The sequence below is a fragment of the Microbulbifer sp. MI-G genome (assembly GCF_030440425.1).
GTDB lineage: Bacteria > Pseudomonadota > Gammaproteobacteria > Pseudomonadales > Cellvibrionaceae > Microbulbifer > Microbulbifer spongiae.
In genome coordinates, this window is the sequence record NZ_CP098023.1 from 1,583,807 (window position 1) to 1,699,149 (window position 115,343).

At 53.2% G+C, this 115,343-nt stretch carries 96 protein-coding genes, 1 tRNA gene, 3 pseudogenes and 1 other annotated feature (1 of these 101 cut by a window edge); of the genes and pseudogenes, 69 read left to right on the forward strand and 31 right to left on the reverse strand.

What is annotated here, in order from left to right:
• From M8T91_RS06805 to M8T91_RS06850, 10 genes are all read left to right on the forward strand, one after another.
• A protein-coding gene (locus M8T91_RS06805) for a hypothetical protein (protein ID WP_301418085.1) crosses the window boundary here: on the forward strand, positions 1–94 show its 3' end. It extends 254 nt beyond the left edge of the window; 94 of the gene's 348 nt are visible here — the last part of the coding sequence; the start codon falls outside the window, past its left edge; the stop codon is at positions 92–94.
• Between the two features lie 154 nt (positions 95–248).
• The gene (locus tag M8T91_RS06810; RefSeq protein ID WP_301418087.1) at positions 249–626 is read left to right on the forward strand and encodes a D-Ala-D-Ala carboxypeptidase family metallohydrolase; all 378 of its coding nucleotides are present in this window, start codon (positions 249–251) and stop codon (positions 624–626) included.
• Positions 627–736: 110 nt separating this feature from the next.
• Positions 737–1,090: a hypothetical protein gene (locus tag M8T91_RS06815; RefSeq protein ID WP_301418088.1), complete on the forward strand. Its 354-nt coding sequence runs from the start codon at positions 737–739 to the stop codon at positions 1,088–1,090.
• Between the two features lie 391 nt (positions 1,091–1,481).
• On the forward strand, positions 1,482–2,033 hold the full coding sequence (locus M8T91_RS06820) for a YcxB family protein (RefSeq protein ID WP_301418090.1): 552 nt from the start codon (positions 1,482–1,484) through the stop codon (positions 2,031–2,033).
• Positions 2,034–2,056: 23 nt separating this feature from the next.
• Positions 2,057–2,524 (forward strand): MotA/TolQ/ExbB proton channel family protein, encoded by a 468-nt coding sequence (locus tag M8T91_RS06825; RefSeq protein ID WP_301418092.1) that lies wholly within the window; start codon positions 2,057–2,059, stop codon positions 2,522–2,524.
• A 416-nt stretch (positions 2,525–2,940) separates the two neighbouring features.
• Positions 2,941–4,026: a hypothetical protein gene (locus M8T91_RS06830; protein WP_301418095.1), complete on the forward strand. Its 1,086-nt coding sequence runs from the start codon at positions 2,941–2,943 to the stop codon at positions 4,024–4,026.
• Between the two features lie 789 nt (positions 4,027–4,815).
• A complete protein-coding gene (locus M8T91_RS06835) occupies positions 4,816–5,202 on the forward strand; it encodes a hypothetical protein (protein ID WP_301418097.1) in 387 nt (128 codons plus the stop codon).
• Between the two features lie 286 nt (positions 5,203–5,488).
• On the forward strand, positions 5,489–5,827 hold the full coding sequence (locus M8T91_RS06840) for a hypothetical protein (RefSeq protein WP_301418099.1): 339 nt from the start codon (positions 5,489–5,491) through the stop codon (positions 5,825–5,827).
• A gap of 63 nt (positions 5,828–5,890) precedes the next feature.
• Positions 5,891–6,295: a hypothetical protein gene (locus M8T91_RS06845; protein WP_301418101.1), complete on the forward strand. Its 405-nt coding sequence runs from the start codon at positions 5,891–5,893 to the stop codon at positions 6,293–6,295.
• Between the two features lie 7 nt (positions 6,296–6,302).
• Positions 6,303–6,626 carry a hypothetical protein gene (locus M8T91_RS06850; protein ID WP_301418103.1) on the forward strand — a complete coding sequence of 108 codons (324 nt, stop codon included), beginning with the start codon at positions 6,303–6,305 and terminating at the stop codon, positions 6,624–6,626.
• A 168-nt stretch (positions 6,627–6,794) separates the two neighbouring features.
• Here the strand turns inward: M8T91_RS06850 and M8T91_RS06855 are convergent.
• Positions 6,795–7,569 (reverse strand): IS5 family transposase gene (locus M8T91_RS06855; protein WP_301416470.1). Its coding sequence is split into 2 segments (ribosomal slippage): positions 6,795–7,251 and positions 7,250–7,569, totalling 777 coding nucleotides; the frame shifts between segments, so codons are not numbered across the junction.
• A 408-nt stretch (positions 7,570–7,977) separates the two neighbouring features.
• On the opposite strand from M8T91_RS06855, the gene M8T91_RS06860 reads away from it, so the two are divergent.
• The gene (locus M8T91_RS06860; RefSeq protein ID WP_301418105.1) at positions 7,978–8,481 is read left to right on the forward strand and encodes a hypothetical protein; all 504 of its coding nucleotides are present in this window, start codon (positions 7,978–7,980) and stop codon (positions 8,479–8,481) included.
• A gap of 759 nt (positions 8,482–9,240) precedes the next feature.
• Complete coding sequence (locus tag M8T91_RS06865; protein WP_301418107.1) at positions 9,241–10,272, forward strand: DUF4238 domain-containing protein; 1,032 nt, start codon at positions 9,241–9,243, stop codon at positions 10,270–10,272.
• A 429-nt stretch (positions 10,273–10,701) separates the two neighbouring features.
• Here M8T91_RS06865 and M8T91_RS06870 read toward each other — a convergent pair.
• Positions 10,702–11,918 (reverse strand): IS3 family transposase gene (locus tag M8T91_RS06870; protein WP_301413860.1). Its coding sequence is split into 2 segments (ribosomal slippage): positions 10,702–11,630 and positions 11,630–11,918, totalling 1,218 coding nucleotides; the frame shifts between segments, so codons are not numbered across the junction.
• Positions 11,524–11,640, reverse strand: a sequence feature (AL1L pseudoknot). It overlaps the preceding gene by 117 nt.
• A 48-nt stretch (positions 11,919–11,966) precedes the next feature.
• Here M8T91_RS06870 and M8T91_RS06875 point away from each other — a divergent pair.
• From M8T91_RS06875 to M8T91_RS06890, 4 genes and pseudogenes are all read left to right on the forward strand, one after another.
• Positions 11,967–12,413: pseudogene (locus tag M8T91_RS06875) on the forward strand (IS3 family transposase); the annotation flags it as partial.
• Positions 12,414–13,187: 774 nt separating this feature from the next.
• Positions 13,188–14,810 (forward strand): annotated as a pseudogene (locus M8T91_RS06880) (DNA topoisomerase).
• Positions 14,804–15,394: a topoisomerase DNA-binding C4 zinc finger domain-containing protein gene (locus M8T91_RS06885; RefSeq protein ID WP_301419037.1), complete on the forward strand. Its 591-nt coding sequence runs from the start codon at positions 14,804–14,806 to the stop codon at positions 15,392–15,394. The pseudogene M8T91_RS06880 and the gene M8T91_RS06885 overlap by 7 nt, the downstream one beginning before the upstream one ends.
• A gap of 1,087 nt (positions 15,395–16,481) precedes the next feature.
• A complete protein-coding gene (locus tag M8T91_RS06890) occupies positions 16,482–16,937 on the forward strand; it encodes a phage late control D family tail protein (RefSeq protein ID WP_367317751.1) in 456 nt (151 codons plus the stop codon).
• A gap of 493 nt (positions 16,938–17,430) precedes the next feature.
• Here M8T91_RS06890 and M8T91_RS06895 read toward each other — a convergent pair whose 3' ends face one another.
• From M8T91_RS06895 to M8T91_RS06905, 3 genes are all read right to left on the reverse strand, one after another.
• Positions 17,431–18,711 (reverse strand): three-Cys-motif partner protein TcmP, encoded by a 1,281-nt coding sequence (locus tag M8T91_RS06895; RefSeq protein WP_301418109.1) that lies wholly within the window; start codon positions 18,709–18,711, stop codon positions 17,431–17,433.
• A 19-nt stretch (positions 18,712–18,730) separates the two neighbouring features.
• Complete coding sequence (locus M8T91_RS06900; RefSeq protein WP_301418111.1) at positions 18,731–19,513, reverse strand: DUF5131 family protein; 783 nt, start codon at positions 19,511–19,513, stop codon at positions 18,731–18,733.
• An 861-nt stretch (positions 19,514–20,374) separates the two neighbouring features.
• Positions 20,375–21,202: a DUF2306 domain-containing protein gene (locus M8T91_RS06905; RefSeq protein ID WP_301418113.1), complete on the reverse strand. Its 828-nt coding sequence runs from the start codon at positions 21,200–21,202 to the stop codon at positions 20,375–20,377.
• A gap of 243 nt (positions 21,203–21,445) precedes the next feature.
• Between M8T91_RS06905 and M8T91_RS06910 the strand changes: the two genes are divergently transcribed.
• From M8T91_RS06910 to M8T91_RS06920, 3 genes are read left to right on the forward strand one after another with little or no spacing between them, the layout of a single operon-like run.
• On the forward strand, positions 21,446–22,717 hold the full coding sequence (locus M8T91_RS06910; protein WP_301418115.1) for a sensor histidine kinase: 1,272 nt from the start codon (positions 21,446–21,448) through the stop codon (positions 22,715–22,717).
• Positions 22,717–23,391, forward strand: a complete 675-nt coding sequence (locus M8T91_RS06915; protein ID WP_301418117.1) for a response regulator — start codon at positions 22,717–22,719, stop codon at positions 23,389–23,391. Before M8T91_RS06910 ends, M8T91_RS06915 begins: the two co-directional genes overlap by 1 nt.
• Positions 23,378–23,860, forward strand: coding sequence for a hypothetical protein (locus tag M8T91_RS06920; RefSeq protein ID WP_301418119.1), 483 nt, complete (start codon positions 23,378–23,380; stop codon positions 23,858–23,860). The genes M8T91_RS06915 and M8T91_RS06920 overlap by 14 nt, the downstream gene beginning before the upstream one ends.
• A 3-nt stretch (positions 23,861–23,863) precedes the next feature.
• On the opposite strand, the pseudogene M8T91_RS06925 reads toward M8T91_RS06920, so the two are convergent.
• The 5 genes and pseudogenes from M8T91_RS06925 to M8T91_RS06945 form a co-directional block, all read right to left on the reverse strand.
• Positions 23,864–24,938: pseudogene (locus M8T91_RS06925) on the reverse strand (IS3 family transposase).
• A gap of 638 nt (positions 24,939–25,576) precedes the next feature.
• Entirely contained in the window at positions 25,577–26,050 is a 474-nt protein-coding gene (locus tag M8T91_RS06930) for a macro domain-containing protein (protein ID WP_301418121.1), read from the reverse strand.
• A complete protein-coding gene (locus M8T91_RS06935) occupies positions 26,050–26,328 on the reverse strand; it encodes a DUF6881 domain-containing protein (RefSeq protein WP_301418123.1) in 279 nt (92 codons plus the stop codon). The genes M8T91_RS06930 and M8T91_RS06935 overlap by 1 nt, the downstream gene beginning before the upstream one ends.
• 13 nt (positions 26,329–26,341) lie before the next feature.
• Positions 26,342–26,677 carry an HYD1 signature containing ADP-ribosyltransferase family protein gene (locus M8T91_RS06940; protein WP_301418125.1) on the reverse strand — a complete coding sequence of 112 codons (336 nt, stop codon included), beginning with the start codon at positions 26,675–26,677 and terminating at the stop codon, positions 26,342–26,344.
• Positions 26,678–26,983: 306 nt separating this feature from the next.
• Positions 26,984–27,060, reverse strand: a tRNA-Arg gene (locus tag M8T91_RS06945).
• Positions 27,061–27,541: 481 nt separating this feature from the next.
• Here M8T91_RS06945 and M8T91_RS06950 point away from each other — a divergent pair.
• On the forward strand, positions 27,542–28,522 hold the full coding sequence (locus M8T91_RS06950) for an NAD(P)H-quinone oxidoreductase (protein WP_367317752.1): 981 nt from the start codon (positions 27,542–27,544) through the stop codon (positions 28,520–28,522).
• Between the two features lie 329 nt (positions 28,523–28,851).
• Here the strand turns inward: M8T91_RS06950 and xseA are convergent, their stop codons facing one another.
• A complete protein-coding gene (gene xseA / locus M8T91_RS06955; RefSeq protein ID WP_301418127.1) occupies positions 28,852–30,204 on the reverse strand; it encodes an exodeoxyribonuclease VII large subunit in 1,353 nt (450 codons plus the stop codon).
• 173 nt (positions 30,205–30,377) lie between these two features.
• Here xseA and guaB point away from each other — a divergent pair, with 173 nt between their 5' ends.
• Together guaB and guaA are read left to right on the forward strand one after the other, a co-directional pair.
• Entirely contained in the window at positions 30,378–31,865 is a 1,488-nt protein-coding gene (gene guaB / locus M8T91_RS06960; RefSeq protein WP_301418129.1) for an IMP dehydrogenase, read from the forward strand.
• Between the two features lie 104 nt (positions 31,866–31,969).
• Complete coding sequence (gene guaA / locus M8T91_RS06965; protein WP_301418132.1) at positions 31,970–33,547, forward strand: glutamine-hydrolyzing GMP synthase; 1,578 nt, start codon at positions 31,970–31,972, stop codon at positions 33,545–33,547.
• A gap of 281 nt (positions 33,548–33,828) precedes the next feature.
• Here the strand turns inward: guaA and M8T91_RS06970 are convergent, their stop codons facing one another.
• Together M8T91_RS06970 and M8T91_RS06975 are read right to left on the reverse strand one after the other, a co-directional pair.
• Entirely contained in the window at positions 33,829–34,986 is a 1,158-nt protein-coding gene (locus M8T91_RS06970; protein ID WP_301418134.1) for an aromatic ring-hydroxylating oxygenase subunit alpha, read from the reverse strand.
• Complete coding sequence (locus M8T91_RS06975) at positions 34,983–35,573, reverse strand: TetR/AcrR family transcriptional regulator (RefSeq protein WP_301418136.1); 591 nt, start codon at positions 35,571–35,573, stop codon at positions 34,983–34,985. The genes M8T91_RS06970 and M8T91_RS06975 overlap by 4 nt, the downstream gene beginning before the upstream one ends.
• Positions 35,574–35,718: 145 nt before the next feature.
• On the opposite strand from M8T91_RS06975, the gene M8T91_RS06980 reads away from it, so the two are divergent.
• From M8T91_RS06980 to M8T91_RS06990, 3 genes are read left to right on the forward strand one after another with little or no spacing between them, the layout of a single operon-like run.
• Entirely contained in the window at positions 35,719–36,177 is a 459-nt protein-coding gene (locus M8T91_RS06980) for a DUF2141 domain-containing protein (protein WP_301418138.1), read from the forward strand.
• A gap of 39 nt (positions 36,178–36,216) precedes the next feature.
• On the forward strand, positions 36,217–37,143 hold the full coding sequence (locus M8T91_RS06985) for a sterol desaturase family protein (protein ID WP_301418139.1): 927 nt from the start codon (positions 36,217–36,219) through the stop codon (positions 37,141–37,143).
• On the forward strand, positions 37,140–37,319 hold the full coding sequence (locus tag M8T91_RS06990; protein ID WP_301418141.1) for a hypothetical protein: 180 nt from the start codon (positions 37,140–37,142) through the stop codon (positions 37,317–37,319). Before M8T91_RS06985 ends, M8T91_RS06990 begins: the two co-directional genes overlap by 4 nt.
• A gap of 439 nt (positions 37,320–37,758) precedes the next feature.
• Here the strand turns inward: M8T91_RS06990 and M8T91_RS06995 are convergent, their stop codons facing one another.
• On the reverse strand, positions 37,759–38,607 hold the full coding sequence (locus tag M8T91_RS06995) for an acyl-CoA thioesterase (RefSeq protein WP_301418143.1): 849 nt from the start codon (positions 38,605–38,607) through the stop codon (positions 37,759–37,761).
• 523 nt (positions 38,608–39,130) lie between these two features.
• On the opposite strand from M8T91_RS06995, the gene M8T91_RS07000 reads away from it, so the two are divergent.
• The 4 genes from M8T91_RS07000 to M8T91_RS07015 all read left to right on the forward strand — a co-directional run bounded on the left by M8T91_RS07000 (position 39,131) and on the right by M8T91_RS07015 (position 45,342).
• The gene (locus M8T91_RS07000) at positions 39,131–39,808 is read left to right on the forward strand and encodes a TetR/AcrR family transcriptional regulator (RefSeq protein WP_301418145.1); all 678 of its coding nucleotides are present in this window, start codon (positions 39,131–39,133) and stop codon (positions 39,806–39,808) included.
• A complete protein-coding gene (locus M8T91_RS07005; protein WP_301418147.1) occupies positions 39,801–40,364 on the forward strand; it encodes a DUF1285 domain-containing protein in 564 nt (187 codons plus the stop codon). The genes M8T91_RS07000 and M8T91_RS07005 overlap by 8 nt, the downstream gene beginning before the upstream one ends.
• 433 nt (positions 40,365–40,797) lie before the next feature.
• Positions 40,798–42,486, forward strand: a complete 1,689-nt coding sequence (locus M8T91_RS07010; RefSeq protein ID WP_301418149.1) for a beta-helix domain-containing protein — start codon at positions 40,798–40,800, stop codon at positions 42,484–42,486.
• A gap of 117 nt (positions 42,487–42,603) precedes the next feature.
• The gene (locus M8T91_RS07015) at positions 42,604–45,342 is read left to right on the forward strand and encodes a TonB-dependent receptor domain-containing protein (protein WP_301418151.1); all 2,739 of its coding nucleotides are present in this window, start codon (positions 42,604–42,606) and stop codon (positions 45,340–45,342) included.
• A gap of 233 nt (positions 45,343–45,575) precedes the next feature.
• Here M8T91_RS07015 and M8T91_RS07020 read toward each other — a convergent pair whose 3' ends face one another.
• The gene (locus tag M8T91_RS07020; RefSeq protein WP_301418154.1) at positions 45,576–47,213 is read right to left on the reverse strand and encodes an electron transfer flavoprotein-ubiquinone oxidoreductase; all 1,638 of its coding nucleotides are present in this window, start codon (positions 47,211–47,213) and stop codon (positions 45,576–45,578) included.
• Between the two features lie 344 nt (positions 47,214–47,557).
• Here M8T91_RS07020 and M8T91_RS07025 point away from each other — a divergent pair, with 344 nt between their 5' ends.
• The 17 genes from M8T91_RS07025 to M8T91_RS07105 all read left to right on the forward strand — a co-directional run bounded on the left by M8T91_RS07025 (position 47,558) and on the right by M8T91_RS07105 (position 64,511).
• Positions 47,558–48,307, forward strand: coding sequence for an electron transfer flavoprotein subunit beta/FixA family protein (locus M8T91_RS07025; RefSeq protein WP_301418155.1), 750 nt, complete (start codon positions 47,558–47,560; stop codon positions 48,305–48,307).
• The gene (locus M8T91_RS07030; protein ID WP_301418157.1) at positions 48,307–49,236 is read left to right on the forward strand and encodes an FAD-binding protein; all 930 of its coding nucleotides are present in this window, start codon (positions 48,307–48,309) and stop codon (positions 49,234–49,236) included. Before M8T91_RS07025 ends, M8T91_RS07030 begins: the two co-directional genes overlap by 1 nt.
• A gap of 212 nt (positions 49,237–49,448) precedes the next feature.
• Positions 49,449–50,138 (forward strand): type II secretion system protein N, encoded by a 690-nt coding sequence (locus M8T91_RS07035; protein ID WP_301418159.1) that lies wholly within the window; start codon positions 49,449–49,451, stop codon positions 50,136–50,138.
• Positions 50,139–50,192: 54 nt separating this feature from the next.
• Positions 50,193–52,202 carry a type II secretion system secretin GspD gene (gene gspD, locus M8T91_RS07040; protein ID WP_301418161.1) on the forward strand — a complete coding sequence of 670 codons (2,010 nt, stop codon included), beginning with the start codon at positions 50,193–50,195 and terminating at the stop codon, positions 52,200–52,202.
• A complete protein-coding gene (gene gspE / locus M8T91_RS07045; RefSeq protein ID WP_301418162.1) occupies positions 52,199–53,695 on the forward strand; it encodes a type II secretion system ATPase GspE in 1,497 nt (498 codons plus the stop codon). The genes gspD and gspE overlap by 4 nt, the downstream gene beginning before the upstream one ends.
• Positions 53,696–53,697: 2 nt before the next feature.
• Positions 53,698–54,915, forward strand: coding sequence for a type II secretion system inner membrane protein GspF (gene gspF, locus M8T91_RS07050; protein ID WP_301418164.1), 1,218 nt, complete (start codon positions 53,698–53,700; stop codon positions 54,913–54,915).
• 38 nt (positions 54,916–54,953) lie between these two features.
• Positions 54,954–55,382: a type II secretion system major pseudopilin GspG gene (gene gspG, locus M8T91_RS07055; protein WP_301418166.1), complete on the forward strand. Its 429-nt coding sequence runs from the start codon at positions 54,954–54,956 to the stop codon at positions 55,380–55,382.
• Between the two features lie 21 nt (positions 55,383–55,403).
• On the forward strand, positions 55,404–55,994 hold the full coding sequence (gene gspH, locus M8T91_RS07060; RefSeq protein ID WP_301418168.1) for a type II secretion system minor pseudopilin GspH: 591 nt from the start codon (positions 55,404–55,406) through the stop codon (positions 55,992–55,994).
• A complete protein-coding gene (gene gspI / locus M8T91_RS07065; protein WP_301418170.1) occupies positions 55,984–56,367 on the forward strand; it encodes a type II secretion system minor pseudopilin GspI in 384 nt (127 codons plus the stop codon). Before gspH ends, gspI begins: the two co-directional genes overlap by 11 nt.
• 5 nt (positions 56,368–56,372) lie before the next feature.
• Complete coding sequence (gene gspJ, locus M8T91_RS07070; protein ID WP_301418172.1) at positions 56,373–57,077, forward strand: type II secretion system minor pseudopilin GspJ; 705 nt, start codon at positions 56,373–56,375, stop codon at positions 57,075–57,077.
• Complete coding sequence (gene gspK / locus M8T91_RS07075; protein ID WP_301418175.1) at positions 57,046–58,107, forward strand: type II secretion system minor pseudopilin GspK; 1,062 nt, start codon at positions 57,046–57,048, stop codon at positions 58,105–58,107. The genes gspJ and gspK overlap by 32 nt, the downstream gene beginning before the upstream one ends.
• A gap of 26 nt (positions 58,108–58,133) precedes the next feature.
• Entirely contained in the window at positions 58,134–59,468 is a 1,335-nt protein-coding gene (gspL, locus tag M8T91_RS07080; protein WP_301418177.1) for a type II secretion system protein GspL, read from the forward strand.
• A gap of 86 nt (positions 59,469–59,554) precedes the next feature.
• Complete coding sequence (locus M8T91_RS07085) at positions 59,555–60,046, forward strand: type II secretion system protein M (protein ID WP_301418179.1); 492 nt, start codon at positions 59,555–59,557, stop codon at positions 60,044–60,046.
• A gap of 209 nt (positions 60,047–60,255) precedes the next feature.
• Complete coding sequence (locus tag M8T91_RS07090; protein WP_301418181.1) at positions 60,256–60,528, forward strand: acetyltransferase; 273 nt, start codon at positions 60,256–60,258, stop codon at positions 60,526–60,528.
• Between the two features lie 78 nt (positions 60,529–60,606).
• Positions 60,607–60,840, forward strand: a complete 234-nt coding sequence (locus tag M8T91_RS07095; RefSeq protein ID WP_371876997.1) for a DUF2788 domain-containing protein — start codon at positions 60,607–60,609, stop codon at positions 60,838–60,840.
• 46 nt (positions 60,841–60,886) lie between these two features.
• Positions 60,887–63,097 (forward strand): hybrid sensor histidine kinase/response regulator, encoded by a 2,211-nt coding sequence (locus tag M8T91_RS07100; RefSeq protein WP_301418183.1) that lies wholly within the window; start codon positions 60,887–60,889, stop codon positions 63,095–63,097.
• Positions 63,098–63,512: 415 nt separating this feature from the next.
• Positions 63,513–64,511 carry a hydrolase gene (locus M8T91_RS07105; RefSeq protein ID WP_301418185.1) on the forward strand — a complete coding sequence of 333 codons (999 nt, stop codon included), beginning with the start codon at positions 63,513–63,515 and terminating at the stop codon, positions 64,509–64,511.
• 110 nt (positions 64,512–64,621) lie between these two features.
• Here M8T91_RS07105 and M8T91_RS07110 read toward each other — a convergent pair whose 3' ends face one another.
• Positions 64,622–65,668 carry a methyltransferase domain-containing protein gene (locus M8T91_RS07110; protein ID WP_301418187.1) on the reverse strand — a complete coding sequence of 349 codons (1,047 nt, stop codon included), beginning with the start codon at positions 65,666–65,668 and terminating at the stop codon, positions 64,622–64,624.
• Between the two features lie 230 nt (positions 65,669–65,898).
• Here M8T91_RS07110 and M8T91_RS07115 point away from each other — a divergent pair, with 230 nt between their 5' ends.
• From M8T91_RS07115 to M8T91_RS07180, 14 genes are all read left to right on the forward strand, one after another.
• Complete coding sequence (locus M8T91_RS07115) at positions 65,899–66,519, forward strand: RNA polymerase factor sigma-70 (RefSeq protein WP_301418189.1); 621 nt, start codon at positions 65,899–65,901, stop codon at positions 66,517–66,519.
• 35 nt (positions 66,520–66,554) lie between these two features.
• Positions 66,555–66,719: an anti-sigma factor family protein gene (locus tag M8T91_RS07120; RefSeq protein WP_301418190.1), complete on the forward strand. Its 165-nt coding sequence runs from the start codon at positions 66,555–66,557 to the stop codon at positions 66,717–66,719.
• A 922-nt stretch (positions 66,720–67,641) separates the two neighbouring features.
• Entirely contained in the window at positions 67,642–68,973 is a 1,332-nt protein-coding gene (locus tag M8T91_RS07125; RefSeq protein WP_301418192.1) for a TolC family protein, read from the forward strand.
• Between the two features lie 14 nt (positions 68,974–68,987).
• On the forward strand, positions 68,988–69,974 hold the full coding sequence (locus M8T91_RS07130) for an efflux RND transporter periplasmic adaptor subunit (RefSeq protein WP_301418194.1): 987 nt from the start codon (positions 68,988–68,990) through the stop codon (positions 69,972–69,974).
• A gap of 13 nt (positions 69,975–69,987) precedes the next feature.
• Positions 69,988–73,137: an efflux RND transporter permease subunit gene (locus M8T91_RS07135; protein WP_301418196.1), complete on the forward strand. Its 3,150-nt coding sequence runs from the start codon at positions 69,988–69,990 to the stop codon at positions 73,135–73,137.
• A gap of 77 nt (positions 73,138–73,214) precedes the next feature.
• The gene (locus M8T91_RS07140) at positions 73,215–75,557 is read left to right on the forward strand and encodes a DNA translocase FtsK (protein WP_301418198.1); all 2,343 of its coding nucleotides are present in this window, start codon (positions 73,215–73,217) and stop codon (positions 75,555–75,557) included.
• Between the two features lie 94 nt (positions 75,558–75,651).
• Positions 75,652–76,263, forward strand: coding sequence for an outer membrane lipoprotein periplasmic chaperone LolA (gene lolA, locus M8T91_RS07145; RefSeq protein ID WP_301418201.1), 612 nt, complete (start codon positions 75,652–75,654; stop codon positions 76,261–76,263).
• Complete coding sequence (locus M8T91_RS07150) at positions 76,256–77,599, forward strand: replication-associated recombination protein A (protein WP_301418203.1); 1,344 nt, start codon at positions 76,256–76,258, stop codon at positions 77,597–77,599. The genes lolA and M8T91_RS07150 overlap by 8 nt, the downstream gene beginning before the upstream one ends.
• Positions 77,600–77,616: 17 nt before the next feature.
• On the forward strand, positions 77,617–77,991 hold the full coding sequence (gene crcB, locus M8T91_RS07155; RefSeq protein ID WP_301418204.1) for a fluoride efflux transporter CrcB: 375 nt from the start codon (positions 77,617–77,619) through the stop codon (positions 77,989–77,991).
• Between the two features lie 56 nt (positions 77,992–78,047).
• Positions 78,048–79,337, forward strand: a complete 1,290-nt coding sequence (gene serS / locus M8T91_RS07160; protein WP_301418206.1) for a serine--tRNA ligase — start codon at positions 78,048–78,050, stop codon at positions 79,335–79,337.
• Between the two features lie 94 nt (positions 79,338–79,431).
• Positions 79,432–80,850, forward strand: a complete 1,419-nt coding sequence (cysG, locus tag M8T91_RS07165; protein ID WP_301418208.1) for a siroheme synthase CysG — start codon at positions 79,432–79,434, stop codon at positions 80,848–80,850.
• Positions 80,851–81,868: 1,018 nt separating this feature from the next.
• A complete protein-coding gene (locus M8T91_RS07170) occupies positions 81,869–82,192 on the forward strand; it encodes a TfoX/Sxy family protein (protein WP_301418210.1) in 324 nt (107 codons plus the stop codon).
• Positions 82,193–82,400: 208 nt separating this feature from the next.
• The gene (locus tag M8T91_RS07175) at positions 82,401–83,285 is read left to right on the forward strand and encodes an aldo/keto reductase (protein WP_301418212.1); all 885 of its coding nucleotides are present in this window, start codon (positions 82,401–82,403) and stop codon (positions 83,283–83,285) included.
• 841 nt (positions 83,286–84,126) lie between these two features.
• Positions 84,127–85,503, forward strand: coding sequence for an SLC13 family permease (locus M8T91_RS07180; protein WP_301418214.1), 1,377 nt, complete (start codon positions 84,127–84,129; stop codon positions 85,501–85,503).
• Positions 85,504–85,828: 325 nt separating this feature from the next.
• On the opposite strand, the gene M8T91_RS07185 is transcribed toward M8T91_RS07180, so the two are convergent.
• Both M8T91_RS07185 and M8T91_RS07190 read right to left on the reverse strand, forming a co-directional pair.
• A complete protein-coding gene (locus M8T91_RS07185) occupies positions 85,829–86,707 on the reverse strand; it encodes a DUF417 family protein (RefSeq protein ID WP_301418216.1) in 879 nt (292 codons plus the stop codon).
• 336 nt (positions 86,708–87,043) lie between these two features.
• Entirely contained in the window at positions 87,044–87,526 is a 483-nt protein-coding gene (locus M8T91_RS07190; protein ID WP_301418217.1) for a hypothetical protein, read from the reverse strand.
• A 662-nt stretch (positions 87,527–88,188) separates the two neighbouring features.
• Between M8T91_RS07190 and M8T91_RS07195 the strand changes: the two genes are divergently transcribed.
• From M8T91_RS07195 to M8T91_RS07215, 5 genes are all read left to right on the forward strand, one after another.
• On the forward strand, positions 88,189–89,313 hold the full coding sequence (locus M8T91_RS07195; protein WP_301418219.1) for a M14 family metallopeptidase: 1,125 nt from the start codon (positions 88,189–88,191) through the stop codon (positions 89,311–89,313).
• Between the two features lie 122 nt (positions 89,314–89,435).
• Positions 89,436–91,208, forward strand: coding sequence for a M28 family metallopeptidase (locus tag M8T91_RS07200; protein ID WP_301418221.1), 1,773 nt, complete (start codon positions 89,436–89,438; stop codon positions 91,206–91,208).
• 400 nt (positions 91,209–91,608) lie between these two features.
• Positions 91,609–93,843: a TonB-dependent siderophore receptor gene (locus tag M8T91_RS07205; protein ID WP_301418223.1), complete on the forward strand. Its 2,235-nt coding sequence runs from the start codon at positions 91,609–91,611 to the stop codon at positions 93,841–93,843.
• Between the two features lie 261 nt (positions 93,844–94,104).
• On the forward strand, positions 94,105–94,677 hold the full coding sequence (locus M8T91_RS07210) for a hypothetical protein (protein WP_301418225.1): 573 nt from the start codon (positions 94,105–94,107) through the stop codon (positions 94,675–94,677).
• A gap of 40 nt (positions 94,678–94,717) precedes the next feature.
• On the forward strand, positions 94,718–96,226 hold the full coding sequence (locus M8T91_RS07215; RefSeq protein ID WP_301418227.1) for a PepSY-associated TM helix domain-containing protein: 1,509 nt from the start codon (positions 94,718–94,720) through the stop codon (positions 96,224–96,226).
• Positions 96,227–96,249: 23 nt separating this feature from the next.
• Here M8T91_RS07215 and M8T91_RS07220 read toward each other — a convergent pair whose 3' ends face one another.
• From M8T91_RS07220 to M8T91_RS07230, 3 genes are all read right to left on the reverse strand, one after another.
• The gene (locus M8T91_RS07220) at positions 96,250–96,708 is read right to left on the reverse strand and encodes a GNAT family N-acetyltransferase (protein WP_301418229.1); all 459 of its coding nucleotides are present in this window, start codon (positions 96,706–96,708) and stop codon (positions 96,250–96,252) included.
• Between the two features lie 236 nt (positions 96,709–96,944).
• Complete coding sequence (locus M8T91_RS07225; RefSeq protein ID WP_301418231.1) at positions 96,945–97,664, reverse strand: esterase/lipase family protein; 720 nt, start codon at positions 97,662–97,664, stop codon at positions 96,945–96,947.
• A gap of 99 nt (positions 97,665–97,763) precedes the next feature.
• Positions 97,764–98,300 carry a PH domain-containing protein gene (locus M8T91_RS07230; protein WP_301418233.1) on the reverse strand — a complete coding sequence of 179 codons (537 nt, stop codon included), beginning with the start codon at positions 98,298–98,300 and terminating at the stop codon, positions 97,764–97,766.
• Between the two features lie 113 nt (positions 98,301–98,413).
• Here M8T91_RS07230 and M8T91_RS07235 point away from each other — a divergent pair, with 113 nt between their 5' ends.
• Both M8T91_RS07235 and M8T91_RS07240 read left to right on the forward strand, forming a co-directional pair.
• Entirely contained in the window at positions 98,414–99,328 is a 915-nt protein-coding gene (locus M8T91_RS07235) for a patatin-like phospholipase family protein (protein WP_301418235.1), read from the forward strand.
• 99 nt (positions 99,329–99,427) lie between these two features.
• A complete protein-coding gene (locus M8T91_RS07240; RefSeq protein ID WP_301418237.1) occupies positions 99,428–99,967 on the forward strand; it encodes a GNAT family N-acetyltransferase in 540 nt (179 codons plus the stop codon).
• 151 nt (positions 99,968–100,118) lie between these two features.
• Here the strand turns inward: M8T91_RS07240 and M8T91_RS07245 are convergent, their stop codons facing one another.
• Positions 100,119–100,787 carry a DNA-3-methyladenine glycosylase I gene (locus M8T91_RS07245; RefSeq protein ID WP_301418239.1) on the reverse strand — a complete coding sequence of 223 codons (669 nt, stop codon included), beginning with the start codon at positions 100,785–100,787 and terminating at the stop codon, positions 100,119–100,121.
• Positions 100,788–101,058: 271 nt separating this feature from the next.
• On the opposite strand from M8T91_RS07245, the gene greB reads away from it, so the two are divergent.
• A complete protein-coding gene (greB, locus tag M8T91_RS07250; RefSeq protein ID WP_301418241.1) occupies positions 101,059–101,532 on the forward strand; it encodes a transcription elongation factor GreB in 474 nt (157 codons plus the stop codon).
• A 99-nt stretch (positions 101,533–101,631) separates the two neighbouring features.
• Here greB and M8T91_RS07255 read toward each other — a convergent pair whose 3' ends face one another.
• Positions 101,632–103,581 (reverse strand): S9 family peptidase, encoded by a 1,950-nt coding sequence (locus M8T91_RS07255; protein ID WP_301418243.1) that lies wholly within the window; start codon positions 103,579–103,581, stop codon positions 101,632–101,634.
• Positions 103,582–103,794: 213 nt separating this feature from the next.
• On the opposite strand from M8T91_RS07255, the gene M8T91_RS07260 reads away from it, so the two are divergent.
• Positions 103,795–104,649: a beta-keto acid cleavage family enzyme gene (locus tag M8T91_RS07260; RefSeq protein WP_301418245.1), complete on the forward strand. Its 855-nt coding sequence runs from the start codon at positions 103,795–103,797 to the stop codon at positions 104,647–104,649.
• Positions 104,650–104,810: 161 nt separating this feature from the next.
• Here M8T91_RS07260 and M8T91_RS07265 read toward each other — a convergent pair whose 3' ends face one another.
• From M8T91_RS07265 to map, 8 genes are all read right to left on the reverse strand, one after another.
• Positions 104,811–106,778 carry an alkyl/aryl-sulfatase gene (locus M8T91_RS07265; protein WP_301418247.1) on the reverse strand — a complete coding sequence of 656 codons (1,968 nt, stop codon included), beginning with the start codon at positions 106,776–106,778 and terminating at the stop codon, positions 104,811–104,813.
• Between the two features lie 384 nt (positions 106,779–107,162).
• On the reverse strand, positions 107,163–108,302 hold the full coding sequence (gene dapE / locus M8T91_RS07270; RefSeq protein WP_301418248.1) for a succinyl-diaminopimelate desuccinylase: 1,140 nt from the start codon (positions 108,300–108,302) through the stop codon (positions 107,163–107,165).
• A gap of 91 nt (positions 108,303–108,393) precedes the next feature.
• Positions 108,394–109,428 carry a 2,3,4,5-tetrahydropyridine-2,6-dicarboxylate N-succinyltransferase gene (dapD, locus tag M8T91_RS07275; RefSeq protein WP_301418251.1) on the reverse strand — a complete coding sequence of 345 codons (1,035 nt, stop codon included), beginning with the start codon at positions 109,426–109,428 and terminating at the stop codon, positions 108,394–108,396.
• 9 nt (positions 109,429–109,437) lie between these two features.
• Positions 109,438–109,797, reverse strand: a complete 360-nt coding sequence (locus M8T91_RS07280) for an ArsC family reductase (RefSeq protein WP_301418253.1) — start codon at positions 109,795–109,797, stop codon at positions 109,438–109,440.
• Positions 109,794–110,462, reverse strand: coding sequence for an endonuclease III (gene nth / locus M8T91_RS07285; RefSeq protein WP_301418255.1), 669 nt, complete (start codon positions 110,460–110,462; stop codon positions 109,794–109,796). Before nth ends, M8T91_RS07280 begins: the two co-directional genes overlap by 4 nt.
• Positions 110,463–110,517: 55 nt before the next feature.
• Positions 110,518–111,690: a succinyldiaminopimelate transaminase gene (gene dapC, locus M8T91_RS07290; protein ID WP_301418257.1), complete on the reverse strand. Its 1,173-nt coding sequence runs from the start codon at positions 111,688–111,690 to the stop codon at positions 110,518–110,520.
• Positions 111,691–111,713: 23 nt separating this feature from the next.
• Entirely contained in the window at positions 111,714–114,428 is a 2,715-nt protein-coding gene (locus M8T91_RS07295; RefSeq protein ID WP_301418259.1) for a [protein-PII] uridylyltransferase, read from the reverse strand.
• 99 nt (positions 114,429–114,527) lie between these two features.
• Complete coding sequence (gene map / locus M8T91_RS07300; RefSeq protein ID WP_301418261.1) at positions 114,528–115,298, reverse strand: type I methionyl aminopeptidase; 771 nt, start codon at positions 115,296–115,298, stop codon at positions 114,528–114,530.
• Between the last annotated feature and the right edge of the window lie 45 nt (positions 115,299–115,343).

A 115,343-nucleotide genomic window follows, 5' to 3' on the forward strand; every position in this document is an offset into this window, starting at 1 on the left:
TGGAAGGCAGATAAATCTCGTCGCTGGAGCTTGTGTAGACCTAGCTGGAAAAGGAACTACCTACCCTTCAGTGAATTCTGTCTATATGAAGTGAACATCGCAAGCAGAAGTTGAAGGGCTATGACGGTTAAATTTCTGTGTCAGTTAAATAGACTGATAAGCATATAGCAGGTTCTGAGTACGATACTTTACTAACTAAATCAATCCAAAGCCCGCCCAGTGCGGGCTTTTTCGTATCAGGCAATCCCATGTTCAATAACGACTACTTCACGAAAGCGGAGTTGTCCTGCCGTTGTTGCGGGAAACTCCACTTCTCGGATGACACGCTGCGTCGATTGATCAGAGTCAGGGAGCGCTTCAACAAGCCGATAGTGACCACCTCCGGTTACCGCTGCCCGGCCCACTGCGCCCGTATCGGCTCCACCATGACACACACTACCGGTCAGGCTGTGGATGTATCAGTTTCTGGTGGGCATGCCTATGAGCTGCTGGGGATCGCGCTGGAGGAAGGGTTCACTGGCATTGGCGTAAAGCAGAAGGGTGCCCACAAGGGCCGATTTCTGCACTTGGATGATCTCGGACCTGTACCGGGTGAGCGTACCCGGCCTACTGTCTGGAGTTATTGAGGGGGAGAGCGCATGAAGGGAGTGACGTAGAATTGATTCTGAGACCATAATCAGGATAATACTGGTCATGGCGATCAGTATATAAAGGTTAGTGCTATTTAGGTGTCGACTTGGAATATTTAATAACCGGGATCAGTTGCTTTCTCATTGCTTTCTTAACTACGTACTTATCCGATAAGTTTACAAAGAAAAAGTATCAAAATATTGAGAAGAGGATTTTCCGTGACCTCGGAGATAGAATAGAAATTACCACATCATTAGGTACTTGGCCGTTTGGTCCAAAGACTGTACAAGTGAAAAAAGATGGTGTCGAATTGATTCAGGAAGATGCTGTTATTAGCCTTTTTTTGAAAAACAAAGGCGTTATAGATTTGTTCTTTTATGGTGTTAACTCTAAAGAGATAGCCCAAGAGGCTGCCATAGTTTTTCCCGAGGCAGAGAAGGTGGAAATTCCCCGGCACTAGCAAGCAAGGCCAGGTAATATGTTCCGGGCCCTTGGCTCTCCGCGGGGGAGCCTACCTTGTACATCTTTTGCGCAGGTCGCTATGCTCCCAATTTCCGCACAAAGTAAGCCGCACCTGCTGCGGGCGTTAGTGCATCAAGCTAAGCTTGATGCTTCTTACGGGGTGAAAGTCCCTGTCGGGCAAGGTCTAACCAACTACCCAAACCGGCCACTGAGCCGGTTTTTTACTCTGAAAGGGGGCGTTCATATTTTGTACAATTGTGCCAGATCCATGTAACTAGCTGTTTTTAATGCGGGTTGTGGAGAGTTGTCGCAGAATTGATTTCGAGATAGTAATCAGGATAATAGTGGTCACGGTGATCAGTATTTAAATGTTACATTTCTAGGTGAGTATGGAAATTCAAATCACACTACAAAAAGAAGATTGGAAGCAATATCAAAGCTATATCGAGAAGGAGCTACCAAAGCATCTGAAAACATGGATGGATAGCCCTTGGATAAATATGCTTATCTGGATGGTTATTGCATTCGTATTTCTGTCAATCTTCAACCGGCATAGTACTTTTCATTGGTTCACAGCCATTTCTGTCAGCGTGTTTTTTATACTCATATCGGCCTTGTTTATCTTTAATATGTTTAAAATCAGAAGAGCATTCGAGCCGTCTGATCAAGGCACTTTCTGCGGAAGCCACAAATTTACATTTGATGACTCTGGAATCAATTCAGAAGGGAGGGGTTACAAGGGAACTCAATCTTGGGAAATTGTTAAGAAAATAGAGCGGGCGCAAGGAATGATCATGATCTATCTGGATACAGCCTATGCATATGTATTTCCAGAATCGAAGCTTGAAGATCCCGATGGTTTCTACAAATATATATCAGAGCGTTATTCAAATGTAACGAGTAAAGCAAGTGGGACGTCGCAAAGCGGCGCCCCTTCTTGAGGTATTAAGTGATAAGAGAAAAAATGAGTAATTTAAATTACAAATCTCCAAACTCCACCTTAATTGAGGTTAGTGTTCAGACTTCAGCTGTAGGAAAATGGTTGGCTTTAATTGGATCTATAACTCTTTTGTCTCTACCAATTGGAATTATCTCGACCATAATTTCAATGTATCAGCTTTTTCAGGAAATAACGGTACAGGGGGCGAGGAGTTCAGAGTTTATTGCAAACGGCATGTCTGAAGCCCTAATCCCAACAATATTGGGATTGATTTATTCTTTGCCTGGCGCAATTCTTTTGTGTGTATCCATTGTGTTTTTTAGGCATCGTCGGCCTTGGGTTTTTAGAGTCTCAATTGCGGCTTCTATCGTGGTATTTCTGTTATTCCCAATCGGAACAGTTGTTTCTTTAATAATCATTTTTATGTTAGTGAAGCACAAGCATAGTTTTTATGTGTGTGGCAATTGGGCACTTAACAAGCGCAAGCAATAAACTAGGGCCCCTTGCAGGATAGCGCTAGCCGCTTTTAGCCAACCACCCAAGCCGGCCACTGAGCCGGTTTTTTTACGCCTGGAGAAAGTGACTTGATGAGCGGACAGGAAGGGGGTGGGAGGGTGTACTACAAGTGCCAAGGCCCGAATTATAGAGCCATGGCTGACATCCAATGAAAGTTTCCCTAACTTATTGATTTAATTGTGGGTAAAATGTGTTAAGAGCGGGAGGTTGAACCAGGCGACTTGAGCCAATGACTCACTATCTTTGGTTACTATTTGAACGAAAATCTATAACCTACTGAAAATAAAGGCTTTTCTGCGGATCTTGAAAGCTCCATTCCAGAAATAGTGGCCAAATGGATAGTGAGCCACCGGCTCTTTAATAAACTGTTAGGATTGCAAGGAAGTCTGGTCATGCAAAATTTACCCTCACATCTCTTTAAGGAAATACAAGAAGCGATATGTAGACCTGAAGGCACAGTCACGTTTAACTATGAATCACCTGACCTGTTCGATAAAGATAAGCTGGGAGAGGTTATCCTTGAGATTCCTTCTGGTCAGCATCTTTTCCGACTGGAGCGTGATAACAGTTTGTGCGTTCACTTTTATCATTCGTCCCCTGGCACAGGAACGAGAGTTGCGACTGTAGATCTCAAGAACCTGCCACCAGCACCAGTCGTATTTTTGGCGTTCTCATGGACACCAAGTGAAACAAAACTGCATGTGAGGCCAAACACACCTGAGGCCGAACTCGTAAGTGCTACTGGGGTAGTCTCACAGAGGCAATTCTGTGTCGGCAAAGACGGGAGGGTTTATCAAATCGGAGATAATGGTTTAGACGTCATGGGCCTGAATTCCTATCAGGCCGGTGAACCTATCATATTACCAACAGGCAAAAAGGCATGGGAAGAGACCGTAAAAGCAATCGAAGTTCTCTCAAAAGGTGAGTCAAAAGAAAGTTACATTTTCGAGGTGGTAGTAACAAACCTGTCATTAGCGATACTGGTTACTGGATTTGAGACATACTCTAAAAAACGCTTCTTGGAGTTAGAACAGGAAGGTTTAACCCCTAATACAAATTCAGTCATAGACGCTTTTTACTCAAAAAAAGAACGAGAAATCGGTATCGGCACTGTACTTGAATCAGAGGCTGAAGATGCGGGCACTACGGTATTACAGCATGTGGTTTCAAAGGGGAAGATCAATTTCCAAAACTACAGTAGCTGTAAGCGTGCTTTTAAAAAAGCTTATGGAATTAAGTTCGGTAATTTAGGCCTTTCTAGCGACACACTAGAAAATCTGCAGTCATTTATTCGTTACCGACATAGAATAATACACGTATCTTCTCTTGACGGTACGCTCAATCTAGAAAATATTCCACCAGAAGAGCCTATATTCTCCAACAAGGAAACCGCAGAAAATGCAACAAATTGCTTTAGTGAATTTATTGAAGCATTGCACAAATCAACGTTGTCGCTCCGACCAGGAAATAAACCCTAACAAGTGCAGGCAGAGGGAACGCTTCGCTCGTTCCTCGCTATGCGTCCCCTGCTGCAAGCGTTAAGTGCCACTGAGATGAAACGAGAAAATTTGGGATACGAGGGTAGATCATGGATCATAGGATCATATCTTCTGGTTGTGTTCTTTCTGTTTCAATGGATGGTGATTTTTCTAACTGTCACGGTTCCTATCGGTAGCAGATCGGCGGACTACTGGCTTGTAGCGAATGAATATGGCCAAAGCTTATATGGTCAGTTCTTGCTCATATTTCTATTGGTAGGTGTGCTTGCTGTTATAGAGGTGTTACTTACGATAAAGGGGCACATAGAAAATCCACTGCCTAATCTTGTAATTGGATGTACAATAATTGTTTCAATTCTTGCAATTCTCTACGCTATGTTTTGCCAATGGGAGTTGTTTTTATTGGAGTGGGATCGGACTTAACAAATAAGGATAAGTTGCGCTTACCGTAACATATCTGGTTGTTGAACAAGCCCGGCCAGCTTTATTCATGTAAATAAATCGAAGGGGGAATGCGTTTCGGGGTATAAATCAGCTATCTTGCGATTGTTTTCTCTACCAGACACCCAACCACCCAAACCGGCCACTGAGCCGGTTTTTACTCTGAAGGGGGTGATCATATTTTGTACGATTGCACCTAATCCATGTAACTGCCTGTTTTAAATGCGGGCTGTGGAGAGTTGGCACAGAATTGATTCCTGGGCATTAATCAGGATAATAGTGGTTACGACGACCAGTGTGTAAATATTATATGTTTAGAGTTTAACAATGAAATATGTAATTACGCTAATTGCTAGTTTTCTAGTACCGAATATTGTTTGTGCCAATGCTTTTTATCATGGTCGATGGGAGGCAGAAAATGGGGACTCATGTTCTGATATTACTGGAAAAGTAATTTTGGCATACAATGAAAACAGAGAGTTCAGTTTTTCGATGTTCTGTAAAAATTCCGGAACCGAGAAGGAGTGCGAAAAAAGCGGAACTACTAAAGATATTCGTTTATCTATGGCATACGGAAAAACAGACGAATATGGTAAACTAAACGTAGAGAAATATGAAGGCTTTAAGCCTAGTGGTAATATAAATGGTGCTAAAGCATCTGGTTTATTTCAGTCTTCAACTGACTGTAAAGGAAGCTGGGAGGCTATTAATTGACTTAATCCTATAATCAGGTAAAAGCGGGTTTCTAGCCCGCCCTCCCCACCACTGTGCAACCACCCAAACCGGCCACTGAGCCGGGTTTTTACTTTGGAGGGGGTGATCGTATTTTATACGATTGCACCAAATTTATGTAACTAGCTGTTTTTAATGCGGATTGTGGAGAGTTGGCGCAGAATTGATTCCGGGGCAGTAATCAGGATAATAGCGGCTAACGGCTGGATCTTCCTTCGGTCGGCCCATTATTGAGATGTTATGTGATAGTCGACTAGAGAAGTACTTTATGGGAAATGAAATCGAGAATGGAGAAGCTATACGCTCTCTACTTTTAACAATAGCTCCGGATATGATCGCTGCATTAATCTTTATTGCAGGGCTATTTGTTATTTTTTGGGCATCTATTGATATTTATAAAGAAAAAGGGTTCTCTTGGCGGAAAGTCTTACCAATATGTCTCGCCGGAAGTATCGCAGTTGAGCTGAGTGTTGTAGCAGCTGAAATATATTTAGAGTGGGAAGTAGTAGTATACATTGAAGCTATTGGCACTATTGTATCGTCAAGCCTATTTTTTGTGGCTGCTTTAGCTTTCATGAGATTTGTAAACTATACAAAAAACACATGACAAGGTACTCAAGCGGAACGAAGTTCTGCGCACTTCGCCCTTCGCAAGGCGTTATATTTCACCATGAATAATGTACTGTATTTACTTCTTGCTCTATCTCCGTTGGCCGAAGCCTGTGAATTGACTAAGGAGTATCGTGAAGCGCGGGCCCAAGTAGTAAAGGATTCCCGCTATGCATTTGAGGCTTGTACTAGCTCGGTAGATGCTTATCACTACTGGCAAGAGGTAGCTCAATGTGAGAAAGAAGGCCGTGGTAAAAACATTGGTGGCGGGTGTCAGCATATTATTGCTAATCGTATTTCGCCAGTTGAGCGTAACTATGATCACTGCCAAGGCTACAAAGTTACCACCGAGGAGCTAAAAAAATACTTCGAGGAGTACGTGAAGTTCCACAATATAACAAGGTGTTCAACCACCGCTACGCCTTCGGCTCCGCAATTTTCCGCTGCTAAAGACGTTAAATGGTAAGAGTAAGATGGAAATCAATCATATATTCAGATTTGAAAAGCTAAGAGATGGAGGCTCTCTTATAGTATCTTTTCAATCTAAAGACTCGTGTGAGTATTGGGTGATGTTCCCCATCGCTAAATATGATGTAAAAGACCCGAAGTTTAAGGTCCCAGTTCTGGTCAATAGAGCAACTGGCATAGAAGTTAATCTTAGCCCAAGCGGAGCCATGCAATGGCTTAAAAAACTAAAACCATTTTTTGAGCAAAGATCGGAGTTGCCACATGTTTCAAAAGAACTAGAGTCAGAAATATTGAATAGAATGATAGTTCTATGTCAAGAAAACGTTTAACAAGTAAATGCAGCCGACGTCAAAACCGCTGCTTCGTCTTGGCTTTTCGGCCCCTGCTGGCGACGTTATATTTGGGAGGTTGCTAGATTGTCAGAAAGAACAAGAAATAAAGTTGCTACTTTCGGATTGATGGTGCTTTCATTGTGGTCATTTTCTCTTGTTCTGTTATTAGGGCCTGTTCACACTAATTAAAGTATCGACAATAAGCGCAAAGTGAATAAAAAACGTGAAAATAACATCCAGTTTGTCAAAACGAGAGAAAATTCTTCTGAAGCCCTTCAGGCGTCGAAACAGCCTCTCCACTTCATTTCGCTTTTTGTATGCCTCCACGTCGTATTTCCAGGTGCTCAATCGGTTTCTCTTCGGTGGCACGACAGGTTCCATGCCCAGATCGAATACCAACTGCCGGGTTTCATTACCCTCGTAGGCCTTGTCCATGATCACTTTGGCACCATCCCAACCGCAGTTCTCAAGGCTTTTCAGCAGCTTTCGGCCCTCCGGAGCGTCTCCAGCCTGTCCCGGTGACAGCGAAAATACTACGGCGCGGTTGTGGCCAGCTGCAACCATATGAATCTTGGTGGTCCATCCTGCTCGTGATTTGCCGATAGATTGAGGACCGTTTTTTTAACGCGCCAGTGCCGTCTGGATGAACTTTAACAGCTGTAGAATCAAGAGAGATATGATCGACCTGGATATTGATCACATTATTTTCCTGGAGGGCCAGAAAGACCCTACCCAGTACACCTTGCTTGGCCCAACGATTCGCCCGCATGTAGACGCTGTGCCAACGGCCGAATTTCTTGGGCAGACCTCGCCATTTGCAACCATGCTCGGCTATGTAAAGAATGGCGTTCAGCACTTGTAAGTTGGATATTTTCACGTTGCCGCGCTGGAGGGGCAGAAAATCTTCGATAATTTTGTATTGTTGTGTTGTAATTTCCATGAAGGGATTATACAGGATTTAGTGTGAACAGGCCCTAGCTTATTGTGTTTATGTAAGAGAATTTCATGGGGCTATTAGCTTGCATCGAGCAGCAAGTGTATTTCACTCAGTGTTTAGTGCTGGATTGTTTGTTTCGCTATTTACGTCTGTATTAAGTTTATCAGCGTTTTTTAGTGCACCGAAAAGGCAGGCTGCTTTGTTACTCTTATTGAGTACCTTGGTATTTGGTGTTGCCTTTATTTACGTTGTGCCCCTTGTAATTTCGTGATTTAAATAAAATCGAGTCAGGGGGTGTTTCTAGCCCAGCCTCGCCACACCACCGTGCAACGACCTAAACCGGCCACTAAGCCGGTTTTTTAATGCCTAGAGCCCAGGTTCCACAATCTAGAGCCACTGAGGGGAGAGCGCATGGAGGGGTTTAGAGTTCAGGCAGCAGATACCCAGGGAGACAAAGTGAACCTACAGCCCACTCGTATCCCGAAACTACTGAGGCTTGCCAAAGGCCGCGATTGCGTCCGCTGTGGTAATAACGAGGGCAGTACCGTAGCCGCCCACTATCAGGGCCAGCGCAGCCACAGCTACGGCAAAGGCAGGGGAATCAAGCCCCACGATGCCATGGCTGCACATCTTTGTTATCGCTGCCACGCTGAGGCGGATAGCAGTGGTCTGGGTAACTGTCCCGAGGCCCACAGCGCCCGCTTTCTGCTGCTGATCATCATTACTCAAATGAATTTGCTTATGGAGGGTCGCATCACCGCACGAGACTATGCCCAGGCCTTCCTGCTAAAGCTGTGCCGCAATACGGCGGAACTTATGGAGTGTGGAGAGCCTGAGCTTCACGACATCGCCTGCCGCCTGGCCGAGTGCTGGGACTCAGGTGAGATCGCTATCGCCTCCCGGGGGCCATGGTGAGCAGCTTTGTGGGGGTGGGCCCATGACCCTGTAAGATCAACGAACAAGGCAGTTACCGTGCCCGTCAGCGCAGGACACACCAATTTTATTAATTGAGCAAGGATTTTGTCATTTGACGAAAATGTCAGAATAGTTATAGTTGGCGGCTATGTAATCTTGGGTCAGTAATGCCGCTATTCGAAAGTAATAGATAAGCTCTAAGATAGCGATTCGGGAGATATTGACCATGGTGATCAGTATATAAATGTTAGGCTTCTTAAAAGGTCCTGTAATGTTTAGATATGTGTTGCTTACAATGATAATTTTTACATTAGTGGGCTGCGGCGGTGTTGAGTGCACGAAAGAATCTGAAAGAGTAGATGTTGCCAAAAAATTATCACATCAACAGCTCGAGTCTCTTTATACAGAAGCTGTCAAACTCATTTCTCAAGCTGGTATGCCCCTATTAACGGAAGGGAATATTCCAAAGGAGTTTGATCTAGTCAGCCCGAAGGCCGTTATGGTGAAATCGAAATCTGTTTGGCTGTATCTAGAGAGTTGCAGTTTTGACAATAAGGTAGTCGTCTTTATTACGCAAAAGAGTCCAAGCCAAGGTAATATTGTTCTCCGATGGGGGAGGCTCCTGAGTCAAGAACAATCGAGTTGTGGCGCAAAGCCTAACAAACTCCGGCACAAGCGCGCACTACGTGTGCTGGACTCGCAACAAGTTGCTCGTCTATACAGTGGGTGTTAGGCATCTCATAAATTAGCAATATAGTGATGAATAAAATTAAAGCGAATAATCACTATGTGCCACAGCTTTACCTGAAGCAATGGGTGGATAGTGAAAATAAAGTATGTATTTATAAAACTTTAGTTTCCCATGAAAATGAGAAAATATGGAGAAAGAAATCAATAGCTTCTATTGCTTATCAAAAACACTTATATACACAGTTAATTACAGGTTCTGAATCTGATGATCTTGAAAAGTGGCTCGATAAAAACTATGAATCCCCAGCTCAAGCACCCATATATAAAGCTGTCAATGATAAAAAGTTATCTAAGCATGATTGGTATGTGCTTGTTCGATTTTTAGCATGTCAAGATGTCAGAACACCAGCAAGATTATTAGAGCATCTTTCTCGGCAAAGTCACAAGCAGGAACAAATCTTGCAAGATATTCTTGAGCGAATAAAACATGACAGTGAAAATGATTTGTTGCTATATTCCGGTGCTGCAGAGGATTCATGCGAACTTGATAAATCATTCCCACTTAAAGTAAGAGTCGAAAGAAATCCAAATGATAGTGAAATGGATAGATTAAGAGTAGAAAGTTACATTGGACGGGCTACATGGATTCATTCATTAAAACATTTGTTGAAATATTCTGAAAAGGTCCTTCATCAGCACAAATGGTCAATTATTAAGCCTGCAAGAGGCTATTCTTGGCCTACAAGTGATAATCCTGTAATTAAACTGAACTATACAGATGAAAATAACTATGATTATGGTGGTGGCTGGGGAAGAGAGAGAGGTAATATCTTTTTTCCGCTAAGTCCACAACATGCAATGTTTGTTCAAATAGGTGATAAGCCTATTTTAAAAGGTACTAGATTAAGTGAGGCTTTAACAAAACAGGTTAAAAAATTTATAGTTGAACATGCACATAGATCCATATTTTCAAATAGTTATGATAAAGAGGTTATCAAGCTTCGCCCTAGAATAATTGATCCGAATGCCGTCAAAAATGAGGAAAAGCAGATTAAAGATTGGCATGAACAAAATAACAAATTCGAAAAAGAATTCTTTTAAGTAGAGTTGGTTGACTGATGTCTAAAAAATCCAGGGGTCTCACCTGCATCGTGTTCCCTGAATTTGGCGCTAGAAATCAAAGGAGATACGATGAGTGGAAAATAGACCTTCAAATTACAGAATCGATACCCGACCTCTAACTTGGGGTGCCCACTCAAAAAAATTGGACAGTCCAAGATATCCCTTATCATTATTTTCAATTGACACATTTTTGTACTTTTGCGTTTTAGGGATATAAATCAGCTACTTTGCGATTGTTGTCTCTGCCAGACATTCAATCATCCAAACTGGCTACTGAGCCGGTTTTTTTACGCCTGGAGAAAGCTACTTCCCTAGGTCTCACAATCTGGAGCTAATGATGCTTGGTGCAATTTCTGCGATCTCCGGTCTTGAATCACCCCGAGTTTGTCGGAGGCAATTTGATTTGAGTCATGCCGCTTGGGCAGACTCGGTTTGTTGATAATACAGGTTTTCGTATTCAGCTGGAGGCATATCGCCAATTGGCCCAAGAATACGGCGATGGTTAAACCAGTCGACCCAGGTCAAGGTTGCATGTTCAACCTCATCCAGCCCTTTCCAGGGACCTGCCCTGTGGATGACCTCCGCCTTGAATAAACCGTTGATGGTTTCTGCCAGTGCGTTGTCGTAGGAGTCGCCGACACTGCCGACTGACGCCTGAAAACCCGCCTCACTAAGCCGCTCGGTATATCGAATTGACAGGTACTGACTACCTCGATCACTGTGATGGGTAACGCCACGGGGCTTACCTCGCGCCCAGAGTGCCTGCTCCAGAGCATCAAGCACAATGTCGGTTTGAAGGCTCTTTAATACGCGCCAGCCAACAATGTGGCGGGAGAATACGTCGACAACGAATGCGACATAAACAAAACCAGACCAAGTTGCGACATAGGTTATGTCGGCCACCCAAAGCTGGTTGGGGCGCTCTGCCGTAAACTCGCGATTCACCAGATCCAGCGGCTTATCGACCAGCTCATCCGGGATAGTCGTAACGCAACGTTTGCCTCTTCGAACACCTTCCAATTGCAGTACCTTCATCAGCCGTTCAACTGTGCAGCGGGCGACCTTTACGTCTTCACGGTTAAGCTGCTTCCAGACCTTGCGTGCACCATAGACGCGGTGGTTTTCTTCGTAGATCCGCTGGATCTCAGGCTTCAGCTCATCGTCACGTTGAGCGCGCGCACAGCGTTGCTCTGGATTGGCCTGTAGATGCTTGCAGCGGTAAAAGGTCGACGGTGCAATCGGCAGAACCTCACAGATTGACTCGACACCGTGCGCCTCACGTTCCTGGTCAATGAATGCCACCATTACTTCGGTTTGCGGTCGAGCTCCGCCTGGGCGAAAAAAGCGGCAGCCTTGCGCAAGATCTCGTTAGCGCGCTTCAGCTCACGGACTTCGCGCTCCAGCTCTTTGAGGCGGGCTGCGTCGCTGCTGGTGGTGCCGGGTTTAGTACCATTGTCGACTTCCATCTTGTTGACCCATGATCGTAGGGTCTCGGGTGTGCAGCCGATCTTGGAAGCGATAGATGTGATCGCTGCCCAGCGTGATTGGTGCTCGTGCTCGCCGGTCAACACCATGCGAACTGCGCGTTCCCGTACTTCGGGGGAGTATCCAGGTCGTTTGCTCATTGGCTAATTCTCTCAAGAAAGTTAGCCTCCGAGAAACCCGGGGTGATTCACTACCTGGCTACGGTGATAGATCTGTACGCCCGCCGTACCGTCGGTTGGGCGATTTCAGAGCAGCCGGATGCGGCTCTCACGGTGAAAGCTCTGGAAATGGCCTGGGAGCAGCGAGGTAAGCCAAATGGTGTCATGTTCCACTCGGATCAAGGTAGCCAGTATGGGAGCCGTCTTTTCAGGCAGCGGCTATGGCGCTGCCGGATGAGACAGAGTATGAGTCGTCGTGGAAATTGCTGGGACAATGCTCCGATGGAAAGACTGTTCCGCAGCCTGAAAAGCGAATGGGTACCGTCTCTTGGCTACGCCTCCATCGCAGAGGCAAGCCGGGACATCAGTCACTATCTGATGACCTACTACAATTGGGAACGTCCCCATCAGCACAACGATGGTATACCACCCGCAAAGGCGGAAGAAAAACTTAACTTACTGTCCGGAAATAGTTGACCACTACAAAGATATGGGCTCGGAGATAACTACAGACGTTTTACCCGCATACACGGGGCTAAACCGCTAGGGCTTTAATCCCAAAGCTCTAACCATAGGTGTTCCCCGCATACGCGGGGCTGAGGTGTTCTACAATATCTAACCACTTGTAAAGTGGGAGCCAGAAATTACCTTGGTAGTTTATGGTTTTTCTGTTTAGCACGATTTTGTTAAGATGGATTTGCAACGCAAAGGATAGGAATATTGAAGATTCGCTTAAAACAAGCACGCAAAGCTGCTTAATGAGTTGGCTCGCTCCATGATTACTTGCTGGAATTAACTGAGCGAACTTAGTGCCGCTCAGAAAAGGTGCAGGACAGGTTTTTGTTTGCCTATGGCCTACATCCATGCACCATGGGCGGAGGAAAGTGCTTGGTCTGCACAGCGCACATTGCAGTGTTTGGCAGTAGAGTCCGTGAACTACAGAAAGCAGTTCAAAAAGGACGAACCGAACTGATGGAAGTTCAGATGACGCAGTTCGCTCGTTTAGCTGGAATCTGAAAAATGGAAGTATGGATAGATCTTTTTAAGCGGCAGCTTATTTTCGATCTAAGATTCTTTTGGCTTGAGCCAATACAAGTTTCACTGGGTTTGTTTCAATATAGATGTCAGATGTTGCTGGTCATTGTTGAGCTATCGGGTATTAGGCCCGTTGCCGTGGGCATATAAAACAGCGCACTTGGCAACGATTGCCAAAAAACCAATCCGAACAATAACACCAAAAAGAGTGGTCCAGTGCGATTATTTATTGCAGAGAAATATGAGGTTGCCCAAGCCATCGCCAATACGCTTGGCAAACCCCAGCGCGGCGAGGGTTACTATACTTGTGGCGGCAATGTTGTTACCTGGTGTGCCGGTCACATGCTGGAGCTGTGTTCACCTGAAGATTACGATCAAGCCAACAGACAGTGGACCCTGGAAAGTCTGCCGATTATCAATATTCCCTGGAAGTATCGGGTAATCGAAGGTCGCGGTAAACAGTTCCGAATTATTCAAAAGCTGTTGAAGCAAGCTGATGTCATCGTCAACGCCGGCGACACCGATGCCGAGGGTCAGCTATTGGTAGACGAGATTTTGGAATACTGTGACAACCAGAAGCCGGTTAAACGCATCCTGATCAATGACAACAATGAGAAATTGGTCCGTCGGGCTCTGGGAAACTTAAAAGACAACCGCGAGTTCTATGGCCTGTATCAGTCGGCGCTGGCGCGAGCTGTGGGCGATCAGCTGTATGGATTCAATATGACCCGGCTATACACACTGAAAGGCCGCGAGAAAGGCTATGACGGCATTCTGAGCGTGGGGCGGGTGCAAACCCCCATCCTAGGTTTGGTCGTAGCCAGAGACCGAGCCATCACTGACCACAGCAAGGCCTACTTCTACACTATCAAGGGTCAGTTTGCGGTTGACGACCTGGACTTCCCCGCACTCTTTCGAGCCCCGAAAGGTGCGCCTCTCGATGACAAGGGCCGCATTGAATCCGAGGAGTACGCCCAGGGTATTGCCACAGCCTGTAAAGGCCAGTTGGCCAAGGTGCTGTCAGTCGAGACCAAGGACAAGCAGGACGCGGCCCCACTGCCCTACGATCTGCTGGAGTTACAGGTGGATGCCTCCCGAAAATTCGGGATCAAGGCGGACAGGACCTTGAAAATTACTCAGGAGCTGCGCGAGAGGAAGCTAATCACCTACAACCGCAGTGATTGCCGTTACCTGAATGACGAGAATCATCAGGATGCACCGGATGTGCTGGCGACTATGGCTGAGAATGCGCCCCTCTTCGCACCCTTTATTGGGAAGGCTGATCCAGCGTTGAAAAGTCGCGCCTTCAACAACAAGAACGTCACGGCTCACCACGCAATAATCCCGACTCAGGGGAAGGGCGATGTTTCCTTGCTGACTGATCAGCAACGCAATATCTACTTGCTGATATGCCGGGCTTATATTGCCCAGTTCTAGCCACTGAAGAAGTCCAAAGTCACCAGCGTGGACTTGGCGGTAAAAGGGCATCATTTCCGCGCTACCTATACCCAGGTCATCAACCCGGGTTGGAGTGCTTTGTATAAAAACGACAAGGACAATCAGGAAATCGACAACAGTCAGGGTGATGACGCGACAACTGAGGATCTATCCGTGCTCTCTGAGGGCGCAGAAGGGCTATGCAACGACTGCGTTGCAGAGAAGAAAGAGACCAAGCCGCCGAAGCCCTACACCGAAGCCTCATTACTGAAAGATTTGAAACGGGTCGCGAAATATGTGAAAGCCCCGGAAATTGCCAACATGCTCCGCGATAAAGACAAAGATAAGAAGGGGAATCCGGTGGCATCGGTACACCCGCCACCCGCGATAGTTTTATCCTAAAGCTCAAAGAGCGCGGATTTATCGAAGAGAAGGGTAAGAACCTGGTCAGCACCAAACTGGGTCAGGACTTCCACGATACTCTCCCGCACATGGCGACCGCACCGGATATGACTGCGCTCTGGCATCAGCAGCAAAAGGATATTGAGGCTGGTAATATTAAGCTGAAAGCATTTCTTCAAGGGCTGGTATCCACAGTCACCAAAGAAGTCGAGGAAGTGAGGGCGCGCGGATTGGATATCGAGGTCAAGGGCCACCATTGCCCCACTTGCAAAAAACACCTCCTGCGCAAGACAAAAGGTAAATCCGGTTATTTTTGGGGCTGTAGAGGTTATCCCGACTGTAAGGCCACTTTTCCGAATAAGGGCAGCAAACCGGATTTTAATTCCAAACCAAAATCCACCGGCCAGGCAACCGATCACGCTTGTCCAGAATGCGAGAAGGGTAAGCTGGTCAAAAGAACGGGAAAATCAAAGAAAACGAAAAAGTCCTTTAACTGGTATGGTTGCGATCAGTTCCCGACCTGCAAGGCTCGTTTTTTCGAGAAGGATGGTAAACCGGAAATTCCTGATCAAGAAGATGCTTGATCAGTTTGTTGCAAAAAGTTCCTTTCCTATAATACAGGGAGGGTGTCTACTGCAAACAAGGTGCTGTACCCGATCTTAAACTTGGGAATGGATATTCACAAAAATTGGACAGCCCAAGGAGATAGAGCAAAGTCACTATCAACAGAAAATCCCAGATCTAATCCATTGTAAGTTTTTGGCTGACATCACTTTGGTTGTTTTGTGGTTTTGGCGTATATTAATACCATCAGGGCGCACAAACATACGGATTCCTGCGCGCTGCTGGTAATGATGATTTGACCCGGGCCACAGAGAACCCCCTGCAGTGGTACAAGTAGTCTGACAGCGTCTTGTGCTGTGGAATAATCCTGGCTACGTCTAAAGGGACGATATCTACAGAGTGCCCAGGGGCGTAGTTGAATTTTTTGACTTGTTGCTTGGCAAGGCTCTGTTGCTATTAGCTATCCCACAAACCGTCAAACTTGAATTTCATATTTCTTCATCACATAACAAAACCAAGGGTATGGTCTCTTTCTGCTTCAGAAATCAAAAAAATAAAGTAATTCAATTAGTTACATCACAGGTATGTATTGGCCTCTATACTTTTTGAACGTAAAAAAGGGCCTGCGATCACTCCTCCCCACGCCTGCCGGTTTTGCGCTTTTCCTTAACCAGTGAAATTGGAAAACGCCGCAAACCCCCGCCAGCCGTGGGCTGTAGCGATTTTCGGGATTTCACAAATTGAAGAAAAATGAAGAGAATTGAAAAGATTTTTCACAGGCCAAAATGGCTGAAAGCCAGTAACCACGGGGTTTTCCCGGTGGTGATGGAGTTTTGTGCTTCATCTTCGAATCTTCTCGATCTAGGTATTCTCAGTACCGGCCAACTCATGACGATTCACAAGCACAAAGAATGAAACTAGTGTCAAACCGCCCTAGGCAAGCTCTTCAAAGCCATCACTGCCGAACTCGGGCTTACCCCGCGTATTGACGCTGACCTGGCCCAGATAGCTATCCCCCACCTGGACCAGACCGAGAGCGATGCCAACCTCTTAACCCGCCTCGGCAAGCGCCGCGATGCCGTCGCCACCATAAAGGCCGGGCGGCTGTTGTTTTTTCCCATCGGCAAAGCCACCAATGCCACCGGCGCGCCTCTGCCCACCGCCACGATTCGCCGCAGTGATGGCGACCGCCACCGCTATCATATCGCCGACCGCGACGCCTATAGCGGTGTGCGTGCCTACTGGCACGACCAGGACGGCACCGACCGCAAAGGGGTACTGGTGGGGATCAGCGGCGATGCAAAACGACTCAAGGAAACCTTCGCCAGCGAACAGGAAGCGAAAGAAGCGGCAGAGGCCAAGTGGCAACGCATCCAGCGCGGTTTGGCGACTATGAATTATGAACTGGCCCTGGGCCGCGCCGAACTTTACCCGGAACAGCCGGTGCGATTTTTGGGGTTCAAGCCAGAGATTGAGGGGACCGAGTGGCTGATTGCCCGCTGTAGTCATAGAGTGGGTGAGCGTGGTTTTACCATGTCTGTTGAGCTGGAAACCCGTAAGTAAAAGCCTGCTTGCAGGTCAATAAAAAGGATAGAGCAATATCGAACTTCAAAACCGAGCGTGCCCAAATATTACAGGCAAAAGGGATATCCATTGAATGCAAAATTTGTCATGCTGCGTCCGATTAGAAGAGAGCATTAAAACGCCCGGAATTTGCCAAGGCCAATGGATGCACCGTCGAGGACCTGCGGCACGACCTGATGATTTTTATCAAACAGTGGGAGCAATCGCTCTAGGTTTCGCTGCCGGTCCCCAGCTTATCGAATATCCTGTCGGTAGTGGGTTTCCCCTTTCTCATGGGTGGTTTTTTTGCATAAAGGCAGTGCCGATAATTTGCAATCTAGACTTGTTGTGATGCGGTGCTAGACATTTGATAATGTGGCGGTACCACTTTTAAAACTGATCGGCCCGGCAATATTGCTCTCTATCTCAATATAAATCTGAAGAAAAGGTGTTAAGCCTTATCGGGATTCGGTTTGTTGGGATCCAAAGGTTCTTACTCGTCATCAGGAGTTTTAGTACTGCTTGAAGGGACTCTTTTGTCTTCATGTAGCTTAAACATAGAAAACCAACTTCGTTGGCTACATACCTTCAGGGTATCAGTAACTTTTATCGTATTTGGTTTTTTACGAGTGCCACCTGTTTCAGTGATGACTTCCAAATCTGGATTTTCGATGATCATTTCATGAATGTCGTCACTATGGGCTGGTGTCTCGCTAAATGTTTCAGCATAGAAATCGTTAATTCTCATTGTGTCACCGGACTTGGCAACTAGGCGTGGTATATCATCATATAAACTTTCCTTTGCAAGATGTCGAGAATCGCTATTAAACAAGTAAAGTTGGGTGGCTTCCGAAGGATCATATGACAGCATATTCAAACCCGATTTACCACAGTGGGCCTGTGCTTCTCCACAATCATGAAGGACGTCGTTGTAAACTTGACGTGCACGATAGTTATTTGAAAAATGCATTAGCCAATACCTCCAGCCCTTCGGATTATTTATTGAAAAAGGACTTATATATGTGGCACATCCCTTGAAGTACCTAAAGACCACTATTTCCGCTTCAGATAGCCACTCTTGCTTATTTATATTTTTATCCTCAAGGAGATGAAAAATTTTTTCTTTTATCTCAGGCTCTAAAATATTTGAATTTATTGATCCGGGAGATAGGTAAGTTAGCAAGCTTCCTATCATATAAGTTAGTAGGACTTCTGCAGATCTCCAAGATTGAGTTATGTCTCTAATTACACTTGAGGTAACGTTCGCATATCCACACTGATCAAGATTAAAGAATACATTATTGCATTTGGCTTGCAGCAAGCGTTTCTTTATTTCTGGATATAATCCATCAAAATCTTTGCAAAAATACTCTGTGTAAATTATTAAATCTTGACGCTCCTCTTTTATGCCGGCTAACAAAGGGGATATATTTTCTTTTAGATGATCAATCGCAGATCTACTCTTATCGTTTAAAAGCAAAAGACATTCTATTTTTATGGTCTTCATTCCCCGCCCTAACCGCGAGACATTTATTTCATTTATTGTATTTTTTAGCGCCTCGACAAAAATTAAGGGAGATCCAAGGCTATCACATGCATATACTCCAGCTCCTGAAAAGGCATCCACGATAGAAACCTTAAATTTTTCGCAGTGTGGCAATTGACAACGAGTCAATAAATATTTTCTAAAGTATTCCTTTAAAATTCTATGCTTTTTCTTTGTGTGGTCTTCAAGTACAGCGCCGCCTTCCCAGTCATAGCTCTTCTTTGCCACAACAAAATCCCTCTCAATGTTAAAATGATATACACTCAATTAATGGCATGTTGTCCCAGGTTCTGCCTTTATATTTTCGTCCGTTAGCTTTCTTTGAGCGCTTTTGATTATCTTTGCCCCAAGACCCCCACTGCTTGAAGAAAAAGGCAGTATTATAAATTTCACACTGCTCATGGATTTCATCTATCCATTCTTCTTTGATCGGGCGTGCTTTACATCCACTTTCTCCGCCGACAATCGCCCAGTGAATATCACTAAGATTTACTTTCCCGACTGAGCCAATTAAAGGTTCAAAAGAGATAAACCTAATGGCCGCAGAGGTTCTTCTTAAAAAATTAATTCTCATTTTCACGTCTTCTGACTCGACGGTAGTGCCAAGCCAGACATTTGGTAAAATATATTTCACTTTTGATGAGACAAATTTTCTCATCCGCTCCGGTCGCTTTGTTAAAATTTGGTAATTATGATGTGGAGTCTCCTCCATAACTTTCCAGACTTCCAGAATAAACTTATCGCTAACTTTTTCGTGGAATAAATCACTCATTGAATTTACGAAAATTTTTCGAGGCTTCTTCCAACGATAAGGGATTTCAAGAGATTTATGGTCTAAACGAATATTACCGTTCCACACCACGTTATTAGTTCGTTTTTTTGTTAGGCCCTTGTATTTATCCACACCCATCATTTCTAGGCGTCTTGCCATTTGCATGGCATAGCAGTTCTTGCATCCAGAACTGGCTAAAGAACAACCAGCCACTGGATTCCAAGTGGCATCTGTCCATTCTATTTGTGTCTCAGCCATGTGTATAACTCTAATGTGATGACCTAATAGAGGTGAGCTTACTACAACTAAAATTTTGTGACGCAATGGTTGACCATTATAGATGAAATATGCGCCATTTCTTATTTCAGTCTTCCCTATTAGCCTATTAAGAGAGGATTTCAAACCTCTTCATCACATGACAAGGTCAATAGCGATGTTTCACTACACTGTCAAAATGGAGAAGCCTAGAGAATTTAAGCAGTTAAAAAGAAGAATGGCGCAAAATTTAACATTTCCTGATGTCTCGAAGGAGCCTGCGATCACTCCTCCCCACGCCTGCCGGTTTTGCGCTTTTCCTTAGCCAGTGAAATTGGAAAACACCGCAAACCCCCGCCAGCCGTGGGCTGTAGCGATTTTCGGGATTTCACAAATTGAAGAAAAATGAAGAGAATTGAAGAAATTTTCCACAGGCCAAAATGGCTGAAAGCCAGTAACCACGGGGTTTTCCCGGCGGTGATGGAGTTTTTTCTGACTCTTGGATCTTTTCGTTCTAGATGTTCTCAGTGCCGGCCACACCACGGTGATTCACAATTACAACGAACGAAACTGGTGCCAGACCACTCTCGGCGAACTCTTAAAAACCATCGCCGGCGCCGGGTAGGACTTTACTTGCTATTGAGCTGGAAACCAGTACGACTATAAAAGGGGTGAGTTGTACCGGTTTAGTGGTTATTTTTTGAAGTATACTAACTGGGTTATTTTTCCTCGAATAAATATTAATCCGCTGTTGCTTTCCCTCTGCAAGTTAGATCAGCCTTTAAGCGGCTTAGTGGCTTTATGGCCCGACCATTGAAGCAAAGCTTAATTACTCAGTAGAGATTGGATATTCGCCGGCCATCTTCACACTCGCGGTAACCACAAGCCCATGGTGGCCGCGAAGATACCAATGCCCATAAACACGGTCAGCGGCAACAGTGTGCTTACAAAAGCAATCTGGATACCCTGTCCGGCTTTGCGCTTTTGACAATAAAAATACCATTCCAGCATGGCCAGCGGCAGCAGATAATTACCAAAACCCAGAGTATACAGAAATGGCCCGGTAAAGGATTCCCAGTGGATCCCCCACCCGTCGGTTAGCACCGCCCAACCCATCAGGGCCACACGAAAGAACCATACCGCGCTGGCGACCATAAAGAGACGCAAGGCCCAGCGCCGGTGCTCGGTAATGCGCCCAGCCATTGCATTGCGCACCGCCAGAAATGCAAACGCCAGAATCAGTATGCCGTCGACAGTAATACCGATCTGGGTTACCAGGTTGCCAACGGTGTGCCGCGTCCAGGTCATATACAGCCCACCAATACTGCTGACCATGGCCGCCAGAAGATAGCTACGCCCCAACCAGCGGTGGAAGGCAGGTGCATGCCGGCGTACCGCGGGAACCAGTTGCAAGGGGCCTCCACCGATCACAATCACAGCCAACAGAACGTGACTCACCGATGCCAGATTACCCAGTGTGTCGCCCTCGCGGAAGCCTGTAGGCAGGTGCAGGCCCTGCAGTCCATGCAGTCCGGATTGCGCAATGGGCGGGTAAAATACAGCCAGAATATAGGCAAGGAAGATGGCATGCCCGATTGCCGCAACGTAAAACCAGGTTTTTACCGTCAGATTAACAGCCCGCAGGGTATCGAATGGTCGCGGCAGTGTTTGACTGAGTACAGCATCGTTCATGGTGTTCCTCCAGGCGGTTATGTAGCGGGGCCGACGCTGTTTGGTCTCGGTACTGGCTCATCTAGGGCGTCGTCCTCGCGGGCTTGGGCTGAATATGCCTGCCGAACATGGTGGGCTTTTGTGGGGCTCCGCACATCCGCCACAGGCAGGAATCTGGTCTCCCCCAAAAGGTGGAGATGATCCTGTTCCCGCCTCCGTCGGAAGTCCCATGACAGCTGGCCGAGCCTGGTTTAGCATGCGGGAATGAAATCGCCGTCCCCCAAAACAGCTGCGTCGAATCCGCTCAACGCCGGCTCGGCATTACCCAGGCTTCCGGTGTGGCAACCATTCCGCGGGCCCTTCCAACGCTGGCCGCACCTGACTGATCTGCTTATCGCCCTGCTTATGTTTTGGCTGACGCTGCTGATGTGGTCGGACGACGACGCGCATGAGGTGCTGGCCCTGCAGAGCCTCTGGGATGTCGTTGCTTTCCAGTGTGCGTTCGTCGGCTGCTTCGTTCTATTATGGCGCCGCACGCATCCCTGGCAGGTACAGACCGTTATTCTTGGCGCCACGATATTACTGGAACTGGGTTTGCCGGCAGGTGGTATCGTCGCTATGGCGGTTTCGCTGTACAGCCTTGGCCGCTACGAGACCAATACCCGAGCCAGTTTTATCGCGGTCGTCGCGACGCTGATTTTTGTGGCGCTTGATCAGAGCGTTCTGGTTCAGCCCACAGCCGCTGGCACGGTGACGGTCATGCTGGTATGGGCGCTGTGGTACATCGGCCGCCGGCTACGCTTTCGTGGCGAGTACCTGCGCTTGTTGGAGGAGAGAGCGAAGTATTTGGAACGCGAGCGCAATGCCGAATCCGAGCGGGCTGTGGCGGCGGAGCGCACCCGAATCGCGCGCGAGATGCATGATGTGGTGGCGCACCAGGTCAGTCTGATGACGGTTCAGGCAGGTGCCGCCAGAGCCATTAGTCGCAATAACTCGGAGGCAGCCAGTAAGGCCATGGCTTCAGTAGAAGCAGCTGGTCGTCAGGCCATGACAGAGATGCGGCATTTGCTCGGCGTGCTGCGCCCTGCCAGTGACGAGAGTACACTCACTCCGCAGCCGAGTCTCAAAAACCTGCCTGCCCTGATCAAACAAGTCCGACAGGTAATAGCCTGGGTCGACTATGAGCCTCACGGCGCGCTGGAGAATGTGCCGACCAGAGTCGCCCTCACCACTTATCGCATCGTTCAAGAATCATTAACCAACGTCATCAAGCACGTCGGCGCCGCAGCCGAGGTGTGCGTGAGTGTGCGCGCAGAGGCCGGCCATATTGCGATTCGTGTTCGCGATGAAGGACACGCTGCGGCTGAGCAGCCCATGGTTGTGCAACCAATCGATGGACAACCCAACGGCGGGCACGGCATCGCGGGTATGCGCGAGCGCGCGGAACTGCTCGGTGGCTTTTTGCGTGCCGGCGTGGTCGATGGCGGTGGTTTTGAGGTGTATGCACAACTACCCACAGGAATGGGGAGGGGATAATGTTGCGAGTGATGGTGGTGGATGATCAGGCCCTGGTGCGGCGCGGTTTTGCCCTGGTGCTGGACAACGAGCCAGACATCGAGGTGGTGGCAGAGGCCGGCACCGGCATCGAGGCGATTGAGGCCGCGCGGCAACGGCAGCCGGACATCATCCTAATGGATATCCGCATGCCGGAGATGGACGGGCTGGAAGCCACAGCGCGCATATTGGAAGCGGGCGACGCTACTTGCCGGGTCATCATCCTGACCACCTTCGATCCCGATGAATACGTGTTTCGCGCGCTGCGGGCGGGCGCCAGTGGTTTTGTGCTGAAGGACATTCCGCCCGAGGCGCTGGTAGAGGCGGTGCGGACCGTAGCGGATGGTGGTGCCATGCTCGCGCCAGCCATCACCCAGCGCCTGATCAGTCAATTCGCGCAAAAGTTGGGAACAGGACGTAACTTGGCGGAACGCTTGGAGCGTTTGACTACCCGGGAGCGCGAAGTGCTGGCGGTGATCTCCGATGGCAAGAGCAACGCTGAGATCGCGGAGGCCCTGTTTATTGGCTCTGCCACCGTCAAAACCCACGTATCCAGTTTGCTGTCCAAGTTGGGACTGCGCGATCGCGCCCAGGCCGTAGTATTTGCCTACGAATGTGGTCTGGCCACTGCGGGGGAGCGAGATGTTGGCTTTTAGTGCAAAAAATGTGACGCAACGCAATGCGCTATACCGCCTTGCCGCCGGAGGCGCGGTACTGCTGGGACTATTTCTCATCCTGGGGGCCCATGGCCATGTTGTCGCTATTTGGCCGATGGTAATCGACGAAAGCATTGTCATACCACGTCGCTTGCTGCTAATGCTGCCCGGTGTGATGCTCATCGGCACCGCCGTGTTGAACATCCTGCTCTGCAAACCACTCTGGCAAGAACGTGGTTACGCTCTCAACGTTACGCTTGCCGGCAATCTGATTGCCATGAGCTATTTGGTCTACCTGATGATACGAGGTGTGCCAAACCACCCCGTTGGCGCTTTCCTCACGCTGGAGATGTCGTATGTCATCTTACTGGTGGGTATTCGGGCGGATCTGGTATGGCCAGCGACGACGAAAACGCCGGGTGAGACAGGTACAGGTAATCCCCCCATTCTTACCCGCAACCAAAAGTAGAGGTTAAGCCACCATCAACGGTGGTTTACCGCCATTTGCTTTGTGTGGCCGGCGGTGATTGTAAAACCATAACCATTCAGTTGCATAACCCTGAACCTCTTCAAGGCTGTCGAAGAGGTGCTTGCTGAGCCAACTATACCGAATGGTTCTGTTGGCTCGCTCGATATAAGCATTTTGTTGTGGTTTGCCTGGCTGGATGTACTCGATCCGTATTCGCCGCTTTTTCGCTCATGCTACAAACTCATGACTGATGAACTCAGGGCCATTATCACAGCGGATAGTGCTGGGCTGGCCCCGCCATTCAAGTAGCTGGTTGAGAGCGCGAGTCACACGTATCGTTGGCAGTGAAAAACCGGCCTCGATTGCCAGTCCTTCACGCCTGTAATCATCAATGACATTGAACAGCCTGAAGTTCCGGCCATCGCTTAGTTGGTCATGCATAAAGTCCATTGACCATACTTGGTTCGCTTTTGTTGGCTCTTTCAGAGGTTCTGGTGCCTGGCGCTTGAGGCGACGTTTTGGCTTTATTCGCATATTTAACGCCAGCTCACAGTAGATCCGGTAAACGCGCTTGTGGTTCCACCGAGCGCCCTCCACGTTACGTAGGTAATGAAAGCACTGGCCAAAGCCCCAGTCACTCTGCTCATTTGTTAACCGGATAAGCCAATTGGCAATCTCCTCGTTTTCATCGCTGAGAACAGGCTGATAACGATAGCAACTTTCACTGACACCGAAAGCAGCACAGGCAATTCGAATACTGATGTACCGTGTGGCTACGGCTTGCCGCGCCATCTCCTTTCGCCGAGATGGCTTTACCACTTTTTTGCAGAGCTTCCTGAACGATTTCAGCCTTCAACCGCTCTTCGGCATACATCTTCTTGAGGCGCCGATTTTCATCCTCCAGTTCCTTCAGGCGGGCCATCATTGAGGCATCCATGCCGCCGTACTTGGATCGCCACTTATAAAAGCTCGCTGAGCTCATACCGTGTTCTCGGCATAGTTCAGGCACTGGCACGCCGTTTTCGGCCTGCTTGAGTATCGCCAGAATCTGGCTGTCGCTGTACTTCGATTTTTTCATGCAGAATCTCCTGTGTGTATTTTACGGGAAAATTCTACTTTTGGTTCCGGTGGGTTTTCGGGGTGATTACCCATCGATTCAAGTAGTAGTCTAGTTTTTCACTTATAATGATAAACCTTATCTGATTTATTATGGCTACACCCAGTGTGCCGACTCTTGAAATAAATAGTACGATTATTCCCAGAACTGCCATCCTACTTATTATTAAACCTGAATTGAATGCCGATAAAATCCTATCCTCATTTGGTGTACTTTAAGTGCCTGCCGCTATTTCAAAAGCCTTCACAATTTTCCGATGATCAAAAAGTCAGCGGTTCACGCTAAACCCCGCATGATATAAGATGCTCAACAAGGTGCGGTCAAAAAACATACAGCAAAAAAGGGCCACTGGTCACTCCTCCCCACGCCTGCCGATTTTGCGCTTTCCTTTACCCAGTGAAATTGGAAAATACCGCAAACCCCCGCCAGCCGTGGGCTGTAGCGATTTTCGAGATTTCACAAAATGAACACTTTTGAAGAAAAATGAAGAAGTTTTTCACAGGCCAAAATGGCTTAAAGCCAGTAACCACGGGGTTTTCCGGATACCTTGCCGCTGTGAGAAGAGAAAGATGGAACGGTGCCAGTGGTTCCTTTTAACGTCACAAATCGTAAACAAAAACTTCTATACCCTTAGAAGTCAGGCTTTCCAAGACAATCGGCTCTATTTCTTCCCAGGTGCCCCCAGCAAGCCCGCATCCAATCCTCGGCATATGAACTGAAGCCGCTTTCTCTAGTGCATAGTCCGCAACTTGCATAAGGCCCTCCCTGATCGCTCCATAGCGAACAGGAGCGGGAGCAGTTTTGTTCCTAGGGGAGCGTACACCATGCTGGCCGATAATATTCGCTACCGTCAGTGTTTCCTCTACCTCAACGAACTGGACACTACCCAGGCTGGGCTTTGCCTGGCCCGTAAACCACGCCTTGTATTGCAGCTCGGGTGCTTTCCATTTCTTACTGAGAGCCATAACAAAGCCCCGGCCCCATTTCCCCACATCATTGCAAACATGAACGATAACAGCGCTGCCATCTGCCTGGGGGTTGGTTGCATCGCCTTTGAGGTAATGAATATTCACTAGGCAGTTGCTTCCTTCCACTTTGCCTCAAATTGCTGTGGAGAAATGGTTCTTATATCGAACTCCGGCTGTTCTGCAATTTCTGTCAATGGTGGAACCGGGGCAATACCTAGCTTGGTTGTTTTGGAGGTTGCTTTGTTAGAGGCAAACCCCAGGGAACCGTCTTTGAAGACTTCTACCTTGCGGGTTTCAAAACGCTCGCCGTTCAGTTCACTGTAGAATTCTACCGGGCTATCTTCAGGGCTGTTATGCCACTTTGAGTAAATATAGGAAGACATGGATAACCTCACTCTAATTTCTGCCGTGTCCGGCAAGCCTGTCGCTGATGTCTAGGGGTTTGGAATTGGGGACAAGGTGGACGTGCTTTCTTCCAAGTATCACATTTAAGCCTTTGACATTCACATTAATATGATGAGTGAACCGGTGCCCGGCCCAGGGAATATTGAAGAATATCATGGAGAGTTGGCCGGGCCTTTTGGAGCCTGGGGTAATATCGCTGAGATATTGGCCGTCACCGAAGCGCGCGTCTTTGGGGTTATTAGCTTTCAGTGATGGGTAAATAGATTGGCTTTCAAGAATCCCGGTGTAACCAATTTGATTGGTATAGTGGTACAGAATTCGATCCATAGGAACCTCCCTTGCCTATGTTCTGGCATCACCCTCCAGCTTATTTTCCAGAGCGCGAAACCTCCAATGTTTATCCAGTTTTAATTAGCTTGCCTGATTGTCTATGAATTGAGATCTGGTTTTTATTTTCAAGGTTCTAATTTGGTGTCGGTAGAGGCCACAAGGTTTTTACTTATTAGATTTGCCTGGAGAGCGGGAAAGTAAAGTTGTGTGGACGCTTTGTGGACACTTTAACGAAAAAAGGCGATATCAATTTATTGATACCGCCTTTTTGTTCTTGTAACTCTATGATTTACAAGTTTTTATTGGCGCGCTCGGTAGGATTCGAACCTACGACCGCCTGGTTCGTAGCCAGGTACTCTATCCAGCTGAGCTACGAGCGCGTTATGGCTTCAAACTATAGAGAATCGGGTTTTGCCAGTCAAGTGGTTTTATAAGAAACTCCTTAAAAATCCGTAAGTTAGCAAATATCCCCAGTTCTTTAATGTCCAGTTGGGCGCGAATTCTGCCGCGCTGGGCAGAAGTTTGCAAGCCCTAATCGAAAAATAGTTGCCTTTGCCGGTTCGGTATTCGGGAGCTGCGCCTATATCCACTTGCTTGTGGGCCTGATTTTGCTGTGTGGGGCGACAAGTCCGTCAATTCCACGAGGTGGGCTATTTTGCCTTAAATCCTACCCTGTCGACCCCCGGTGGATTTCAGGTTTTCTCCCCGGGTAACTTGAGATGATACGGTAGTGTCCGGCAAATCGAGCTGTTTGACCACTGAATAATGAATGCTCCTCGCTGCTGTGTCATATTGACCAAATTGATGACTGTTGAGAGAGAATTCCAGACATCCATGTCTGGCGCATACTTAGAGGAGGGGATGATGCGTGTGATTGAGTTGTCGGGGTATGGTGGCCCGGAAGTGATGCAATTGGTGGAATTGGCCAAACCGGGGATTGCGACAGACGAGGTGTTGATTAAAGTGGCGGCGGCCGGAGTTAACCGCCCGGATATCGTACAGCGTAAGGGGCAATATCCAGCCCCCCCAGGTGCGTCGCCAATCCCGGGTCTTGAAGTGGCCGGAAAAGTGGTTGCTGTGGGTGAGGCGGTGCGGCGCTGGCGAGTGGGCGACAGGGTATGTGCGCTGACGAACGGAGGTGGTTACGCAGAATATGTCGCTGTTGCTGAAGGCCAGTGTTTGCCGATTCCGGCCGGACTTTCTGAGGTTGAAGCGGCGGCTCTGCCTGAGAATTTCTTTACTGTCTGGACCAATGTGTTTGACCGGGCCAAATTGCAAAGTGGAGAAACGCTGTTGATACATGGCGGTTCCTCCGGTATTGGTACTGCGGCAATCCAATTGGCATATCATTTGGGCGCACGGGTTTTTACCACAGCGGGCTCAGAGGGAAAGTGTACGGCCTGTGAAACACTCGGTGCGGAAAGGGCAATCAATTACCGGGTGGAGGACTATGTGCAAGTCGTGCGAGAAGCCACTGGAGATCGCGGTGCTGATGTCATCCTGGATATGGTGGGAGGGGACTATATTGACCGCAATATAAGTGTGGCGGCTTATGATGGCCGGATTGTCAATATTGCCTATCAGCGGGGCGCTGAGGTGCAGGTCAACATGCTGCCGGTCATGCTCAAGCGCCTGATATTGACCGGCTCTACCCTGAGACACCGCACGGCACAAGTTAAAGCGGAAATCGCGCACGCACTGGAGGCCCGGGTCTGGCCGTTGATTGCGAACGGCAAAGTTCGCCCGCAGATAGCGGCGCAGTTTCCGCTGGAGCAGGTGGCAGAGGCGCACCGACTGCTGGAAGCAGGTAAAGTTATTGGGAAAATCGTGCTCACTGTATAACCCGACCTTATATTGGTCGTGGAGCAGTACCTAAAAAGGGGCTCCTTTCGAAGCTCGGGCAGTGGGCCAATGCGTCTGCCTAACTAGGGCAGAGTCCCAGGTTTTTTCTAGTTATTCATGCGACGACGGTACAGTAACTCCTTGGTGATGATCCCTGTCGAGGCTTTGTCAGGGGCAGGCGATATGCAGCACCTGGGAGGTTCTATCCGCGCCAATGTGTCGGTTTTCAAGTAGTTGCCCCAAGCAACAGGAGGTGACAATCTCGAGGGGAATAATGGAACTCAACGGTTAAGCGGCAATAGGGAAATTCCAAAATATCTGGGGTGAATTCAGCCCTCTGTGGCTTCGACTAGTGCGGTAAAGTGCCCACGGGCCAGCCTGACTTTGACCTTTTGCTTGGGAGCCAGGGCGCGGCTGTCTTTCAACGCCCCGCCTTCCAGGTCCATAACAATGGCGTAACCCCGCTGCAAAACTGCCAGGGGGTTCACGTTATTGAGCAGCTGAGCAATATGCAAAAAGGTGTTGCGGCTGTGCTGGAGTTGTTGTTTGGCTGCACGCTGGAGGCTGCGCTGGGCCTGCTCAACCTGCCTGTGCTTGTCGTGAATATGGTGCTTGGGATGACAATGGGCTAAGGCCCGCCGAGCTGTAGAGAGCCTGGTTTGGAGCTGTTGCACCTGCTGTTGCCCCACTGCGATCAGGCGTATCTCGAGATGGTCCAGGCGTTGGGCACGGTTTAGCAGTTGCTCTTTGGGATGGCGCAAGCGGTTGCGCTTCAGCATTACCCGCTGGTGCAGCTGGTGTAACTGGTGCTGTAGGGCTCGAAACAAGCGGCGCCTGTCACTTTCCAGCCGCTGGAATAATTCGCGACTATTGGCACTGGCAATTTCTGCTGCAGCCGAAGGGGTAGGGGCGCGCAAGTCAGCAACCAGATCTGTGACAGAGTTATCGGTTTCATGCCCCACGGCGGAAATAGTGGGAATCGGGCAGGCGGCTAGTGCTCTTGCCACAATTTCCTCGTTAAATGGCCATAGGTCCTCAAGAGAGCCACCGCCGCGACCCACGATCAGGAGGTCATGGCGTTGACTGCGCCCGGCTTTTTCAATCGCTTCGGCAATCTGCTGCGCTGCTCCCTGGCCCTGCACCGCCACTGGCCACAATCCTATTTCTGCAGCCGGGTGGCGCCGGTGTAGGACATGGATCATGTCGTGGATGGCTGCGCCGATAGGTGAGGTGATAATGCCAATATTGAGAGGCAGGTAGGGCAATGGGCGCTTGCGCGCACTGTCGAACAGCCCCTCTGCCCGAAGCTTGGCTTTGAGCTGCTCCAACTGGCGCATCAGTATACCGAAACCGGCCTCTTCCATATGCTCCACTACCAGCTGGAACTCCCCACGCCCTTCATACAGGCTCACTCTTGCGCGGATCAGCACCTCGCGACCATTTTGCGGTTGGAAGGCAACGCTGCGGTTGCGGTTGCGAAACATGGCGCAACGCACCTGTGCGCGGGCGTCTTTAAGGCTGAAATACCAGTGTCCGGAACTGGGTTTGGCAAAGTTGGATATTTCCCCACTGACCCACAACAGGGGTACGCTGTTCTCCAACAGGTGCTTTACCTCCCAGTTCAGCTCGCTGACTGACAGGACACTTCGCTTGGCACCTGGGGGTAGGGAGGCCGGTTGCATTGGTTGCTCTCACGAGAAGGTTGGGGCAGCAATATTGCAGTAACGCCGCGAGAGGTAAAGCCTCTTGCCCGTTAATTTCGGTTTTCAGCAAATTGCCGTTTGCGTCTTGGGCGCTTGGAGGTATAATCGCGCCGATACCCAATCCCGCCTATTGTTTCGAGGTTTGAGTGTCAATGTCTGAATCCAGTCTGCGCATCGCGCGCGAAGCCCTCACTTTCGACGACGTTCTGCTCGTACCCGGTTATTCCGAGGTGACCGCCAAGGATGTCAGTCTCAAAACCAAACTGTCCCGCAACATTTCCCTGAATATCCCCATGGTATCCGCTGCCATGGATACGGTAACAGAGGCGCGGCTGGCTATTGCTCTGGCTCAGGAGGGCGGTATTGGCATTATTCACAAAAGCATGTCTATAGAGAAGCAGGCCCTTGAGGTGCGCGCGGTGAAGAAATTCGAAGCCGGTGTGGTCAAGGACCCCATTACCATTGAATCTGATGCCACTGTGCGCGAGCTGATAGCGCTCACCGCGCACCACAATATCTCCGGTGTTCCGGTGATGGATAAAGGCGACTTGGTAGGTATTGTTACCAGCCGTGATGTGCGCTTTCTCACCGACTTGGATGTCAGTGTGGCCAGCATCATGACCCCGAAGGAGCGTTTGGTAACTGCCCATGAAGGCGCATCCCCCAACCAGGTGCGCGAGCTGCTTCACCAGCACCGCATCGAAAAAGTGCTAGTGGTGGACGATGATTTCGAGCTGCGCGGCCTGATTACGGTTAAGGATTTTAATAAGGCGGAGCAGTACCCTAATTCCTGCAAGGATTCCGATGGCCGCTTACGCGTAGGCGCTTCAGTGGGCACAAGCCCGGACACCGATAACCGTGTAGCGGCATTGGTGGAGGCCGGCGTGGATGTATTGGTGGTGGATACCGCCCACGGCCATTCTCGCAACGTGATTGATCGGGTGCGGCGGATCAAGAGGATGCACCCCCAGGTAGATGTGATCGGGGGCAATATTGCTACTGGTGAAGCTGCACGGGCCTTGCTTGAGGCTGGTGCCGATGCGGTGAAAGTGGGCATTGGTCCGGGTTCTATCTGCACTACCCGCATCGTGACGGGAATCGGTGTGCCCCAGGTGACTGCGATTGCGGAGGTTGCCAGGGCATTGGAAGGTACCGGAGTCCCGATGATTGCCGATGGTGGTATCCGCTACTCTGGTGATATTTCCAAGGCCATTGTTGCCGGCGCTTCCTCGGTCATGATGGGCTCCATGTTTGCCGGTACGGAAGAGGCGCCCGGTGAGGTGGAACTGTACCAAGGGCGCACCTACAAATCCTACCGAGGCATGGGTTCTCTCGGTGCCATGGCCCGCACCCAGGGCTCATCTGACCGCTATTTTCAGGATGTCAGCAAGGGCGCAGAGAAACTGGTGCCCGAAGGTATTGAAGGACGCGTTCCCTACAAGGGGCCGCTGTCTGTCATCGTGCACCAGATGATGGGTGGGCTGCGCTCGGCCATGGGCTATACCGGCAGTGTGGATGTTGAAACCATGCGCACCCGCCCGGAATTTGTCCGAGTGACTGCTGCAGGTATGGGCGAATCCCATGTGCATGATGTGCAGATAACAAAGGAAGCGCCCAATTACCCGGTGAGTGGACGGTAGGCACTGGAAGCTGCTCCCATACGACAAACCACAGCCTCAAAAACAAGCGACAAACGGACCTTTTGGTCCGTTTGTCGCTATTTTTTCATTGTATCGAGTCAATCATGAGCCAAGATATCCATTCCAGTCGAATACTGATTCTGGACTTCGGGTCCCAGTACACTCAGCTGATTGCCCGTCGCGTACGCGAGTTGGGCGTTTTTTCCGAAATCCGCGCTTTTGATATGAGTGAGGAGGAGATTCGCGAGTACAACCCAAAAGGCATTATCCTGGCCGGTGGTCCCGAGTCTGTGCCGGAAACGGGCTCGCCTCGTGCGCCGGAAGTGGTTTTCAACCTGGGAGTGCCGGTACTGGGCATCTGTTACGGCATGCAGACTATGGCGCATCAGCTTGGCGGTGCGGTGCAGGGTAGCCGTGTGCGCGAATTTGGATACGCCCAGATTAAGGTTGAAGGCACTTCAAGTTTGCTGCGTGATATCAAGGATCACCTCAGCGATGATGGTGATGCACTGCTGGATGTTTGGATGAGCCATGGGGATAAAGTGGTACAGATGCCGGGGGGCTTTAAACGTATGGCCTCTACGGATTCCTGCCCCATTGCAGGTATGTACAACGCAGAGAAGAATTTCTTCGGCGTGCAGTTTCACCCAGAAGTGACGCACACTTTGCAAGGTGCGCGTATCTACGAGCACTTTGTGATAGATATTTGTGGCTGCGAAAAACTTTGGACGCCTGCGAACATTATTGAAGACGCTGTCGCCAGAGTGCGTGAACAGGTGGGCAAGCGCAAGGTACTGCTGGGATTGTCCGGCGGTGTCGACAGTTCCGTGGTGGCAGCACTTCTGCACAGGGCGATCGGTGATCAGCTGACCTGTGTATTTGTGGACAATGGCCTGTTGCGCAAAAGCGAAGGCGATCAGGTAATGCAGATGTTCGCCGAGAACATGGGGGTATGTGTAATTCGTGCAGACGCTGAAGACTACTTCCTTTCTCGCTTGGTGGGTGTGGTTGAGCCTGAGTCCAAACGCAAGATTATCGGTAATACCTTTATTGAGGTGTTCGACCGGGAAGCCTCCAAACTGCGGGATGTAAAATTCCTGGCTCAGGGCACCATCTATCCGGATGTTATTGAGTCCGCTGCTGCCAAGACGGGTAAGGCACACGTTATCAAGTCCCATCACAATGTGGGCGGCCTGCCGGAGGACATGCAATTTGCACTGGTGGAGCCCCTGCGGGAGCTGTTCAAGGACGAGGTGCGCAAGATCGGGCTGGAGCTAGGGCTGCCTTACGATATGGTATACCGCCACCCCTTTCCGGGTCCGGGCCTGGGTGTGCGTATCCTAGGGGAGGTGAAGAGGGAATATGCGGATATCCTGCGTGAGGCAGATGCAATTTTTATCGAGGAGTTGCACAAGTCCGATTGGTATCACAAAACCAGCCAGGCATTTGCCGTGTTCCTGCCGGTGAAATCAGTCGGTGTGGTGGGTGATGGTCGTCGCTACGAATATGTGGTGGCTCTTCGCGCTGTGGAAACCGTGGATTTTATGACAGCGCGCTGGGCGCATCTGCCCTACCAACTGATCGAGAAAGTCTCCAATCGCATTATTAATGAGATAGCGCAAATTTCCCGCGTGGTATATGACGTATCCAGCAAGCCGCCGGCGACGATCGAGTGGGAGTAGGCTGATATCTGGCAGCTACAAGCACTAGCAGGTAGTAAAAACTACTAAACCTGGCTCTCAAGCTGGGTTTAGTTGTTTTTGGAGAGCTCGTTTTGTTTTTTGTCTGGCGATTACTGGCACTTGCAGGCAGGGGTAAGCAGCTATTGATATTTTTTCATAATATTGACCGTAGCTATCGAGGTGATGGTCAATTATAGAGTTTTGCCGTTGATGAATTGCACGATATGCTGAACTGGTGCTGATTCAGAGGTAAAGGAATACGAACCCTGATTCGCTGCGAATCAGGGTTGTACAAACATTTGTCCTTCGGAGCTGGTGTACAACGGTAGCGGCGGAGTGTCGAACTGACGCGAGAGCAAGAACTGGCGGAAATCGACCAGAATACGCTCGAGTTCGACTAGCTTGCCGCCGCGCCCCCGTCGGCCTGACATGCCTTGTTGCACTCGCTCGCAAATGAACTTGTCCTCGGCAAGAAAGGAGGCTGCGAATTGCGACTCGGGCGTCTCGCCTAGTGCCGGGGCGGCTGTAGAAATACCCCCCGAATGCACGAAGCAGGCACCTGTGCCGTCGGGTAGTAGAGAAATCCAATCGAAGGATTCGTATGTCAGGATGCCGACGAAGCCTGGCGGCAGGAATACCAGCAGGTAATACTGCAGCACCCGGGGTGTTTCGCCGGTGAGCCAGCGCGACAATGTCGAGCGTTGTTCTTTCATACGCCCGGCAGTCAGTGTCCATTCTGAACTGCCGGCGATGTAGAATGCATCTCTGGTGGGGGTGATGGTTTCCAGTGTCTCTGTGTGTACTTTGAACAAATGGTAACTTTCGATGCCGTTTTCGACAGCGAGCTTCCAGTTAGCTTGCCAGTGCTCAGTCTCCCCGCCGTAGCCAACCTTGAAACGATCGAGCTCAAAATGGCCAAGGTAGTCATTGATGCCATTAAGCCGTTCTGAGAAGGCCCGGGGCTGTTGGGCGAGATTCACGAACAACAGCCCGTACCAGCTTTCCAGAGGGAAGGATTCCAGACAGTGCTTGGTTTTGTCGATCTCCACAGAACCCATAAACGGTGCGCCCTTGAGTTCCCCTATGTCGGTGTAGGTCCAGGCGTGGTAGGGGCAGACAATATGCCGGGAGAGCTGGCCAAAACCTGAATCGAGCAGTGGTGTGCCACGATGGCGGCAGCTATTGGATAGCGCTCGGATGTTGCCGTCCCGCCCGCGGACAATGGCCAGCGGTTCGCCGGCTAGGTCGAGTGCGAAATAATCACCGGGTTTGGGTAATTGTTGCTCAGCGCAGACAAAGACCCAATCATTATGAAATACCGCTTTAACCTCGGCTGCGAGTACATCGGGATCGGTGTAGGCCGCGAAGGGCAGGGATTTGGCTTCTTCGATCGGTTGTGTCAGCAGTCGGGAGTATTGTTGCCAATCGATAGTTGTCATGAGCCTTGGCCCTCCAGAGTTTCGATCAGGCGTTCAGCGGCGTGCTTGGAAGCCTGCCGGATGGTTTGCATGTCGCCGAGGGGAGCCAGCGATTCGGTGTTGAAATAAATACCGACCAGCCCGGCGGCAGCAGCGTAGACGTCATCCCGGTTAGTGTTGGGATATGAGCGCGCCAGTTCATCGGTCATGGTAACGACAAACTGGTGATTCCATGTGTGCAGGCGTTCGCGAATGGTGGTGTCGCTGGCAGCTGCCGCGGTCAACGACAGCGCAACCAGGGCAAGCTGACTGGTCGATTGGTATTCGTCAAACAGGAGGTCGAGCAAAATTGGGATCCGGTCCTGTCCGGGTAGACACGACAGCATTGTCGCCACCTCATGTTCGGAATTGGTGAAAAAACGATCCAGAAAGGCGTCGAGAATCGCCTCCCGATTACCAATATTGTGCCGCAACAGGCTGCGGCGCATATCAGCAACTTCGGCGATCTTCTCCAATGTCGTGCCGTGCACGCCATATTGGATAACACAGGTTTCGACCGCATCAAGAATGGTTTCAGTGCGTTCGGCTTTGAGACTGGGTCTGGGCATTGCGTCACCAAATAAATAATCATTATTGACAATCTACCAGGTGATGCATAGCATGTAAATGATCAATGTTGAAAATTTACGTTTGCGTAGAGGATTTACCATGCTTTAAATATTCAAAAAACTCCGCCTTCTGAGTGGATTGCTGGTGCTCAGTGCCGCCGGCCAGGCCGCCGATCTGAGTATTGAAGTTCATAATATTCGCAACAACGATGCTCAGTTGATGGTTGCCGTTTTTGATACTCAGAAGGCCTACGACAATACTGATTACAGTAACGCCTACGCGTCCTACACCAACAGGGTTCACGGTGCCAAATTGAAGGTTACCTTCCACAACATACCTGCCGGCGATTACGTAATCTCGCTATTTCATGATGAAAATGGCAACAATGAGATGAACAGAAACTTTACCAATATGCCGACAGAGGGGTATGGAATTTCCAGTGCCGTTAATAAGTACGACCAGCCAGATTTCAAGCGGGCCGCGATAAAAGCGGATAGCGGCAGCCGGCTTGTAAGTATCAAGATGTTGTATGTGTCTTTGTCACAGCCCGATGTAAAACCACAGGCCAGCGCGAAGCCCGGCTCTAATCAGCTCGGGCCGTAAACGGATGACAAGTAATCCCCACTTTCAGGCGAGGTAAGTATGGATTGGTTATTTACCCGCTTTAGCGAAGACGAGCTTTACTATCTGGAAGCCTGGATCGGTGAGTGGCTTTTCTACGTTGCGATGGCCATTTTTGCACTGGAATTATTGCGCCAGGCATGGAAGAAAAGAGTCAATTGGAACCTGCTAGGCGACGCTGTGACTAACTTCGTCACTCTCGTCGCTTTTCTTGGTATCGCGTTGTTGTTCTTTGGTGTGTACGTCGCAACGCTGTACTGGTTTTACGAGAATATGAGTATCATCCAGCTACCCAATAAACTATGGGTTATGGGGCTGGCGATTATCCTGGCCGATTTCATTTACTATTGGGAGCATCGCTTCATGCATCGGGTCGGGTTCGGCTGGGCCACGCACACGGTTCACCACAGCTCTCCCTACTTCAATATATCGGTTGCTTTCCGCTTCGGTCCGGCTGATGGCATTCTGCCGTTGTTTTTCCACCTTCCGATGGCGATGCTTGGCTTTAACCCCTGGATGATTCTATTCGCAGAAACCATGGTGCAGCTCTACCAAACCGCGCTGCATACTGAGTTGGTCAAGAAACTGCCGCGCTGGTTTGAGGCGGTGTTCAATACACCATCGCACCACCGTGTCCACCACGGCAGTAATCCGCAGTACATTGACAAAAACTATGCCGGTATTCTGATTATCTGGGATAAGCTATTTGGTAGTTTCGCACCTGAAAAGAAAACGGTCGTTTACGGTTTGACCAAGCCCATTGCTTCGATCAATCCGATCAAGGTGTTCTTCCACGGATACTGGCGCATGTTGATCGACATGGTGAGGTCGAAGAACGTCGGTGAGGCGATTGGATATTTCGTCATGCCGCCCGGCTGGAAACCGGACCGAGTGAAAGCCAGGGCAGAAAACCTGAAGCCTCCGGTGGCTACTGAGTCGGGGCGATGAGTGACACTATTTGGCAATTCATCGGCGTCGGTCTGCTGATCTGGGTGGTCTTCGATCTGTTCGCGGGCCATACTTGGCTGCGCCGAAAGTATGTTCGCTCGAAGGAGCCGTTGGGTTACTGGATCATTCTGATGATGTGGTTACTATTCGCGCTTTGGTCGTTGGGAGTATTTTAATTGTCATCGGTCATAAGTAATTCCAGCAAGAATCGTAGTGAGCATGTATATTCCGATGGAGATGCGGTGATCCAGTACCTGCAGGAGTAGCTAGGGGGCATCTGAATGCCTAAACCTAGTGGGTAGCCTTGGGAGTTGGCGATTGACAGATTTTTTTGAGCAATTTGGAGGGCTTTCCGAGCATGCTATTTTTCATGGTATTAGGTATTTTATTATTTCTAACCTGTTGATTATAAAAATAAAAAATGGCTTATATACAATCGATTGGGAGTAAATTGTATACAGCTAAGTGAATTTAAAATAGCAAGTGATGATTTGTAAATCTCAACAATATGCCTAAAGGGCTTTTGACTTTAAAAAGTAAACAATGTCGCTGAAGTTCGATCCAGATTTGTCTCAACCTGTGGCAACGGGCTAAGTCCCCGGCATTTAAACAGGTTTAGTGTTTAATTTTCCGTATGAGCCCCTCTTGCGCGGTCGAGGCTACAAGGAGACCATCGCGGGTGAAGATCTGGCCGCGGGTGTATCCGCGCGCGCCGCTGGCCGAAGGGCTGTCGGTGACATACAAAAGCCACTGATCCATGCGGAAATCCCGGTGGAACCACATGGCATGGTCGATACTGGCGGGCATCAGGTGGGGGTCAAACAGGGAGGTATGGTGCGGTTGCAGAGAGGTGCCCAGCAGGCCCATATCCGATGCATAGCAGAGGGCGGCGCGGTGCTCCATTGGATCGTCGGACATGCCGCCCTCTGCGCGCAGCCAGAACTTGCACTTGGGCTCGTGGATTTCGGCAGCAAAGTAGCTGTGGGGGTCAACGGGGCGAAAGTCGATCATATAGCGCCGCTGATCGTACTGTGGGCTGACAAGCCCCGCTTCCAGCGCCAGCTGCTGGGTGTTTTTCAGGCTCTCCGGCGCCGGAATCTCCCCGTTGGGCATATCCGTCTGATGATCGAAGCCTGCCTCCTTGATTTGAAACGAAGCGGACATGTTAAAGATGGCCCGCCCCCGTTGCTTGGCAACAACCCGCCTGGTGGTGAAGCTGCCACCATCTCGGATGGGATCAACTTCATAGATAACAGGTAATTCACTAGAGCCTGGGCGTAAAAAGTAGGCGTGCAGGGAGTGGGGCAGACGGCTTTCTACCGTCCGGCTGGCGGCAGTCAGGGCCTGGCCCAGCACTTGTCCGCCAAAAAGTATTTTTCGATAGTTTTCCACATGGTGGCGGCTGCGAAAGAGGTTGCGATCCAGCTCTTCGACATCGAGTAGTTTGTTCAGTGTTTCAGACATGGACAAGGTTACCTGTTCACCGGGATATCAATGGGCTCTTCATACTCTGGCTGACTGTCGCCTTGCAGAAATAGCGCAACTGCCCGGGGTTACTTGTATCTCTGGCTCCCGAGTTGGATTCACTCACAATTGGACTGGCCGACAGGCTAATAATAGGAATAGTCGGGATTGTCCGGGAGGGCGTACATAGGTTGCTCAGCACGGGAATAATAACAGTAGATGACGCGAAAAACATCAATAGTCATGGTTTTGTCCACCTGCTTACTGAACAGGCCTTCGGCCACTGATCTGCGGGCAAGTGGACGCCAGGTAGGCTTTTGTCTGCTTAAAGGGGGATCGGGGAGTAAGGGCTAGGGCTTTTTTTGGATGAATTGATCAAAATTCATACATAATGGCTTGTCTTTCTTCGTATTAACTAGACTAATTTCCCGATTTGCTTTTCCAAGCGACTCGAATTGCCTATTATTCATGAACAAATAGTCAATTTCAGTTCCCAATAGTACGGGCAGAAAGGGTTGGAAATATGGATAAGGCAAAAGAGAAGGTTCAGAGGTTTCGCGCACGAGAGCAGCGCATCCTGGATGCAGCTCTGGAGCTTCTGCTGGAGCACGGTGAAGAAAAGGTCACTGTTGAGCAGATTGCCGATCGTGTGGATATCGGCAAAGGCACTATCTACAAGCACTTTGTTTCAAAGACGGAAATCTATATGCGCTTGTTGATGGATTATGAGCGGTCTCTTGCCGAACGGCTCAAGGTGGCTGTGGGTAATGCTGAACGGGGGGATATTGCTGCACCGGCTCGGGCCTACTTTGAGTCCCGTATGGCTGATCCCGGCAAGGATCGACTCTTTCAGCGCCTGGAAGAGAAGATCATCGCCCTGAACCAGGCCCCTGAGATGATCGCCGAGCTCCATACAATCCGCAATGCCATTGCCTCTGCACTGAACCGGGTATTTGAGCGCAGGATGGAGCAGGGCATGATCAAGAGGGTGCCAGCTTACTATTACTACTCTACCTATTGGGCTTTGGTTCAGGGGGCTGTAGAGCTTTACCACTCCAAGTCGTTCGCCGATGTGATTGAGGATAGAGAGGGCCTGATGGAGTTTATTATGGATGTGGGTGTCCATATCGGCGATATCTCTGCCCGCAAGCCCCAGGAAACCAGCCATTCTGGTGACATCGCGGGCCCGTCCTTTGGCTGAACCACTTTTCCAGCAGTTGCAGGCGTTGCAGAAGGCGTTTCAAGGACACCCCCCGGTTGAACGGTGGAATCCAGATTTATGCGGCGATATGGATATGGTCATCAAGCGCGACGGCCGATGGATACACGAGGGCAGCGAGATCCGCCGCCAATCACTGGTCAAGTTGTTTGCCGGGATTTTGAAGCGGGAAGGGGGGGAGTACTTTCTGGTAACTCCTGTGGAGAAGATGCGCATTCAAGTAGAAGACGTGCCTTTTGTAGCGACTCAGGTGGCACGCAATGCGAATGGCGATGCGCAGACGTTGTTGTTTACCACCAATGTGGGTGATGTTATTGCGCTGGATGAAGGATCTAATTGGCGCTTGCAGCAGTTCGGAACCCCTTCCCGACTAATCCCTTATCTGGAAGTTCGCGGTGGTCTTCAAGCGAGGGTCTCCCGTGATGTCTTCTACCAGTTAGTCGATTGGGCTGAAGAGGATAACAATGATTGCGAAGGTACCGGAAAACTGTTTGTTCGGAGTGCCAGTAAAGACTATTTACTCGGTTCTTATAATTGATGTTATGCTATTTATAAAGTGAGAGGCAGTATTTCGCTGACTCTGGGCTTTTGCATGAGTTCTTCACTTCTCAAGAAAGATCCCACCCTGACTTTACCGCTGCCCATTTAAATTTTGTGTTTATAACGGGAAAAGCAGGCATTACCCTGTTGTCATTTCATTTATTTGAAGCATTACTGAAGTTTTTATGCAACAAAAAGTTCAAAAAATGCAAGCCTATGTGTTTTTATTGGAAAAATTACTAAAAATATAAAAATTTAACAAATCCGCAACATGGCGTTTCTACACTCCTCCGCGCTCATATCACTTAGGTGAAAAAGCAAACGTAATTTTCGGGCAATCAAAAAGTGTGTTGTTTGGTTTGATGGTTATCAGTCCTCTCAATGCTTATGAGCTGCCCATATCAATGGGTGAGATTCCTGTAGGGGGAAACATGAAGCGCGTACAGAATAGGCTTTTGCTGGTTGCTGTCATTGCAGCACTTATGGCTGGTTGTGATAGTGGTGGGATTAATATTGAACCGACCACTGTTGACAATTCGACAAACACCGGCGGGGGAACAAACACACCCGTAACTTCCTATGATGGTCCTTGTGCTTCCTATGAACAAGGGGATGGCACTATTGTTCACGGTGACTACAACGAGTCAAAAGGTAATTGTGAGTACCAGCGTGATTTCGTAGATGCTGGCAACCCTTTGATGCACGATATCACTTTGGCCACTTTGGCCACTTTGGCTGACGGCGGAGCTCATGTATTTATTGGGAGTTTAGTAATTGGTCAAAACTACGATTCCCACGCTGATATGCAAGCAGCTGGTATCACCCAGGGCGGTGATGGTACCAAACTGACTATTGAGCCAGGTGTTACAGTGGCATTTAACTCCGCCGCGGAATCACTGGTGATTAACCGCGGTTCTCAGATTTTTGCGGTGGGTACTTCAAGCGCGCCAATTACTGTTACCTCGTTATCTGATGTGAACGGTGAGATCTCTGATCCGGAAGCCGTTGGTGAGTGGGGTGGGATGGTTGTCAATGGTTTCGGGGTCACTAATAAATGTGAATACACTGGATCTGTAGATGATGGTGATCTGGCAATGGCTGACGGTGAGTGTAATGTTGACGTAGAGGGCCTCATTGGTGATGCCGTATCAAATTATGGTGGAGAGAATAATGCTGATAACTCAGGCAAGCTGAGTTATTTTCGTGTAAAACACACAGGGTTTGATGTAGTGCCAGGTAATGAACTGAATGGTATTACTTTTGGTGCTGTTGGCTCTGGTACAGTTCTGGAAAATATTCAAGCCTACTCTACTCAAGATGATGGGGTTGAGTTTTTCGGTGGCGCTGTAAACATGACTAACTATGTTGCCATGTTTGTTAACGATGACAGTATCGATATTGATGAAGGTTATCGTGGCACTATTACCAACTCTCTGGTCATTCAGGGCCAGTCAGAAGGTGCAAACTGTATCGAGTCTGATGGTATTGGTAGCTATTCAAGTAAAGACGACGATACTATCCAAGACTTCATTGCTCGCGGCCTCAATAGCCGCCCAACAATCGATGGCTTAACCTGTATTATTTCTCCGGTTGATGGTTCTGACGATCCGGGTGCAGGCTGGCGTTTCCGTGAGGCCATTTTCCCAACTGTAATAAACTCTATGGTTGTGGCTACTTTCAATGCTGCAGACACCAAATCTTTGAACGATAACTACTGCTTGCGCATAGATAATGAAGAGACTCTGCAGGGCGCAGAGGATGGTGATATTGTTCTTGAGTCGAATATCTTTGTTTGTGAAGAAAAGACTAATGGTGATGCACTTCCTGGTGGTCAAACTATTCAAGCGTGGGCTGTTGCCAACGAAAATATTTTTGCAGATGTTACGGGTGCGGTTGACCCAACTGCAAATACAAGTACTAACCTGCAAGTTCTTCAAGGTGCAACTCTGCCAATCTTTAGTGTGAACATTGCGGACATGGTAGTAAATGATGTTCCGATTACCATTACTCCAAAAGGCAATCGCGCGTACTTGGGTGCCCTGAGTGAGAGCGAGGCGAATCTCGATTGGACCCGAGGTTGGGCTGTAGGGTTGGATAAAAATCTCTGGATCGCCAATTAAGATAGGTGATGCAGTAGGATTATATCCTGATTTCTTTGAGCGCCGCCTTCGCTGATGGAGTCGGCGTCCTATTTCATTGTACTACCTTATTAGTCAGAAACTGTAAGAGACTGAGTAATGATTAAAAATGAAATATTTCAAAGAGCGCCGCTGGTACTGGCTATTGCCGCGGTCTCTTCGTTTGTCTCTAATGCCTATGCACAGGAAGAACAGCATAACATTCCTACCGCTTCAGAACCGCACATTAGTATTCCGGCAATCGAGGAAGTACTCATTCAAGGGCGTCTGCAAGATTCTGCACAGACACTACTCAATGAGAGGCTTGAAGAAGAAGTTCTGACCGATATGTTGGGTTCGGAAATGATTAGCCGTGTCGGCGACTCTACCGTGGCTGCGGCTCTAAGAAGAATTCCGGGATTGTCATTAGTAAATAACAAGTTTGTGTATGTTCGGGGCTTAGGAGAGAGATATTCTAGTACCACTCTTAATGGTGCAGCGGTTCCGTCACCAGATTTGACGCGAAACGTTATTCCTTTAGATATTTTCCCAACTTCAGTGGTTGACTCTCTCGTTGTGCAAAAAAGTTATTCAGCGGATAAGCCTGCGAGTTTTGGTGGAGGTAACGTGGATATCCGTACTAAGGATATTCCAGATCAACTTACATATTCACTGGAAGTTGGCATTGGCTTTAATAGTGAAACTGATGGAGAAGCTCTGAGTTATTCTGGTGGGGGTGACGATGTGTTCGGTACCGATGATGGCTCTCGGGCTATGCCTAAAGAACTCAGTGCAGCGCTTGATCGCTTCTTGGGACGTTTAGATGTCAACAGTATTCGCAATACTCTGATTGCGGAGGGAAATGTATATTCATCTCCACGAGAGGCTCGTGCAGCGGCAGAGAGTTTGAATCGAAATCTAGCGCTAGAGTTGAATCGGGATATCGCGATTGAAGAGGACTCCACTAACCCTGACTCAGACATTAGGGCGAGCGTAGGCAATCGCTTTAATATTGATGACAAGTGGGAGCTGGGATTCCTAGCCAGTGGCTCTTATAAGAGCAGGTGGCGAGAGGGGGAAACCACCCAGCGTATCTACGGTGATCCGAAAGAACAGTACGGTATTAAGATGGAATCTACATCAACAGTTGATATCACAGGCAGCTTGAATGTCGGCGTGAGTTACTCTGCTGAGCACACTATTGGACTGACTAGTTTATTTCTGCGAAATACTGATGATACGACATATATAAAAGATTTCTTCAATGAGAACTCTTCCAAGTCGGATGGCGCTGGGTTTAGAGATTACTCAATACGATATGAAGAACGGGAGCTTTTTGTTAATCAACTAAAAGGCACCCACTCAATTGGTGGGGAAACCAAGTCCTCGTTTGGCAATATGTTGAACTGGGTGCCTGAGGAGTTGGTGTTAGACTGGTATTTCTCTGACTCGACAGCAACTACAGATATTCCTAACGAAGTGGTTGTTCAGGCTTTTACCGATAATGACCCAGCTACCGGGGAGGTTCTCGATTCTTCTATACGCATGAATAACGGTAGTGCGAGCTTTCGTTTTACTGAACTTGAAGATGAGGTCCGCAGCTATGGCTGGACTGCAACTCTACCCATCGAGTTCAGTGCTTCTGTGCTCGAGTTAAGTGGCGGTTATGCCTACAGAGAAAAAGGTCGAATGTATAAAGAGACTCGCTTTGGTTTGGGTATTTTAGAAGTTTCTGATGATGCAATACTAAAAGGTCCTCTTGATGCGGTTTTCAGTGATGAAAACATACTCAATCCCGAAAATAACTACAGCCTTGTGCGTGCGGGTATTGACAATAGGAGCTATATCGCCGCTACGACTACCGACGCAGTCTTCGGTAAAGTTGATTGGACCTATAATGAAGTCTGGCGCGTATCTGCAGGTGCACGCTGGGAGGATTATAATCAGGTCGCGCTGGACTGGAACCCCTATGGTTACACTATACAAGAACCTCAGGTCACTACTGACCCTGAAGAGCTGGTCAACTCTGTATTTAGAGAAGATAAAATTTACCCGGCTCTCTCTCTTACGTATATGAGTGATTTTTGGGCTGAGACTTTCCAGCTGCGTCTCGCGGCATCGCAAACAGCGGTTCGTCCAGATCTGCGCGAGATCACCGATGCCGTATACCTTGATCCTATTACCGGTGAACGCGTTAGTGGCAATTCTAGTGTTCGCCCATCCGAAATAACCAGTTTTGATATCCGTGCCGAATGGTTCTTCGGTAACGGAGACAGCCTGACAGTTTCTACTTTCTACAAAGAAATCACTGATCCAATTGAGTTTTTTGAGAAGGCAACGAGTGATACAGATATTGGGCGTGAGATCATAAACGCCAAGTCTGGCGAACTTATAGGTGTTGAGCTTGAGGGCTTGAAGACCATGAGTTTTCTTGGGGAGACCATGGATGGTTTCTTCCTGCAAGGTAACGTTACGGTACAAGATGCTGAGCTGGTTGCAGGTGTTGAAGCGGATTCACCTACCAATGATGTTCGATCTATGGCTGGAGCATCAGATTATGTGGTTAATATACTGGTAGGATTTGATTCTCCAGATGGTAATCATTCTGCAACTATGGGTTATAATGTGTTTGGTGAGCGCTTATACCTTGCGGGTCGACTGGGTTCTCCCGATGCTTTTGAGCAGCCTTTTCACTCCTTAGACATGACTTATTTCTGGTATCCCATTGAGGAAGTGACAGTTAAGCTAAAAATGCAAAACTTGCTTGACCAGTCGGTAGAGATTGAGCGGGATGGGGTGACCGTATTTGAGCGAGCGCCTGGGAAAAATTTTGCACTCAGTGTAGAGTACAAGTTCTAATGTGTATCTGACTTTATCATTAACAAACTTTGCCAAACTGGGACAGGACTTATCTTTAGCAGCATTTTTATACATTGCCAAAGATCAGCTTTGCTAAGTAATTAATTGCCAATAAAGTTTAAATTTGATCGCCCCACAGAAGGTTGTCGAGCTGTTTATACTTTTGTGAGTGCTGATCTCAACTAAAAATGGCGCAGTATTTATGTGCGCCATTTTTCTATGAACAACACAGGTTACATATTCGGATAATTGGGCCCGCCGCCGCCTTCCGGCGCTACCCACACAATATTCTGGGTGGGGTCTTTGATGTCGCAGGTTTTGCAGTGCACACAGTTCTGCGCGTTGATCTGGAAACGTTTCCCGCCGGCATCTTCAACCACTTCATACACACCGGCAGGGCAGTAGCGTTGCGCCGGCTCGTCGTAGATCGGCAGATTGTGATTTAGCGGAACCTCGGCATCTTTCAAAATCAGGTGGCAGGGCTGGTTTTCTTCGTGGTTGGTGTTTGAGATAAACACGGAAGACAACTTGTCGAAGCTGAGAATGCCATCGGGTTTTGGGTAATTGATCTTTTTACAGTCCGCTGCCGGTTTCAACTGGGCGTGATCGGCATTGGCGTCGTGTAGTGTCCAGGGCAGTTTACCTCTGAAAAGGTTAATATCCACAAATGCGTATGCAGAGCCGAGGATATTGCCCCACTTGTGCTGGGCCGGGCCGAAGTTGCGCTGCAGGTGCAGCTCCTTCCAGGCCCAGCTATTACGGTATTTGGTACTGTAATTGGTCAGCTCTGCATTGTTACGCCCAGCGGCAATGGCTTCCGCCACACTTTCAGCGGCGATCATGCCGGATTTCATTGCCGTGTGATTACCTTTGATTTTGGCGAAGTTCAGGGTGCCGGCGTTGTCGCCGATCAGCAGGCCGCCGGGGAAGGTCATTTTGGGCAGGGACTGCAGGCCACCTTTGACAATGGCGCGTGCGCCGTAGGCCATGCGCTGTCCACCATCCAGATATTGCCTGATCACCGGGTGGTGTTTGTAGCGCTGGAACTCCCCATATGGGTCGACGTGCGGATTGCTGTAGGCCAAGTCGGTAATCAGGCCGACCACAACCTGGTTGTCCTCCAAATGATAGAGGAAGCCGCCGCCGTGAGTGCCGCTCTGGTTCAAGGGCCAGCCAGCACTGTGCAGTACCAGACCCGGCTGATGCCTGTCTGTGGGCACTTTCCAGATTTCCTTGATGCCGATGCCGTAGTGTTGTGGATCGGTGTCAGCATCCAGCTTAAAGTGCTCAATCAATTGCTTGCCCAGGTGGCCGCGGCAACCCTCGGCGAAGAGGGTGTACTTGGCGTGCAGTTCCATACCCGGCATATAGGCCTCTTTGTGCTCGCCATTGATGCCAATGCCCATATCACCGGTGGCAATCCCTTTTACGGCACCCTCCGCATTGTAGAGAATTTCAGCAGCGGCAAAGCCGGGAAAAATTTCTACCCCCAGGTTTTCCGCTTGCTCGGCCAGCCAGCGGCACAGGTTGCCCAGGCTGATAATGTAGTTGCCCTCGTTGTGCATGGTGCTGGGTACAAACAGGTTGGGGACCTTGATGGAGGTTTCGTCACTGCGCAACACGTAAATATCGTCGCCTGTGACCTCGGTATTGAGAGGGGCCCCGCGCGCTTTCCAGTCGGGAAAAAGTTCATTTAACGCGGTTGGCTCAAAGACTGCCCCTGAGAGAATATGGGCGCCCACCTCGGAGCCCTTTTCCACTACACAGACAGAGATTTTCTCGTTGAGCTGGCGGATACGGCAGGCCGAGGCCAGTCCGGCGGGACCGGCACCCACGATCACTACATCGTATTCCATTGACTCCCGTTCCACGGCACTCTCCTCGGCGGTTGTAGTCCACTTTTACGGCCACTTGGCCATGCTATTGATGGCGGATTATATAGGCGTTTAATCATCCCTACCAATTGCATGACTACTCATTTGCTATGGCAAATACGCCGTATTTCAAGGGGTTGGGGAGAGGGAGCAAGAGTTTTTATCCTGTGAAATAGATTTTATGAATGGCAGGCGCGACTTCTATTTGGCTATTGATTTTACGCTATAGAACCGCCACCATACACGCCGTTCAAACACTTGTTTGACCGGAACGCCATATCCGTTCGCGATGTGAATCTTCAGTCGCGGCTGTTAAAACGCATATTTGAGACGGGATTTCCATGAAAGTTCTTGTAGCTGTGAAACGCGTTGTCGACTACAACGTCAAGGTTCGCCCCAAGGCGGATGGCTCTGACGTTGATATTGCCAATGTCAAAATGTCTATCAACCCCTTCTGCGAAATTGCAGTGGAAGAGGCGGTGCGCCTGAAGGAAAAAGGTGTTGTCAGCGAGATAGTTGCCGTTTCCATGGGTCCCAAGTCGTGCCAGGAACAAATTCGTACCGCGCTGGCACTGGGGGCCGACCGCGGTATCCTGGTGGAAACTGATGCCGAGCTGCAACCCCTGGCGGTGGCCAAATGCCTGAAAGCCATTGTTGAAAAGGAACAGCCGCAGTTGGTGATTCTGGGTAAACAGTCTATTGATGGAGACAACAACCAGACTGGTCAGATGCTGGGGGCACTGACCGGTATGGGGCAGGGCACTTTCGCTTCGGAGGTCGTTGTAGAGGAGGATATCGTCCGGGTTACCCGTGAGATTGATGGCGGCCTGCAAACTGTCGAGTTAACACTGCCGGCCATTGTAACTACGGATCTGCGCCTGAATGAACCGCGCTACGCATCCCTGCCCAATATCATGAAGGCGAAGAAAAAGCCTCTCGATATCACCACACCGGACGCGCTGGGTGTGGATATTGCTCCGCGCACCAAAACTCTGAAGGTTGAGCCGCCGGCGGAACGTCAGGCCGGGGTGAAAGTGGCCGATGTGGCCGAGCTGGTAGAGAAACTTAAGAACGAGGCGAAGGTAATCTGATGAGCATCCTGGTTATTGCAGAACACGATAATGCCGAGTTGAAGGGGGCAACATGCAATACCGTTGCCGCGGCCAAGGCCATCGGTGGGGATATTGCGGTATTGGTTGCCGGTGCTGGTTGTGCCGCCGTTGCAGACGCGGCAGCGAAAGTAGACGGCGTTTCCAAGGTGTTGTTGGCAGATAATGCCGCTTACGAGCATCAGTTGGCTGAAAATACTGCCAGGCTCGTTGCCGACCTGGGCAGAGACTTTAGTCACATCCTGGCTTCTGCCACCACTACGGGCAAAAATATGCTGCCACGCGCCGCTGCACTACTGGATGTGCAGCCGATTTCCGACATTATTGCCGTTGAGAGCGCAGATACCTTCAAGCGCCCGATTTACGCCGGCAATGTTGTTGCAACTGTACAGAGCAGCGATACCATCAAAGTGCTGTCGGTCCGTGCCACTGCCTTCGACGCCGTGGCCACTGAGGGGGGTAGCGCCCCCATTGAGTCCATTGACAGGGCTGATGACGCGGGTGTTTCCTCTTTTATTGGCGAAGAACTCGCCAAGTCCGACCGTCCGGAACTTACTGCGGCCCGTGTGGTCATCTCTGGTGGGCGTGGAATGCAAAATGGTGACAATTTCGAGATGCTGTACAAGCTGGCCGACAAGCTCGGTGGGGCGGTCGGTGCTTCCCGCGCTGCAGTAGATGCCGGTTTTGTGCCCAACGATATGCAGGTGGGTCAAACCGGTAAGATCGTCGCTCCTGATCTCTATATTGCCGTCGGTATTTCCGGCGCCATCCAGCATTTGGCGGGTATGAAGGACTCCAAGGTGATTGTAGCCATCAACAAGGATGAGGAAGCACCTATATTCTCTGTTGCGGACTACGGCCTGGTGGCGGATTTGTTTGAAGCGGTTCCCGAGCTTGAAGCAAAACTGTAATCCTTAACGACCATACTGACCAATCATGGAAAAGGCGGCGATAAGCCGCCTTTTCCGTTTTTAGGTGGAACTAGCGTGCTATCAGGGTGGGAGGAGTGGGGTGTTTTCCGTGTTTAATCGGGCGAGAGCGTTGCCTTTACCGGGCTGAAGCAAGAAAATAGACGCCAAAAACCAATTACTTCAGAAAGTTGGATTTGAAAGTGGGTATATCCATGTTCCCGTTACCGCGAGCGGTTGGCTCAATTGGCACCAGGTTTCGCCAGGGTGGGCCGCGCAAGGCATTGTCCAGAAGTACCATGGCAGCCTCCGCTGTGGGCCTGTTGTGGCTGTCCGGCAATCTGTTTGCCTATGGCGCCCTGTTCATGCCTGCCAAACCGCAAGTGTCCCTGTTGGCGGAACGCACACCCCGCGACGCGAACGTATCCCAGCCGGCCTCTATTCCGAATACCCCTTTCTTTGGTCTCGCGGAAACCAAGAAAAAAGAGGTTGTCCCTGAAGTTGACCTCGCCAACCTGCCTGCCACCCAGCTGAATATTGTGCTTTCCGGTGTGCTGGACAGTAGCAATAAGGGCAATGCCAGCGCCCTGGTGGCCGAGAAGGGCAAACCGGCAAAGCGCCTGTATGTGGGGGATGCCCTGCCGGGCGGGGCGGAGCTGTATTCTGTTGAGGTGGATCACGTGGTTCTTCGTCGCAATGGCAGGATGGAGAAATTGACCTATCCGGAAGTGGATGGGCGTCCGGATGTTCCCATAAGAAATTATTCCAATCTAGCACGCAGGGCCAGCCAAAATAGTGCCAGGAGCACTGTAAGAAGAGCGGAAAACCAACAGAGCATTCGGGAGCGAATGGAAAAATTGCGCGAACTGGCCCGCGAGCGCCGCGCGCAGCTTCAGCCTCAATGAGCCTGCCAAACTGATCGATTTGGTTTTTTTACATTTACTAGAGCCCCATAAATAATGATTAAAATGTTGTATCGACGGCTGATTGTGGTCGGATTGAGTTTTTTGGTATCTACTGCAGTGCTGGCTCAGGGCCCCGAAAGGGTGACGCTCTCTCTCGACAACGCAGATATTCGCGATTTAATTAACTGGGCGGCGGACTTCACTGGGAAAAATATTATTGTTCACCCTAATGTCAAGGGAAAGGTGACGGTGGTTGCCGGTGATCCCATGACCCACGATGAGGCCTTCGATGTGTTTATGTCGGTGCTTCAGGTGAATGGTTTCAGCCTGGTAGAGCAAGGCGGTACCTGGAAAGTGGTGCCCGATGCGCTTGCCAAGCAGCAAGCGATTCCTGTGGCCGACGAAAATACCTTAGCCCCCGCCGAATCCCTGGTTGTACGCACTGTGCGGGTTGAAAATATTTCCGCGGCCCAGTTAATCGCCATGCTGCGGCCGCTTATCCCACAGACCGGTCATTTGGCCGCCTATGCCGATACCAATACCCTGATCATTGCCGACCGTGCGGCGAACATTGATCAGATCGTACGTCTGGTGCGGCAGTTGGACCGCGCCGGCGCCATCGACATTGAAGTGGTACCACTGTTGTTTGCCTCTGCCAAAGAGGTGAAACAGGTGCTCAATGAGCTGCTGCAGTCCGGTGGCGGCAAGCAGGCAGGTAGAGAAGTACAGCCGCTGCGTATCGCCGTGGATGAGCGTTCCAACAGCATTCTCCTGACCGGCGACCCGGTAACCCGCCAGCAGATCAAGACCGTTATCGGCCGTTTGGACCAGCCACTGGACGGCGATGGCAATACCGCTGTGGTCTATGTGCAGTACGCCAATGCTGCGGACCTGAAACCGATTCTCGAGGGCATGAGCGGCAGTATCCAGAATGCGGAAAAGGATCAGCAGGCTGCCGATGTAGAGGTGAGCATTCAGGTGAACGAATCCCTCAATTCCCTGGTACTGACCGCGCCGCCAGCGCTGCTGGAAACCATGAAGGGGGTGATTGCGAAGCTTGATGTGCGCCGTGCCCAGGTATTGATTGAGGCATTGATTGTCGAAGTGACCGAGGGCACTACCAATGAACTGGGTATAAGCTGGATTGCCGGTGCTGACGACAATGTGGTTGCGGGGTGGAACAATACTGCAGGTGTAGATGCTGAGGGCAACCCGAACCCCTTCTCGCTGCCTATTAGCAGTCTTACCGGGCTAAATGCTTTGCACCTGGGATATTTGAGCGGCACGGATATCCGCTTGGCCATTAACGCACTGGCCACGGAAGCCAATGCGAATATCCTGTCTACCCCGACGATTATGGCCCTGGACAATGAGGAGGCGGAAATCCTTGTTGGGGAAAATGTGCCTTTTATTACCGGGGAGCAACTGCTCTCCGGCAGCAATGATGACCCCTTCACCACCATTCAGCGCCAAGACGTGGGGACCAGCCTGAAGGTCACCCCGAGAGTGAATAACAACAATTCTGTGACACTGGAAATTGAACAGAAGGTGGAAGATGTGCTACCTGCTGAAGCTGAAGAAGAAACTGGGGCTTCGGATATTATTACCAGCAAGCGCGAAATCCGCACCAAAGTGTTGATTGATGACGGTGCAATCCTGGTGCTGGGCGGGCTGATGCGAGACAAAGTGACTGATAGCATCCAGAAGGTGCCTTTACTGGGGGATATACCCGGTATCGGTCGCCTTTTCCGTAACAATACAAAAAGAGTCGACAAAACCAACCTGATGGTGTTCCTGCGCCCCAAGATCCTCAGTACCCAGGTGGCCGGTTATGAGGAAACCCGCAAATACTATATGGATATGCAGCAGAAGCAGATTTTCCTCAAAGACAGGACCAGCCTGTTGTGGGACTGGCACCGGGGCGATGCACTGCCCGACCTGATGCCGCCAACGGGTACCTACAACGAAAGCCCCGCGCCCGTGGATGGTTCCATTGATGGTGGGGCTGTGGAATTACTGGACGAGGTGCCGGTTGAGGTGCTGGAGATCGAGGAGGGGAAATGACGGTTGAAACAGCGCTGGAGGTTCCATCCGTACGCCGCCTGCCCTACGCTTTCGCCAAGCGCCACCGGGTGCTGCTGGTGGAGCAGGAGGGGCAGCCCCTGTGCCAGTATGTGGCGCCGGCGAACCCTGCGGCAGTTGCCGAGGTTCAGCGCGTTTTTGGCGGCCCTGTCAATCTGCAGGCAGTTGCGGAAGAGGCGTTTCAGGTGGCACTGCAGCGCCTCTACGAGAACCGTGAGGGGGGTAATCTCTCCGAGGTCGAGGGTCTCGGTGAGGACCTGGATTTAGCCGCAGTGGCCGATGCCCTGCCGGAGACCGAAGACCTGCTGGAGCAGGAAGACGATGCGCCCATCGTCAAACTGATCAACGCGATTTTTGCCGAGTCGCTGAAACAGGGTGCCTCCGATATCCATATCGAGACTTTTGAAAAGCGCCTGGTGGTACGTTTCAGGGTCGATGGCGTACTGCGCGAGGTCCTCCAGCCCCGGCGCGCACTGGCACCGCTGCTGGCCTCCCGTATCAAGGTGATGGCCAAACTGGATATCGCCGAGAAGCGCATCCCCCAAGACGGGCGAATCTCCCTGTTGATGGCGGGGCGCGAAGTGGATGTGCGGGTCTCCACCATGCCCTCCTCCGCGGGGGAGCGGGTAGTGATGCGTCTGCTCGACAAGCAAGCAGGCAAGATGGACTTGGCCAAGCTGGGCATGGCGGCAGAGGACCTGCGCGTCTTGACCGATCTGCTCGCCCATCCCCACGGAATTATTCTGGTGACCGGGCCCACAGGCTCCGGCAAAACCACCACCCTGTACGCGGGCCTCGGCAGTATCAACAGCCGCGAGAAAAATATTCTTACCGTAGAGGACCCGGTGGAATACAACCTGGAAGGGATAGGCCAGACCCAGGTCAACACCAAGGCGGATATGACGTTTGCCCGCGGCCTGCGCGCCATCCTGCGACAGGACCCGGATGTGGTGATGGTCGGTGAGATTCGCGATTTGGAAACCATGCAGATCGCCATCCAGGCCAGCCTGACCGGCCACCTGGTCCTCTCCACCTTGCATACCAATACCGCCCTGGGGGCGGTGACCCGCCTGGTGGATATGGGCATCGAGCCTTTCCTGCTGTCCTCGAGCCTGATTGGTGTGCTCGCCCAGCGCCTCGTGCGGGTGCTTTGCCCGCAGTGCAGGCAGCCCCATAGGGCCGATGAGAGCGAGCAGAAGGTGCTCGGTGTCGATGCGCAAGCGGAAACGATCATTTATCGCCCGAACGGCTGTGAAGCCTGCAGCCACAGTGGGTATGTGGGGCGGATCGGTATTTATGAGCTGGTGCCCCTCAATGAGACCATGCGCCAGCTGATCCATGACCGCGCTTCGGAAAGCAAGCTGGTAGTGGAGGCGCGCAAGCTGGGGCCGAGTATTCGCGATGATGGTATCGCCAAGGTTCTGGCGGGCAGGACTTCCCTAGAGGAAGTGCTGCGAGTCACCCAGGAGTCCTGACCGTGGCCGCGTTTGAATACACCGCCCTCGCAACTTCCGGACGCAAAAGCCGGGGCACCCTGGAAGCGGACAGCGCCCGCGCCGCGCGCCAGCAGTTGCGTGCAAAGGGTATGGTGCCTCTGGATGTGGCCCCGGCCACTGAACGGACTGAAAAGGGGGCAAGCAGTTTTTTGTCCGGCAGTCCCGGCCTCAGTATCAAAAACCTGGCTCTGTTGACCCGTCAGATTGCCACCCTGCTGCGCGCGGGTATTCCCCTGGAAGAGACACTGGGAGCCATCGCCAACCAGAGCCGCAATCAGAAGATTCGCCGGGTGGTGCTGGCAGTGCGCGGCAAAGTGCTGGAGGGGCACAGCTTTGCCCAGGCACTGGGCAGTTTTCCCCGTGCTTTTCCCAAACTCTACCGCGCTACGGTGGAGGCCGGTGAGCATTCGGGTCATCTGGACACTGTCCTCGAGCGCCTCGGTGACTATACCGAGGGGCAGCAGCAGTTTCGCCAGAAGGTGCAGCTGGCGTTGATCTACCCGGTAGTATTGGTTGTTCTCTGTGTGCTGGTGGTGACCGGGCTGATGGTGTATGTGGTGCCGGACGTGATCGAGGTATTTACCGGGACCGGCCAGGAGCTGCCACCTGCAACCCGTATTCTGGTTGCCCTGAGTGATTTTATCTCCGCCTGGGGCTGGCTGGTGCCGCCCGCACTGGGGGTGGTTGCAGGTGGGGTTGTCCTGATGTTGCGCCGTCCGGCAGTGCGGTACCGCTTTCATCACCGCCTGCTGGATTTGCCTGTGATCGGTTGGATCGTGCGCGGTGGTCAGAGCGCGCGCTATGTGGGCACCCTGGCCATCCTCACCGGCAGCAGTGTGCCTTTGGTGCAGGCGATGGGCATTGCCAGCGGCGTGATGACCAATGATTTTCTCAGGGAGCGCTTACAGGCCGCTCAAAAGACAGTGCGCGAGGGCGGCAGTCTGCGGCGGGCCCTGGAGGATGTCGGGTATTTTCCGCCAATGATGATCTATATGATTGCCAGCGGTGAGTCATCCGGTACCCTGGATGAGATGCTGCACCGCGCGGCAGAATCCCAGGAGCAGGATTTACAGGGGGCAGTGACCGCTTTTGTGAGCCTGTTCGAACCGATCATGTTGCTGGTGATGGCCGGTATCGTACTATTTATCGTGATGGCCATTATGATGCCGATATTAAGCATGAATGAACTGGTTATTTAATCACGGCCACCCTGAACCCAGGCGAAGAGGAGAAGATAATGAACAGTGTACATAGAAGCGGCGGTTTTACCCTGATTGAGATCATGGTGGTTATCGTGATTCTCGGCATTCTCGGTGCCCTGGTGGTACCCAATGTGCTCAACAAAACCGGAGAGGCCCGCATGAAGGCGGCCCGGGTGGACCTGCGCGCAATCGAAACGGCCCTGGACCTGTACCGTATGGATAATTTCGTCTATCCAAGCTCCGACCAGGGGCTGGAAGCACTGGTTGCCCGCCCGTCGGGCTTCCCGGAGGCCAAGAACTGGACCGAACCCTATCTGAAAAAAGCCCCCAAGGACCCCTGGGGCAACGAATATCAGTACATCAGCCCCGGCAGTGCCGGCGCCTTTGATCTCTTCAGCCTGGGTGCCGATGGCAAGCCCGGTGGCGAGGGTGAAGCCGCCGATGTCTTTGTCGCCGATCTGTAGACAAAGCTCGGGCAGTTGCGCATGTTGAGTGCTCGCGGTGGAACAGAACCCGCTCACAGCCGCGGGTTTACCCTGGTGGAGATACTGGTGGTGATTGTGATCATTGCCACACTGGCGGGGATGGCCTTTCTCTCCCTGGGGAGTTCCGGTGCGCGGGTCTGGACCGGCGAGGTCCAGCGCCTTTCCGCACTGCTGCAACTGGTCGCGGATCGCGCCCTGATCGACAAGGCCCACTACGGTGTGGTCCTCGAGGCCGAGTCCTACCGCGTGGTGCGTTTTGATCCCGCCACAATGGCCTGGCAGGAACCGGATAGCGCCCTGGCCGGTGCCCGTGCAACGCGTTTTGTGGCGCATGAATTTCCCCCCAATGTGCGCCTGGAAGTCATTGCGGAGGCGGAACTCCCCGCAGTGGAGTCGACAGAATTTGCCGAGGAGGAGAGTGACGAGGCAGCGGGCGCGAGGCCCCAGTTTGTGGCCCTCTCCAACGGGGAGGTCCTGCCGGTGGAGCTGGCGGTGTACCTGGTGGAGGACGGCGATTTTGCCCGGGGGGCCACGATTTCCTACAGTAGCCTGTACGGCTTGCAGCTGGAGTGGCAGGCCGATGCATTTTAACCGCAGGTATTGTGCGCCCCAAGGTGGTTTTACCCTGGTCGAGGTACTGGTTGCTGTAGTGATCTTTGGTGTTATCGCCGCCAGCGTACTGCAGGCAACGCAGCGCAGTGTGCGCCAACAGCGCGTAATGGAAGAGCGCCTCGCCGCCAACTGGGTGGCGCAGCAGGTGCTGTCCCAGATGCGTTTACAGACCCCCTGGCCCCCGGTGGGTGAGCAGACGGAAGAGGTCACTTTTGCCCTGCGCGAATGGGCAGTGGCTGCACGGGTGGAGGACACCAACGAAGAACGCCTGCGCCATATCATTATCCAGGTGCGTCATCCCGATGGGGAAAACCCGGTCCTTACCCTGGATGCCTGGGCGGCAAGGGAGTAGCTGGTGTGACGCATTCCCCCTTATGTAAACGCCAGTCCGGCTTTACCCTGGTCGAGGTACTCGTGGTGTTGGTGCTGGTGGGCATTATCAGTGTCGGCTCCTTCGCACTGCTGGATATTTTTAACAGTACCGACCGGCTGGTAGAGCAGCGTGCCGAAGCCCTGCGCCGGTTCTCCATGGCCCTGTATCGCCTTGAGGACGACCTGCGCCAGTTGACCGCGAGACCGGTCAAAGATGCCTATAGCGGCTATGAACCGGCGCTGCGTGGGGATGAGGATGAGTTCGAGTTTACCCGGCTGGGTGCGGCAAATCTCACCGCCGAACCACGGGGTGAATTACAGCGTCTCGCCTACAGTATTGGCTATCCGGAAGCCGATGAGCGCAGTGCCTTTTCGGAGGAAGAGGACCCGGGTGCCCTGCTGCTGCGCAGCCGCTGGCAGGTTTTGGACAGAGCCCCGGACTCGGAACCGATGGTAGAGCCCCTGATGATGGGAGTGGAGAGCCTGTCACTGCGCTATTTCGATCCCGCCAGTGATGCCTGGGTTACCCAGTGGCCACCGGTGGGCTCCCCTAACTCCCCCAACAGTGCCGATATCCGCCTGCCAAAGGCCATCGAGTTTGTGCTGCTCACTCGTCAGCATGGTGAAATCCGCAGGATTTTCCCCCTGGCAACGGTCAGTGCCGCTCCTCAACCGGGTAGTCCTCCGTGAAGTGGTTCAGGAGGCGGTGGTAGTGGAAACAGGCATTAACCCAGTGCGTGCTTTTGGCCGCCAGCGGGGTGTTGCCCTGATCACGGTGCTGCTGGTGATGGTGATTGCCATTGCTGCAGTCACCCACGCCATCACCCGCGACCAGATCGCCATCACCCGCAGTGGCGCACTGCTCGCCAACACCCAGTTGGCCGAGTTCGTGGCGGGCGCCGAAGCCTGGGCCAGAGTCGCCCTGGAAAAGGACTTCGAAGAGGACAAAGCTGCGACGGATGCCGCGGACCACGCGCTGGAGGCCTGGGCTGCACCGGCGCTGCAATTCAATCCCGATAATGGGAAAATCCGTATTAATATCAAGGACTTGAATTCATGTTTTAATGTCAATACTCTGCGCGACAGCAGCAACCCCAATTCAGCTGGGTTTAAAATCTTCCAGCGGTTGGTACGCAATGTCACCGGCAAGTCGGATTTGGCCGGGGCCATCGCCGACTGGGTTGACAATGGGGACACGCCCCGTTCCACGGCCACCGAAGATGATGGCTACCTCGGACGGGAAATGGCCCACCGCACCCCGGATACCTCGATCAGTGATATCTCCGAGTTGTCTGTGGTGCAGGGAATGGAAGCGGAGGACTGGCAGAAACTGGCCCCTTTCCTCTGCGCACTGCCCAAGAGTGACACTCTGATCAATATCAACCTGGCCCCACGGGAACTGATCGAGGCGGTAGAGCCGGCGGTAAATTGGAGCAAGCTGGAGCAGTCGCGTGAATCCGGAGATATACTGCGCAGCACCGGAGACCTGCCCTTGTACAATATCCGCACAAATGCCGACCGTTTTGACGTTCACAGCCAGTACTTTATCGCCCGTATTGCTGTCCAACTGGGAGATACCGGCGATTACCGTCAGTACTGGGAGACGGCCCTGTGGCTGGATGACTCCGATGGAAAGGCCAAGGTGCTCCAGCGCCAGCGCCGGACTTTTTCCCTAGCAATGATGCAGGAGCTGCTCGACGGCGATGACACCCGAGAATGAAGAGAGTGGATAGCCCGTAAGATCGTATGTTTAAAAAGAAAAGCCTGAATGAAATCGGCACGCCTGCCACCCCGCCGGGACCCTCTCTGGTTCTGCTGCGGCTCACCGAAGACGCGAACAAAAGCCTGAAACTGTTCCAATGGCAGGATGGTGCCTGGGAGCAGGTGGCGCTCGATGCAGTTTTTATTTCAGCGTTCAACCCCGGCTATGAAGTCACAGACACTCCCGAAGCGATGGCTCCGCTGAGTATTCCCGACGGTGCAAAGGCACTACTGCTGGTGCCTGGAAACTGGGTCTGGAGCGGTGTTGAGACAATACCCAGGGCCGCGCGGCGTCAGGCCAATGCAATCGGCTATATGGTGGAGGAGCGACTGGCCGAGGAGGTGGAGAACCTGCACTTTACCTGTGTCCCCAGAGAGGGGGACCAATGCAGTATCTCTGCGGTTGGCAGGGACAAAATGGCCGCGTTGCACACACAGGTGGAGCGACTGAAATGGCCCCTGGTGGCGGCTGTGGCGGAATATCAGGTGCTGGATCTGCTCGGGGATGACCTGGTCCTGTGGCTTGAGGATGAACAGGTACATCTCTGGCAGCACAGTGGCCAGGGGTTGACACTCCGTCGAGAATACCTGCAACCACTGCTCGGCTCGATTCTGGACGACAGCGCCCCGGAGCAGGAACAGGGGGAGACCAACGGGGAGTTGGGAGAGAAGAACCTGGTGCTGCTGGGTGCCGGGGAGGATGATGGTCTAATTGTGGCTGAACTGGAATCCCTCCTCGGCGACCGTTTACAGTGCAACCACACAGCGCCGGAAGCGGTTTTCCTGCAGCGTTTTCTACCGGGCAGACTCGGCAATCTTCTGAGCGGGGAATACCAACTGTCGGGTAGTGAGGCGGAGCGTATCTGGTGGCTGAAACCGGCCAAGGTGGCCGCTTTCTGCTTTGCCGCCCAACTGCTCTTCTTTGTGGGTGCCGGCGCCTACTATCAGTGGCAGGCAGGGCAGGCTGAAAGCCAAGCCCGTGCCCTGTTCACGGAGTTGCTCCCCAATACCCGCCCCACGGCGCAACTGCGCCGACAACTCGAGGGATTGCTCAAGAATGCCGGTAACCAGGCTGGTGCCTTTTCCACGCAGATGCAGCAACTGAGCACGGTATGGACCCAGCACAGGGGTAAAGAACTCAAATTGCAGTCCCTGCGCTTTGACGGGCAGCGCGGTGAGATGGTACTACAACTGCAGGCGTCCACCCTGTCGGATCTGGATACCTTTGTCAGCAGTTTGTCCGGCAATGGCCTGCGTGCCGATCTGCTTGGGGCCAATGAACTGAAAAACGGGGTATCCGGTCGCGTGCGTTTGCGTTGATCTTTAATGCATCCGGCAAACCTTGGCTGCCGGTGGATAACCGGGTAACTTGTCGGAATACAGAACATGCTTGGCAGTAGTGCAAAATGAAAGAACAGATCCAACAGTGGCAGCAGAAATGGCGGGCACTGTCTCCCAGTGACCAGCGTGCCCTAAGCATTCTCGGCTTTTTTGCAGGCACGCTTTTTATCGTCTTTGGCCTGTTCGCCCCGGCCAAGGGTTTCTTCGATGAAGCCCGCGTCCGCGCGCAGGAATCCCGGGAGTTGGTCCGCTGGATGCAGTCTCAGCGCCCGGTACTGGAGCGTATCAAACCCGCCGGCACCGGCATCGGCACCAGGGCATCCGGCACCCTGCTGCAACGGGTGACCGGCGCTGCCAAACAGCACCAGGTCACCATCAAGCGTTTCGAGCCGGAAGGAGACAACCGCATCCGCCTGTGGATCGAGGAGGCTCGCTACCAGGATCTTCAGCCCTGGCTGAATCAGCTGATACAGGCACAACTCACTGTGCGCACCATCAATATGGATGCTCTCCCGGAACAGGGCATGGTCTCTGCGCGCTTGACTGTCGAGGGCTGATCGCAGTTTTGCACGCCACCTGCTGTCACTCGGCACGGTTCCCACAGGCCTCCAGTCCCTTCCACCTTTTTTTACTGGAAAACCATGGGTCAGTTTCCGGAGGCAGGCGCCGTGGGCAATGGCCTCATGCCAGAGGATATCGGCATAGTTATCCGGAATCGCCACCTGAAACCCTATACTGAAACCAGAAAGTGGAAAAAGGTGCCACTATGCTGTTCAAAGACGTAACCACCAGGCACTTGGTAGAGGTGGCGGATGTTGTAACCCTGTCAAACCCCTATGAATTGACGGTGGTGGGCCGCTATCTTTGGGGTGAAGAGGTGCAGGACCCCGAGGTATTCGACAAAACGGAGCTGTGTTTTCTGTCCGGCGAACCTCTGCCCAGGTGCTGGCATGACAGTCGTTACCGCGAGAAGGAAGTTCGCCGCCTGCGCTGTGGTACGGAGGCCCAGGAGAAGGACGACTGCCATCGGGAAGTGTGAATTATTGGTCATGAGTATTGGCGGCCTTGCTCGACTGTATTCTGAAAAGCCTTACCAGTGGTTTTCAAGCACTGTACAATGCGCGCCACTTTTCAGGCGGAAGTCCGCATGACATTTGAGCAGTTTGAACACTATTCTCTCTGGTTGGGGATCGGGGCACTCATCCTGTTTATGGCGTTTATCGTCTGGAGCCTGGCCAAGGACTCCAAGGCGGGCAGGTTTGGGACCTTTATTCTGTTTTTGGCGCTGGGTCTTGGGCTGCTGGGTTTTATTATAAAAACGGTACTGGTCGAAGTACTTGGAATAGGTTAAGTGACTGTTATGCCACGGTATACACAGAATTCCAGGGAAGGTTGCTATGCCTATTATTGATCGTCCTGAACTCAAGGTGCAAAAGGACCGGCGTCTCTGCCGCGCCACCGACGCGCGGATTGCAAAGTACAGCCGGCGAGGCATTATCCTTACCCTGAGCGCCTTCGTGATTGCTGCCATGATCGGTGATATGCGCCTGGAGCACCCCCAGTTGCTATTGGTCCTGGGAATTGTGCTGATGGTATTTACGGTAATGCGGGGCTGGTTTGTATTCGGTTTCGACCGCCTCTACAGTGCCGGGCCGAGCCGCTGGCGTCAGCGCTACTTCATTATCACCATTCTCGCTACCTGCTGGTGGGGACTGATACTGGTTTGCTATGTGTACCTGATGGGGTTTGCGCCTGAAACACACTTTCTCTGGCTTTACAGCGTTATCCTTTTCTCCAGTGTGTTCCCGGTCTTCTCTCCCTACCACCGGGTCTTCACCTGGATTACCGCAGGCGCCCTGTTGCCCGCTTCATTGGTGGCACTTTTTTCCGGATTATTTTTGGGCACCATTTACGGCGCCCTCACACTCACCTTTATCTGGCTTTCTGCACACCAGGCGCGGGGTCAATCGAAATACTATTGGGAAGGGCTCTCTGCCATGCAGGAACTGCAGCAGCGCGCCAGCAAACTCGCTGTGGCACGCACGCACTCCGAGGCGGCGGTGGAGCTGACCAATGAGTTTATCGCCAATATCGGCCAGGAGTTTCGCAGCCAGCTATCGGAGGCCCTGGGCGCACTGGCACTGCTGGAGGCGGAACCCCTGAACGAGCGTCAGCGCGAGTGGGTGAAACTGGCCAAGAGCGCCGGCAGCCAGCAGCTCAAACTGGTGGACAATGTGGGTTTGTTCACCCGTGTGGCGCGCAAGCATATCCGCCTGCGCGAGGGGCCATTTAATCTGGTCAAAACTTTGGAGAAATCCTTCAAGTTTGCCGCCCGCGCTGCCCATGGCCACAACCTGGAGTTCAATTTCCAGATCGACGACAACCTGCCTGTGTTGGTGACCGGGGATAACCGCAAAACCGCCCAGTTGATCCGCAACCTGGTGGACTCCGCAACTGGCATCGCCCAGCGTGGCGAGCTCTGGGGTGAAGTGAGTTTCACCCCGGTCACCGCGGCTGAGGGACAGTTGAGTATTTCCCTGATGGACGACGGACGGGGCGAGATTCTTCCTGACGAGAGTGAACTCTTCGGCGCTTTTTCCCGTGTGGATACCACCCAGGTGACCACAGGCCTGGGCCTTTCGATTGCCAAAGGCCTGGCCGAGGCCATGGGCGGCTATCTGCAGTTAAATTCAACCCCGGATGGCAACCGCTATCAGGTGGTCATCAAGTTCACGGTGGAGCCAAACCAGCGGACTTACCTCACACCGGATCGGCGTTTACAGGACGGTGATGTGCTACTGCTCCATCAAAAAGGGCTGTTTATTATTGGTCTCGCACAGATGTTTCGCTCCTTTGGCATGGAAGTGGCGTCCTGGCGCTGGTGTACCGGCTGTGAAAATGATTTATACCAGCTATTGGAACAGGCTATTGAGCGCAACCGATTGGTTGTTTTGGCGCCCGCGATGGAAGACACCCACCTGTTGGATTCGCTGACCCGTTTCTTCACAAAGGTCAGCGCCGAGCGAAAGACATGCCCTCTGGTATGCCTGATGGGCTCTGGCCAGAAGACGGCGTTTGCCCGCTTGCAAGCGGTGCTGCCGTCTGCACAGGGCCTTGGGCGCCCAGCTACCCGCAAGGAGTTACACGACACTGTGGTGGCGTGCCTGTTCGGTGGCGAGAAAAAGGCTCGCCACCGCGTTTTAGCTGGTGGTGCCGACCAGCCGCGCCAGTTTTCCCTGCTGCTGGTGGAGGAATCCCGTCCGCACCAGTGGGTGACAGAGGATATGCTGCAGGCGCTGGGCTATAAAGTGGACGTTGCTGTCAATGTCGAGGAGGCGCTGATACGCCTTTCCGACGGTTACTACGACCTGGTGCTGGTGGACTGTCAGCAGAATACGGACCACAGTGCAGAGATCATCGAGGTGCTTCGGCGCTGGGAATCAGAACACAGGCCGGACGATCGTCTGCCTATCGTCGCGCTCACCAGTACGACGGAAGAGCAGTTTGAAGGTCGTTGCCTGCTGGCTGGAATGGATGATTATCTGACCAAACCCCTCAACAAAGACCTGCTGCGTGAAACGCTGGCGCGGTGGCTCGGCAGTACCTAATCCGGCCTGCCGGATGAGATTATCCCAAGCCTAAGCGAACCGGGGTAGATGGGCAGTGCCAGTGGTGCATCCAACAAGGCCCTGATGGCCACGCAGGTCTTTGCTGTTGCGCCAGTATCAATGGGGGGCACCGATGTACCCCGGCGCCCGTTGGGGTACCGATTGGTTACAAGCCGGTTGCGGCCAACCTGCGGCAGTCGGGGTGCGTTCGTTATATACTCAATGCGTTCGTATTCGTATATGGTTTGAGGGACAACCGGAGTGCCCGGAAATATGCGGGATCTGTTCAGTTCAGTCAGTCTGCATGATGGGTCGGTGTTTGAATCTGCGTCTGTGCGACAGGTTCCCAAACTCACTGCCGATGGTATCATCTGACGGATATGCGGGAGACCCAAGCTCCATTTGGGCCGGATATATGACGGAGAAGTTTTCACCCGCCACAGGCCTTGGCAATTGCCATCTGCAAACAGTTTTTGGCCGGTTCCACCGCCCCTCCCCCTGGATAGGCACCGAATGTCGGTGGTATGAAACCCCCGACGGCGATTGCCTTGCACTGCATGCCCCCCACTTTCTGGAAGATGACCCCTCCTCCCCATTGGTATTGGTACTGCACGGATTGGAAGGGTCAGTTGCGTCGCCTTATGTCCAGGGCTTGATGGCATCTCTGCTGGAGCGTCAGTTCCAGGTTGCGGTGATGCATTTCCGCGGCTGTGGCGGGGTCCCCAACCGTTTGCCCCGTGCTTACCACAGTGGGGACAGTGAAGACCCGCGCTGGTTGGTTGGCCAATTGCAGGAAGCGTTTCCCTCCACACCCATTATGGTTGTCGGCTATTCCCTGGGTGGCAATGTGCTGCTCAAGATGCTGGGGGAGGATGGGGCCTGCAGCAGAATTGTAGCTGCGGTAGCGGTGTCTTCACCGATGGACCTGCACGCCTGCAGCCGCCGGATCAATACCGGGTTGTCGAAATTATACCAGCGCCACCTGCTGGGCTGTCTGCGGATGACCCTCAGGCAGAAGGCGGCGGATCCCGGTATGGCAGCGGCCCTGCCGAATGTGGATGACGGAGCCAGTTTCGTCAATTTCCGGCGTTTTGATCATGTGTTTACCGCGCCTCTGCACGGGTTCCGCAGTGTGGATGACTATTATACCCAGGCCTCCAGCAAGCCCCTGTTGAGAGATATTCGCGTACCGACACTGATCATCAACGCAATTGATGATCCCTTTGTATGCCCTTCGGCCATTCCCTCCCAGCGGGAGGTCAGTTCGGCGGTGCGACTTGGGGTGTCGGAGCGGGGAGGACATGTGGGTTTTGTCAGTGGCAGTCTGTGGCAACCAACCTACTGGCTCGAAGAGACGATCCCCCGCTTCCTCTGTTCGGTGATCGGGGGAAATCCCCGTGTAAGGCTGCCATAATGACTACTGGATCTACCTTGGCAAAGCTGCTGATCGGCGGGCAAATCAATGAAAACCGCCAATCTGGGCAAAGCGGGGTTTTTGCCGGTGTCTTTTGGCCCCGCAGCACCTCAGCAGCACTGGCTCCCTGACCCGGCGTCCTGAACGCCTCTGCTGCCAAATGGCATGTCGCGACCGCACCCGGGGAAGATCCCATAGTGTTGGGAAAAGTCGCCGATAAAATCAAAGTGCGGGGCCAGTCGCGTATCGGCCAGCATCCTCCAGGTATTGCCACACACGGGAAAAACCCTGCCTTTCTCGATAATATGGTGCTCGTCAAGGGTGAATTTGTCTGGGCTGGTGGCGATAGTGCCTCTGTAGATCACCGCCTGGCCATAGTCCTCGCAGTCCTTCTCGAGCTGTGCCAGCTTAAACAGGCGATAGGTGGCGGAGTAGAAGCCCACAGAGCCACAGCGCTCGGAGAGGGTGGGGTTGGTTACTGCCAGTGGGCGGCTCTCCACCAGTCGGCTATCCCGGAAGCCACTATCCTGCGCCAGGGTCAGGAAGTCATTCCAATAGAGGGCACCGCCCAGGCACTCACCAAAGAGCTCCGGATCCGAGCGCAGGGTGGCGGGTACTCGCCGGTCTGCATAGACATCAGAGAAATAAAATTCGCCCCCTTCCTTCAGCAGCCGGTACAAACCGCGCAGCACTGCGCCTTTGTCGGTGGACAGGTTCACGACGCAATTGGATACGATGACGTCGAAACTGCCGGGGGACAGGTCGAGATCCGCCAGCTGTTCGATGTACCCGTGCAGGAAAGCGACGTTGCTGTAACCGAAAGTTTCGGCGTGGTGCGCACAATAGCGCTGGGCTATGTCCAGTTGTTCATCGGTCATGTCTACGCCAACCACTTCACCGGAAGCCCCCACCAATTGCGACAGCAGGTACACATCGCGACCGGAACCACAACCCAGATCCAACACCCGACAGCCCTCCAACAAAGGCGGGCACACAAGTCCACAGCCGTAGTAGCGTGACAGAACATCCGGGTGAATGTTTGCCAGCAGCGGTTTGAGCCAGGCGGGTACGGCACTGGCATCGCAGCAGGCATCGGTTTTCAGGTCCGAGGTGCCTTTCAGTTGGCGTCCGTAGTAATCCTGTACAATTTCGTGCATCAATCCATACCTCTCCCGGAGTGATTGTATTGGGCAGCAGTGCGCCCCGGTGCGCGTCCTGATGCCCTTGCCTAGCGTCTGTAACAATCGCAGTGTTTACACGACTAACTCAGTGTGTCTGGCAAAAGGGAAAAGTTGCCTTTTGATGCCAGTTGAGGCCGTTTATTAGATAATTCTGGTTTTTTGGTTACTATCCTCAGATTCCGCATTGAGATTATGAGGGAACGTAATTGAGCGACCACCTTACCCCTGACACCTCTTCTGGATCAAGTGCGCAAGCATCCCTGCAAAGTTCACAGTTCCTTGTGGATTTACGCCAGCAGATGCTGCGATTTGCCCGCCTGCAACTGCAAGACGTCCAACTGGCGGAAGATGCTGTGCAGGAGGCTTTGATGGGGGCTTTGAAGAACTCCCGCAGCTTTAGCGGCTATTCGGCACTGAAGACCTGGGTATTTGCAATCCTTAAGAACAAGATTGCGGATATCTTGCGACAGCGCCGGCGCTTTGTCGATGCAGACCAGCTGGTACGGGGGGATAGGGAGGCGCACAATCACGATGAACTGTTTGATCAGACTGACCACTGGCAAAAGAGCGAGCGCCCGAAGAAATGGGTTGATCCCGAGTCGGCAATATATGACAAGCATTTCTGGCGAATCTTTGAAGCTTGTCTCAGCCATCTTCCCGCACGCCAGGCACAGATTTTTATGATGCGGGAGTTCATAGAACTGGAGAGCCACGAAATATGTGCTTCGGCAGAAATTTCCGTGAGCAACCTGAACGTGACACTCCATCGCGCTCGATTGCGTTTGCGCGAATGTCTTGAAGATAACTGGTTTGGCGTGGAGGGTTGAGTGTCATGAAATCGTGTCGGGAAGCCACACGGCTGATGTCTGAATCTCAGGAACGCAGCCTGAAAGTGCGTGAGCAGGCCCGGCTCGGGTTGCATTTGGCGATGTGCACACCATGCCGGAATTTTGGCAAACAATTGAAAATACTGCGTCGAATCAGTAAATCCTATGTGAAAGGCGGGCCTGAGGACACCAAAAAATAGCCTGCCTATTCAGAGCGGCTGATTCTGAAAACATCCCATTTATTCAGTTTCTACTGTACCCCGCCAATCGGAGGAGTACAGGGCCATTACAAAGCATTGGTCGAGTTGCCGGGACCGGCCCCTGCGCGCCTTGGCTACTGAAATGGAAAATGTTTGAATAGATGGTCAAGATAGCCACAAAATACGCCAATCCCACGGTGACAGACCTTCGAAATACCCTTGTTACAAAGCGCTGTAGAAGTTTTTCCCAAGTGGTGGTGAATTGATGCCTGAAAGGTGGCGGCAAAGGGTTGGTAGGCGGGTATAGCCGTGGGATTGCTGGCGGCCCACCTGGCATTTTATTCATTGAGGCTATCGGCTGATGGGGGGTTTGTTTGAGCTGTCCGGACTTGTTTGCTAGAGTCCAGCGTAAGAGTCTTATGATCTGCTGTCTTCATGTACGTTGCCCGATGGTCATTTTTGTTGGTTGCGCTTCTGGTCCTACAGACGGCGGTCTCTTTCTATGACAGTCACGAGGCCTTGCGGGCTGTTTCCAGCCACTCTTCCCTGCACCACCAGAACCCGATGGATGGATCCTCTGAGTCCTCTGTGGATCAACCGGGCAGTGCCTACATCCATGCCCAATTAGGGGGTGTGTCCACTGCCGGTGAGCCCGATCGCTCAGGGCCTCTTCTGGACTTTTGCAATCACTGTTGTCACTGCCACGGAAATGCCTTTACCGGGCTGCTGGGGCAGTCCTTTCTACCAATACGCCCTGGCGGCATTATTTATCGCGAGTTAGCACGCGTCGCTGTGCCCAGTGGTTACTTTGCACCCCTTCTGCGCCCACCTATAACCCAAGTCTGATTGCTGTATTGCTGCGCGGGAACAGAGCATCGAAAGGCCTGCTCGCGCCAACCGGGATGTGATTTGGGAGATATACATGGATTTTTTCCACGCGCTCTTTGCGGGCGTGACCTGCCGCCGAGTCGCCTGGCCGTTCGTAGTGGCCATTTTGTATTTGCCTGCGCAGGCTGTGCTTGCGCAAAAGGGGGAACTGCTGACACTGCCGGATGCGATTGCGCGGATGCTGGCGCAAAATCCGGAACTCGCCGTTTTTCCATTACAGAGAAAAAAACTGGCTGGCGACGCGCGAATGGCGGACTTGCGCCCTGCCTTCGACTTCAGGTTTGAGACAGAACGCAAGCATTTCGGCGGTGATGAACCGGATGAGGCGCCCGATCCCGAGGACGCCGCCGCAAATGAGCTGGAGCTGGTGGTGGCGTTGTCTTCAGTGGTTGAGCTGGGCGGCAAGCGCCAGATGCGTGTCGATGTGGTCAGCGCCCAGCTCGATGTGTTGATTGCCGAAGAACAGGCCAGGGCACTGGATCTGCTCGGCGAAGTGATCCGTCGCTATGCGCAGGTGCTCGCTGCCGAGGAACTGGTGGTACTCGCCAAAGAGAGGGTCTCATTTGCACGGGACACACTGAAGATTGTCAATGAGCGGGTACTTGCTGCGGCCAGTCCCGCTTCAGAGCGCATGCGCGCAGAGGCCACGCTGGCCAAAGCGGTTCTGGCCGAGCAGTCCGAGCGGAACATGCTGGTTTACCGCAAGTACGCGCTGTCTGCGCTATGGGGGCAACCGGGGCAGGCATTCGAGGTGGATGCCCGCGCGCTATACCGCTTTGCACCCGGTGCCAGCTTTGAGGAACTGTATGCCCGTGCACAGGAGAACCCGGCGATCGCCCGCTTTGCTTCCGAGGAGCGACTGCAGGCATCGCAACTGCGCCTGGTCCAGGCCAAATCCAGCCCTGATCTGGGCTGGTACGCCGGTATTCTAATCAACAGGGCGGTGGACGAAACAACGGCACTGGCGGGCTTTAACCTGCCTTTGTTTACTGCCAAACGCAACCGGGGTGCCCTGATTGGTGCCGAGGCGGAACTGGAAGCCGTGGCACTGCGTCGAAAAGCCGCGCTGTTGCAACTCTATCCACAACTTTACCTCGCCGTTACCGGCCGCAAGCAGGCCCTCGACACCGTAATCATGCTGCAGGGTTCCGTCATCCCGAGCCTTCGCCAGGCACTGGGGGAGGTGAAACGCGCCTACCGCCGCGGGCGGGATTCCTATACCGATCTGATTGCCGCGCGGGAGATGCTGCTCAATGCGGAGCGCTCTCGGATTGAGGCAGCGCGATCTGTGCTGCTGTACGGTGCGGAGATCGAACAACTGACCGCGAGGCCGCTTGGGCCTCTGGGCTTGGAAAGCCGTCAATAATTTTGGATTGAGCAATGTATAGAACAAAGAAACTCTTTCAGCGGATGCTATTGATACTCCCGCTTCTTTTTCCGGGGCTCTCGGTCGCAGGTCAGAGCCATACCTCAGAAGCAGAGCAAACCCTTTACGAAAGCCACGCTCGCGAAAAGGTGTCGCACCTCGGCGAGCGGGTTCACGGGGCGCATGAATTCCGTGAAGACCGCGTACAGATTGCGGATAAAACCGCGCGCAAAGCGGGTATCAGAACGACTCTTGCAGGCCCCGGCACCATTGAGGAGAGTATCACCTTGTACGGTAAAACCGCGATTGATCACCGCAGTATCAGCCATGTGCGTGCACGCTATCCAGGGACCCTTGTGGCCATCGAGAAAGGGCTTGGGGATTTGGTGGAAAAAGGGCAAAAGCTCGCGGCTATTGAATCCAATGACAGCCTGCAAGTTTATCCTTTAGTGGCGCCAATTCCCGGACAGGTTATCGACAAACAGGCCAGCCTCGGCGAGTTCAGCGGGGAGCGGGTGCTGTTTACCATTGCCAACTACAGCCGCCTGTGGGCGGAACTGAGGGTCTTCCCCGGGCGCCGCGGCAAGATCAGCCGCGGGCAGAAGGTGTTCATCATCGCCGGGGAGCGCACTGTGGATTCCACCATCGCCAGTCTCGCTCCAGGGGGCAACGGCCAACCTTTTGCCATAGCCCGTGCGCGGATTGAGAATCCCGACAACCTGTGGACCACCGATCTGATGGTACAGGGCCAGGTGGTGATCAGTGAAAACCGGGTTCCCCTGGTGGTGGAAAACCGCGCACTGCAACTGCTGCGCGATACTACGGTGGTGTTTGTCAAAGTCGGGGAAACCTATGAGGCTCGCCCGCTGGCCTTGGGCCGCAGCGACGGCGTTGTAACAGAGGTGCTTAGCGGCCTCACTGTGGGTGAGCGCTATGTCACAGAAAACAGCTATCTGATCAAAGCGGATCTTGAAAGGTCCGGAGCTGCGCACAGCCACTGAGTGAGGCCATGAGATGATTGAGAGCATCCTGCGCTTCTCCATTGAGCGGCGTTACTTTGTGTTGTCTTTGGTTTTTGTACTGGTGGGCCTGGGTGTCTGGAGTTATCAGAAACTGCCGATTGACGCGGTACCGGATATCACCAATGTCCAGGTACAGATCAATACCGAGGCGCCGGGCTATTCCCCTCTGGAAGCGGAACAGCGGATCACCTATCCGGTGGAAACCGCTCTGTCCGGATTGCCGAACCTGGCCTACACCCGCTCCCTGTCGCGCTACGGTCTGTCGCAGGTGACGGTGATATTTCAAGAAGGCACCGATCTCTACTTTGCCCGCAACCTGATCGACAGCCGCCTTGGCGCGATTGAGAGTGCACTGCCCCCCGGTCTCACACCGGAGATGGGGCCTATTGCCACCGGATTGGGGGAAATCTTCACTTATACGGTGGAGGCCCTGCCCGGCGCTACCCAGCCAAATGGGCAACCCTACGACATCACGGCATTGCGGGAAATCCAGGATTGGATTATCAAACCGCAGTTGTCCCTGGTACCCGGTGTCACCGAGTTGAATACCATTGGCGGTTATAACAAGCAGTACCACGTCACGCCCGATCCGCGCAAGATGCTCAATTTTGCCGTGTCCATGCAGGATATTGTCGCAGCCCTTGAGCGCAACAACGAGAATCGCGGTGCCGGCTATCTGGAAAATAACGGCCGTCAGTTGCTGGTGCGCTCCCCGGGACAGCTGGCCACTATTGCCGATATCGAGGATGTGGTGATCACCAGTCGCGCGGGAGTGCCGGTCAAAATTTCCAATGTGGCGGAGGTGGCGATCGGGAAGGAGCTGCGCACCGGTGCCGCTACCCGCGATGGGCGCGAGACCGTGCTGGGTACCGCCATGATGCTGGTGGGGGCGAATTCCCGCGAGGTCGCACGCAATATGGCACAGGCCCTGGAGCGGGTGCAATCCACTGTGCCTGAAGGTATCAGGGTAGAGGCAGTCTACGATCGTACCTCGCTGGTGGATAAAGCCATTTCCACAGTGCGCAGGAACCTTGTTGAGGGGGCGCTTCTGGTGATCGGGGTTCTGTTTCTTTTATTGGGAAATATCCGTGCCGCCGTTATTACTGCAGCGGTGATTCCCCTCTCCATGCTCGCCACCATTACCGGAATGGTACAGGTGGGAGTGTCCGCCAACCTGATGAGTCTGGGTGCGCTGGACTTTGGCCTGATTGTCGATGGCGCGGTGATCATTGTGGAAAACGCCATTCGCCGCCTGGCAGAGGCCCAGCATCGCAATGGTGGCAAGCTGCCGCTCAAGGAGCGCCTGGAACTGGTATTTCTGGCTACCAATGAAGTGATTCGCCCGAGTCTGTTTGGTGTACTGATTATCACTGTGGTTTACATACCGCTGTTCAGCCTCACGGGGGTGGAAGGCAAGATGTTCCACCCTATGGCGGCCACGGTGGTGATGGCCTTGCTGGCGGCACTGGTGCTCTCCTTGACCGTGGTACCCGCCGCGGTGGCGGTGTTTTTGACCGGCAGGATCAGTGCGCGGGAGAACCGGATGATTGTCGCTACCAAGTCGCTCTACAGACCGCTGTTGCTGGCTGCCTTGCAGGTGCGCTGGTGGGTGCTTAGTGGGGCCGTGGCACTGGTGTTGTTTTGCGGCTGGCTGGCAACCACCCTCGGGTCTGAATTTATTCCGCAGCTCAACGAGGGGGACATTGCCCTGCATGCCCTGCGTATCCCCGGCACCGGACTGGCGCAGTCGGTGGCAATGCAGCGTCTGCTGGAGGCGCGTATCGGGGAGTTCCCCCAGGTGGACAAGGTCTTTGCAAAAATCGGTACGCCGGAGGTGGCAACCGACCCGATGCCGCCGAATGTGGCCGACAATTTTGTTATTTTGAAACCGCGGGATCAGTGGCCCAACCCGAAACTGCCCCAGAAAGCACTGGTGGCGGATATCGAAAAGGCCGTGCGGCAGTTGCCGGGTAACAACTACGAATTTACCCAGCCAATCCAGATGCGCTTTAATGAATTGATTTCCGGAGTGCGGGCAGACTTGGGAATCAAGGTGTTTGGCGATGATCTGGAACAATTGGAGGCCTCGTCCAATGCAATTTTGCGGGTATTGAACGGCATTGATGGGGTGGCCGATGCCCGCGTGCAACAGCTGGAAGGGTTGCCGGTACTGTCGGTGGTGCCGGAACGATTGGCGCTGGCAGGCTACGGTATCGACCTGCGAACGCTGCAGGATCTGGTGGCTACGGCCATTGGCGGAGAGGAGGCCGGCCTGATTTATGAAGGCGATCGCCGTTTTCCTCTGGTGGTGCGCCTGCCGGAGAAGCTGCGCCGAGACTATGAAAAACTGGGGGATCTCCCTGTACCCCTGCCCCCTGGCAGCCCGCTGGGCACCTATGTGCCCCTGTCTGAAGTGGCCAGGCTGGAAATGAGCCCGGCCCCCAACCAGATCAGCCGGGAAAATGGCAAGCGACGGGTCGTGGTTACCGCCAATGTGCGCAACCGGGATCTCGGCTCCTTCGTGAAAGAAGCGCGTGCGCGGGTCGAGCGGGAAGTGCCCTTGCCACCGGGCTACTGGCTGGTATACGGCGGTACTTTTGAGCAACTGGAATCCGCTAGCCAGCGCCTCTCGGTCGTTGTACCTTTGACGCTAATGATGATTCTCGGTCTGTTGGTGATGGCTTTTGGCACATTCAGGGATGCACTGATCATTTTCACCGGTGTGCCCCTGGCACTCACCGGGGGTGTGCTGGCCCTGTGGTTTCGCGCAATGCCGCTGTCTATCTCTGCAGGGGTGGGTTTTATTGCCCTATCCGGTGTGGCGGTTCTCAATGGCCTGGTTATGCTGTCCTTTATCCGCCAGCTGCGCGAGGCGGGTGGCGCACTGCAAATGGCCATTGTCGATGGCGCATTGATTCGCCTGCGCCCGGTACTGATGACCGCACTGGTGGCGAGCCTTGGCTTTGTTCCCATGGCACTGAATACCGGCACCGGCGCCGAGGTGCAGCGACCGCTGGCGACGGTGGTAATCGGCGGCATTCTCTCCTCGACACTGTTGACGCTGTTTGTGTTGCCGCTGCTGTACCAAATTGTCCACTCCGACAGGTCGACCAGGGGGGGAGGCATACCCGCTGGAGACTAAATTCTTTTATGATTAACCCCGCAACCGATCCGGTTGTGGGGTTAATTGGCAAAACAACACTGTATTGAGGAAAGCCATTGAAGGTCGAGAGTGCCACCGAGGAAACTGCTGCGAACAGCGATACCCAGCCGGACCCGCTGATCTCCCGCTTAATCAGGGAGGGGGCCCTGATCGCCCTGCTGGCGGGGGCGTTGCTACTGGCGATCAGCCTACTGAGTTACGATGCACAGGACCCCGGCTGGTCCCACGTGGGGCAAACCGATCAGTTCCAAAATGCGATTGGGCCCACCGGGGCCTGGCTTGCCGATGTAGGCCTGTCCCTGCTGGGCTGGATGGCCTACCTGTTACCCCTGCTGATCGGTTGGCGTGCCTATCGCATTCTGCGCAATCGCAGTGCCCGTTTTCACGGGCCCCTATTCCTGCTGCGGGTGTTTGGCCTGTTGCTGGTGCTCGCCAGCGGGGCCTCGCTGGCAACCCTCTGTTTTGCGCCGACAGAGACTTTACTGCCCTTCTCCAATGGCGGTATTGTCGGTGCGGCCCTCTCCGGTGCCGCGGGTGCCAGTCTTGGCTATGTAGGGGCAACCATTTTACTGCTGGCAATTTTTGCCATCGGTATCACCGTGTTTACCGGGCTGTCCTGGCTCAGGCTGGCGGAGTCCATTGGTTGTATCGCGCTCGGGTTTTTCGCCCTGTTCGCCCGGTTTTACAAACACCGGCGCCAGAAACGCGCCGAACAGCGTGTCGCACGGGAGGCCATTGTGGTGCGCAAAGCCGCTCTAGAGGAGGAGAGGCGGCGCAGCGAGGAGAGAATGCCGCCTAAGATCGAAGCGCTGGCGCCAAAACCAAAACAGAGTCCCCGTGCGAGCAAAGAAAAGCAGGGAGAGCTGTTCAAAATCGGCCCGGTCACCGGCGCCCTGCCACCGCTGGGCCTGCTGGACCCGGCGGACCAGAATAAAAAGGCGGGTTTTTCGCGGGAATCCCTGGAGGGGTTGTCCCGTCTGCTGGAGTTGAAACTCAAGGACTTCGGTGTGGTGGCAGAGGTGGTTTCTGTCCTGCCTGGTCCGGTGGTCACCCGTTTTGAAATTCAGCCGGCACCTGGAGTTAAAGTCAGCAAAATTTCCAATCTGGCCAAGGATCTGGCGCGCTCACTGGCGGTGATCAGTGTCCGTGTTGTCGAGGTCATCCCGGGTAAATCGGTGGTGGGGATTGAGATCCCCAACGAGAACCGCCAGATTGTCCGCCTGAGTGAGGTACTGTCTGCCGATATTTACGAAAATGCCAAATCCCCCCTGACCCTGGCCTTGGGGCACGATATCTCCGGTCAGCCAGTGGTGGCGGATTTGGCCAAAATGCCACACCTGCTGGTGGCGGGTACCACGGGCTCCGGTAAATCCGTGGGCATCAACGTAATGTTGCTCAGCCTGCTGTACAAATCGACACCCGAAGCGGTGCGCCTGATTCTGGTGGACCCAAAGATGCTGGAGCTGTCGGTCTACGAGGGTATCCCCCATTTGCTGACGCCGGTCATTACAGATATGAACGACGCAGCCAACGGCCTGCGCTGGTGTGTCGGGGAGATGGAGCGCCGCTATAAGCTGATGGCTGCACTGGGAGTGCGCAACCTGGCGGGCTTTAACCGCAAGGTGGAGGAAGCGGATGGGGCCGGAGAGCCCATTGTCGACCCGCTTTGGCACCCGGACCCCATGTCCAGCATCCCGGAAGGGGAACAAACCGCTCCGGCTTTGCACAAGCTGCCGGCCATCGTGGTGGTAATCGATGAGTTTGCCGACATGATGATGATTGTCGGCAAGAAGGTGGAGCAGCTGATCGCGCGGATCGCGCAAAAAGCCCGCGCGGCGGGCATTCACTTGCTGCTGGCCACCCAGCGCCCCTCGGTGGATGTCATCACCGGCTTGATCAAAGCCAATGTGCCCACCCGTATCGGTTTCCAGGTCTCCTCAAAGGTGGACTCCCGCACCATTCTCGATCAGGGTGGGGCAGAGCAGCTGCTGGGTCATGGCGATATGCTCTACCTGCCACCGGGCAGCGGAGTGCCGGTGCGGGTGCATGGGGCCTTTGTGGATGATCACGAGGTACACAAGGTCGTGGCCGACTGGTGCCGCCGCGGTGCACCGGAGTACATTGATGGTATTGTCGACGACAGTAACAACAGTATACCGGTGCCCGGGCTGCAATCCGATGAAGGGGAGGGCGAGGATCCGGAAGCGGATGCCCTCTACGATGAGGCCGTGGCCTTTGTAACAAAATCGCGCAAGGCTTCCATCTCCTCTGTACAGCGCCAATTGCGTATTGGTTACAATCGCGCCGCACGTATTATTGATGCCTTGGAAGCCGCAGGGGTTGTGTCCCCGGCCGGACACAACGGCAACCGCGAGGTATTGGCGCCCCCACCCCCTTGAATGAGCGCGCCATCGGACGGGCAGGGAGAGGGTTAAGCGCCTGTTCACCGGCCCACCACTATGCTTCGGGAACATAACCTACTGGAACCCAATTATGAAAAGCATTCTGCACAGCCTGCTGATTCTGGTGAGTCTTGCCGCCGCAGGGGCCTGGGCCGATGCCACCGATGATCTCAGCAAGCGGCTTAAGCCGCTCGCTGCGCTGTCGGGGAATTTTCAGCAGACCCTGCTTGATGAGCGCGGCAAGGTGACCCAGAAGAGCAGTGGCAGCTTCTCTGTGCAGCGACCCGGTAAGCTGCGCTGGAAAACCGGGGACCCCTACGCCCAGCTATTGGTGACCAACAATAAAACCCTGTGGCTTTACGATCCGGATCTGGAACAGGTGACGGTGCGGCCGGTGGACAAGCGCATCCAGGAGACTCCGGCACTCCTGCTTGGCGGCAGGGTGGAAGAGATCCGCAATGCGTTCAATGTCAGCCTGAAAGACGGAGTCTATCACCTGGCTCCAAAAAATCCCTCGGCGCCCTTTAAAGCCATGGAAATACGCTTTGCCAAAAACGGGCTGCCCGCAGCGATCACGGTGCGCGACAATATGGGCCAGACCACCGAGATCACTTTCAGTGACATTCAGGCCAATCCCGAGCTTCCCGCCTCGGTATTCAACTTCAAACCACCCGCGGGTACCGACGTTATTAGAGATGAGTGATCTGTTTCAGTCCCCCCGCAATTACCAGCCCCTGGCTGCCCGGATGCGGCCCAGCTCCCTGGTCGGTTATGTGGGCCAGTCACATTTATTGGGAGCGGGGAAACCGCTGCGCGAAGCAGTGGAGCGCGGCCAGTTGCACTCGATGATTTTGTGGGGACCGCCGGGGGTTGGCAAAACCACTTTTGCCCGGCTCCTCGCACAGGCGTGTGAGGCCCGTTTCGCGACACTTTCCGCGGTTTTGGCCGGGGTCAAGGATATCCGTCAGGCCGTTGCAGAGGCTGAGCAGAGCCGCGTGCAATCCGGTCGCGGCACCATTCTGTTTGTGGACGAAGTGCACCGCTTCAACAAGGCCCAGCAGGACGCTTTTTTGCCCTATGTCGAGGAGGGCACGGTAACCTTCGTCGGCGCCACCACGGAAAATCCGGCCTTTGAGCTGAATAACGCCCTGCTGTCCCGCTGCCGGGTCTACCTGCTGCGCAGTATTTCCGAGGAGGATTTACAGGCCTTGCTGCAGCGCGCTCTGCAAACCGACAACGCTCTGGCGGATCGCAATATCCGGGTACCAGAAGCGGTGCTGCTAAAGATTGCGCGCGCCGCTGATGGGGATGCGCGCAGTGCCCTGAACCTGCTCGAAGTTGCCTGTGACCTGGCCACAGATGAGGGCGGTACGCTGCAGGTCGACGAAGCTGTACTCGCCGAGGTGCTCAGCGCCGATGTGCGGCGCTTCGACAAGGGCGGTGACTATTTTTACGATCAAATCTCGGCATTGCACAAATCCGTGCGGGGTTCCGATCCCGATGCGGCGCTCTACTGGTTTGTGCGTATGCTCGATGGCGGCTGCGACCCCCTGTATATCGCGCGCCGGGTAGTGCGTATGGCCAGTGAGGACATCGGCAACGCGGACCCCCGCGCACTGCAGCTGGCGCTCAATGCTTGGGATGTGCAGGAGCGGCTCGGCAGCCCGGAAGGCGAGCTGGCCATCGCCCAGGCGATTCTCTACCTGGCGGTGGCGGCTAAAAGCAACGCGGTGTACAGCGCCTACAAGCGCGCGGTAGCGGATGTCCGTCGCGACCCCAGTTACGAGGTGCCCATCCATTTGCGCAATGCGCCCACCAAGCTGGCCAAAAGCCTTTCCCATGGCGCCGAGTATCGCTATGCGCACGATGAGCCCGATGCCTTTGCCGCAGGGGAAAATTATTTTCCCGAGGCCATTGCCGATCGGCAATACTACCATCCGGTATCGCGCGGATTGGAACTGAAAATTGCAGAAAAACTGGAGACACTGCGCCGCCTGAACCGCAGCAGTGCCGTTCAGCGTTACACAGATAAGACCTGAACTGTGGGGGAAACGAAATGCAGTGGCTGGCAATTGCCCTGGGTGGCGCTTTAGGGGCAATGCTTCGCCACCTGATCACCGTCTGGAGTTACCCGGTTTTCAGCGGCAAGTTTCCCCTGGGTACACTGATTGTCAATGTGCTCGGATCGTTTCTAATCGGAATTGCCTACATACTGATCGCCCACCGCGCGATGCTAGGGGAGGAGTGGCGGCTCCTGCTTATGACGGGCCTGTTTGGTGCGCTTACAACTTTCTCCACTTTCTCCCTGGAAAGCCTGATACTGTGGCACAATGGCCAACCTTTCGTGGCTATTGGCTATATTCTCGGCAGCCTTGTCTGCTGCCTGGCTGCCACGGGAGCTGCTGTCGCCCTGACGGCACGTTATTTTTAAACAGAATCCAATCAATAATTTGTGGTAGGCGCCTGGGTGCAGGCGAACTGGAGACAATGCTCGATCCCAAACTGATTCGCACGGATATGGACCAGGTAGCTGCGGCGTTGAAAAAGCGTGGTGTGGCACTGGATACGGTCAAACTGAAGGCGCTTGAGGCGCGCCGCAAGGCGCTGCAGGTCCACACGGAGCATCTGCAAAATGAGCGCACCAGAAAGTCGAAGAATATCGGGCGTGCAAAGGCTGCCGGAGAAGATATCGCCCCGCTGCTGGCAGCGGTGGAGTCCCTGGGCGGCGAGTTACATAGTGCCAAGCAGGCGCTGGCTGAACTGCAGCAGGAACTGGCTGCTATTCTGACTGCGATCCCGAACCTGCTGGATGCGTCGGTACCGGAGGGCGAGAGCGAGGACGATAATGTTGAAATCCGGCGCTGGGGGCAACCGCGCTCTTTTGAGTTTGCCATCAAGGACCACGTCGACCTGGGTACTGGGCTTGGGGGTCTCGACTTTGAAATGGCGGCAAAGCTCACAGGTTCGCGCTTTGCCGTAATGACCGCAGCAGTAGCGCAACTGCACCGTGCGCTAGCTCAGTTTATGCTGGACATTCACACCGAAGAGCACGGCTACACAGAGGCCAATGTGCCGTTTATTGCCAATGGGGAATCCCTGTATGGCACTTCGCAGCTGCCGAAGTTTGAGGAAGACCTGTTCAAACTGAATGACGAGCGTGGCTTCTATCTGATTCCGACCGCAGAAGTGCCACTTACGAATCTGTACCGCGAGCATATTGTTGAAGACAGCCAGTCGCTGCCACACAAACTGGTTGCCCATACACCCTGTTTCCGCTCCGAGGCCGGCTCCCACGGCCGCGACACCCGCGGCATGATTCGCCAACACCAGTTTGAAAAAGTGGAACTGGTGTGGGTGACCCGCCCGGACCAGTCTGAAGAAGCACTGGAAGCCCTGACGCAGCATGCAGAGACCATTCTGCAAAAATTGCAGCTGCCGTACCGTATTGTGGCGCTCTGTGGTGGCGACATAGGCTTTGCCGCGCGCAAGACCTACGATATTGAGGTCTGGATTCCGTCTCAGGACCGGTACCGGGAAATTTCCTCCTGCTCCCTGGTGGGTGACTTTCAGGCGCGCCGGATGAAGGCCCGCTGGCGCAATCCGGAATCCGGCAAACCGGAACTGGTGCACACCTTGAATGGCTCCGGTCTCGCGGTGGGCCGAGCCCTGGTCGCGGTTCTGGAGAATTACCAGCGCGAAGACGGGAGTGTGAAAATTCCCACCGTGTTGCGCCCCTATATGGGCGGCAGGGAAGTGATTGAGGCTTCCCTGCCGTAAATGTTGATACGGCAGTCTGGATGGCAGCCGGATAATCACCCCTTGGTTTCTTGAAGGAAAGCTGTCCCCGCCTGCCGCTGAATGGAAGAAGACGTTGCGCTATCTCCCAATCGCGTTTGATGTCCAAAACCGCCCTTGCCTGATCGTGGGTGGAGGTGCTGTTGCCACGCGCAAAGCCCGCCTGCTCTACAGGGCGGGTGCCCGCTTGTGGGTGGTTTCCCCAACGATTGTCGCTGAGCTTAAGCAACTGGTGAACGATTCAAACGGGGCCCTGTTTGAAGCAACCTACTGCGCCGATTATCTGCACCGCGCCGAACTGGTGATCGCGGCATCCGATAATGCGGAGGTTAATGCGCAGGTCTCTGCCGATGCGCGCGCCCGGCATCTGCCGGTCAATGTGGTGGATGCGCCGCAACTGTGCACGTTTACTTTTCCCGCAATGGTGGAACGCGGTGATCTGGCGATTGGTATCAACAGCGGTGGTGCTGCGCCGGTGCTTGCCCGGCGTATCCGCGCTCAGGTCGAAGCATTGCTGTCCCCGGGGCTCGCCACCCTGGTGGGGCTCGCCGCCCGTGTGCGCAGCAGGGTAAAAGCCGCACTGCCCGAAGCCCAGCGCAGAGGCTTTTGGGAGTGGGTTTTCTCGGGCCCGGTCGCCAGCCGTGTGGAGGCGGGGAAGCTGGCGGAGGGGGAAAGCGTGTTGCTCAAAGCCCTGCAGGACTGGGCGGGCAGGCCCCCGCCCACTGGTGAGGTGTACCTGGTGGGCGGCGGACCGGGAGATCCCGATCTGCTGACCTTTCGCGCTCTGCGTCTAATGCAGCAGGCCGATGCCGTGCTCTATGATCGCCTGGTATCCCCGGCAGTTCTGGATCTGGTGCGCAGGGATGCCGAGCGCATTTATGTTGGCAAGAAAAAAGCGTTTCATTCGGTTCCCCAGGGCGATATCAACCAGTTGTTGGTGGATTTAGCCAGCAAAGGTAAAAAAGTTCTGCGCCTGAAGGGGGGGGACCCCTTTATTTTTGGCCGGGGTGGTGAAGAAATCGACAAACTGGCCGAACACGGAATTCCGTTTCAAGTGGTGCCGGGTATTACCGCTGCGTCCGGATGTGCCAGTTACGCAGGTATTCCTTTGACGCACCGTGATTATGCCCAGTCGGTGCGGTTTATTACCGGGCACTTGCAGGAAGGCAGCCTCGATTTGCCGTGGGGCGAATTGGCCTCTGATGGCCAGACCCTGGTTTTCTATATGGGCTTGACTGGCCTGGAGACTATTTGCACCGAACTTGCCCGCCACGGCCTCCCGGCGGAAACGCCAGCGGCATTGATTGAAAAGGGTACAACGCCGGCACAGCGGGTTATTGTGGGTGACCTCAAGACACTGCCGACCCTTGCGAAGGAAAAGGCCGTTCGGGCACCGACTTTGACCATCATTGGAGGTGTTGTCAGCTTGCACGAGAAGTTGCACTGGTATCAGCGGGACCAATCAGATTTCCAAGCCCCTGTCTGTGATGATTGATTCCGGTAACGGATCAGACTCTATTGTCCGCTGCACGAAATCTTTTGGTAAAAAGGCGTTGCGGCCACACAGGGGCATTCGCTACCGACAAACGCCGAATTACAATGGAAACCCCCGATCACTTTGATTGAAGGGAAGAGCGCTGTGACAAGGTATTACCAGATATGGATTGGGGCCTGGCAGTTGCAATATACCACGAGTGCGAAAAAGCATTGGGTGTTCAGTAGAGGTTCTATTGGCTCAGGTCCAGATCATAAATGTCACCTTTCGACGCTTTTTTTTCAGATAGGCGCTGAACGCAAAATGGACTTAATCCATTCCAATAACAACCACATATCCTGATGTGAAATGTATGGATATTCTGCCAATAAGTTACCGTCCGGAAAATCCAGGTATTGCCAAAAGTGTCGAAAAGCGTGGTTTTGAGTTACTGACAATAATCCGGGTAAAAGGTTTGTTAAGGCTGACAATGTTGGATGCGGCCAGGTAATTACAGGAAGTTCTCGACTGCCATACTCTCCGTTATAGGCTTTTGAAAAAGTTTTGAATGACGCACTGAATTGGCGGTGTATTCAAAAGGCACCTGTCGTTAAAATTCACTTTTACTGTTGCGGTGCTTCTCTTGTGTTGGTAACCCAATAAAAAGTGTTGCCATTACCTGCTACACTTGAAGGATCATTCATTATAAATTTTTTTATCGGGATGCAGCTACTTATACAGGGTATGGGAAGAGTTTCCGTCTTTCAAGACCCTATCAGTTGTGGTGGCAGGCCGCGATTCTGTAAAGGTCTATTTGCAAGCTGTCAGGATTGGGAATCGTTGTGTTTTCTTCATGGGGGGATATCGACTCTCTCCATTTGGGATTTGTTTATTACCTGCCGAAGTGACCCAAGGAGGAGGAGTATTCCAGCGAATTGTCTTCAGCAGAGATTGCTCTTTTCAAGGTTGCATTTGTGCGGTATGCAGCGATTGTGAAGATGAGTCATACCGCTTAGTAAAAGGAATTAAGGAGATTGTTATGGCGTATAACAAAACCTTGGCAGAAAAGGTGCGCAATCTGTTACAGGAAAACCAGGGACTCAGTGAGAAGCAGATGTTTGGGGGGCTGGCGTTTATGTTAAATGGCAACATGGCCTGTGGCGTCATCGGCGAAGAACTGATGGTTAGGGTGGGGCCTGATCACTATCAGGAAGCGCTGGCGGAGCGATATACCCGGCCAATGGATTATACCGGACGCCCCCTGAAGGGGATGGTGTATGTCGAGGAGGATGCCGTTGCCGAAGACCTCGACAGTTGGGTAAACCGCGGCGTTCAATTTGCTGGTTCTCTACCGCCCAAATAAAATCTGAACTCATACGCAATGGAAGCCAGCCTGGAAGGGGATTTTAGTGTCTTGCGAATGAAAAAATGACACAGCTTTGCCGGTATACAGTAGGATTTTCGGAGAAATAGGGCTTATCTCTGATGCTTGGTGACCCCCAGGCCGGATAGCCGTGGCCACGACAGAGGGTTTTCAGTGCATATTGCAGCAGTTGGAAGGGATTTCGATCATGTATTTTATCGAGTTAAATAACGGCGTGCAGATTCCTCAGGTTGGCATGGGGCTGGCTGCTGTAGGTGGCTGGCAGCAAGATAACGAATATGTCACCGACACCATTTTAAAGGCCATATCGATCGGTTATAGACAGTTTGATACGGCTTCTGTGTATGGCAATGAGCGTGCCCTGGGGCGGGCAATCAGGGAATCCGGCCTGCCGCGGGAAACGTTCTTTATAACCAGTAAAATCTGGGATACCGAGCAGGGGCGCAGCAAAACCCACGATGCTTTTGCGCGCAGTCTGGAGCGTTTGCAACTGGAATATCTGGATCTCTACCTGATTCACTGGCCGGTGCCTGCCTATACCCGGGAAACCTGGGAAGCTATGGAGGTGCTGTATCAGCAGAAGAAGGTACGGGCCCTGGGTTTATCGAATTTTCGCAAGGCGGATATCGAACAAATTGCCACATTCGCCGAGGTGCGCCCGGTCTGTAATCAAATTGAATTGCACCCTTATTTCACCCAGCAGCCACTGGTGGATTACTGCCAGTTTCACAAAATTGCCATCAGCTGCTGGTCCCCTCTGGGTACCGGATCCTCCTGGAGTGGCGTGTCACAAAGCGAAAAACCGATAGTGGACCCACTGATTGTGAAAATCGCAGAAAGTCACTCTGTGTCTCCGGCACAAGTAATTTTGAAGTGGAATGTACAACAGCATCGAATTGTGATTCCCAAGGCGGAAAAGTTGGAAAACATGCGTAGCAATTTCTTACTGACAGGATTTACTTTGAGTAATAGTGAAATCAGGGAAATCAACGGCCTGAATGGCAATAAACGGCTTGGTGGTGACCCGGATTATGCCCATAAAAATAATTTAACGGTAAAGGTGCCAGATTAACACATCGGTTAATTATAAGAGGGGGCCTTGCATTTATAGAGTCGTCAGTGGAGTCTTGTTCCAATCAATGGTTTTGTGCAGCAACGGCAGTCCGCTGCTCTTGCCTGTTGTGATGATGCCGGGAGAGGGATGTTTGATATTGCTTTTGCAGGATGTTCGATTGATTTGACAAAAGTAGTTCCGCTTGTCTCTCACTGATAGTGTGCTTACCAGCTCAAGGCCAGGCGGGAGTACAAAACGCTACTCGTGCTTTTAAATAGATGGCCGGGTGCAGGCTATCTGCCGAATGGTACAACTGCAGATTTGCTTTTCAGGTGGCAGGATATCCGTAGACTTTCCTTTGGGGTCAGCGCGACATTGTCCTGCTTAATCCGATAAGATTCATCCAATCGACCGGAAAAAATGAGATGAGAAACTGGACAAACGCCAGTAACCTTGCTCCGTAGAGATTCCCCATCGTCGCTCGACATGCAGAGGTGGCTGTATTTGCTGGCGTCATTCATCGGGCATTGTTATTTCCAGATTTTACCCCTATTGGCTATACTGCTTTTGCATTTTCTGGGGTTTCTTTGCACACAATGCTCGTGTGGGTGAATCTTCCAGATCGGGACGGGGTGTCCCGAGACAGGAAAATACTATGGCACTACGGGCCGCAAATCCTCTAAACGAGAGCCTCTTCGCTTGATTAGGGCGGTGTTTTAGGGGGCTTATGATTGGGGGGTTTGGTTGTGAGAACACCCTAAATCTGGATTGGCAGTGACCGGCGCTTTGGTTACAGAAAAAGAATACATTTTCCTCCGGTACTCATAGGGCCTGGGGGCTAGCCTGTTGGGGGGTGAGTATGTCGATTGCGCGTCGGCGTTTTATCGTTTTTGGGCCGTTACTGGCCGTTCTTTTTTATGTGTTTTTGCGTGTGCTGGATATGGCATATTTGCCTGCAGTCACTGCGGCTATTACATTGCTGACAGTGATCTGGTGGATTACTGAGGCACTGCCTATTCCGGCAACTTCTCTGGTACCTTTTATACTTCTCCCCTTGTTCGGGGTGGCCGATTACAAAATAGTGGCGGCATCACTGGGAAGTCATGTGATAATGCTGCTTATGGGCGCCTTTATTTTGTCCAAGGCCCTGGAAAAGAGTGGAGCCCATGAACGCCTGGCCTTGTATATGCTGCGCATCGTTGGCATCTCCTCCGGCCGGCGGTTGGTTCTTGGGTTTATGCTGGCCTCCGGTTTTCTCAGTATGTGGATCTCGAATACCGCCACAACCCTGATGATGCTGCCCATTGCCCTGGCTATTCTCTCCCGTATTCAAAATCAACGATTGAGCATTGCGCTGATTTTGGGGATCGCCTATGCCGCCAGTCTCGGGGGTGTGGGTACGCCGCTGGGTACGCCTCCGAATGTGATTTTTATGGGGATTTATGAGGAGGTAACCGGTCGAACATTCAGCTTCGTGGGCTGGATGAAGATCGGCTTTCCTGTTGTGTTGGTCACTCTGCCGATTATGGCACTCTGGCTTACTCGCAGCGTTCATCTTAAAAATGCAATTCAACCGCCGGCAGTTGGTGCCTGGCGTGCGGAGGAAAAGCGCACACTTCTGGTGTTTGGCCTTGCCATAGGTTTTTGGGTTACCCGCAATGCACCCTTTGGCGGCTGGAGCGGGTGGCTGGGTATTGCGTCTGCAGGAGACAGCACAGTGGCTATTGCCGCTGTGGTGGCCATGTTTATGATTCCCGATGGAAAAGGTGGCCGTTTGCTCGACTGGCAGACTGCAGAAACAATCCCCTGGGGCATGTTGCTGCTCTTCGCTGGTGGCCTCGCCCTGGCCAAAGGCTTTTCCGTCTCGGGCCTGAGCAGTATGTTGGGCAGCGGGCTTTCCTTTCTGACTGCCATGCCCCTGTGGATAATGTTGCTATTGCTTTGTCTCGGTGTCACCTTCCTCACGGAAATTACCAGTAATACCGCTACAGCCACGCTACTGATGCCGATACTCGCGGTGGCGGCCACTTCTGCAGGATTTGATCCGATGGTGTTGATGATACCGGCCGCCATGAGTGCCAGTTGTGCTTTTATGTTACCGGTGGCCACGGCACCCAATGCAATCGCTTACGGCACCGGAAAAGTGCGTATGCAGGATATGGTGCGTGAGGGTGCGGTGCTGAGTGTGACGGCATCGCTGATTATTGCAGGTACAGCCTGGCTGCTATTGGGTTAGGCGGTTGTGCGGGCGATGTTGCCAGATTGGGTAACAATCCTTGTTTCCTCCAGGTACTGCACTGGGAAACAGTTGCCTGCAGCATAAAATTATCCGCTGCACAGGAAAATTTTTCCGGTGTGTAAGCCTCGGCGAAATACGGGGGAGCCACATAGGGTCATTTGACCACAGATGTCGACGGCGGTGCGTTTTCACAAAACGAATGATCCCCGAGCCAAACCGTTAAGGGGTCGCCGCCTCAATTGGCGGCCCTTGATCGCTTTGCGGGCAAAAATGCAATAAAATTCAGTGAGCCCCAAGGGGCTCTGCCCATTGCATACTTCCGTTAGGTGGTGGATTCTTGCCGACGTGTCACAGCACTGTAGAAGATTAATGCGGCTGCAAACAGAAGCCAGTCTTTGATAATGAACTGACCAGTTGTATTCAGATCGAGAATAAAGAGATCATACCCGGGAGTATTGAAAAGAAAAGTGGTAGTTCCAATCGCTGTGGCCAGGATACCGGCCAGGCCGAACAATCCAATGCGCTTGGATACCGGTGCAAGTAGCAGTGATACTAGAAAAATTAACTCGACGATGCCAATAAAATTTGAGGCTCCCTGGGTGCCCCAAACAGTGTAAGTCCAAGAAAAAAAGATATTGGTGCTCATCAGGGGAAAAATACCCTGCGCCTCATAGGCAGTGAATTTCATTGCACCAATCCACCCCATCACAATGGCGACGCCAAAAATACACAGTCCAATGGCAATGCGCCGACATACTTGTGAAGACGTACTGGAGGCGTACAAATACAGGGCCACACCAGCCATGGAAAAGTACTTTATGATCCCCTGGCCCGAACCGATAAACGGGAAGCCGCCGTAGGACGCTACCCACACCGGGTTTGTCAGTAGAAGCGTGGTGGGAGCAATCAGCAGTATAAAAGCGACCAGTGCAGACCATTGATAACTCCTGCTGTGCCGATTGCGCTGGCTAAGCCCGATCGCGATCACAATTTTTACTGCGCCGATCACCCATGCCAGAAGCGTCCACTGTGTGCCCACTTTTGCAAAGAGCAGGTGCTGAGTGAACCAGTTGTTGATTATTTGGGAACCGGTTTCCCCGAAAGAGAGAACGCCTGTCCAGACGAGGTACACCACCATGATCCAGTTTGCGATTGTGTAAACGTGACGCTCGGGAATATTATAAAAATACGAGAGACTCATGATTTTTGCTCCTGCAGGGCTGGAAGAAAAAAGTGCCGAATGCGCCGTTTGTCTGGATTACTTCGGGGACAGGGCTTTTGGCATGGCATTTTGTAAAGGCCGAGGTGATGACCCCGGTTCTTATACCCCTGACAGGGTAGTAAAAACCCCTAGCCATTACCTGCTCGTAACAACTGGGGATTGCCTCGCCGGAATATCTGGCAGTTCTTTGTGGCGCGCCAGTATACGAAAGGCCCGGAACAGACTACGGCGGACGAAGGTGTTTTCCCGCACCGGATGAACCCGGCGTGTTTTTAGGCAGCCAGGTAAAAGATCCGTTCCTGTATCAAGGAGTGCCTAACGTGCTGTGACTTGAGTGCTGATGGCTGCCCGCATAGCTGTAGCATCCTGTAACCAGACAATGTCATCAGCATCCACCTCCAGCCCGGTAATGTGTGTAAGGGTAACTTCCAGGCCAGCCAAATCCCCGCTACCGTCAGATTTGCCGTCAATGGACATCTGAAGCCAGGCGCGGCCATTTTCGTCAGTCACTTTTCGTACCCTGTCTGTATCGATAGCGCTGGTGTGCCGGTCGATCACCGAGGGGCTACCTGGTGGCAGGTAGATTGTGCCATTGGTAAAGTCCACCGCGAAGGCTACCACACCGGGCAGAATGCCAAATAGTAGTGCGGCACCATCCAGGATAACCACTGCCGGGTCCACACGACCGCCTGTCTGGCCTTTGCGCTCAGGATACAGAAAATAACCGCAGGCGCTCACATTAATGGCCATCACCAACACGCAGCTAAGGGCAATACTGCGCCGTATACTACTACCCATGAACTCTACCTCTTTCAGCGCATCATCGACTCTGGAATCCCGGTCTGCTGTCTGGTCTCTGTCCCAAAGGCCAATTCCGGAGAAGGGATCGACTTCTCGCCTGTCCAGCCAAATATCCTTCCATGGGTAAGGGAAAAGTCACTAAATTTACGCCTATCTGCACCAGGGTGCAACAAAGTGCAAAAAAAACTGCCTAAACTTTAATCAGCGCCTGTTACGGAATGTTATGGAGATGTCATTGATTTCTGACAGTGTGGAGTGACGCACTTGTGAACAGTCCGGGCAGCTAGCATTTGTCTGGGACCGACACCAGAAATTTCAGGGAGCAGTAGTCGCAGCAGGTGCCGCCAGGGATTGGCTAAAGCACGGTATCGGGTTCGATACCGTGCTTTTTATTATTTGCACATCAATTCCATGGTGTTTCCCGGTTGGGGGGATTACCACCCTGGGCAACTGACACAAGTGCACAGTGCAAGTTCAATTTCCTGCATTGAGTCGGTAACCGCCGGCGTCAGATTCCCTCAGTTCCCTCCTCTAAGTGATCCAAATCCATGGGTGGATGACGTGAAAATATATCTGTAAAGTGGCAACTTCCACCGCCATGTGCCTGAAAAAAATGCGCGAGCCCTGTATCCTGCGCCCAGTAACAAAAGGGGGCGTAGATGAATATAACCAGTGCTTTCGACAGCGGCAATATTGAGGTTGTCAATTCCAATGCCAATCCGGTTGAGTTGGCCATCCGCCAGGACCACAATTCCGATTTTTATCAGTGGTTTCACTTTCGCCTGGAGGGGGAAACCGGGTCAAGTTATGCGCTGCGTTTCGTGAATGCTGGCAAGGCCGCTTATCCGGAGGGGTGGGAAAATTACCGGGTGTGCGCTTCCTACGACCGCCAGCACTGGTTTCGTATCGATAGCCATTTTGACGGAAATAGTCTGGATTTTACCGTAACGCTGGATGAGCCCAGTATCTATCTTGCCTATTTCGCTCCGTATTCCTGGGAGCGGCACCTGGATTTACTTGCCTGGGCCCAAAGCAGCGACCGGGTACACTTGCAAAGTCTCGGCAAAACGCTCGACGGTCGTGATATGACCCTGCTGACGGTTGGGGCTGCCAGCAGTGCCAAGCACCGGGTCTGGATGATCGCCCGCCAGCACCCTGGGGAAACCATGGCGGAATGGTTTGTGGAGGGCTTTTTGGAGGCGCTGCTGGACGAGGCCAATCCTACAGCCCGGCGTCTTCTGGCGGATACCGTCTTTTATGTGGTGCCGAATATGAATCCCGACGGCAGTGTGCGCGGTCACCTGCGCACCAACGCGGCGGGGGCAAACCTGAATCGCGAGTGGCTTGACCCCAGCATGGAGCGCAGCCCGGAGGTTTTTCTGGTGCGGCAGAAAATGCTGGAACTCGGTGGGGAACTATTTCTGGATATTCATGGGGACGAAGCGCTGCCCTACAACTTTGTCGCTGCCTGTGAGGGCATTCCCGGCTATGATGACCGCCATGCGAAACTGGAGGAGACCTTCAAACATGCCTACCTAGCGGCCAGCCCGGATTTCCAGATCGAACACGGCTACGAGCGGGACAACCCCGGTGAAGCCAACCTGTCCATAGGCACCGCCTGGGCCGGGCACCAGTTTCGCACCCTGGCGCTCACCCTGGAGATGCCTTTCAAGGATAATGACAATCTGCCCGATCCGCTCGAGGGGTGGTCTCCCGCCCGCTGCCAGCAGTTGGCCCGCGATATTCTCAATCCGATCCGCGCAGTGCTGAAAACCCTGTCGTAGCGTGTTGGCGGCTTTTGTTCGATACCTCGCCCCTATCCAGTGCCAGCAGGTTTCTGTAAGCGGTCGTTAGATGGATCGAGATCAGGCATAATTCTGCACAACAAGGCTTATAGGACTACACCATGCAATTCTCCTCCCTCTGGCGCCGTCTCGGCCTGATTGTTGCTGTCAGTGGCGCACTCACCGCCTGTCGCCAAGGCGACCCCGACGTGACCGGGAAGCAGGCAGCGGAACCAGCCGCTACCCATACGGGTCACCAGCACCCTGTGGGGAGCACCACCGGCTCCAGCTCTGATCAGGTTGAGCAGGCCCAGGTTGATGCCATAGCCGCAGATCTGCACAAGCATATCGCGGTTCTCGCTTCTGACCAGTTCGAGGGACGTGCCCCCGCCACACCGGGTGAATTGCTTACCGTCAACTATCTGGCAGAACAATTTAAAGCCCTGGGGCTGACGCCCGGCGCCATGGATGCAAAGGGCCAGCCGAGCTGGTTCCAGCAGGTACCCATCGTAGAGATGCAGATCGAATCCACTCCCCTCCGCATTGTGGGCGCGGGTGCCGAGCAGGTGTTGCAGCCAGTCACTGACATGGTGGCTTTCACTCAGCGCCAGATCCCTGCATCCGCCCTGGAGAACAGCGAATTGGTCTTTGTCGGCTATGGCATTGTTGCCCCCGAGAATGACTGGAATGACTACTCGGGGCTGGACATGTCCGGCAAGACCGCCGTTATTTTGGTCAATGACCCGGGCTATGCCAGCAAGGATGCGACTCTCTTCAATGGCAACGCCATGACTTACTATGGGCGCTGGAGTTATAAATTTGAGGAAGCCGCCCGTCAGGGTGCCGATGGTGCCATCATTATTCACGAGACCGGGGCCGCCGGTTATCCGTGGGCAGTGGTCAGCGGTTCCTGGTCGGGTACGCAAATCAGCTTGGAAGCCGACGATCGCAATGCCGATCGCGTAGCGGTGGAGGCCTGGATAACCAACAATGCAGCGGGGGCGCTGTTTCGCGCTGCCGGATTGGATCTGCAAACAGAGATGGCCGCGGCGAAAACCCGTGGTTTCAAGCCGAAGCTGCTCGGCCTCAAGGCCAATATCCGGCTGCAAAACAGTCTGCAAACCACCAGTTCCCGCAACGTGGTGGCCAAGTTGCCTGGCGGGAAACGACCGGATGAAGTGATTGTGTACACCGCGCACTGGGATCACCTGGGTGTAAACAGCAATGTTAAAGGCGAAGACCAGATCTTCAACGGCGCTGTGGACAATGCCACAGGAACCGCCGGGTTGCTGGCCATGGCTGCCCAGGCGGTAAAACTTGAACGCCCCGATCGCTCACTGGTTTTCGTTGCGGTCACCGCTGAGGAATCCGGCCTGCTCGGCTCCGGATATTATGCGGAGCACCCCGTTGCACCCCTGGAGAAAACGGTTGCGGGCATAAACTTTGATGCTATGAATGTGCTCGGGCCAGCCCGGGATATTATTGTTATTGGCTCCGGCAGCAGTGAATTGGAGCCTTTGCTGGAGGCCGCTGCAAAGGCGCAGGGCCGTTACCTGGTTCCTGAGGAACACCCCGAGCGCGGTTATTTTTACCGTTCGGATCATTTCAGCCTGGCGAAGAAAGGCGTTCCCATGCTCTATTTTGATTCCGGCACCGATAACCTGGAGCACGGTCGCCAATGGGCTCGGCGCAAAGGCGAGGAATATCTCAGCGATCACTATCACAAGCCGGGTGATGCCTATGATCCGGCGTGGAATTTAAAGGGGGCAGCCATGGACCTGCAGTTGGGGCTGCAACTGGGACTGGTGTTGGCCAACAGCCAGGATTGGCCCAACTGGTATCCGGGCAATGAGTTTCGCGCAATCCGTGATGCGAGTGCCGGTGCCAGAAAGTAGTTCCGGCGGGTGATTCCGTAATTGTCCCTCCCGCAGCAGCGGTACGGTTTTTGTACCGCTGCAATCCCATCCGTGTGTACCAGCGGCGTTGCCTGCGTTTCCTTCCCATTGCATTTGGCAAACAAAAACAGATCCCGATCTTTCTCCGACAGTTCTGGTTTAAGAAATCAAAAAGGCAGCCTCCGCTAATAGTAGGAATTGGCTGGCTGAGAGCGACAGCCCCCACACATCGTATTAAATACTGCATGCCAGGACTTTTGTCTTCTGGACAGTAATTGATAGCAAAAAACATCTCAACAATATTGCAAGTGATAACTATTACCATTAGTATCCGCAGGATTCGCGACCGCGGACACCAGCTGTGGTCAATATACGTCTTATTGAGTATTGAGGGATCTCCATGGGTACCGCTCGAAACCAAGGTTTATGCCAGACTCTTTCTCCTGCTGTGGCTGGTCTCCACCGCTCCCTATTGGCCCTTGCAGTTGCTGTCGGCGGCGCTAATGCGGTGTTTGCAGCCGAAGAGAGACGTGAGCGTCTGGAGGAAGTCCAGGTTACCGGTCAGCTGAATCTGTCCCGGCAGACTTCTATTGGCAAGCTGGATATCCCGGTCGATGAGACGCCTTTTTCTATCACACTGCGCGATAAAGCGTTCTTTGATGCTACCGGCTCCAAGTCTGTGCAGGATGTGCTGCAATATTCAGCCGGTGTGAATGGCGGCTTGTTTGGTGTGGATGCCCGTGGCGATTGGTCCTCGGTGCGCGGTGTGGACCCTGTGATGTTTATTGATGGGTTGCAGTCGATTTTTGGCAGCTATACCAGTTCCCGTGCCAATCTGTATGCCTTTGAACGGGTGGAAATCCTCAAAGGGCCTTCCTCTGTGCTCTACGGCCAGGGCTCTACAGGCGGGATTGTCAATCTGGTTTCCAAGCGCCCCCAGAGCGAATTTGGCGGTGAGCTAGTGGTGCAGGGTGGTGACTACAACCGCAAAGTGATTGCCGGTGATGTCACCGGTGTGCTGGACAGTGAAGGCAAATGGCTCTACCGCGTAGTGGGGTATGCCCGTGATGCCGATGCCCAGGTGGATCATGTAGAGGATAACAGCACTTTGTTTATGCCTTCTATCTCTTGGCGTCCCAGTGCGGATACGGAAGTAACCTTCCTGGCGAGTTATCAGAAAGACGAGACTGGTACGACTGCCGCATTTTTACCCTGGGGGGGTACGCGTATTGAGAATGAAAATGGCGATATACCGACGGATGTTTTTCTGAGTGAGCCAGGCTGGGATAAGTATGATACAGATCAAATCGCTTATAGTTTGTGGCTGGATCATCGATTGAGCGAAAACTGGGGTGTTAACGCGAGTCTGCGTTATTCAGAGGGAGAGGTTGACTATAACTCAATGTACGCGGACTTTGCTTTAGAGCTTCGCCTGGAGAAAAATATCAGAGAAGTGTCACGTACGGTGTACATGAAAGATGCTAGCAGTGACTTGCTGATTTTTGACTTACGCTTATTTGGGGAGATCTCTACCGGTCCCTTTGAGCATCAGATTTCTTTTGGCCTAGATAATCAGGATGCACAGATTGACGACCGCACATTCAGGGGGTCTGGCCTTGGTGGTTTTATTGATATTTTTGACCCCGCATACGGGTTTGTACCTGAGGGTCTGGAAGGGCTGGCGAGGGATGAAACTATTACTGATACAGAGCAGCTTGGTTTCTACTTTCAGGATCAGGTAGTGCTTGGGAATTTTATTTTTAACGCAGGGATACGTAGTGATAGAACCAGTTCCCGAGTAAAGAGTAATAATCCCGGAACAGATGATGCACGCAAGAAAGCTCGCGCAGTTACTAAACGCTTTGGCGTGATGTATGCATTTGACAGTGGTGTTTCTCCCTATATCAGTTATTCTGAATCCTTTGAGCCTGTGGTGTCAGACCCCAGTGGGCTGGGCCGCTCACTTAAACCGGTTGAGGGTGAGCAGGTGGAAGCTGGGCTCAAGTTCCAGCCTGAAGGCACTAATTTGTTGGTTACTGCCTCTGTTTTTGACATTATACAGAAGAACCGTCTCACTCCAGGACAGGAGAATATATTCGTACAAACCGGCGAGGTAAAAATTGACGGGGCAGAGCTGGAAGCAAGCGGTCAGTGGGGCAATTTAACTCTGGCTGCAAACTACAGTAATCTCGATACTGAAATTACTGAAAGTGGAATTTATTATGAGGTTGGCACCGAATTGGAAGCTGTACCTGAAAAGCAATTTTCACTTTGGGGGGAGTACAACTTCAGTGATTGGGTGCCGGGTCTGAGTTTAGGCCTGGGCGCACGGTATGTTGGGGAAAGCTACACGGGGATAGATAAAACCCATATAATCGTGGTTTCAAATCCCTTCATCGCTAATAGCCCGGCCTCACTTGCTTATTACAACAGTATTTTTGCAGAGTTTCCCACTGATAATCCGTCTTACACCCTGTACGACGCAACCATCGGCTACACTCTGGAAAGCTGGAAATTCCAGTTGAATGTAAAAAACCTGACCGATGAAATCCACACCACCTCTTGCCTGAGCCGTGGGGACTGTTTTTACGGTGAACGCCGCTATGTTACGGCTGAAGCGCGTTACACTTTCTGAATCTGATTCTTGCTAAGTATTTGCCGGCAGTGCGTGGGTGAAGGCAAGTGCCTCCGCCCTTTTACCATTAATCCGGCGATCTGACAGGGCCTGCAAACCCTGTGTGATCGCTGTCCTTGCAATACAGGCGCCGCTGGGCGACATTGCGGGAGTGTTCGAGGTGTGTCGGCCCGGAGCCCAGTAACAACTGGCCTCAGGCTGGACAAGCTGTCTATTCAGGGAAATTCATCGAGCGAGCCAAAGACTTTCTTTGTGGTATTTATGCCAAATACAATCTACACCATCGCTGGGCTGGCCAGCCTCAGCGCCCTCGCCGGCATAATCTGTTTGTACAGGGCCTGGTTGCACACCGGTGTACAGCCAGTGCGCCGCTGGCTCGGTTGGGCATTGATGGGGGTTTCCGCCGGGGGCTGGAGTTCGGTGGTCGGTGTTGAGTATGGGATCAGTATTGCCACCCTGATCGTTATATTGGGGGTCTTTGTCGTGATTGCGCTGAACGGAGACTGGCCCAGTGGCCCGCTTAGACAGGACAAGCAGAGAGCGACAGCCAGCGCTGCTCCCAGGGCTACGTATGTAATAGGGCTGCGTGGCATTGCGAGATGCCTAGTGGTGGTTATTTTGCCGGCGGTGAGCGGCGTGTCTGCAGGGCTGTTGTTCTTTGGTGTAGCCAATCTGGTCGACAGCAGTCGCCTGATTGGTGCGGGATTTGTTGCCATCGCCGTCTGGACCCTGGCGGTTGTCTGGTGTTGTGCCGATCGGAAACTGCTGCGCCCGAGTGCAGCCCTGGTGCTGTTTTCAGCGGCGAGCGGCCTGTATCTGTTGCCTGCTGCATAAGCAGGTGTGCAGTGCCCGTGCTATGGAATAGGAAGGTATCGTGAAATTCTCCCTCAAACCCTCACCAGCCTTTGTGCGCGATATGACCGATGGGCATTCGGTTCTGGGACTGGCACTGTCCACACTGCTGTACATTGTGTGCGTCAGCGGCACCCTGGCGGTTTTCTACAATGAATTTGAGCGCTGGGAGCAGGCTTCCGAACTGGAAACCCTGGCGGTCAGGCCCGCTGTGTATGCAACCGCCACAGAGCAGGCCACCGCCCTGGCGAGCGCACAGGGAGAAAAATTCAATTCAGTCACCTTTACCATTCCCAACTCGGATATGCCGAGATTGGTTGTGCGGGTTGGCAAAATTGAACGGTATCTGGGGGAGGATGGCTCGCTGCAGGGTGCAGTTTCCCACGACTGGACCCACTTTCTCACCTACCTGCACTTTGCCCTGAATCTGCCGGTGGTACTGGGAGTGCCACTGGTGGGATTGATCGGTGTGTTGATGACCGCGCTGATCCTGTCCGGTTTGCTGGCGCACCCCAAAATTCTCAAGGATGCCTTCTCTTTCCGTATGGCGGGTTCCAGGCGCTTACAGCAGGTGGACCTGCACAACCGTCTGGGTGTCTGGGCCGCACCTTTCCATCTGGCCATTGCTGTCACCGGAGCCTTCATTGGTCTGTCACAGGTGGTGGCTTTTGCGATTGCGGGGCTCTTCTTCGGTGGCGATGTGGAGAAGGTGGAAGCGATGCTGTATAGGGAAAAGGTTGCGATTGCGCAAGATGCCGGGCAGGTGCCGCTGCCGGACTTTGAAATGATTCTTGCGGAGATGTCGCGGCTGGCACCGGGCCATGAGCAGAATCGTTTGCGCATATTTCATCCTGGCCGCGAAGGGCAGATGGTAGAGATAGTCACCCGGGTTCCCGGGCGCCTGGTGTGGGGAGAGCGTTATCGGTTCGACACCCAGGGGCGGTTGGTGCACAAAGAGGGTTGGTCTGAAGGGGAGGCCGGTAAACAGGTGTACGCTTCTAATTTTCGTTTGCACTTCGGTCATTTCTCCGGCTTCCCGGTAAAAATCGCCTACTTCCTGCTGGGGGTCGGCATGTGTGTGCTGGTGGTTTCCGGCATTAATATCTGGCTGATACGCAAGCGCCAGAGAGGTGCACCTGCGATGCGCCTGGAGCGTGTGTGGATGGCCCAGGTGTGGGGAATACCGTTTGCCATCGCCTTAAGCGCTGTGGCGTACCTGGTCTTTGCTGTGTCTGCGGTACAGGTGTTTTGGTTGACCACCGCTGTTTTGAGTGTAGTTGCTGCATTTTCTGGCACAGTGGCAGGGTGGTCCATGCTGCTCAGAGGGGCCACCATTGTCGCTTGCCTGCTGGTGGTGATCGCACATGTCTCTATTTTTGGAGCAGATGCCTTTGTGCGCGCTTCACTGGTGGCCAACGCTGTGTGGTTGTTAATGGCAGCCGGTATCGCCGCCTCCTGCTTGTATACCTGGGCACGTCGTCGCACGTGCAATTTTGCCCCCTCAGTCAGGGGGGCTGTCAGTAGCAGCTAGTCATTGAGCACGGCTGGTATCCATCAGGGTGCCGGGCGCAGCATTTCTATATGGGGTATGCCGTCCTCCTCGTAGGGAGGCGATACCTGCTCGAAACCGAATCCAGTATAAAACCGGCTGAGGTGCTGCTGGGCGGAAATACGAATGGCCGTTTTGGGATACTCGCTCAGGGTGTGTTGCACGGCCCGGTCCATCAGTGCTTTGCCGAGTCCGGCACCGCGGCTGGGTTCCGTGGTGAGTACCCGCCCGATGGCGGGCTCCCGATACTTCCTGCCCGGAAACAAGACGCGCAGGTAGGCCATCAACTGTGGGGTTTTGTGGTTAGTGCTCCAGCAGGTCAGGTGCCAGGCGAACTGGTCTTTGCCATCGGCATCCTGATAGGGGCAGTGCTGTTCTACGGTAAAGACCTGCTGGCGGGCCCGCAGTATTTCATAGAGCTGGTCGATTGAGAGTTCCCTAAAGCGGTACCATTGCCACTGCATCTGGTTTCACCCTGTGTTTTTGCAAGTTGTTTTGCTCAAGTCGTGCAGCCTGTGTGGATGCTTTGGTCGACAACTTGAATCGCTGGTGTTAATTAAACGCGCGACAAGAGGAGTGTAAAGCTCCCTGCATAGCCCAACCAAGGTTTCGGCTTTGGTGGGCGGAAGAAAAAAAGTGACTGGTTGCATCGCCAAAATCGAAGCGGCGTTTGCATTGGTCGAAGAGGACAGACAGCGCATTAATCAGAAATTGTGGCAGTGGGCGCACGAGCGAAAGTGCCGTGCTTGAGATAGTGGAGAACCTGGGTAATAACCCTTCTGTCTTTCATCATAAATACGTGGGTAACCGGCATTTCCAGGTGATCATTCATCCCCTCCAGCTTGGTACTGGAGACCGAGACTTTTCCATCATCCATGTCCGGAATCAGCTGTGACAGTATCAGGTTGATACTGCGGGTGCCGGCAATGATGCCCACATCGAAGTTTGCACGCCCCAGCTTGTTGGGAACACTCAGGGCACCGGTGCCCAGTTGTAAGCCGGCATCACCAAAGACAAATTGAAAACCCGGGAAATGGCCGAGTTTGTCCACCACTTCACTGCCTCTGTTAGGCGGCCCCAGCATGACCACACGGTTCAGGTTTTCAACTCCCGCCTGACTCAGATACTGACGGACAAGAATTCCGCCCAAAGAGTGAGTGACAAAATTGACTTCGTCCTGATCGGCACAGGTTTCCAGTGCCGGAGTGATGGCTTTGCCGGCAAGCTCTTCAATGGGGAATTTTGTGGAGGGATAGTTTACGTTGACGGTTTTGTAGCCTGCGGCGCTGATTGCCTGCGCCAATCTGGCCATGGAGGCGTCGGACTTGGCTAGGCCATGCAAAAGAATCACACAGGCAGAATGGGCACTCACCGACAGGGTGCTCAGAGAGAGTGCCAGGGCGACAATCAGTTTTTTCATTGGCTTCGTTTCAATCATGCGGTTGTCAGAAGCAGTATGCTGTCCCCTCAGGAAAATGCCAAGCGCGCCAGTGATCAGCCTAAGCCGGTTGGCAAAGAGCTAGCAGTATTGTTGAAGTAACTCCGCCATCTGCTCTGGTCTATCTGGAGTGACTACCAGGGTTCTTGTGGGAAAACGCAACACCACGGCCTTATCGTGATTTGTGGCAAAAGCCCTGTAACGCCCCAGCGCCTTGTTCTGGAACAGCCCGATATAACCAAACAGCCCCCCATTGCCAAATAGGCGTACCGATCCTTGCATTGCGGAGGGATTTGCCTGGGCTTCGGTCAAACCGTCCAGGGGAATGGCGGTTTTCCAGCCGGGACGGAGAATCAGTAGGATATTGTTGCGGATAGTGTAGCCGCGAATGGCAAACAGGGCGCAGAGCAGCAGTATGCCCAGCGGCAGGGCAATGGCGATGCTATAGAGGGTGGAGGGAGATTCTGGAATCTTTAGTGTCAGGATAAGGGGGATCGCCAGTAGTAAAGCCGTACTCAGTGCAGTGGTCAATTTGAGCTGGCGATTCCAGGGCGCATGAAAAACAGTGGAATACATAGAGGTTTTTTGAAAGATGGGTAGCCAGGGTATTGCAATCATAGTGCTGTTGAACTCCTTTTGGCAAAAGTGCTGTGCCGTAGTCGGGAAGTGGGAAAGGGTGCTGGCCTTCCTGCCTCTGGGCTGGACAGGGGGGGTACAGGGGCATAGTGCAAATGCACAGTGATAGCGGTGGTGAATCTATGAGCACTGCAGGTAGGGATAAGGCGCCTCTCTCGGCGTTGGTGGTAGAAGGGGGCGCTATGCGGGGCATCTTTGCGGCCGGGGTGCTGGATGCCTTTCTCGAGGCAGATTACCGGCCCTTTGATTTTGCCATTGGTGTTTCCGCGGGTGCTACCAACCTGATTGGCTACCTGGCGGGGGATCACGGTCGCAGCCGCAGGATTTTGCTGGATCACGCCCGACGGGCGGACTTCATAGACTGGCGCCGCTATTTACGCGGTGGCCACTTCTGTGATATCAGCTGGCTGTGGCACGCCTCTTATAAAGATGAACCCCTCAATATCCAGCGTTATACAGAAAATGCGGTACCACTTTATGCAGTGACTACCAGTATCGTCAGCGGACAGGCCTGCTATATGCGGGTAACGCCGCACAATATGCATGAAGTGTTTCCCGCTTCCTGCGCCATTCCGGTCGTGTACCGGAATTTCCCCCCGGTAAATGGCGAGCCGATGACCGATGGAGGCCTGGCGGATTCTATCCCGGTTAATTGGGCTTACCGACAAGGAGCTCGTGATATCACTGTTGTGCGGTCGCGTCCACGAGGATATCGAAAGCGGGTCGGGCCCGCACCAAAATTTATCAAGCAGTTTTTCCATGACCATGCGCGCCTGTTTGAAACAGTGCTGGAACGAGGGGAAAGATACAACCGGGCGCTGGATTTTATGGATTCTCCCCCGGAGGACTGCCGCATCTCGGTGATAGCGCCTCCGAAACAGTTTCCGGTAAAGCGCTTTACCCAGGAGGCTGATCTGCTGGAGAAAGGATATGCCTATGGCAGGGCACTGGGATGGAAATTCCTGTGTGACGGGATAGGAATAGACACCCCGGTATCTGCTGCTGAGTAAATCCATCCCAAATAGGTAAACCCCCATGGGGCTTGGCGAGTCGGGTCGGCAGTGGTGTTTTCGATATATTCGGCATCTTTTTCCTCTTGGGAGCAGGCAGTGTTTGGAGGACTGGTGGAGATACGATTGGCTGGGGTAGGTGATGGGGCGGCACTGTCTGATTTTTATACCAGAAATGCGGATCACCTGCGACGTTGGGAACCCACCAGAAGCGGTGCATATCACACGGTTCCGGTCTGGGAGCGAAGATTGCAGGCTTGGCAGGCTGAGTTTCAGGAAGGGCGATCTGTCCACTTCCTGGGTATCCTCCCGGATGCTTCCAGGGTTATTGCCGTCTGCTCCCTGACCAATATTATTCGGGGGCCGTTCCAGGCGTGTAACATGGGGTATGCGGTAGACCGGCACTGTGAGGGACGAGGCGTGATGAAAACACTGTGTGGCCATGTAGTGGCCTATGCCTTCGATGTGTTGAAATTAAATCGGGTGATGGCTAACTACATGCCCGATAACCATCGCTCCGCAGTGCTTTTGCGCAGTCTGAATTTTACAATCGAAGGGGTTGCAAAACGCTATTTGTTGATCAATGGCTGCTGGGAGGACCATGTTCTCACCGCGAGGATTAACACCAAAAAGGCTTGACCTGGGGTATGTCATACAGCTCAAACTTTGTCACCGCACCCTTGCCCTGCCTGTACTGGAAGATCGGGAATTTATTGGGTTGCTTGTGGTTGCTGCAATGCGTCTTCATGGGTGTTCGCCACCCCGTTTGTTCATAAGTAAACCACTGTGCCTACTCCACCGAAAACGATAAAATCTGGCTGATTTCATTCAAGCTGCGATTGGACTGCGCCTGCCAGATTTCAACCGCCTGCTGCAGGGCGGCCCAGTCTTTTTTCGATGAGGGAGACTTCTCCACTACCCCTTCCCGAACCAAAGCCCGTACTGTGTCACTGGCAAAAATCAAAGTATCCACTCCCATTCGGCGCAGAAACACCTGGGCAGTTTTCCCTCCCAGCCTGTCTCCTTCCCTCCTCAGCAGTTTCAGGTTTTCCACATAGTTATCGGTATTCCAGCTGGCGAAGTACTTTCCCAGGCTGCCATGGGTATGGGACAGGTACCAAAAGAAATCCGCATTTTTTTGTATGGACCGGGTCTTTTTCCAATGCCGTACCATCCCTTTCTGGTGCATCAGGTCATCGAGGGCCCCTTCAGACAGATAGCGGCAAAAAGACAGGTCAAAACCGTGAAAAACCGTCTCAATGTCCGGCCATTTCTTCTCGATCACGTTCCAACTGAACCCCGCCTGAAATACGGCTTTGGCGGCTGCAGATAACCACTGGTTGTTTGGGATCTGCATGAGATACTCTGGCGGTTTCGGCTTGACAAGCCGGTCTTTGAGTCTGTCCTCACCACCAAACCGGTCGATCACCGGGGCGGCAATATCGTTGAAATCCCGCATACAGATTGATTTCCTTTTTCCCAATGCCCCTATTGCTCCCAGGGAGTGCTGGCCGGGCATTGCATTCTCTGGTCGAGTAACCGTCTGGGGCAATGATCCCAGTTACCCCATAAATTGGCCACTTTCCTCACTGAAGCGGGTAGGCTAACCTTTTCACCGCTGGTTGTAATTGATCCAACTGCCCTTGGGTGATAGGTGAACATCTGGACGTGTCTCTGGTCCGGCAGGATGACAGGGGAAATCTTCGGGAATTGAAACAAGCAGGTTTTCAGTGAAAACGCTACTCATAACGAAGCAGGGCTATGAAGCGCTCAAAGAGGAACTCAATACGCTCTGGCGTGTAGAACGCCCTGATATCACAAAGCGGGTGAGTTGGGCTGCCAGTCTGGGAGATCGCAGTGAGAATGCGGACTATCAGTACAATAAAAAACGTTTGCGGGAGATTGATCGCCGTGTCCGCTATCTGCGAAAGCGCATAGAGACCCTTAAGGTTGTGGAGTACAGTCCCGAACAGGAAGGTAAAGTCTTCTTTGGCGCCTGGGTGGAGGTGGAGGATGATGAAGGTGCGGTGCTGAGGTTTCGCATCGTGGGGTATGACGAGATCTTTAGCCGTAAAGACTACATATCCGTTGACTCACCCATGGCCAGGGCGCTTTTGAACAAGGCGGTGGGTGATGAAGCTGAGGTCGTGACAGATGCCGGCGTCAAGATTTGGTCTATCAATTTGATCGAGTATAAACAATAGCTTTCAACGCACGACTTTCAGCCTGGAAGCCCACTGGGTTTCCAGGCAACTACAGGTTACCATCCCGGTCATGCAATTTCCCTTATTGCCAGGGGACATCTAAGCAAGATTCTCAATATCAATACCTGGACCGGGTTCTGCCAGTGGAAAGCCGAAAATACGGCTGTAAAATTCCAGTTCCCCCTCCAGAGCCATCTCAATGCTGTCTCCACTGCGAAAACCGTGACCCTCGTTGGCAAAGGTGATCAGAGATACCGGAATTCCTCGAAGCTTCAGTGCCTGCACCATGGTTTCGGCCTGGTTGGGCGGGACCACCTTGTCCTCCATACCTTGAAAGAAAATAACCGGACAGCACAGCTTTTCCACATGGTGGATCGGTGAGCGTTCACGGTAAACGGCTTCTGCTGCGGGCCAGGGACCGACCAGTTTGTCCAGATAGCGGGATTCAAACTTGTGGGTATCCTTGGCCAGGCTACTGAGTTGGCCAATGCCATAGTGGCTGGCGCCAGCTTTGAAGGTATCGTGGAAAGTCAGGGCGGCGAGCACGGTATAGCCGCCGGCACTGCCGCCTTTGATCAACAGCCGCTCAGGATCTGCCAGTCCCTGGGAAACCAAATACTGCGCTCCGGCGCACACCTCCTCCACATCGTAGAGCCCCCATTGGTGTGCGAGGCGGTCACGATACCTGCGCCCGTAGCCAGTGCTGCCGGAGTAATTGACATCCAGAATGGCGAAGCCGCGGCTGGTCCAGTACTGTACTTTCAGGTTGAGACCAGCAGAGGTGGCACCGGTTGGGCCGCCGTGGCTGAAGACAATGAGCGGGGGCTTTTCACGCTCCGGAGCGCTAAACTGCGGGTTGTGTGGTGGGTAATAAAAGCCATATACCTCCCGGCCATCCAGGGTAAAGGTAATTTCCCGGGCATTGGAAAAGAGGTTGCCCGGTAAATCATAGCTGTTACTCTTGGCAATCACTTGGAGGGCTTGATTGGCGCGGTTAAAGGCGACCACGGCGGGAAACCGGTCTGAGCCGGCGGCAATCATCACGGCTTTGCCGTTCTCACAGTGCAGGCTTTCGATATCGCAGTAGGGTTGTTGAATGGCCTGATGCACACCGGTGAGCGTATTGATTAGCGCCAGGGACCAGCGGCCAGCCTCCGTAAAGGTGCAAAGAATCTCCTCGGTACCGACAAAGCCATAAGTGGACATACCGAACGTCCACTGGGGTGTGGCGAATTCCGCTTTCTTTTCCCACAGAGGTGTGTCCGAGCCCAGGCGGTAGAGGTTCCACCAGTTGTTGCGATCTGAAACATAGAAGAGTTCCCCTTTCGGCGACCATTGGGGCTGGAAAATGGACTCGTTTTCCCCACCGGCTACCTGCACAACTGTGCTGATTTCCCCTCCATTATCTATTGTGGCAATACACAGTTCGGTGGCATCCCAGGGGAGATTTGGGTGATGCCAGCGCAGGAAAGCCAATTTGCTGCCCTCGGTATTCAGGGTTGGGTTGGAGTAAAAATCCGCTCCCTCCAGCAAAACCTTGGGCACACAGGGCAGTGGTTTGCCCAGGTCGATCGCGATGATGCGTGCGCGAGGTTCCACACCTTCACTGAGATTGCGATGATCCTCCTCAACACAAATCAGGCGGTTGCGCTTCTCGTCCAGCACCAGGTCCGCATAGCGGCAATCCCGCCTGGGGGTAATGGCCTCGGGTTGGGCACCGCTCAACGGCATGCGGTAGAGACACTGGTCCTCGGCAAGCACAAAATACAGGGTATCTCCCTGCACCAGATAGCTGCCACCGCCGTACTCGTGGACTTTGGAGCGGATGCTCAAAGGGGCCGAAACCAGGTCTCGCCGCCCCTGTTGCGGGCAGGATTCAACCAGCACATTGCGGCCGTGCTCGGCCGGGCGGGATTCCAGCCAGTAATAGCGCCCCTTGTGCAGGCTGGTTTCCGACAGACGCACACTGGTTTTGGCAATGAGTTTGGCATTGATTGCGGATTTCCAACTGCCGTAGGGGGCGATTTTCGTTTCAGGGGCCTCGACCATTGAACTTTCACTTACTCAGCGGGTTTTGGGCATTCTGCCGAGCGGGTAGTGCGGTTACAAGGTGTCTTTTTCTGGCGCTTGTGCTGTGCTAGGCTGCTGCTCCCAAGCAAGCGCTTGGTCTCTATGTATGACCTGTCCGTGCGCATTCGCTGGAACCGGTTTAGAGATCTCGGCTTTATAGAGAGTCCAAATAGAACATTCAGGAGAGTCGCGATGTCTGATGAAGTGGTTATTACCTGCGCCCTGACCGGTGTGCTCACCAATCCTCAGCAACATCCGGTACCGGTAACGCCGACGGAAATGGCGAACTCTGCCCGTGACGCTTATGATGCCGGGGCATCGGTTATGCACGTGCACTTTCGTAACCAGGAGCGCGGGAAGGGGCACCTGCCCAGTTGGGACCCGCAAGTAGCACTGGAAATTGCCGCTGCGATTCGGGATAAGTGTCCGGGCGTTATTTTAAATTTTTCCACTGGTACCATCGGGCGAGACCAACGCGGTCCTCTGGCATGTGTGCGCGCCGGCAAGCCGGAGATCGCCGCTTGCAATGCCGGCAGTCTCAACTACCTGAAGGCGCGTGCCAACGGGTCCTGGGCTTGGCCGCCGATGGTGTTCGACAACCCGGTAGACAAAGTGGCAGAGCTGCTTGAGGTTTGTGCTGAAGTGGGCACAAGACCAGAGTTTGAGTGTTTCGACCTGGGCATCGTGCGCTCAGTTGGCATGTATGCGGATGTGGGCATGGTGGACAAGCCCAATTACAATCTGGTGATGGGGGTGGCCTCGGGAATGCCCGCTGACCCTGAGCTATTGGCATTGATGCCCAAATATATGAAGTCCGGCAGTCTTTGGCAAAGTACAGTGATTGGACGGGACGAAATCTGGCCGGTGCACCGCAAGACGGCCGAACTGGGTGGACATTTGCGCACCGGGGTTGAGGATACATTTTATCTGCCTGACGGGGATCGTTCCCGTGGCAATGGCCAGTTGATTGAAGCCCTGGTGGCGGTGGCAGAAGAGTGTGGGCGCAAGGTAGTATCCCCGCAAAGGGCCCGGGACATTTTTTGCTAGCGATCTTCAGTGTTGGCCTCTGCAAGCCATGCAAGAACTTGAAATTTCGATTGTGGCCTAAAGGACGCTGGTGCATAGGCAATTCAGGTTATTTCCAGCCCTGTCTGTGCCTGGACGTTTCATCTCTTCGTTGTGACTTTACATCGTACTCACAATTCCTTTTATGGCTCGACAATAGGGAAGTTGCCCTTTGGCATATCAAACAGGGAAATAAACTTCAAAAAATCCAGTTTGCTGCCTTGAAGGCGAATATCTTCAGATCCCAGTATCTCACTGAGCCCAGCGCGGCCCACCAGCAGATCAATAAACAGTGGATGTGTAATGGATAACCGGGCATTGGTCCCGGCAGGGATTTCACCGCTGCGGTAGTGTAAGACTGAATTGCGTAGCTGCAGGGTAAACGTCTGGCCGATATCGGTAAAATGGATACCAATCACCAACTGCAGATCTTCCGTATCCTCGGCTTTCAGCCTGACGCTCAAGGCCTGCATAAAGTGTTCAATCGGGGTCTCCCGCAACAGCTCGATCGCATCATTCATATTCACCCCCTGCCTGGGAGGGCCGTTCAGCAACTCATAGGATGCTGTCAGATAAGCATCCCGCCAGGGAGCGGACTCTGCCTGATAGGCCAGTTGTTGATAAGCATCGGCCAGAAGTTGTTTTGCCTCTACATGTGTGGGTTCGGCAAAAATGACGTGGTTCAGCACTTCCGCGACCCAGCGATACTCCCCTTTGGCGAAGGAATCCCTGGCCCTGCTTACTACAGCATCCGCGCCGCCCATATATTCCAGGTATTTCCTGCCAGCCAGTGGAGGGGGCAGTGGATTCAGGTTGGCAGGATTGCCGTCATACCAGCCAAAATAATACTGGTACACGGCCTTACTATTATGGCTGAGGGTACCGTAGTAACCGCGATTATAAAAGACAGAAGACAGTGAGCTTGGGATACTAATCTGTTCTGCAATTTCGTTTGGGGTGCTGCCCCGGTTGGCATAGCGTAGGGTTTGATCGTGAATAAAGCGGTAAAGATCGGCCTGCTTGGTTAAGAATGCCTGAATCTGGTCCCTGCCCCATATTGGCCAGTGGTGACTGCCAAAATAAATGTCGGCCTGTGAAAACTGGATTCTGGCCTTTTCTATGGCCTGGCTCCAGCTTAAGGCATTGCGCACCTTAGCGCCACGCAGAGTATATAAATTGTGTTGGGTTCTTGAGACCACCTCAGCGCCGCAAAAGGCCTGTTTGGCTGGCAGATAAAACATGAGTTCGGCAGGCGCTTCACTGCCGGGTGCATTTTGGAATACAAACTCCACGCCATCGATCGTTTTATGCTGTCTCGGCTGATCAATCGTCATCGTGGGTGTTAAAATACTGGTACTGCCAAATACGGGTTCTTTGCCAAGCCCCGAATCAATGTGGCCGGTCACAGAGCGCGGTAATCGCTTTCCATACATAAACATAGCACGCCGGGTCATCGCTGGACCGGTGACAATATTCTCACTGGTCGCCGCCTCCATAAAACCCTCGGGCGCAACAACCACAATATTGCCCACTTCAAGATCGACAGGGGATACCACGCCCATCGCACCACCGAAGTGGTCGATATGGCTGTGGGTAAAAATGATGCCGGTAATGGGTTTAGCGCCCAACTGAGCTTGCGCAAACCGCAAGGCAATGCCAGCGGTTTCGATTGTGGTTAAAGGGTCAACCAGTATCCAGCCTGTATCGCCCTCGATGATCGTCATATTGGCCAGATCAAACCCGCGCAGTTGGTACACGCCGTCAGTCACTCTGAACAAACCGCGAATATTGTTCAAAGCGGCCTGTCGCCAAAGGCTCGGGTTGACGGTTGCCGGTGCTTTTCCCTGAATAAAACCATAGGCGGATGGCTCCCAAAGGATGCGCCCCAGACCATTTTCAATACTCTCCAAGGGGGCTTCGGCAATCAGGCCCCGTGTGGCTTGTTCAAACTCTGCCGAGGAGGACAAATCCAATTCGGGGGCAAACTGTTGGTTGTATTCCTGAGTTGCAACACTGGCCTCGCTGGCCTGATCAATAATGCCTGTAGTATCCCGCTGGCAGGCGCACAGCAAAAATAGAGCCAGACCAAAAAAACAATTGCGGGTATTCAAGGGTACGCTCCCACTACTATCGGAGAATTGTTCATAGTGCACACTGCAACCTGATGAATTTACTGGTTATCCCTTTTGAAAGCTGTAGGGGATCAAGCGTTAGTTGTGCACGGAGATATAATGACGATGCAGGGATAAATATAATCTCTTCGATACGTAATACCGAATTGCCGGCGTAATACTGGGAGCATGCCACCTCAATCGGTATCCCATCTAGAGATTCCCTTTTCTTATTGTCACGCTGAGCATACCACGGGTGTGTGGGAGGGAGGACCCCAGGTTGGGCGGTGTGTTTAGTAAGTTGCCCTTTGGGGCTCCTGCGTGGCTGGGTTGTAGGAAGTATAGGGGCACATTGTCCCGCCCGTTTAGTGTCACGAGCCCCGCTTACCGGCTGGCCAGCAGTTGCCGCAATATTTCCCGGTAGATATCCTTGAGTTGGTCCAGGTGTTGTGCCTTCACACACTCGTCGATCTGATGGATGGTGGCATTTACCGGGCCCAGTTCCACCACCTGCGCACCGGTTGGTGCGATAAAGCGGCCGTCCGAGGTGCCCCCGGCGGTGGATAGTTTGGTCACTATACCCGTGACTGTGAGAATCGCCTCCTGCACCGCCTGGACCAGGGGCCCCCCGGCGGTGAGGAAGGGGGTTCCGGAAAGGTTGAAGTCTGCCTCGTAGCGTAGATTGTACCTGTCCAAAATACGACGCGTGCGCAGTTCCAGCTCCTCTGCGGAAGATTCGGTTGAGAAGCGCCAGTTACAGAGGAGATCCACCTCTGCGGGGATGACATTGCTGACCCCGGTGCCCCCATTGATATTGGACACCTGAAAGGTGGTGGCAGGAAAAAATTGGTTGCCCTGATCCCACTTCTCGGTGGTCAGTTCGGTCAAAGCCGGAGCCAGTGCATGGATGGGATTTTTGGCCAGGTGGGGGTAGGCCACGTGGCCCTGCACACCCAAGACCTTCAGTGCCAGGCCCAACGAACCGCGCCGACCGTTTTTGATGACGTCACCGAGATGCTCGCTGCTGGAAGGCTCCCCGACAATACAGCAGTCGATCTGTTCCCCCCTCTCCTGTAGCCATTCAATCACTTTGACGGTGCCATCGATTGCCGGCCCTTCCTCGTCGCTGGTGACCAGAAAAGCAATGCGTCCGCAGTGCTGAGGATGCTCAGTCACAAACGCTTCACAGGCCACGACCATCGCGGCAAGAGAGCCTTTCATATCGGCGGCGCCGCGGCCATAAAGGAAGCCGTCCCGTATCTGCGGTTCGAAAGGCGGGCTGCACCAGTGTTCCTCTGGTCCGGTTGGCACCACATCGGTATGACCGGCGAAAGCGAGCAGCGGACCCGCACTTTGTCCATTGCGAACTGCCCAGAAATTGTCGGTATCACCGTGGCGCAGCCTGATCGTTTGAAAGCCGATGTTTTTCAGGCGCTGGATCATCAGGTCCATACAACCGGCATCTTCAGGGGTGATGGAGCGGCGGCGGATCAGGTCACAGGCGAGTTCCAGGGTGGGGGTCACGAGAGTATTCCTGTATCGGTTGTTCATCTTTGGTCGGCGCTGGGTAGTCAAAAGCGCAGGTTGCAGTGGCCGGCCCAGCGCTTGACCGCAACTAATTGCTATGCAAGACGGTATTCAGCTCAACGGCGCTTTTGTTGGTCAAGCACTCCACCGCGCCATTGGTGGAGTTCCTGCGAAAGAGCAGGTCGGACTTGCCGGCCAGCGCGCGCGCCTTGATGTGCTCTACCAACTGGCCGCTGTCATCCATCAGAGCGACTTTGGTGCCGGCGGTAATGTAGAGGCCGGCCTCCACCGTGCAGCGATCCCCCAGGGGAATACCGATGCCGGCGTTGGCACCGAGCAGGCAGTTTTCGCCCACGGAAATGACGATATTCCCACCTCCGGAAAGGGTGCCCATAGTGGAACTGCCACCCCCCAGATCCGATCCCTGGTGGACAAAGACCCCGGCGGAGATACGCCCCTCGATCATATTGGGGCCTTGGGTACCGGCGTTAAAGTTGACAAAACCCTCGTGCATGATGGTGGTGCCTTCGCCCAAATAGGCGCCGAGGCGCACGCGCGCGGTATGGGCGATACGGATCCCGGCGGGCACCACGTAATCGGTCATTTTGGGGAATTTGTCCACACAGGACACCGTGAGAAATTCTCCTTTAAGCCTGGCCTCCAACTGGCGCTGGGGTAGCTCTGTCAGGTCAATCGCACCCTGGTTTGTCCAGGCGACGTTGACCAGCCTGGAAAAGATGCCCTCCAGATTGGTCTCGTGGGGTTTCACCAGGCGGTGGGAGAGCAGGTGTAACTTCAGGTAGGCCTCGGGTACAGATTGTGGTGGTGCATCACTGCAGAGCACAACAACCGTGAGGGGGCGTCCGGTGGTGGCGAATCGCTGGAGAATTTCTGCCTGCTCGTCGGCGCCAGCACGCAGTAGTGTATCTGCGAGGATGGGCAGGTGAGTGGCGCTCAGGGGCAGGCTGTGGTTGCCGCCATCGATGTGCAGGGTTTCCTTTACTGCAGCGGCCACGGCGGTGCTGGGCTTAAACAGTGGCTTGGGGTAGAAGACTTCCAGCCAGTCGCCCTTGCTGTTACAGGTACCGATACCAAACCCGATACTATAGGTATTGTCCTTCAATGTTCTCTCCTAGTTGTACTGGCCGGTGAGCTGGGCGAATTCCGCTTCTTTAAAACCGAAGCGGGTGCTGTCAGCGGTGCTGGTCACTGGGCGTCTGATCAGGGTGGGCGTCTCGCTGGCAAGTGCCAGTGCCGTATCGTTGTCCATACAGTTTTTCTGTTCGTCGCTGAGAGCCCGCCAACTGGTGGATCGGCGGTTCAGCACTTCCTGCCAGCCAAACTCCTGCAGCCAGCGCTTGAGGGGCACAGCCTGCATGCCGTCCTCACGGAAATCGTGAAAATGGTGATCGATCCCATTTTTCTCAAGCCATTTGCGGGCTTTCTTCACGGTATCGCAGTTTTTTATGCCGTACAGAGTAATCACAATCATGCCTTTTTGGTTTTCTTTGGATTTTTGCGGTTGGGGTAACAGGTAGTGCAGATCTCGCACTGGGTACCGTCACAGCCCCGCGCGGAGCAGAATTCCCGACCGTAGAAAATAATCTGCAAATGTAATTTATTCCACTTTTCTTTAGGGAAAAGTCGCTTCAGATCTTTTTCGGTCTGGTTGACGTTCCTGCCGCTGGTGAGCCCCCAGCGCTGGGCCAGGCGATGAATATGGGTGTCAACCGGGAAGGCCGGGTGGCCGAAAGCCTGTGACATCACCACGCTGGCGGTTTTGTGGCCGACGCCGGGGAGGGTTTCCAGTGCAGCCATATTTTCCGGTACGGCGCTGTGGTATTCATTGACCAGAATTTGTGACAGTTTGCTGATCGCCTTGGATTTCTGCGGTGACAACCCGCAGGGACGGATAACCGCCTGGATTTTTTCCACGGGAACCAGGGCCATGTCCCGGGGGTTATCCGCCAGCTTCCAGAGCGCGGGAGTGACCTGGTTGACGCGTTCGTCGGTACACTGGGCGGACAGCAGCACTGCAACCAGCAGGGTATAGGGGTCTTTGTGGTCGAGAGGGACGGGGGTTTCCGGATAGATTGCCTCCAATTGCTGCTGGATATAGGCTACCCGCTCTCGCTTGAGTAGATTTCTTACTGCCATGCTTCGCTACGCCTGGGTTGGGCTCCTGTAATGGTATTTCTTTGCCGGGGGTGCCTTAACGGCAGAAGGTTCGAATGCGCTGAGCGGCCTCCACACATTCCTGCAGTGTTGCCACCAGTGCAATGCGCACATAACTGCTGCCGGGATTCACACCTTCGCTGTCGCGGGCCAGATAGGCTCCCGGGAGTACGGTGATATTCTGTTGTCGAAACAGGGTTTTGGCAAAGTGTTCGCCATCGCCGACAAAGGGCCACAGATAAAAGCCGGCCTGGGGCCGCTCTACGTCGAGGCAACCATTGAGGATATCGAGTACAGTGGTAAATTTCTCCCGATAGATCGCGCGATTTTGCCGCACGTGCTGTTCATCCCGCCAGGCGGCGACGGACGCGTACTGCGCGTAGAGTGGCATGGCGCAGCCGTGATAGGTGCGATAGAGTGAGAATTTTTCCAGCAGTTGTGCATCGCCTGCAACAAACCCTGAGCGCAACCCGGGTAAGTTGGAGCGCTTCGACAGACTGTGAAAAACCACGCAGCGGCGGAAGTCGCTGCGGCCGATGTCCTCGCAAGCCTGCAGGAGGCCCACTGGGGGTGCCCCTTCGTCGAAGTAGAGTTCCGAGTAGCACTCGTCTGCGGCAATGGTGAAATCGTAGCGGTCCGCCAACCGGATCAGCTGATGAAAATCCGCAGCCTCCAGCATGGCGCCGGTGGGGTTGCCCGGCGAGCAGAGATAGACAAGATCGCACTGGTGCCACACCGCCGCGGAAACCGCGGCGAAATCCGCTTTGAAGCCATTTGCGGCCTGGCAGTTGACAAGGTGTGGTTTGGCACCGGCGAGCAGTGCGCCCCCTTCATAGATCTGGTAGAAGGGATTGGGCATCAATACTTTGCTGCCCGTTGACACCATGGCTTGGGCGAAGGCAAACAACCCTTCGCGGGTACCGCTGAGCGGCAATACCTGGGTTTCGGCGCAGACGTTTGCAAGCTGAAATCGCGCCCGCAGCCAATTGGCAATGGCCGCCCTCAGAGGCGCTATGCCCCTGGTAGACGGATATTGCGGGAGCTTGTCCAGATGCTCGATGAGTTCGTCGCAGACAAATGCCGGCGGTGTGTGTTTTGGTTCGCCCATAGCGAGGGCGATATGTGGTTTATCCGCCGGCTTCAGTCCCGCTTTCAAAGACCGGAGTTTGCTGAAGGGATAGGGCTGCAGCCGATCCAGATTGGGGTTCATGGCAGTGTTGTCCGCGGTTTCAATTAGGGCTGCTGTGGCGCCCGGTAGTCGTCCAGCTCCCGACAGATGGCCTCCTCCAGTGCGCGATTGGCCTCTGTTGCACGGAGTGGTCGGCCCTCGGCATCGGTAATGTGGAAGACATCCTCCACGCGCTCCCCGAGGGTAGTTATCCTGGCGTTGTGCAGGCGCAGGCCATGGGCAATAAAAATACGTGCGATGCGCGCGAGCAGGCCGGGCCTGTCTGCACTGGTTATCTCCAGGGTGCTGTAGTGGTCACCGGGCTCGGTGGACAGATGTGCCCGACTCTCCAGCTCAAACATTTTTAAACGCCGGGGCGTGCGCCGCTGTATAACCTTGGAATAGTCCTCCACCAGGGCCAGTTCCCGTTGCAGCGTATCGCGAATCTGCCGCAATCGCTGCGGTTCGTCCAGCAGGGGCTGGCCGGATTCATCCAGTACGTAAAAGGTGTCAAGGGTATAGCCAGAGGCGGAATTGTACAGGCGCGCATCGTGCACGCTCAGATTGAGCAAGTCGAGGCCGGTCACCGCGGCGGCAAATACATTGGGCCTGTCGGGCGTGTACACGAAGACCTGAGTGGCGCCGTCGTGCTCGCCGGGGCCGGAATTGCGGGTGAGCACCAGGGTATCACGCTGCTCCAGCGGGGTATTGCCGTGCAGTTCGTGGATCGCGGCGGTGTGCCAGGCAATGTTGTCGGCACTCTCGCGTACAAAGTAGTCCTCGCCCATCTGCGCCCAAATACTCTTTACCCCAGTCTCGGACAGCCCCAGGGCGCGCAGCTTCTCCAGAGCCTGGCCGCGGGTTTCGGCAATAATTTCCTCGCGATCAATGGGATTCTCAAGTCCCCGGCGCAGGGCGTGCTGGGTGGCCTGGTAGAGTTGGCGCAATAGACTGGCGCGCCAGCTATTCCACAGTTCCGGATTAGTGGCATTAATATCTGCCACTGTCAAAGCGTAGAGGTAATCCAGGTGCTCGCGATCACCTACTTCGCGGGCGAAGGCATGCACCACTTCCGGGTCGCTGATGTCCTGTTTTTGGGATACCTGGCTCATCAGCAGGTGTTTTTCCACAAGCCAGCAGACCAGGCGCTGGTCCCGTGCGGGCAACTGGTGACGTTGGCAAAAATGAACAGCATCCAGAACACCGAGCTTTGAGTGATCACCGCCGCGACCCTTGGCGATATCGTGGTAGAGGCCGGCGATATACAGCAACTCCGGTTGGCGCATGCGAGTGAGTATCTCCGCGGCAATGGGAAACCGCTCCTGAGCTTCGGGGCTGCGAAAACTGCGCATATTGCGCACAACCTGCAGGGTGTGCGCATCTACGGTGTAAATGTGGAAGAGATCGTGCTGCATCTGCCCTGTGACCCGTCCGAACTCCGGCAGGTAGCGCCCGAGAATGCCATAGCGAGTCATGCGTGTGAGCTGGCTGGAGAGGCCGCGCGGCGAGCGCAGCAACTGCATAAACAGCGCGCTATTGGCCGGGTTGGCACGAAAGTCTTCATTGATCAAGAGGCGGTGTGCCCGTATCAGGCGAATGGTGGAGGCGCGTACGCCAGTGATCTTTGGGTTTTGAGCCATCAGCACGAAAATTTCCAGCAGTGCCGAGGGGTGCTCGCTAAAAACCTGGGGGTAGGTAACTTCAATGGTATCGTCACGCAGCTGAAAGCGCTCGTTTACCGGAGTGATGGTGTGTACCCTGCCGCGCTGCAGGATCACTTCGCCGAGATACTGCAGGAGTACATCATTGAGTTCGCGCAATGACATGACGACACGGTAGTAATTGTGCATAAATTGCTCTACTGCCAGCTGTGAGTCGGTGTCTACGTAACCAAATTGTTTTGCCAGCGTTCTCTGGTAATCGAACAGCAGGCGCTCCTCAGCGCGTCCGGCGAGCAGGTGCAGGCCGTAGCGCAGGCGCCACAGAAAGGTCTCGCCGGAGCGTAGGATGGCAAATTCCTCCTCGGTTAACAGTCTGCCCTGTAGCTGCTTCAGGCTGCGTATGGGGAAGAAGTACTTGGCAACCCAGGTGATGGTCTGGATATCCCGCAGTCCGCCGGGAGTGTTTTTGATGTTGGGCTCCAGGATATTTTCCCCCGCCTGCTGGCGGTTATGGCGCGCTTCCTGCTCGGCGAGCTTGGCGAGGAAAAATGCTTCTGCGGGCCATGGTTTGCTGTGGTCCATGTGGACTGCCAGCTGTTTTCCGGGTTTCTCGTCCCCGACTACGGTGCGGGATTCAGTGAGGTTTGTGACAACGGTAATATCCTGTGCGGCCAGTGCCAGGCATTCCTCCACGCTGCGCACCGAGTGACCGATATCCAGGCCCAGATCCCAGAGAAAAGTCACGAGCTGCTCGATGTTGTCCACGCTACCGGTATCGAGGCTGCTGTCGGTGAGTATCAGCAGATCGATGTCCGAATGTGGGTGCAGCTCGCCCCGGCCGTAGCCCCCGACGGCAAGCAGTCCGATACCGGGCTTCCAGAGGTACTGGTGCCAGGCGTAGTGCAACAGGCAGTCCACAAATAGCGCGCGGTCATGTACCAGGGTGCCCACGTCCTCCCCTTCGCGGAACCTTTCCGTCATCTGCTGCTCTGCCGCACTGACGGCGTCCTTGAAAATCTGAAGCGGTGGCTTGTCACCGGCGGCGAGGTCCCGGCGAAAGCGGGTCTGATCAAAGAAAAACAGGGGGGGCTCGAAGTAAGGGGGGCTGGCCGGCTGCATGGATAGATCCGCTTGGCTGTGTTCTGGTATGTGAATGCCGCAGGGAGTCCCAGCATCAATCAACCGAAGCCGGGCGTTGTGATGCGTACAGCGTGCTGGCTAAAAATGCTCTTCGCTCCTTGCGGTCAGTATCTCCACGCCGCTGTCGGTGACTGCCATTGTGTGTTCCCACTGTGCAGACAGGCGACGGTCTTTGGTAATAGCAGTCCAGCCGTCACTGAGGACACGGGTAACGGCTTTGCCCGCGTTGATCATTGGCTCGATGGTGAAGGTCATGCCCTCCCTCAGTGCGTCCCCAGTGCCCGGCTGGCCGTAGTGCAATATTTGTGGCTCCTCGTGGAAGACGTCGCCGATACCGTGACCACAGAAATCACGCACCACGGAGTAGTAATTCTTTTCTGCGTGTTGCTGTATAACGTGGCCGATGTCACCGAGGGTTGTGCCTGGACGTACTATCTCGATAGCTTTGTACAGGCATTCCTGGGTGACGCGCACCAGGCGCTCGGCATGTGTCGCAGGTTTGCCGGCAAAGAACATTTTACTGGTGTCGCCGTACCAGCCATCTTTGATGACGGTGACATCAATATTGATGATGTCCCCCTTTTTCAAGATCTTGTTTTTGGACGGTATACCGTGGCAAACCACTTCGTTAACCGAAGTACAGATGGATTTGGGAAAACCGCGGTAGCCGAGGCAGGCGGGGATCGCTTTTTGTACATTGACTATATGGTCGTGGCAGCGCTGGTCCAATTCTTCCGTACTGACTCCGGGGACGACATACTCGCCAATCATTTCCAGGACCTCTGCAGCGAGGCGACCTGCAGTGCGCATCTTGGCGATCTGTTCCGGGGTCTTGATGATCGAAGTCATGCGTATCCTTTGTCTCTGTGTCAAGGGAGGGGCCCGATACAAGGC

What these genes read in the sequence shown, in the direction of transcription:
- M8T91_RS06810 (WP_301418087.1), top strand. Translation starts at nt 249, where the DNA reads ATGTTCAATAACGACTACTTCACGAAAGCGGAGTTGTCCTGCCGTTGT.
- M8T91_RS06820 (WP_301418090.1), top strand. Translation starts at nt 1,482, where the DNA reads ATGGAAATTCAAATCACACTACAAAAAGAAGATTGGAAGCAATATCAA.
- M8T91_RS06825 (WP_301418092.1), top strand. Translation starts at nt 2,057, where the DNA reads ATGAGTAATTTAAATTACAAATCTCCAAACTCCACCTTAATTGAGGTT.
- M8T91_RS06830 (WP_301418095.1), top strand. Translation starts at nt 2,941, where the DNA reads ATGCAAAATTTACCCTCACATCTCTTTAAGGAAATACAAGAAGCGATA.
- M8T91_RS06835 (WP_301418097.1), top strand. Translation starts at nt 4,816, where the DNA reads ATGAAATATGTAATTACGCTAATTGCTAGTTTTCTAGTACCGAATATT.
- M8T91_RS06840 (WP_301418099.1), top strand. Translation starts at nt 5,489, where the DNA reads ATGGGAAATGAAATCGAGAATGGAGAAGCTATACGCTCTCTACTTTTA.
- M8T91_RS06845 (WP_301418101.1), top strand. Translation starts at nt 5,891, where the DNA reads ATGAATAATGTACTGTATTTACTTCTTGCTCTATCTCCGTTGGCCGAA.
- M8T91_RS06850 (WP_301418103.1), top strand. Translation starts at nt 6,303, where the DNA reads ATGGAAATCAATCATATATTCAGATTTGAAAAGCTAAGAGATGGAGGC.
- M8T91_RS06860 (WP_301418105.1), top strand. Translation starts at nt 7,978, where the DNA reads ATGGAGGGGTTTAGAGTTCAGGCAGCAGATACCCAGGGAGACAAAGTG.
- M8T91_RS06865 (WP_301418107.1), top strand. Translation starts at nt 9,241, where the DNA reads ATGAATAAAATTAAAGCGAATAATCACTATGTGCCACAGCTTTACCTG.
- M8T91_RS06900 (WP_301418111.1), bottom strand. Translation starts at nt 19,513, where the DNA reads ATGGCTGAGACACAAATAGAATGGACAGATGCCACTTGGAATCCAGTG.
- M8T91_RS06905 (WP_301418113.1), bottom strand. Translation starts at nt 21,202, where the DNA reads ATGAACGATGCTGTACTCAGTCAAACACTGCCGCGACCATTCGATACC.
- M8T91_RS06910 (WP_301418115.1), top strand. Translation starts at nt 21,446, where the DNA reads ATGAAATCGCCGTCCCCCAAAACAGCTGCGTCGAATCCGCTCAACGCC.
- M8T91_RS06915 (WP_301418117.1), top strand. Translation starts at nt 22,717, where the DNA reads ATGTTGCGAGTGATGGTGGTGGATGATCAGGCCCTGGTGCGGCGCGGT.
- M8T91_RS06920 (WP_301418119.1), top strand. Translation starts at nt 23,378, where the DNA reads ATGTTGGCTTTTAGTGCAAAAAATGTGACGCAACGCAATGCGCTATAC.
- M8T91_RS06935 (WP_301418123.1), bottom strand. Translation starts at nt 26,328, where the DNA reads ATGTCTTCCTATATTTACTCAAAGTGGCATAACAGCCCTGAAGATAGC.
- M8T91_RS06940 (WP_301418125.1), bottom strand. Translation starts at nt 26,677, where the DNA reads ATGGATCGAATTCTGTACCACTATACCAATCAAATTGGTTACACCGGG.
- M8T91_RS06950 (WP_367317752.1), top strand. Translation starts at nt 27,542, where the DNA reads ATGATGCGTGTGATTGAGTTGTCGGGGTATGGTGGCCCGGAAGTGATG.
- xseA (WP_301418127.1), bottom strand. Translation starts at nt 30,204, where the DNA reads ATGCAACCGGCCTCCCTACCCCCAGGTGCCAAGCGAAGTGTCCTGTCA.
- guaB (WP_301418129.1), top strand. Translation starts at nt 30,378, where the DNA reads ATGTCTGAATCCAGTCTGCGCATCGCGCGCGAAGCCCTCACTTTCGAC.
- guaA (WP_301418132.1), top strand. Translation starts at nt 31,970, where the DNA reads ATGAGCCAAGATATCCATTCCAGTCGAATACTGATTCTGGACTTCGGG.
- M8T91_RS06970 (WP_301418134.1), bottom strand. Translation starts at nt 34,986, where the DNA reads ATGACAACTATCGATTGGCAACAATACTCCCGACTGCTGACACAACCG.
- M8T91_RS06975 (WP_301418136.1), bottom strand. Translation starts at nt 35,573, where the DNA reads ATGCCCAGACCCAGTCTCAAAGCCGAACGCACTGAAACCATTCTTGAT.
- M8T91_RS06985 (WP_301418139.1), top strand. Translation starts at nt 36,217, where the DNA reads ATGGATTGGTTATTTACCCGCTTTAGCGAAGACGAGCTTTACTATCTG.
- M8T91_RS06990 (WP_301418141.1), top strand. Translation starts at nt 37,140, where the DNA reads ATGAGTGACACTATTTGGCAATTCATCGGCGTCGGTCTGCTGATCTGG.
- M8T91_RS06995 (WP_301418143.1), bottom strand. Translation starts at nt 38,607, where the DNA reads ATGTCTGAAACACTGAACAAACTACTCGATGTCGAAGAGCTGGATCGC.
- M8T91_RS07000 (WP_301418145.1), top strand. Translation starts at nt 39,131, where the DNA reads ATGGATAAGGCAAAAGAGAAGGTTCAGAGGTTTCGCGCACGAGAGCAG.
- M8T91_RS07010 (WP_301418149.1), top strand. Translation starts at nt 40,798, where the DNA reads ATGAAGCGCGTACAGAATAGGCTTTTGCTGGTTGCTGTCATTGCAGCA.
- M8T91_RS07015 (WP_301418151.1), top strand. Translation starts at nt 42,604, where the DNA reads ATGATTAAAAATGAAATATTTCAAAGAGCGCCGCTGGTACTGGCTATT.
- M8T91_RS07025 (WP_301418155.1), top strand. Translation starts at nt 47,558, where the DNA reads ATGAAAGTTCTTGTAGCTGTGAAACGCGTTGTCGACTACAACGTCAAG.
- M8T91_RS07030 (WP_301418157.1), top strand. Translation starts at nt 48,307, where the DNA reads ATGAGCATCCTGGTTATTGCAGAACACGATAATGCCGAGTTGAAGGGG.
- M8T91_RS07035 (WP_301418159.1), top strand. Translation starts at nt 49,449, where the DNA reads ATGTTCCCGTTACCGCGAGCGGTTGGCTCAATTGGCACCAGGTTTCGC.
- gspD (WP_301418161.1), top strand. Translation starts at nt 50,193, where the DNA reads ATGATTAAAATGTTGTATCGACGGCTGATTGTGGTCGGATTGAGTTTT.
- gspE (WP_301418162.1), top strand. Translation starts at nt 52,199, where the DNA reads ATGACGGTTGAAACAGCGCTGGAGGTTCCATCCGTACGCCGCCTGCCC.
- gspG (WP_301418166.1), top strand. Translation starts at nt 54,954, where the DNA reads ATGAACAGTGTACATAGAAGCGGCGGTTTTACCCTGATTGAGATCATG.
- gspH (WP_301418168.1), top strand. Translation starts at nt 55,404, where the DNA reads ATGTTGAGTGCTCGCGGTGGAACAGAACCCGCTCACAGCCGCGGGTTT.
- gspI (WP_301418170.1), top strand. Translation starts at nt 55,984, where the DNA reads ATGCATTTTAACCGCAGGTATTGTGCGCCCCAAGGTGGTTTTACCCTG.
- gspL (WP_301418177.1), top strand. Translation starts at nt 58,134, where the DNA reads ATGTTTAAAAAGAAAAGCCTGAATGAAATCGGCACGCCTGCCACCCCG.
- M8T91_RS07085 (WP_301418179.1), top strand. Translation starts at nt 59,555, where the DNA reads ATGAAAGAACAGATCCAACAGTGGCAGCAGAAATGGCGGGCACTGTCT.
- M8T91_RS07090 (WP_301418181.1), top strand. Translation starts at nt 60,256, where the DNA reads ATGCTGTTCAAAGACGTAACCACCAGGCACTTGGTAGAGGTGGCGGAT.
- M8T91_RS07095 (WP_371876997.1), top strand. Translation starts at nt 60,607, where the DNA reads ATGCGCGCCACTTTTCAGGCGGAAGTCCGCATGACATTTGAGCAGTTT.
- M8T91_RS07100 (WP_301418183.1), top strand. Translation starts at nt 60,887, where the DNA reads ATGCCTATTATTGATCGTCCTGAACTCAAGGTGCAAAAGGACCGGCGT.
- M8T91_RS07105 (WP_301418185.1), top strand. Translation starts at nt 63,513, where the DNA reads ATGACGGAGAAGTTTTCACCCGCCACAGGCCTTGGCAATTGCCATCTG.
- M8T91_RS07110 (WP_301418187.1), bottom strand. Translation starts at nt 65,668, where the DNA reads ATGCACGAAATTGTACAGGATTACTACGGACGCCAACTGAAAGGCACC.
- M8T91_RS07120 (WP_301418190.1), top strand. Translation starts at nt 66,555, where the DNA reads ATGTCTGAATCTCAGGAACGCAGCCTGAAAGTGCGTGAGCAGGCCCGG.
- M8T91_RS07125 (WP_301418192.1), top strand. Translation starts at nt 67,642, where the DNA reads ATGGATTTTTTCCACGCGCTCTTTGCGGGCGTGACCTGCCGCCGAGTC.
- M8T91_RS07130 (WP_301418194.1), top strand. Translation starts at nt 68,988, where the DNA reads ATGTATAGAACAAAGAAACTCTTTCAGCGGATGCTATTGATACTCCCG.
- M8T91_RS07135 (WP_301418196.1), top strand. Translation starts at nt 69,988, where the DNA reads ATGATTGAGAGCATCCTGCGCTTCTCCATTGAGCGGCGTTACTTTGTG.
- lolA (WP_301418201.1), top strand. Translation starts at nt 75,652, where the DNA reads ATGAAAAGCATTCTGCACAGCCTGCTGATTCTGGTGAGTCTTGCCGCC.
- M8T91_RS07150 (WP_301418203.1), top strand. Translation starts at nt 76,256, where the DNA reads ATGAGTGATCTGTTTCAGTCCCCCCGCAATTACCAGCCCCTGGCTGCC.
- crcB (WP_301418204.1), top strand. Translation starts at nt 77,617, where the DNA reads ATGCAGTGGCTGGCAATTGCCCTGGGTGGCGCTTTAGGGGCAATGCTT.
- serS (WP_301418206.1), top strand. Translation starts at nt 78,048, where the DNA reads ATGCTCGATCCCAAACTGATTCGCACGGATATGGACCAGGTAGCTGCG.
- M8T91_RS07170 (WP_301418210.1), top strand. Translation starts at nt 81,869, where the DNA reads ATGGCGTATAACAAAACCTTGGCAGAAAAGGTGCGCAATCTGTTACAG.
- M8T91_RS07175 (WP_301418212.1), top strand. Translation starts at nt 82,401, where the DNA reads ATGTATTTTATCGAGTTAAATAACGGCGTGCAGATTCCTCAGGTTGGC.
- M8T91_RS07180 (WP_301418214.1), top strand. Translation starts at nt 84,127, where the DNA reads ATGTCGATTGCGCGTCGGCGTTTTATCGTTTTTGGGCCGTTACTGGCC.
- M8T91_RS07185 (WP_301418216.1), bottom strand. Translation starts at nt 86,707, where the DNA reads ATGAGTCTCTCGTATTTTTATAATATTCCCGAGCGTCACGTTTACACA.
- M8T91_RS07190 (WP_301418217.1), bottom strand. Translation starts at nt 87,526, where the DNA reads ATGGGTAGTAGTATACGGCGCAGTATTGCCCTTAGCTGCGTGTTGGTG.
- M8T91_RS07195 (WP_301418219.1), top strand. Translation starts at nt 88,189, where the DNA reads ATGAATATAACCAGTGCTTTCGACAGCGGCAATATTGAGGTTGTCAAT.
- M8T91_RS07200 (WP_301418221.1), top strand. Translation starts at nt 89,436, where the DNA reads ATGCAATTCTCCTCCCTCTGGCGCCGTCTCGGCCTGATTGTTGCTGTC.
- M8T91_RS07205 (WP_301418223.1), top strand. Translation starts at nt 91,609, where the DNA reads ATGGGTACCGCTCGAAACCAAGGTTTATGCCAGACTCTTTCTCCTGCT.
- M8T91_RS07210 (WP_301418225.1), top strand. Translation starts at nt 94,105, where the DNA reads ATGCCAAATACAATCTACACCATCGCTGGGCTGGCCAGCCTCAGCGCC.
- M8T91_RS07220 (WP_301418229.1), bottom strand. Translation starts at nt 96,708, where the DNA reads ATGCAGTGGCAATGGTACCGCTTTAGGGAACTCTCAATCGACCAGCTC.
- M8T91_RS07225 (WP_301418231.1), bottom strand. Translation starts at nt 97,664, where the DNA reads ATGAAAAAACTGATTGTCGCCCTGGCACTCTCTCTGAGCACCCTGTCG.
- M8T91_RS07230 (WP_301418233.1), bottom strand. Translation starts at nt 98,300, where the DNA reads ATGATTGCAATACCCTGGCTACCCATCTTTCAAAAAACCTCTATGTAT.
- M8T91_RS07235 (WP_301418235.1), top strand. Translation starts at nt 98,414, where the DNA reads ATGCACAGTGATAGCGGTGGTGAATCTATGAGCACTGCAGGTAGGGAT.
- M8T91_RS07245 (WP_301418239.1), bottom strand. Translation starts at nt 100,787, where the DNA reads ATGCGGGATTTCAACGATATTGCCGCCCCGGTGATCGACCGGTTTGGT.
- M8T91_RS07255 (WP_301418243.1), bottom strand. Translation starts at nt 103,581, where the DNA reads ATGGTCGAGGCCCCTGAAACGAAAATCGCCCCCTACGGCAGTTGGAAA.
- M8T91_RS07260 (WP_301418245.1), top strand. Translation starts at nt 103,795, where the DNA reads ATGTCTGATGAAGTGGTTATTACCTGCGCCCTGACCGGTGTGCTCACC.
- M8T91_RS07280 (WP_301418253.1), bottom strand. Translation starts at nt 109,797, where the DNA reads ATGATTGTGATTACTCTGTACGGCATAAAAAACTGCGATACCGTGAAG.
- nth (WP_301418255.1), bottom strand. Translation starts at nt 110,462, where the DNA reads ATGGCAGTAAGAAATCTACTCAAGCGAGAGCGGGTAGCCTATATCCAG.
- dapC (WP_301418257.1), bottom strand. Translation starts at nt 111,690, where the DNA reads ATGAACCCCAATCTGGATCGGCTGCAGCCCTATCCCTTCAGCAAACTC.
- M8T91_RS07295 (WP_301418259.1), bottom strand. Translation starts at nt 114,428, where the DNA reads ATGCAGCCGGCCAGCCCCCCTTACTTCGAGCCCCCCCTGTTTTTCTTT.
- map (WP_301418261.1), bottom strand. Translation starts at nt 115,298, where the DNA reads ATGACTTCGATCATCAAGACCCCGGAACAGATCGCCAAGATGCGCACT.